The 113,222-nt window shown below is 63.4% G+C and carries 109 protein-coding genes, 1 pseudogene and 1 riboswitch (2 of these 111 cut by a window edge); of the genes and pseudogenes, 71 read left to right on the forward strand and 39 right to left on the reverse strand.

Annotated elements, in window-relative coordinates; genetic code table 11:
- Positions 1 to 577 carry the 3' portion of a transaldolase family protein gene (locus J2S71_RS05825; protein WP_307389580.1) on the forward strand. The gene continues 86 nt to the left of window position 1, outside the view, so 577 of the gene's 663 nt are visible here — the last part of the coding sequence; its start codon lies off the left edge, out of view; the stop codon is at positions 575 to 577.
- 170 nt (positions 578 to 747) lie between these two features.
- On the opposite strand, the gene J2S71_RS05830 is transcribed toward J2S71_RS05825, so the two are convergent.
- From J2S71_RS05830 to J2S71_RS05840, 3 genes are read right to left on the reverse strand one after another with little or no spacing between them, the layout of a single operon-like run.
- Positions 748 to 1,722, reverse strand: a complete 975-nt coding sequence (locus tag J2S71_RS05830; RefSeq protein ID WP_307389584.1) for a zinc-binding dehydrogenase — start codon at positions 1,720 to 1,722, stop codon at positions 748 to 750.
- A gap of 1 nt (position 1,723) precedes the next feature.
- On the reverse strand, positions 1,724 to 2,506 hold the full coding sequence (locus tag J2S71_RS05835) for an ATP-binding cassette domain-containing protein (protein ID WP_307389587.1): 783 nt from the start codon (positions 2,504 to 2,506) through the stop codon (positions 1,724 to 1,726).
- Positions 2,503 to 4,047, reverse strand: coding sequence for an ABC transporter permease/substrate-binding protein (locus J2S71_RS05840; RefSeq protein ID WP_307389590.1), 1,545 nt, complete (start codon positions 4,045 to 4,047; stop codon positions 2,503 to 2,505). The genes J2S71_RS05835 and J2S71_RS05840 overlap by 4 nt, the downstream gene beginning before the upstream one ends.
- A 426-nt stretch (positions 4,048 to 4,473) precedes the next feature.
- Here J2S71_RS05840 and J2S71_RS05845 point away from each other — a divergent pair, with 426 nt between their 5' ends.
- Both J2S71_RS05845 and J2S71_RS05850 read left to right on the forward strand, forming a co-directional pair.
- A complete protein-coding gene (locus tag J2S71_RS05845; RefSeq protein ID WP_307389593.1) occupies positions 4,474 to 5,184 on the forward strand; it encodes an ABC transporter ATP-binding protein in 711 nt (236 codons plus the stop codon).
- A gap of 10 nt (positions 5,185 to 5,194) precedes the next feature.
- On the forward strand, positions 5,195 to 7,654 hold the full coding sequence (locus J2S71_RS05850) for an ABC transporter permease (RefSeq protein ID WP_307389595.1): 2,460 nt from the start codon (positions 5,195 to 5,197) through the stop codon (positions 7,652 to 7,654).
- Positions 7,655 to 7,930: 276 nt separating this feature from the next.
- On the opposite strand, the gene J2S71_RS05855 is transcribed toward J2S71_RS05850, so the two are convergent.
- The gene (locus tag J2S71_RS05855; RefSeq protein WP_307389598.1) at positions 7,931 to 9,334 is read right to left on the reverse strand and encodes an ATP-binding cassette domain-containing protein; all 1,404 of its coding nucleotides are present in this window, start codon (positions 9,332 to 9,334) and stop codon (positions 7,931 to 7,933) included.
- 701 nt (positions 9,335 to 10,035) lie between these two features.
- Here J2S71_RS05855 and J2S71_RS05860 point away from each other — a divergent pair.
- A complete protein-coding gene (locus tag J2S71_RS05860; RefSeq protein WP_307389601.1) occupies positions 10,036 to 12,432 on the forward strand; it encodes a DEAD/DEAH box helicase in 2,397 nt (798 codons plus the stop codon).
- Positions 12,433 to 13,182: 750 nt separating this feature from the next.
- Here the strand turns inward: J2S71_RS05860 and J2S71_RS05865 are convergent.
- The 12 genes from J2S71_RS05865 to J2S71_RS05920 all read right to left on the reverse strand — a co-directional run bounded on the left by J2S71_RS05865 (position 13,183) and on the right by J2S71_RS05920 (position 25,159).
- Positions 13,183 to 13,503 carry an ATP-binding protein gene (locus J2S71_RS05865; protein ID WP_307389604.1) on the reverse strand — a complete coding sequence of 107 codons (321 nt, stop codon included), beginning with the start codon at positions 13,501 to 13,503 and terminating at the stop codon, positions 13,183 to 13,185.
- A gap of 233 nt (positions 13,504 to 13,736) precedes the next feature.
- Entirely contained in the window at positions 13,737 to 14,018 is a 282-nt protein-coding gene (locus tag J2S71_RS05870) for a hypothetical protein (protein WP_307389607.1), read from the reverse strand.
- Between the two features lie 125 nt (positions 14,019 to 14,143).
- Positions 14,144 to 14,575, reverse strand: coding sequence for a hypothetical protein (locus tag J2S71_RS05875; protein ID WP_307389610.1), 432 nt, complete (start codon positions 14,573 to 14,575; stop codon positions 14,144 to 14,146).
- A 680-nt stretch (positions 14,576 to 15,255) separates the two neighbouring features.
- Positions 15,256 to 15,930, reverse strand: a complete 675-nt coding sequence (locus J2S71_RS05880) for an ABC transporter ATP-binding protein (RefSeq protein ID WP_021724962.1) — start codon at positions 15,928 to 15,930, stop codon at positions 15,256 to 15,258.
- 5 nt (positions 15,931 to 15,935) lie between these two features.
- On the reverse strand, positions 15,936 to 17,000 hold the full coding sequence (locus J2S71_RS05885) for a hypothetical protein (RefSeq protein ID WP_307389613.1): 1,065 nt from the start codon (positions 16,998 to 17,000) through the stop codon (positions 15,936 to 15,938).
- Positions 16,997 to 17,851: a hypothetical protein gene (locus tag J2S71_RS05890; protein ID WP_307389616.1), complete on the reverse strand. Its 855-nt coding sequence runs from the start codon at positions 17,849 to 17,851 to the stop codon at positions 16,997 to 16,999. Before J2S71_RS05890 ends, J2S71_RS05885 begins: the two co-directional genes overlap by 4 nt.
- 1,220 nt (positions 17,852 to 19,071) lie before the next feature.
- Positions 19,072 to 20,790 (reverse strand): helix-turn-helix transcriptional regulator, encoded by a 1,719-nt coding sequence (locus J2S71_RS05895; RefSeq protein WP_307389619.1) that lies wholly within the window; start codon positions 20,788 to 20,790, stop codon positions 19,072 to 19,074.
- A 358-nt stretch (positions 20,791 to 21,148) separates the two neighbouring features.
- Positions 21,149 to 21,907 (reverse strand): hypothetical protein, encoded by a 759-nt coding sequence (locus tag J2S71_RS05900; protein WP_307389622.1) that lies wholly within the window; start codon positions 21,905 to 21,907, stop codon positions 21,149 to 21,151.
- On the reverse strand, positions 21,908 to 22,645 hold the full coding sequence (locus tag J2S71_RS05905) for a hypothetical protein (RefSeq protein WP_307389625.1): 738 nt from the start codon (positions 22,643 to 22,645) through the stop codon (positions 21,908 to 21,910).
- Positions 22,646 to 22,891: a hypothetical protein gene (locus J2S71_RS05910; RefSeq protein ID WP_307389628.1), complete on the reverse strand. Its 246-nt coding sequence runs from the start codon at positions 22,889 to 22,891 to the stop codon at positions 22,646 to 22,648. It abuts the gene before it with no gap.
- A 493-nt stretch (positions 22,892 to 23,384) separates the two neighbouring features.
- Entirely contained in the window at positions 23,385 to 24,869 is a 1,485-nt protein-coding gene (locus J2S71_RS05915) for a hypothetical protein (RefSeq protein WP_307389631.1), read from the reverse strand.
- Between the two features lie 35 nt (positions 24,870 to 24,904).
- Positions 24,905 to 25,159, reverse strand: coding sequence for a hypothetical protein (locus J2S71_RS05920; RefSeq protein ID WP_307389634.1), 255 nt, complete (start codon positions 25,157 to 25,159; stop codon positions 24,905 to 24,907).
- 635 nt (positions 25,160 to 25,794) lie between these two features.
- Here J2S71_RS05920 and J2S71_RS05925 point away from each other — a divergent pair.
- The 5 genes from J2S71_RS05925 (at position 25,795) to J2S71_RS05945 (ending at position 31,173) form a co-directional block, all read left to right on the forward strand.
- Positions 25,795 to 27,789 (forward strand): BglG family transcription antiterminator, encoded by a 1,995-nt coding sequence (locus J2S71_RS05925; RefSeq protein ID WP_307389637.1) that lies wholly within the window; start codon positions 25,795 to 25,797, stop codon positions 27,787 to 27,789.
- 55 nt (positions 27,790 to 27,844) lie between these two features.
- The gene (locus J2S71_RS05930; RefSeq protein ID WP_021724927.1) at positions 27,845 to 28,186 is read left to right on the forward strand and encodes a PTS lactose/cellobiose transporter subunit IIA; all 342 of its coding nucleotides are present in this window, start codon (positions 27,845 to 27,847) and stop codon (positions 28,184 to 28,186) included.
- The gene (locus J2S71_RS05935; RefSeq protein WP_307389640.1) at positions 28,183 to 28,512 is read left to right on the forward strand and encodes a PTS sugar transporter subunit IIB; all 330 of its coding nucleotides are present in this window, start codon (positions 28,183 to 28,185) and stop codon (positions 28,510 to 28,512) included. Before J2S71_RS05930 ends, J2S71_RS05935 begins: the two co-directional genes overlap by 4 nt.
- A gap of 14 nt (positions 28,513 to 28,526) precedes the next feature.
- Entirely contained in the window at positions 28,527 to 29,999 is a 1,473-nt protein-coding gene (locus J2S71_RS05940) for a PTS sugar transporter subunit IIC (protein WP_307389643.1), read from the forward strand.
- A 76-nt stretch (positions 30,000 to 30,075) separates the two neighbouring features.
- On the forward strand, positions 30,076 to 31,173 hold the full coding sequence (locus tag J2S71_RS05945) for a DUF871 domain-containing protein (protein WP_021724976.1): 1,098 nt from the start codon (positions 30,076 to 30,078) through the stop codon (positions 31,171 to 31,173).
- Positions 31,174 to 31,592: 419 nt separating this feature from the next.
- Here the strand turns inward: J2S71_RS05945 and gpmA are convergent, their stop codons facing one another.
- Positions 31,593 to 32,360: a 2,3-diphosphoglycerate-dependent phosphoglycerate mutase gene (gene gpmA / locus J2S71_RS05950; protein ID WP_021724955.1), complete on the reverse strand. Its 768-nt coding sequence runs from the start codon at positions 32,358 to 32,360 to the stop codon at positions 31,593 to 31,595.
- A 254-nt stretch (positions 32,361 to 32,614) separates the two neighbouring features.
- On the opposite strand from gpmA, the pseudogene J2S71_RS05955 reads away from it, so the two are divergent.
- From J2S71_RS05955 to J2S71_RS05985, 7 genes and pseudogenes are all read left to right on the forward strand, one after another.
- Positions 32,615 to 32,914, forward strand: a pseudogene (locus tag J2S71_RS05955) (peptide chain release factor-like protein); the annotation flags it as partial.
- A gap of 321 nt (positions 32,915 to 33,235) precedes the next feature.
- Positions 33,236 to 34,831 carry a D-alanine--poly(phosphoribitol) ligase subunit DltA gene (dltA, locus tag J2S71_RS05960; protein ID WP_307389650.1) on the forward strand — a complete coding sequence of 532 codons (1,596 nt, stop codon included), beginning with the start codon at positions 33,236 to 33,238 and terminating at the stop codon, positions 34,829 to 34,831.
- A 2-nt stretch (positions 34,832 to 34,833) separates the two neighbouring features.
- Positions 34,834 to 36,021: a D-alanyl-lipoteichoic acid biosynthesis protein DltB gene (gene dltB / locus J2S71_RS05965; RefSeq protein ID WP_307389653.1), complete on the forward strand. Its 1,188-nt coding sequence runs from the start codon at positions 34,834 to 34,836 to the stop codon at positions 36,019 to 36,021.
- On the forward strand, positions 36,014 to 36,271 hold the full coding sequence (dltC, locus tag J2S71_RS05970) for a D-alanine--poly(phosphoribitol) ligase subunit DltC (protein ID WP_021724949.1): 258 nt from the start codon (positions 36,014 to 36,016) through the stop codon (positions 36,269 to 36,271). The genes dltB and dltC overlap by 8 nt, the downstream gene beginning before the upstream one ends.
- Before the next feature lies 1 nt (position 36,272).
- Positions 36,273 to 37,547, forward strand: a complete 1,275-nt coding sequence (gene dltD / locus J2S71_RS05975) for a D-alanyl-lipoteichoic acid biosynthesis protein DltD (RefSeq protein WP_307389656.1) — start codon at positions 36,273 to 36,275, stop codon at positions 37,545 to 37,547.
- A complete protein-coding gene (locus J2S71_RS05980) occupies positions 37,544 to 37,756 on the forward strand; it encodes a hypothetical protein (RefSeq protein ID WP_307389659.1) in 213 nt (70 codons plus the stop codon). Before dltD ends, J2S71_RS05980 begins: the two co-directional genes overlap by 4 nt.
- Positions 37,757 to 37,908: 152 nt before the next feature.
- Entirely contained in the window at positions 37,909 to 39,531 is a 1,623-nt protein-coding gene (locus tag J2S71_RS05985; protein ID WP_307389661.1) for a 4Fe-4S dicluster domain-containing protein, read from the forward strand.
- Positions 39,532 to 39,609: 78 nt separating this feature from the next.
- Here J2S71_RS05985 and J2S71_RS05990 read toward each other — a convergent pair whose 3' ends face one another.
- The 3 genes from J2S71_RS05990 to J2S71_RS06000 form a co-directional block, all read right to left on the reverse strand.
- Positions 39,610 to 39,918 (reverse strand): hypothetical protein, encoded by a 309-nt coding sequence (locus J2S71_RS05990; RefSeq protein ID WP_021724925.1) that lies wholly within the window; start codon positions 39,916 to 39,918, stop codon positions 39,610 to 39,612.
- A 258-nt stretch (positions 39,919 to 40,176) separates the two neighbouring features.
- The gene (locus tag J2S71_RS05995) at positions 40,177 to 40,827 is read right to left on the reverse strand and encodes an HAD family hydrolase (protein ID WP_021724932.1); all 651 of its coding nucleotides are present in this window, start codon (positions 40,825 to 40,827) and stop codon (positions 40,177 to 40,179) included.
- Entirely contained in the window at positions 40,827 to 41,615 is a 789-nt protein-coding gene (locus tag J2S71_RS06000; RefSeq protein ID WP_307389665.1) for an LOG family protein, read from the reverse strand. The genes J2S71_RS05995 and J2S71_RS06000 overlap by 1 nt, the downstream gene beginning before the upstream one ends.
- Before the next feature lie 262 nt (positions 41,616 to 41,877).
- On the opposite strand from J2S71_RS06000, the gene hcp reads away from it, so the two are divergent.
- Positions 41,878 to 43,470, forward strand: a complete 1,593-nt coding sequence (gene hcp, locus J2S71_RS06005; protein ID WP_307389667.1) for a hydroxylamine reductase — start codon at positions 41,878 to 41,880, stop codon at positions 43,468 to 43,470.
- A 129-nt stretch (positions 43,471 to 43,599) separates the two neighbouring features.
- Here the strand turns inward: hcp and J2S71_RS06010 are convergent, their stop codons facing one another.
- Positions 43,600 to 44,418 (reverse strand): spermidine synthase, encoded by an 819-nt coding sequence (locus J2S71_RS06010; RefSeq protein WP_021724959.1) that lies wholly within the window; start codon positions 44,416 to 44,418, stop codon positions 43,600 to 43,602.
- Between the two features lie 85 nt (positions 44,419 to 44,503).
- Between J2S71_RS06010 and J2S71_RS06015 the strand changes: the two genes are divergently transcribed.
- A complete protein-coding gene (locus J2S71_RS06015; protein ID WP_021724943.1) occupies positions 44,504 to 44,809 on the forward strand; it encodes a hypothetical protein in 306 nt (101 codons plus the stop codon).
- A 12-nt stretch (positions 44,810 to 44,821) separates the two neighbouring features.
- Here J2S71_RS06015 and mscL read toward each other — a convergent pair whose 3' ends face one another.
- The 3 genes from mscL to J2S71_RS06030 form a co-directional block, all read right to left on the reverse strand.
- Entirely contained in the window at positions 44,822 to 45,253 is a 432-nt protein-coding gene (gene mscL, locus J2S71_RS06020) for a large conductance mechanosensitive channel protein MscL (protein WP_307389671.1), read from the reverse strand.
- Positions 45,254 to 45,343: 90 nt separating this feature from the next.
- Positions 45,344 to 45,808, reverse strand: a complete 465-nt coding sequence (dtd, locus tag J2S71_RS06025) for a D-aminoacyl-tRNA deacylase (RefSeq protein WP_307389675.1) — start codon at positions 45,806 to 45,808, stop codon at positions 45,344 to 45,346.
- 7 nt (positions 45,809 to 45,815) lie between these two features.
- Positions 45,816 to 47,417 carry a carboxypeptidase M32 gene (locus J2S71_RS06030; RefSeq protein ID WP_307389678.1) on the reverse strand — a complete coding sequence of 534 codons (1,602 nt, stop codon included), beginning with the start codon at positions 47,415 to 47,417 and terminating at the stop codon, positions 45,816 to 45,818.
- Positions 47,418 to 47,601: 184 nt separating this feature from the next.
- On the opposite strand from J2S71_RS06030, the gene J2S71_RS06035 reads away from it, so the two are divergent.
- Both J2S71_RS06035 and J2S71_RS06040 read left to right on the forward strand, forming a co-directional pair.
- Entirely contained in the window at positions 47,602 to 48,564 is a 963-nt protein-coding gene (locus J2S71_RS06035) for an ROK family protein (protein WP_307389681.1), read from the forward strand.
- A gap of 107 nt (positions 48,565 to 48,671) precedes the next feature.
- On the forward strand, positions 48,672 to 49,124 hold the full coding sequence (locus J2S71_RS06040) for a fructose PTS transporter subunit IIA (RefSeq protein WP_021724979.1): 453 nt from the start codon (positions 48,672 to 48,674) through the stop codon (positions 49,122 to 49,124).
- 493 nt (positions 49,125 to 49,617) lie between these two features.
- Here the strand turns inward: J2S71_RS06040 and J2S71_RS06045 are convergent, their stop codons facing one another.
- The 5 genes from J2S71_RS06045 to J2S71_RS06065 form a co-directional block, all read right to left on the reverse strand.
- Positions 49,618 to 50,136 (reverse strand): ferritin, encoded by a 519-nt coding sequence (locus tag J2S71_RS06045; protein WP_307389685.1) that lies wholly within the window; start codon positions 50,134 to 50,136, stop codon positions 49,618 to 49,620.
- Between the two features lie 157 nt (positions 50,137 to 50,293).
- A complete protein-coding gene (locus tag J2S71_RS06050; RefSeq protein WP_307389688.1) occupies positions 50,294 to 50,965 on the reverse strand; it encodes an ABC-2 transporter permease in 672 nt (223 codons plus the stop codon).
- On the reverse strand, positions 50,962 to 51,834 hold the full coding sequence (locus J2S71_RS06055) for an ABC transporter ATP-binding protein (RefSeq protein WP_307389691.1): 873 nt from the start codon (positions 51,832 to 51,834) through the stop codon (positions 50,962 to 50,964). Before J2S71_RS06055 ends, J2S71_RS06050 begins: the two co-directional genes overlap by 4 nt.
- A gap of 12 nt (positions 51,835 to 51,846) precedes the next feature.
- The gene (locus J2S71_RS06060; protein ID WP_021724991.1) at positions 51,847 to 52,221 is read right to left on the reverse strand and encodes a GntR family transcriptional regulator; all 375 of its coding nucleotides are present in this window, start codon (positions 52,219 to 52,221) and stop codon (positions 51,847 to 51,849) included.
- A 320-nt stretch (positions 52,222 to 52,541) separates the two neighbouring features.
- Entirely contained in the window at positions 52,542 to 53,297 is a 756-nt protein-coding gene (locus J2S71_RS06065; protein ID WP_021724998.1) for a GntR family transcriptional regulator, read from the reverse strand.
- Positions 53,298 to 53,538: 241 nt separating this feature from the next.
- On the opposite strand from J2S71_RS06065, the gene J2S71_RS06070 reads away from it, so the two are divergent.
- From J2S71_RS06070 to J2S71_RS06080, 3 genes are all read left to right on the forward strand, one after another.
- Positions 53,539 to 55,134, forward strand: a complete 1,596-nt coding sequence (locus J2S71_RS06070) for an alpha-glucoside-specific PTS transporter subunit IIBC (RefSeq protein WP_307389695.1) — start codon at positions 53,539 to 53,541, stop codon at positions 55,132 to 55,134.
- 71 nt (positions 55,135 to 55,205) lie between these two features.
- A complete protein-coding gene (locus tag J2S71_RS06075; RefSeq protein ID WP_307389698.1) occupies positions 55,206 to 56,552 on the forward strand; it encodes a 6-phospho-alpha-glucosidase in 1,347 nt (448 codons plus the stop codon).
- 295 nt (positions 56,553 to 56,847) lie between these two features.
- On the forward strand, positions 56,848 to 57,291 hold the full coding sequence (locus J2S71_RS06080; RefSeq protein WP_307389702.1) for a hypothetical protein: 444 nt from the start codon (positions 56,848 to 56,850) through the stop codon (positions 57,289 to 57,291).
- A gap of 30 nt (positions 57,292 to 57,321) precedes the next feature.
- Here the strand turns inward: J2S71_RS06080 and J2S71_RS06085 are convergent, their stop codons facing one another.
- Positions 57,322 to 58,500: a phosphoribosylaminoimidazolecarboxamide formyltransferase gene (locus J2S71_RS06085; protein WP_307389704.1), complete on the reverse strand. Its 1,179-nt coding sequence runs from the start codon at positions 58,498 to 58,500 to the stop codon at positions 57,322 to 57,324.
- A 135-nt stretch (positions 58,501 to 58,635) separates the two neighbouring features.
- A complete protein-coding gene (locus tag J2S71_RS06090) occupies positions 58,636 to 59,313 on the reverse strand; it encodes an IMP cyclohydrolase (protein WP_307389707.1) in 678 nt (225 codons plus the stop codon).
- Between the two features lie 58 nt (positions 59,314 to 59,371).
- Positions 59,372 to 59,455: riboswitch (ZMP/ZTP riboswitch) on the reverse strand.
- A gap of 296 nt (positions 59,456 to 59,751) precedes the next feature.
- Between J2S71_RS06090 and J2S71_RS06095 the strand changes: the two genes are divergently transcribed.
- The 8 genes from J2S71_RS06095 (at position 59,752) to J2S71_RS06130 (ending at position 68,239) form a co-directional block, all read left to right on the forward strand.
- The gene (locus J2S71_RS06095; RefSeq protein ID WP_307389710.1) at positions 59,752 to 60,021 is read left to right on the forward strand and encodes a hypothetical protein; all 270 of its coding nucleotides are present in this window, start codon (positions 59,752 to 59,754) and stop codon (positions 60,019 to 60,021) included.
- 234 nt (positions 60,022 to 60,255) lie between these two features.
- Positions 60,256 to 61,338 (forward strand): N-acetyl-gamma-glutamyl-phosphate reductase, encoded by a 1,083-nt coding sequence (gene argC, locus J2S71_RS06100; RefSeq protein WP_307389714.1) that lies wholly within the window; start codon positions 60,256 to 60,258, stop codon positions 61,336 to 61,338.
- Between the two features lie 18 nt (positions 61,339 to 61,356).
- Positions 61,357 to 62,646: a bifunctional glutamate N-acetyltransferase/amino-acid acetyltransferase ArgJ gene (gene argJ / locus J2S71_RS06105; protein WP_307389717.1), complete on the forward strand. Its 1,290-nt coding sequence runs from the start codon at positions 61,357 to 61,359 to the stop codon at positions 62,644 to 62,646.
- 45 nt (positions 62,647 to 62,691) lie between these two features.
- Positions 62,692 to 63,591 (forward strand): acetylglutamate kinase, encoded by a 900-nt coding sequence (gene argB, locus J2S71_RS06110; protein ID WP_307389720.1) that lies wholly within the window; start codon positions 62,692 to 62,694, stop codon positions 63,589 to 63,591.
- 2 nt (positions 63,592 to 63,593) lie between these two features.
- On the forward strand, positions 63,594 to 64,850 hold the full coding sequence (locus J2S71_RS06115) for an aspartate aminotransferase family protein (RefSeq protein ID WP_021724957.1): 1,257 nt from the start codon (positions 63,594 to 63,596) through the stop codon (positions 64,848 to 64,850).
- Between the two features lie 254 nt (positions 64,851 to 65,104).
- Entirely contained in the window at positions 65,105 to 66,247 is a 1,143-nt protein-coding gene (locus tag J2S71_RS06120; RefSeq protein ID WP_307389723.1) for a CobW family GTP-binding protein, read from the forward strand.
- A gap of 111 nt (positions 66,248 to 66,358) precedes the next feature.
- Positions 66,359 to 66,778: a peptide deformylase gene (locus J2S71_RS06125; protein ID WP_021724942.1), complete on the forward strand. Its 420-nt coding sequence runs from the start codon at positions 66,359 to 66,361 to the stop codon at positions 66,776 to 66,778.
- 99 nt (positions 66,779 to 66,877) lie between these two features.
- Positions 66,878 to 68,239, forward strand: a complete 1,362-nt coding sequence (locus J2S71_RS06130; protein ID WP_307389728.1) for an alpha/beta hydrolase-fold protein — start codon at positions 66,878 to 66,880, stop codon at positions 68,237 to 68,239.
- A gap of 81 nt (positions 68,240 to 68,320) precedes the next feature.
- Here J2S71_RS06130 and J2S71_RS06135 read toward each other — a convergent pair whose 3' ends face one another.
- Complete coding sequence (locus J2S71_RS06135) at positions 68,321 to 68,935, reverse strand: hypothetical protein (protein WP_021724933.1); 615 nt, start codon at positions 68,933 to 68,935, stop codon at positions 68,321 to 68,323.
- A 116-nt stretch (positions 68,936 to 69,051) separates the two neighbouring features.
- Here J2S71_RS06135 and J2S71_RS06140 point away from each other — a divergent pair, with 116 nt between their 5' ends.
- Positions 69,052 to 70,341 (forward strand): glutamate-5-semialdehyde dehydrogenase, encoded by a 1,290-nt coding sequence (locus J2S71_RS06140; protein WP_307389733.1) that lies wholly within the window; start codon positions 69,052 to 69,054, stop codon positions 70,339 to 70,341.
- 25 nt (positions 70,342 to 70,366) lie between these two features.
- On the opposite strand, the gene J2S71_RS06145 is transcribed toward J2S71_RS06140, so the two are convergent.
- The 3 genes from J2S71_RS06145 to J2S71_RS06155 are packed head-to-tail and all read right to left on the reverse strand — an operon-like array spanning position 70,367 to position 72,987.
- Entirely contained in the window at positions 70,367 to 71,239 is an 873-nt protein-coding gene (locus tag J2S71_RS06145; RefSeq protein ID WP_021725017.1) for a putative ABC transporter permease, read from the reverse strand.
- Complete coding sequence (locus J2S71_RS06150) at positions 71,226 to 71,750, reverse strand: HD domain-containing protein (protein ID WP_307389737.1); 525 nt, start codon at positions 71,748 to 71,750, stop codon at positions 71,226 to 71,228. The genes J2S71_RS06145 and J2S71_RS06150 overlap by 14 nt, the downstream gene beginning before the upstream one ends.
- A gap of 28 nt (positions 71,751 to 71,778) precedes the next feature.
- Entirely contained in the window at positions 71,779 to 72,987 is a 1,209-nt protein-coding gene (locus J2S71_RS06155) for an NADP-dependent isocitrate dehydrogenase (protein WP_307389740.1), read from the reverse strand.
- A gap of 310 nt (positions 72,988 to 73,297) precedes the next feature.
- Between J2S71_RS06155 and pfkB the strand changes: the two genes are divergently transcribed.
- Positions 73,298 to 74,227, forward strand: coding sequence for a 1-phosphofructokinase (gene pfkB / locus J2S71_RS06160; RefSeq protein ID WP_307389742.1), 930 nt, complete (start codon positions 73,298 to 73,300; stop codon positions 74,225 to 74,227).
- A 396-nt stretch (positions 74,228 to 74,623) separates the two neighbouring features.
- On the opposite strand, the gene J2S71_RS06165 is transcribed toward pfkB, so the two are convergent.
- The gene (locus J2S71_RS06165; protein WP_307389745.1) at positions 74,624 to 75,643 is read right to left on the reverse strand and encodes an alpha/beta hydrolase; all 1,020 of its coding nucleotides are present in this window, start codon (positions 75,641 to 75,643) and stop codon (positions 74,624 to 74,626) included.
- 77 nt (positions 75,644 to 75,720) lie between these two features.
- Complete coding sequence (gene trmB / locus J2S71_RS06170) at positions 75,721 to 76,632, reverse strand: tRNA (guanine(46)-N(7))-methyltransferase TrmB (RefSeq protein ID WP_307389747.1); 912 nt, start codon at positions 76,630 to 76,632, stop codon at positions 75,721 to 75,723.
- A 274-nt stretch (positions 76,633 to 76,906) separates the two neighbouring features.
- Here trmB and J2S71_RS12295 point away from each other — a divergent pair, with 274 nt between their 5' ends.
- The 5 genes from J2S71_RS12295 (at position 76,907) to yfbR (ending at position 80,343) form a co-directional block, all read left to right on the forward strand.
- On the forward strand, positions 76,907 to 76,999 hold the full coding sequence (locus J2S71_RS12295) for a hypothetical protein (RefSeq protein ID WP_370873232.1): 93 nt from the start codon (positions 76,907 to 76,909) through the stop codon (positions 76,997 to 76,999).
- 35 nt (positions 77,000 to 77,034) lie between these two features.
- Complete coding sequence (locus tag J2S71_RS06175; protein ID WP_307389749.1) at positions 77,035 to 77,274, forward strand: hypothetical protein; 240 nt, start codon at positions 77,035 to 77,037, stop codon at positions 77,272 to 77,274.
- Complete coding sequence (gene mtnK / locus J2S71_RS06180) at positions 77,249 to 78,472, forward strand: S-methyl-5-thioribose kinase (RefSeq protein WP_307389753.1); 1,224 nt, start codon at positions 77,249 to 77,251, stop codon at positions 78,470 to 78,472. The genes J2S71_RS06175 and mtnK overlap by 26 nt, the downstream gene beginning before the upstream one ends.
- A 31-nt stretch (positions 78,473 to 78,503) precedes the next feature.
- Entirely contained in the window at positions 78,504 to 79,604 is a 1,101-nt protein-coding gene (mtnA, locus tag J2S71_RS06185) for an S-methyl-5-thioribose-1-phosphate isomerase (RefSeq protein WP_307389756.1), read from the forward strand.
- 136 nt (positions 79,605 to 79,740) lie between these two features.
- Positions 79,741 to 80,343, forward strand: coding sequence for a 5'-deoxynucleotidase (gene yfbR / locus J2S71_RS06190; protein WP_021725024.1), 603 nt, complete (start codon positions 79,741 to 79,743; stop codon positions 80,341 to 80,343).
- An 80-nt stretch (positions 80,344 to 80,423) separates the two neighbouring features.
- Here the strand turns inward: yfbR and J2S71_RS06195 are convergent, their stop codons facing one another.
- Entirely contained in the window at positions 80,424 to 82,085 is a 1,662-nt protein-coding gene (locus J2S71_RS06195) for a putative manganese-dependent inorganic diphosphatase (protein WP_021724929.1), read from the reverse strand.
- A 181-nt stretch (positions 82,086 to 82,266) separates the two neighbouring features.
- Positions 82,267 to 83,649, reverse strand: a complete 1,383-nt coding sequence (locus J2S71_RS06200) for an MATE family efflux transporter (RefSeq protein ID WP_307389760.1) — start codon at positions 83,647 to 83,649, stop codon at positions 82,267 to 82,269.
- A gap of 385 nt (positions 83,650 to 84,034) precedes the next feature.
- On the opposite strand from J2S71_RS06200, the gene J2S71_RS06205 reads away from it, so the two are divergent.
- The 33 genes from J2S71_RS06205 to J2S71_RS06360 form a co-directional block, all read left to right on the forward strand.
- Positions 84,035 to 84,931, forward strand: coding sequence for an ABC transporter substrate-binding protein (locus J2S71_RS06205; protein WP_307389764.1), 897 nt, complete (start codon positions 84,035 to 84,037; stop codon positions 84,929 to 84,931).
- Positions 84,932 to 84,936: 5 nt separating this feature from the next.
- Entirely contained in the window at positions 84,937 to 85,950 is a 1,014-nt protein-coding gene (locus tag J2S71_RS06210; protein WP_021724999.1) for a FecCD family ABC transporter permease, read from the forward strand.
- Positions 85,947 to 86,717 carry an ABC transporter ATP-binding protein gene (locus J2S71_RS06215; protein WP_307389767.1) on the forward strand — a complete coding sequence of 257 codons (771 nt, stop codon included), beginning with the start codon at positions 85,947 to 85,949 and terminating at the stop codon, positions 86,715 to 86,717. Before J2S71_RS06210 ends, J2S71_RS06215 begins: the two co-directional genes overlap by 4 nt.
- 57 nt (positions 86,718 to 86,774) lie before the next feature.
- On the forward strand, positions 86,775 to 87,821 hold the full coding sequence (asrA, locus tag J2S71_RS06220; RefSeq protein WP_307389770.1) for an anaerobic sulfite reductase subunit AsrA: 1,047 nt from the start codon (positions 86,775 to 86,777) through the stop codon (positions 87,819 to 87,821).
- On the forward strand, positions 87,814 to 88,644 hold the full coding sequence (gene asrB, locus J2S71_RS06225; RefSeq protein ID WP_307389773.1) for an anaerobic sulfite reductase subunit AsrB: 831 nt from the start codon (positions 87,814 to 87,816) through the stop codon (positions 88,642 to 88,644). Before asrA ends, asrB begins: the two co-directional genes overlap by 8 nt.
- Positions 88,645 to 88,657: 13 nt before the next feature.
- Positions 88,658 to 89,647, forward strand: a complete 990-nt coding sequence (gene asrC / locus J2S71_RS06230; RefSeq protein WP_307389775.1) for a sulfite reductase subunit C — start codon at positions 88,658 to 88,660, stop codon at positions 89,645 to 89,647.
- A 489-nt stretch (positions 89,648 to 90,136) separates the two neighbouring features.
- Entirely contained in the window at positions 90,137 to 91,654 is a 1,518-nt protein-coding gene (locus J2S71_RS06235) for a CoA-acylating methylmalonate-semialdehyde dehydrogenase (RefSeq protein ID WP_307389778.1), read from the forward strand.
- A 72-nt stretch (positions 91,655 to 91,726) separates the two neighbouring features.
- A complete protein-coding gene (deoC, locus tag J2S71_RS06240; protein ID WP_307389781.1) occupies positions 91,727 to 92,431 on the forward strand; it encodes a deoxyribose-phosphate aldolase in 705 nt (234 codons plus the stop codon).
- Between the two features lie 140 nt (positions 92,432 to 92,571).
- Positions 92,572 to 92,925 carry a cupin domain-containing protein gene (locus J2S71_RS06245; protein ID WP_307389785.1) on the forward strand — a complete coding sequence of 118 codons (354 nt, stop codon included), beginning with the start codon at positions 92,572 to 92,574 and terminating at the stop codon, positions 92,923 to 92,925.
- A gap of 30 nt (positions 92,926 to 92,955) precedes the next feature.
- Complete coding sequence (locus J2S71_RS06250) at positions 92,956 to 93,765, forward strand: SDR family NAD(P)-dependent oxidoreductase (protein WP_307389788.1); 810 nt, start codon at positions 92,956 to 92,958, stop codon at positions 93,763 to 93,765.
- 89 nt (positions 93,766 to 93,854) lie between these two features.
- Complete coding sequence (locus tag J2S71_RS06255) at positions 93,855 to 94,868, forward strand: cyclase family protein (RefSeq protein ID WP_307389791.1); 1,014 nt, start codon at positions 93,855 to 93,857, stop codon at positions 94,866 to 94,868.
- Positions 94,869 to 95,038: 170 nt separating this feature from the next.
- Positions 95,039 to 95,503: a winged helix-turn-helix transcriptional regulator gene (locus J2S71_RS06260; RefSeq protein ID WP_307389795.1), complete on the forward strand. Its 465-nt coding sequence runs from the start codon at positions 95,039 to 95,041 to the stop codon at positions 95,501 to 95,503.
- Positions 95,496 to 95,930 carry an ABC transporter ATPase gene (locus J2S71_RS06265; RefSeq protein WP_307389797.1) on the forward strand — a complete coding sequence of 145 codons (435 nt, stop codon included), beginning with the start codon at positions 95,496 to 95,498 and terminating at the stop codon, positions 95,928 to 95,930. The genes J2S71_RS06260 and J2S71_RS06265 overlap by 8 nt, the downstream gene beginning before the upstream one ends.
- A gap of 72 nt (positions 95,931 to 96,002) precedes the next feature.
- Positions 96,003 to 96,479: a pyridoxamine 5'-phosphate oxidase family protein gene (locus tag J2S71_RS06270; protein WP_307389799.1), complete on the forward strand. Its 477-nt coding sequence runs from the start codon at positions 96,003 to 96,005 to the stop codon at positions 96,477 to 96,479.
- Positions 96,480 to 96,665: 186 nt separating this feature from the next.
- Complete coding sequence (locus tag J2S71_RS06275; protein WP_040650736.1) at positions 96,666 to 97,325, forward strand: MIP/aquaporin family protein; 660 nt, start codon at positions 96,666 to 96,668, stop codon at positions 97,323 to 97,325.
- A gap of 420 nt (positions 97,326 to 97,745) precedes the next feature.
- A complete protein-coding gene (locus J2S71_RS06280) occupies positions 97,746 to 98,825 on the forward strand; it encodes a putative endonuclease domain-containing protein (RefSeq protein ID WP_307389802.1) in 1,080 nt (359 codons plus the stop codon).
- Between the two features lie 301 nt (positions 98,826 to 99,126).
- Positions 99,127 to 100,806 carry an energy-dependent translational throttle protein EttA gene (gene ettA, locus J2S71_RS06285; RefSeq protein ID WP_307389805.1) on the forward strand — a complete coding sequence of 560 codons (1,680 nt, stop codon included), beginning with the start codon at positions 99,127 to 99,129 and terminating at the stop codon, positions 100,804 to 100,806.
- 16 nt (positions 100,807 to 100,822) lie between these two features.
- Positions 100,823 to 101,374 (forward strand): phosphatase PAP2 family protein, encoded by a 552-nt coding sequence (locus J2S71_RS06290; RefSeq protein ID WP_021724977.1) that lies wholly within the window; start codon positions 100,823 to 100,825, stop codon positions 101,372 to 101,374.
- Between the two features lie 377 nt (positions 101,375 to 101,751).
- The gene (gene nadA, locus J2S71_RS06295; RefSeq protein WP_021725010.1) at positions 101,752 to 102,771 is read left to right on the forward strand and encodes a quinolinate synthase NadA; all 1,020 of its coding nucleotides are present in this window, start codon (positions 101,752 to 101,754) and stop codon (positions 102,769 to 102,771) included.
- Positions 102,772 to 102,791: 20 nt separating this feature from the next.
- On the forward strand, positions 102,792 to 103,964 hold the full coding sequence (locus J2S71_RS06300) for an L-aspartate oxidase (RefSeq protein WP_198009535.1): 1,173 nt from the start codon (positions 102,792 to 102,794) through the stop codon (positions 103,962 to 103,964).
- Positions 103,957 to 104,823: a carboxylating nicotinate-nucleotide diphosphorylase gene (nadC, locus tag J2S71_RS06305; RefSeq protein WP_307389811.1), complete on the forward strand. Its 867-nt coding sequence runs from the start codon at positions 103,957 to 103,959 to the stop codon at positions 104,821 to 104,823. The genes J2S71_RS06300 and nadC overlap by 8 nt, the downstream gene beginning before the upstream one ends.
- Positions 104,820 to 105,359, forward strand: coding sequence for a transcription repressor NadR (locus tag J2S71_RS06310; protein ID WP_021725031.1), 540 nt, complete (start codon positions 104,820 to 104,822; stop codon positions 105,357 to 105,359). The genes nadC and J2S71_RS06310 overlap by 4 nt, the downstream gene beginning before the upstream one ends.
- Positions 105,360 to 105,494: 135 nt before the next feature.
- Entirely contained in the window at positions 105,495 to 106,526 is a 1,032-nt protein-coding gene (locus tag J2S71_RS06315; RefSeq protein WP_021725025.1) for a branched-chain amino acid aminotransferase, read from the forward strand.
- Positions 106,527 to 106,858: 332 nt separating this feature from the next.
- Positions 106,859 to 107,269: a DUF2712 domain-containing protein gene (locus J2S71_RS12415; RefSeq protein ID WP_503122928.1), complete on the forward strand. Its 411-nt coding sequence runs from the start codon at positions 106,859 to 106,861 to the stop codon at positions 107,267 to 107,269.
- A 51-nt stretch (positions 107,270 to 107,320) separates the two neighbouring features.
- Positions 107,321 to 108,025: a hypothetical protein gene (locus J2S71_RS06320; RefSeq protein ID WP_307389816.1), complete on the forward strand. Its 705-nt coding sequence runs from the start codon at positions 107,321 to 107,323 to the stop codon at positions 108,023 to 108,025.
- Between the two features lie 23 nt (positions 108,026 to 108,048).
- A complete protein-coding gene (locus tag J2S71_RS06325; protein WP_307389819.1) occupies positions 108,049 to 108,912 on the forward strand; it encodes a hypothetical protein in 864 nt (287 codons plus the stop codon).
- Positions 108,913 to 108,929: 17 nt separating this feature from the next.
- Positions 108,930 to 109,730: a hypothetical protein gene (locus tag J2S71_RS06330; protein WP_307389822.1), complete on the forward strand. Its 801-nt coding sequence runs from the start codon at positions 108,930 to 108,932 to the stop codon at positions 109,728 to 109,730.
- Entirely contained in the window at positions 109,727 to 110,605 is an 879-nt protein-coding gene (locus J2S71_RS06335; protein WP_307389825.1) for a hypothetical protein, read from the forward strand. Before J2S71_RS06330 ends, J2S71_RS06335 begins: the two co-directional genes overlap by 4 nt.
- Positions 110,606 to 110,607: 2 nt before the next feature.
- Positions 110,608 to 111,273: an ABC transporter ATP-binding protein gene (locus J2S71_RS06340; protein ID WP_307389827.1), complete on the forward strand. Its 666-nt coding sequence runs from the start codon at positions 110,608 to 110,610 to the stop codon at positions 111,271 to 111,273.
- Positions 111,270 to 111,875: a DUF5028 domain-containing protein gene (locus J2S71_RS06345; RefSeq protein WP_307389830.1), complete on the forward strand. Its 606-nt coding sequence runs from the start codon at positions 111,270 to 111,272 to the stop codon at positions 111,873 to 111,875. The genes J2S71_RS06340 and J2S71_RS06345 overlap by 4 nt, the downstream gene beginning before the upstream one ends.
- A gap of 302 nt (positions 111,876 to 112,177) precedes the next feature.
- Complete coding sequence (locus J2S71_RS06350; RefSeq protein ID WP_307389834.1) at positions 112,178 to 112,636, forward strand: DUF2975 domain-containing protein; 459 nt, start codon at positions 112,178 to 112,180, stop codon at positions 112,634 to 112,636.
- A gap of 2 nt (positions 112,637 to 112,638) precedes the next feature.
- Entirely contained in the window at positions 112,639 to 112,866 is a 228-nt protein-coding gene (locus tag J2S71_RS06355) for a helix-turn-helix domain-containing protein (protein WP_442417827.1), read from the forward strand.
- A gap of 18 nt (positions 112,867 to 112,884) precedes the next feature.
- Positions 112,885 to 113,222, forward strand: the start of a protein-coding gene (locus tag J2S71_RS06360) for a DUF4153 domain-containing protein (protein ID WP_307389837.1). The gene runs 640 nt beyond the window's last position; 338 of the gene's 978 nt are visible here — the first part of the coding sequence; it begins with the start codon at positions 112,885 to 112,887; its stop codon lies off the right edge, out of view.

Raw genomic sequence — 113,222 nt, forward strand, 5'->3', positions numbered from 1 at the left:
CACCATCATCACGCGGTCGGGCAAGACCCCCGAGCAGGTGTGTGCTGAGATGGACGAGGTCCTCGCCCCCGAGCAGAAGCTCTTCGTGCAGACCGTCTCCACCGACTACGAGGGCATCCTTGCCGAGGGGCGTCAGATCTGCGCGCTGCGCACGAACGTGTACGCGAAGGTTCCCGTGACGCATGACGGCCTGCGTGCCATCAAGCAGCTCAAGCGTGAGGGACTCGGCGTGCTGGCAACGGCCATCTATTCCGCTGACCAGGCGTTCTTTGCGGCCATGAACGGTGCGGACTACCTGGCGCCCTACGTGAACCGCATGTGCGACTACGGCGATGGCATCCAGGCGGTGCGCGAGCTGCAGGAGATGCTCGAACTCAATCAGCTGCCCGCCAAGGTCTGCGCCGCATCGTTCAAGAACGGCAGCCAGGTGCACGAGCTGATCCGTGCGGGCGTGGGCGCCGTCACGGTGCCACCTGACGTGCTGTATGCCATGCTCGACCACCCGGGCACCAAGGTCGCCGTGGACGAGTTCAGCGCGGCATGGAGCGCCGCCTTCGGGCGCGACACGTTTGCGTAGGCGACCTCGGCGGACGTCGCTGGCTTCGTCTGCGTCTGTCGGAGTCGTATGCAAATGCATACGACTCCGTTTTCGGATACGAGCAGGTATACGGGTTGTTGTCTCTGAAATAACTGCCGCAAGGCTCCACTGACCGGCAAAAATTTGCGAATGACTCAAAGCAGCCGTACCTATCCGTTGACGACGACGGCCTTGCCGAAGCCATGCGACCCCTCGAGCCAGCGATGCGCCTCGGGCAGCTGGGCCAGCGTGAAGACGCGCTCCGGCGTGGCGTCGATGTCGTGCGTCTCCACGAAGGCGAGCAGCCCGTCGAGCGCCGCCCCGCTCACGTGGCCCGAATAGAAGCTCGTGAGGTAGCCGTCCTCCGGCAGGTCCATGATGGGGTCGAAGCCATCCATGTACCATTGGCCACCCAATTGCCCCGTGCTGCACACGATGCCACCCGCCCTCATATGGCGACAGGTGTCCTTGAGGGTGGCCGGGCCCACGAGCTCGAGCGCACGGTCGAAGCGTTCGTTCGTCTGCAACCTGCCGTCCGTGTCCAGCACGCAGGCATCGAAACCGTTGTCGAGCAGCAGCTGGGCACGGGCGTCGGTGCGGGTGGTGCCCACCAGGTGCAGGTGCGGCTCGGCGACCCGGGCGAGCCGCGCGAACGCCAGCCCCACGCCACTGGTCGCCCCGCGCACGAGCACCGTCTGGCCAGCCTCAAGGCGCAGGTTCTTCAGGGAGCCGAACGCCGTATGGTACGTCTCGGGAACGGCTGCCAGCACGTCCCAGGGGAGGGAGGTCCTCACGGGGTGGATCTGCTCGTTGGGCAGCAGCACGTACTCGGCGTAGCTGCCATCGAAGGCACGACCCATCTCCCCCATGATGGAGACGACCCGCTGTCCCTCGGGCAGCCGGTGCGGGTCGGTCGTGACGGCCATCTCGCCCACGCACTCGATGCCCAGGATGCGGGGGAAGCGCACGGAGGGGGAGAGCCCCTGGCGCGTGAACACCTCGGAGTGGTTGAGGCCAAACGCCAGCACGCGCACGAGCGACCAGCCCGGCCTCACGGCTGGGACGGCCACCTCGGCGGGGCGCAGCACCTCGGGGCCACCGGCCTCGCTCACCACGACGGCACGCATCGTCTCGGGAACCCCCATGCTACCTCCCCGCCACGAGCCGTCGGACGAAGTCCGTGGCGGGTGCCTCCACCAGCTCGTCGGGCGCTGCGTACTGCTGGATGCGTCCGCCGTCCACGACGGACACGCGCGTTGCCAGGTGCAGCGCCTCGCGGATGTCATGCGTCACGAACATGATGGTGATGCCCGTCTCGTCAAAGATGCGACGCAGCTCGTGCTGGAGCTGCTCGCGGGTGATCTCGTCCACGGCACCGAAGGGCTCGTCCATGAGCAGGATGTCCGGCGAGGCCGCCAGCGCCCGCGCGATGCCCACGCGCTGCTGCTGGCCACCCGACAGCTCCGCGGGATAGCGCCCCAGCAGGTCGTTCTCGAGACCCACGATGCCCATCCACTTATGCACGGCCGCGTGTGTGCGGGCATGGTCGCTGCCGTTCCAGAGGTTGGGCACATAGGCGATGTTCTGCTCCACCGTCATGTGCGGAAAGAGGACGCTGCCCTGGATGGCATAGCCGATGTTGCGGCGCAGCTGCACGAGATCGACGTCGCGCACGTTCCTGCCCTCCACCAGCACGTCGCCCGACGTGGGCTTGATGAGGCCGTTCACCATCTTGAGCAGCGTGGTCTTGCCGCCGCCCGAAGAGCCGATCACGCACACGAACTCGCCGCGCGCAATGGAGAGGGACACGTCGTCGAGCACGAGCTTTGTGGCGCCGGTTGCCGCGTCATCGTACTCCTTGCTCACGTGGCGGAATTCGATGGCGGGGGTGTCGGCGTCCGTGCGGGGTGTGTTCTCGTTGTCGCTCATGACAGCAGTCCCTTCTGCTGGAGGTATTCGTGCGCCACGTCCTCGGGCGAGCGCCCCTCGCTCTCCACCTCGTAGTTCATCTGGGCCATGTCCGCATCGGTGATGGTGTCGTTGAGCTTCTCGAGCACGCCGCGCAGCTCCGGGTGCTCGTCAAGTACCTGCTGGCGCACCACGTTGCCGCAGCGGTACGAGGGGAAGAAGCCCCCATCATCCGTGAGGACCACCGCGTCTGCCGTGCTCAGCTGCCCGTCGGTGGTGAAGACGGTCATGACGTCCACCTGCCCCTCGGCAAGCGCCTGGTACTTGAGGCCGATGTCCAAGTCCATCGTGTTGCCGAAGTGCAGACCGTAGGTGTCACAGAATGCCTGGTAGCCATCCGCTCGCTCATAGAAGTCGTACTCCGCGCCAAACGTGAGCGTGTCGGCCACGCGGGCGAGGTCGCTGTAGGTATGGAGGTCGTACTGGTCGGCAACCTCCTTGCGCACCGCGATGCCATACGTGTCGTTGAAGCCGTACATGCCCACCCACGTGAGGCCGAGCTGGCTCCCATACGCATCGTTGAGCTCGTCGAACCTGCCCTCGTCATAGGCATCGGTACGGTTGAGGACCTCGTTCCAGCCCGTGCCCGTGTACTCCGGATAGAGGTCGTAGGCACCGGATTCCATGGCGGGCTCGATGTTGGCCGTGCCGCCGCCCACGCCGGTCGTGAGGTCCACCTTGAGGTCGGTGTCCTGCTCGATGAGGTCCTTGAGCATGTTGCCCATGATGTACTGCTCGGTCATGGGCTTGGTGGCGATGTGGATGGTCGCGGGCGTCGGCATGAGCGCATGCGCGATGAGAACGACGGCGGCAACGGCCGCCGTCGCCACCGTGCCCAGGACCAGCCGCCGGTTGGTGCGCTTGTCCTTGGCGCTGCTCTTCTGCATGCGATGCTCCACGAAGCCGAGGACGCCGTCCACGAGGAGCGCCAGGATGGCGCAGAGCAGCGAGCCGTCTATGGTCATGGCGGCGTTGTTGGTGGTGATGCCACGATAGATGGCCACGCCCAGGCCACCCGCCCCGATGAACGAGGCGATGCCGGCAAGGGCGACGGTCATGGTCGCCATGGAGCGGATGCCGCTCATGATGACGGGCATGGCCAGCGGCAGCTTAATCCTGCGCAGGATCTGCCCGTCGGTGGAGCCCATGCCCTGCGCCGCCTCGATGACGGCGGGGTCCACGTTCGTCAGGCCCGTGTACGTGTTGCGCACCATGGGCAGGAGGGCATAGATGACCAGTGCGATGACCGCCGTGGTGTTGCCCACCCCCGAGAGGGGGATGAGAAAGCCCAGCATCGAGATGGAGGGGATGGTGTAGAGGAAGTTGATGACGGCGAGCGTCGGTTTGGCGGCACGGGCCCTCTCGCTGATGAGCAGGCCAAAGAGGCCACCGACCACGATGGCTATCACGATGGCGATGGCGGATAGGGCCAGATGCTCGAGGACCAGCCCGCCAAACCAGCCTGCACGCTCGGTGAGTGGACTCAGCGTCTCCTGGGGCATAGGGTCCCCTTCCAGTAGGTGACGAGGCAATATGACCTATGGTGCCCCGAAGCCGTCCGAGCTATGCGGACGCGTGATGTACGGGCCGATACCTGTGTGCACATCTCCACATCCATGGGCGCAACATGATTGCTGCCGCTGCCCCTCTTCGTGTGGGTGCCGATTGCCTGGCATGTGGGTGCCTTTTGCTGCATGTGGGTGCCAATCGCCATGGGGCTGTCTATAAATGCGCAGGTCAGCGGAGGCCGTTACGGGAGAAAGGCACCCACATGAAGAGAATCGCACCCACACGGATGGAGAATCGCACCCACGGGGAGTGACAGTAGAGAGCGAGACGTCAGCCTCCCCAAGATGTAAACTTAGACTAACCATAAGAAACGGATGGGCGTGGGTGGTACTCCCTGCACCACCCGGAAGGGGCGCGACGTGTTTCAGGATGCCTTTCTCCACATAGACGACCTCAGCAAGGGCTACGGGACGGGCGATGCGCGCGTGACGGTGCTCACGGACGTCTCCACGCAGCTTGACAGGGGAGAGATCTGCGTGCTCTTTGGCCCCTCCGGCTCGGGAAAGTCCACGTTCCTCAACCTCGTGGGTGGCCTGGAGCCAGCGGATGGCGGCTCCATTCGCGTGGGGGACACCACCATCACCGACCTCAGGGATCGGGAGCTCGTGGAGTACCGCCGTCGCGAGCTGGGCTTCATCTTCCAGTTCTACAACCTGGTGCCCGACCTCACGGTGCGCGAGAACATCGAGGTGGCAGGCCATCTCTCCAAGCGTCCGCTCCCGGTGGACGACCTTCTTAACTCGCTGGGACTGTGGGATCACCGCAAGAAGTTCCCCAACCAGATCTCGGGAGGCCAGCAGCAGCGCTGCGCCATCGGACGCGCCCTGGCCAAGAACCCGTCGCTGCTGCTGTGCGACGAGCCTACGGGCGCCCTGGACTACAGGACGTCCAAGGAGATCCTCGAGCTGCTCGAGAGCGTCAACAGGACCTATGGCTCCACGATGGTCATCGTCACGCACAACGATGCCATCCGCCACATGTCTCACCACATCCTGCGTCTCCGCGATGGCGCCCTCGTGGAGGACAGGATGAACGAGCGGCTCCTGCCTGCCTCGGCGCTCGAGTGGTAGGGGGGTCGCCATGTCTCCCCTCACCAAGCGCCTTCCTCGCGAGCTTGCCCACAACCTCAGCAAGTACCTGGGCATCTTCTTTCTCATTGGCTTTACGATAGCCATGATCTCGGGCTACCTTGCGGCGGCCCGCTCCATCCAGCGCATCGTCGCCGATGCGCGCGCCGCATCCAACCCGCAGGACTTCTCGTTTACGACGCAGTTCAGGGCATCGGACGAGGCGCTGCGTGACGTGCGCGACTCCCAGGAAGGCACCGAGGTCGCCGAGGACTTCTACGCGGATGTGCCCCTCACGTTTGCGGGCAAGGCCGATGGCACGAACGTGACCGTGCGCCTCTACAAGAACCGCACGGACATCGACACGGCCTCCTACGTTGCCGGACGTGCGCCCGACACTGACGACGAGATAGCCCTCGACCGCATCTTCATGACGAACAACGGTCTCTCGCTGGGGGACACGGTCACCGTAAGCGGCCATGACCTCACGATTGTGGGGCAGTGCGTGCTGCCGGACTATGAGGCACTCGTCCGCAAGAACTCCGACCTGATGTTTGACGTGCTCGACTTCTCGGTGGCACAGGTGACACCAGGCGGCTATGACCTGCTTGCCGGAGACGCCACCACCTATCACTACAGCGCGCGCTTCGCCGACCGTACCCTTGGTCTTGCGAGCCGCACGACGCGCGAGGAGGACGTCTCAAGGCTCCTGACGGATGACGGGCAGATCGTCACGGAACTGCTGGATCGCGAGTCCACCAGCTCCATCACGTTTGCCGACGAGGACCTCGCACACGACCAAGTGGGCTATCAGGTCATGCTCTTCCTGCTCATCATGATCTCCGGCTTCATCTTCGTGGTGCTCACCGATGCCACGATCGAGCAGGAGTCGGCTATCATCGGGACGCTCCTCGCCACGGGCTATCGCACGCGCGAGCTCGTGCGACACTACCTCATCCTGCCTACGGTCATTGGCGTGCTCGCCGCCATCGTGGGCAACGCCGTCGGCTATGGCGTGTGCGTCAGCTACATGGCGGGTCTCTATTATCGCAGCTACAGCTTCCCGACGTTCCACGCCTACTTTGACGTGCCCACCTTCGTCGAGACCACGGTCGTCCCCGTCGCGCTCCTCATCCTCGTCACCTGGCTGGGCATCAGGCGCAAGTTGGGTGCCACGCCCCTCGCGTTCCTGCGTCACGAGGTGAGCCACACGTCGCGCCGCTCGAACGCTGTCCTGCCGGATCGCTGGCCCTTCGTGCGCCGGTTCAGGTGTCGCGTGTTCCTGCGCAACGCCTCGCACTTTGCCGTCCTGTTCCTGGGCATCATGCTCTCGTCCGTGCTGTTGCTCATGGGGCTCTGCATGCTGCCCATCGTGCGCAATGCCGCCAGCCAGATGGCCCAGACGGTCCGTGCCAATCACATCTACTTCCTCAAGGCACCGCTTGAGATCGACGAGACGGCCGAGCAGCGCGACGGGGCTGCCGCGCTCAAGGAGCTGTCGTCCGTGGAGGACCCGCAGGCGTCGTTCTCGCAGGAGCGCCTCATGGACCTGCTCGCGCGTGCCTCCACCGTGCAGGATGCGGCGCACCCCTACAACGACCAGGAGAACGACGAGGGTGCCCTAGGTGGCGCCGAGAAGTTCGAGACCACGACCCTCGAGGTCAGGCGTCGCTACAGCGACGAGATGGAGTCGGTCACGATCTATGGCATAGATGTGGGCAGCCGCCACTGGGATGACGTGGACGTCTCTGGCGGAAAGATCGTGGTGGGCCGGGGGCTTGCGGACAAGTGCGACCTGGCCATCGGGCGCCAGGCCACGTTCCGCGACAAGTACACCGACACCACCTACACGCTTGCCCCCAGCGTCATTGCGGGCAATGCGACCGACACCAACGTCTACATGAGCCGTACGACCTTCAACGAGCTCTTTGGCAGCGTCACGGGGGGTGATCCCGACTACTTCAACGGCTATGCGTCGGATGCGGCGCTCAACCTGGATGGTCGCTACGTGGCCAGTGAGATCACCCCCCACGACATGGAGGTCGTGGGGGATCAGATGGACTCCTCGATGGGCCAGATCATGGGCATGATGCTCTGGATTGCCATCCCCATCTCGATCGTGCTCATCTACCTGCTCACCAAGACGGTCATCGACCGTTCGGCGTGCTACATCTCCTACATGAAGGTGTTTGGCTATCGCAACGGGGAGATTCAGCATCTGTACCTGCGGTCGGTCACCTGGACGGTCATTGGGTCGTACGTGATCTCGCTGCCGCTCGTCATATGGATGGTCAACGGCCTGGTTGCCTACATGATGGCAGGCTACTCGGGCAACATCGAGATCGTCTATCCGCCCGCCACACTGATGGGGGTGCTGGCCATTGGCATTGCCACCTACCTGGTGGTCGCCCTCATCCACATGGTGCGCATCAGGCACGTCCCGCTTGCGGAGGCCCTCAAGGTGCAGGAGTAGCTGTGCGACCGGGCTGTCTGGCGGACTGTTGGCTGCCGCCTGCCACGTGTGGGTACGCTTCATGTGGGTGCTTTTCTCCATCCCTGCGGGTGCCAATCGATTCATGTGGGTGCCTTTCTCCCGGATGCGGCTGACAAAACACCAGGTCAGCGGAAGCTGCGGGATGCGAAAAGCACCCACATGCAGCAAAGACACCCACACGGAAGTGGATGGACCTCGCACTGGGTGACGAGTGTTCGTGTGGCGGTGGAGCATCATATGGAAGGAGGGACGGAGCTAGTCTCCGGCCGACCCCGCGGAAAGCTCATGGCCATGCAGCACCTCGATGACGCAGGCATGCTCGGACACGCGTCTGAGGATGTCGGCATGCTTGCGCTGGAGGGTCGTGTCGAGGTTCGCGTTCCATTCGTCGAGCAGCAGCAGCCTGACCTTTCCCGCTGCGACCTCGCGCTCGGCCGCCTGGAGCGAAGCGTCCTTCGCCTGCCCGGTCGAGGACTCCCGCCCGTCCAGCCCCCCGATGTCAAGGACACTGTCTGCCGGAAGCAGGAACGCCTCGTCTCCCCGTTCCCGCTTGAGCAGGGCGAGCAGGCTGCTCTTGCCTGCGCCATTTGGCCCCCGCACGGTCCAGCGTCCGCTTCCAAGGCCGTGCGTGATTTCCATCACGTCCTCGAGCGAGCGGAGCGCATGGGCGTCGGTGGGATCCCCGGCCGGTGAGAGGCTGATGAGATTCCACCGTATGGTTCCCCGCGAACGAAGCTCGCGAGGTGTCAGCAGGAGTCTCTCGGCCACGAGCCTGGTGCGCGAGCGCTTCTCTTGGAACTGGATGATGTAGGCCACGAGCACGCTCACGTCCTGGAGGATGTTGACCTGCCGCGAGAGCGTCGCCACCAGCGTCGCCAGCATCGCTGCGTTCGTCAGGTTGTCCCTGACGAACCAGACGAGCGCCACCCCAAAGGGAAGGCAGTACAGCACGATCGTGAGGGAGGTCAGCAGGTCCCGGAACAGCACCAGGTGCACCTGGCTCGAGCGCGAACCCGACAGCGCCGCCTCGAAGTGCCCGCGCCAGGTGTCGAACGCCAGGCGATTCCCCAGCCAGATGTTTGGCACAGCGGTGCGAACCCGCTGGAAGAGGGCGGCTTGCCGCTCCTGGGAGGAGACTGTGCACGCGGCGACGGTTGGCCTCGAGAGGAGCATGACCACCAGCGCGATGAGGAAGCCCAGGCCATATGCCGCGGCGAACCGCGCATCGAGTGCCTGGGCGATGACGGTGCCGTTGAAGAGGACGCCGAGCAGCAGCTCGAGGGCATCGACGCCATAGCCAAGGTCATCCTGGATGGTGGACCACAGCTCATTGACGAGGTAGGGTTCCCTCTTGTCGCGGACGGCACGGCTGAAGTAGGCTCCCGGTGCATTGTAGTTTGCGATGCCGACATGATGGAGTGCGGCATCATAGAGGTCATAGGTGGCCTGCTCGAGCTGGACATGAATTCCCACGCTGGGAAAATAGGCACCGGCGAGCAGCACGACGAAGAGCAGGACGCCTCCCACGATGTCGTGCCCCTCCATGAGCGCCTCGCTGATGAGCGTCACCTGCCATGTGGAGAGGGCGACCATGAGCTGCTCGAGCACGATGAAGAGGAGGCAGAACCACAGGTGCTTGTTCGGTGTGATTATGTGCATGGCGAATGATGCTCTGATAGCAGCTGACGTACCCGAGGCACGAGTATCCTGTCCACAAAGAGACGAAAATTTTCCTTCTCATACTTGCATATAGCTGGAATACCTTTGGTCGACCGTTCAATGACGCATCCCCCACCACAGTAACCTTCAATCTCACAGTGCATGCATGCTGGGGACAATCGTTCTTTCTTTACCCAATCGGGGATGTAGCCGAAGAAGTCAGTCTTTTCTTTGAGACTTCCGAAGGAGTATGCCTTGTTGCCTACCCCGTCTCGGTAGCTCTCGTAGACCGCGAGCCGCACGTGGCCGTTCTTCTGGGGTATCTGCTTGAGGTACATGTGGTGCCCGCCCTTCCTCGAACTACCCCATGTTGTACAACATACCACGCACTATCACACTGTACAAATACGTGAAATTTGACAAGAAGATAGCCCTCAGAGGGCTGGTCGTTGAGGGAGTCTGCTCGAGAAGTCAAGTCATGCTACTGCGGAAGAGTGGTGTGGGTGCCAATCGCCATGGGGCTGTCTACAAATGCGCAGGTCAGCGGAAGCGGTGGGATGCGAAAAACACCCACACGACAGCGAATCGCACCCACACGGATCGTGTCATACCCGTGTGGGACATCTGATGCTCCCTAGAGGGCATCGTCGTCGCTATACTAGGAACAGGTGTTCCTATCGTGGACGTGACAGGGGGCGAGCATGGCAGACACGGGCGTGTTCGATCGGCTGGCGCCCTTCGTGCAGGACTTCATCTATGAGCACGACTGGGAGTCCCTGCGGGCCATCCAGGTTGCCGCCGCAGACGCCATCCTCACCACCGAGGACAACGTGCTGCTCACCTCGTTCACGGCCTCGGGCAAGACGGAGGCGGCCTTCTTTCCCATCCTCACGCAGCTGTGGGAGGATCCGCCCGCAACGGTGGGCTGCATCTACGTGGGCCCGCTCAAGGCCCTCATCAACGACCAGTTCTATCGCCTCACGGACCTCTGCGAGGAGGGCGACATCCCCGTATGGCACTGGCATGGGGACGTCTCGGCCTCGCACAAGGCGCGCCTCATGAAGCACCCCTCGGGCATCCTGCAGATCACGCCCGAGTCGCTTGAAGCCATGCTGCTGCACCGCCATGCCGCCATCCCCAAGCTGTTCGGGGACCTCCGCTTCGTGGTCATAGACGAGGTCCACTCGCTCCTGCGGGGCGATCGCGGCGCGCAGACGCTCTGCCTCATCGAGCGGCTCTCGCGCCTGGCGCAGGTGCGCCCGCGGCGCATCGGCCTCTCGGCCACCATCGGGGACCCCGAGGCGACGGCACGCATCCTGGGTGCCGGTTCCGGGCGCGACACCGTCATCCCACGCGTGCGGGAGAAGGGCCAGACCTGGCGCATCTCCATGGAGCACTTCTATGGCCATGGCCCCCAGTCTGCCGAGCGGGCCACAGGCGGGGAGCTTGCGCGTGCGGGTGGCACCACGGGGGGCTCGCTGCCTGTGGATGCCATGGTCGAACGGGTGGACGAGGGCCCAGCGCGGCTGTCGGAGCGTGCAGGGGAGGGCCGGACGCCACTCGCCACCGCCACGCCGGACGTCGCCGCCCTCGAGGCGGACGTCTCGGACACGGCGCCCAAGGAGGCCGACCCTGGTCTGGCCTACGTGTTCGAATACACCCGCGGCCGCACGTGCCTGGTGTTCTCCAACTCGCGCGAGGAGTGCGAGGAGGTCACGTCCACGCTGCGCACGTACTGCGAGAGGAGGGGCGAGCCCAACCGCTTCCTCATCCATCACGGCAACCTCTCCTCCAGCTTCCGCGAGTCGGCGGAGGAGCTCATGCGCGACCCCGAGAGCACCCTCACCACGTGCACCACGGCAACGCTCGAGCTGGGCATAGACATCGGTCGGCTCGAGCGCGCCTTCCAGATGGACGCCCCCTTCACGGTCTCGGCGTTCCTGCAGCGCATGGGCCGCACGGGCAGGCGCGGCCAGCCGCCCGAGATGTGGTTCGTCATGCGCGAGGACCCGCCCGAGCCCCGTGCGCTCCTGCCCGAGACCATCCCCTGGAAGCTCCTGCAGGGCATCGCGCTGGTCCAGCTCTACCTCGAGGAACGCTGGGTGGAACCGCCGCGCGAAGGCAGAAGGCACTACAGTCTGCTCTACCACCAGACCATGGCCACCCTCGCCTCGTCGGGGGAGCTCACGCCGGCCGCCCTGGCGGCGCGCGTGCTCTCGCTCTCGCCGTTCGCGAACGTCTCGCAGGACGACTACCGCACGCTCCTGCGCCACCTCATCGATACCGAGCAGATCGAGCGGACGGAGACGGGTGGACTCATCGTGGGGCTGGCCGGGGAGCGTGTGACCAACGACTTCCGCTTCTACGGCGTGTTCGTGGAGAGCGAGGAGTACACCGTGCGGGCGGACAGTCAGGAGCTGGGCACCGTGGTGCAGCCGCCTCCACCGGGGGAGAAGCTCGCCATCGCGGGGAGCGTGTGGATCGTGGAGGAGGTGGACCACCGCAAGCGCCTCGTCTACGTGACGGAGGTCAAGGGGAGGGTGCCCGCCTACTTTGGCGAGTGCCCCGGCGACATCAACACGCGCATCCTGGAGCGCATGCGTCAGGTGCTGGCCGAGCAGCGAGACTATCCCTACCTGCGTGACAACGCACGGGCACGACTGGCCGCCGCGCGCCACGAGGCGGCTGCTGCGGGCATCACCGAGGGGGCCAGGAGGTCCGGCGGCGGGCAGTCGCAGATGTCCCTGGTCAACCTGGGAGGGGACACCTGGGCGCTCTTCCCCTGGCTGGGCACGTACGCCTTCCTGGCGCTCGAGCGCGTCATCAAGCTGCGCATGCCGACGAGCCTGGGCATCAAGGGCGTGGACGTGAGCCGACCCTACTACATCCAGTTCCGCATGGCCGTCTCGGCTGAGGAGTTCCTGGATGCCCTGAGCGAGGCCCTTGCCGCAGAGATTGACCCCCTGAGCCTGCTCTATCCCAAGGAGCTGCCCATCTTTGACAAGTACGACGAGTTCCTGCCCCCCGAGCTGGTGCGCAAGGGCTTTGCCGAGGGCGTGCTGGACGTCGCGGGCGCCCGTGCCCGCGTGCTCGGGTGACGGCGCGTTCACAGGATACACACAAATCGGGCCTCTCGGCCCAAGGGGCTTGCAAAAAGTAAGGCATAGGTTATTATAGGCTCTGCAAGTAAGACAAGGGTTACTTACTTGTGTGCGTGTTTTACCCTACCTGATGCAGGCGAACCCTCTCCTCGCACTGCAGACAGGTCCCAGGCGCCACCGGCATTCCCCCTTTCCTGTGCCGGTGGCGCGTATTGTGTGGAATGCTGCTCTCATGTGTCCCGTGGGTGCCAATCGATTCATGTGGGTGCCATTCTCACGAACGCGGGCCACAAAGCAGCAGGTCGCCAAAGACGCATCCGGGAGAAAAGCACCCACACGCAGCATATGGCACCCATAGAGGTGGGAAAGGACACCCACACGCAGCGGAAGGCGCCCACACAACCGCGTGGCTTGCGCGGACGGCACGTGCCGATCAGCGCCTGAGCGCCCGCGGCGCCCTGCGCGCCCGCCTCCCGCCGCGGACCTCGTAGGCAGGGGTGCGATGCCTTTCGAGCGGGCAGCGGAGATGCTCCCTGTCCCTTTCGCCAAGCCTGGGGAGCGCTATGGGCACCGCGGGGGTGATGCGGGCCCGCGGGGTGCGTAGGCGCACGCTTGTCGTCGTATCGAACAGCCTCGGCCGCCCGCCCAGGAGCAAGGGGGCGTGCCCCCGCCCCAGACGGCTCCCGTCACGTCGCCCAGCTCGTGGCGGCCGTCGATTCGTGTGAACTCCCGATACGAGTCAAGAGCTCACTGCATGCCCGATTGCCAAGGCCTTTTCCCTGCTCTTCCATCGGCCAGTGGCTCGTATCCCACCCTGCAGGCCTGCTTGGCGATGCGGCAGGCAAGGTAGCTCTTGCCCGTGCTGGCGCAGCCCCCGATCACGACGTTGGCGGCCCCGTCCATGAGCTGGCGGGCCATCGTCTCGCGGGTCAGCACGCCGTCGATGCCGCGGCCGTCGTAGATCATCTCGCCGGGCTCGGCGTCGCGGAGGCGGATCGGGGTGGAGGAGGCGGTAGGCCTCCTCGTCGGAGCTGTCTGCGCCGCCTGCCCATGCGATGTGCCGCTCATCGGCTATCGGACACACCTCGCGGGACGACCCCATCGACACGTGGCGCGTCTTGGCCACCCGTCTCCTCGACATGCCCCGCTCGCGGGGCCGCATCGCCAGCTTCGCCCGTATCCTCCTCGCCGTGTCGACCGCCCCTCCCGACTGGACGACATAGCGCGTCCAGCCCACGGGGCGACACGGATGCGGCGGAACGGCCAGGCGCGGAGGTGATGAGGAAAGCGCGAAAGAGGCGTTATGGGAAGCGCGCAATACTCAACCCGGGCGCCACCTGCGCCGTCAGCGGCGCCTCTGCCATGCCCCCATTGCGACCAGCGCCTTTTCCCAGAAACTGACTCATCGCGATCTCGGATTCTAAGGCGATGGCCGCTTCGCTTGCCAGCGGGACTTGCCTGCTTGGGCACTTGCGCCAACACTGATTAATAGCAATGCGATTGTCGTGGTCGCTTTGATGGCCGACTGTCAATCGCAAAGGACAGGCCTGCGGCAGTGCATCGACCCACACGCCAACCGTCATCTTGGAGGCTGACCTGGAAATGGCCTGTCTCGCGCTGTCGGCGGCGCCCCGAAAGTCGGCCATGGCCTCATGGGAGCATGGACGTTACTGGACCCAGGCAGTCCGATTGCACCGCCCCGGCAGCGTTATGTCCGGCTTGCCTCCGGGACGCCGAACCTCCGGAGGGAGCTGCCGTGGGTAACGGCGCCGGGCTCGCCTCCCACCTGCAGGGGCTTGGCTTCAACGCTGCCGAGGCTCTCCAGCTCACACGAGACAAGCGTCGCAGGGGGACAGGCAGGAGCGATGCCGCCGACGCCGAGCTCGCGGCACGACGTGCCGCCGCCGGATGTGGAACGTCGACACCCGAGCCCAGGGATGGCTGGGCCGAGGCCGCTCATGCGTGCCGGGGAGACCTCAGCCGCCACTTCGATGAAGGCCACGAACGCGGTAAGGCCCCTGTTCAGCACGGATCCCGAGGCGATAAGGTCGAAACACTCCCGTATGCCGACCCCGTCGATGATGGTGACGCTCTCGCATAAGGGGAAGAACTGCGGCGGCATCGTCTGCGATTCGCCCATGGCCTGCCTGCGGGCGCCGGCCAAGACGCGGAGAGAGCAGACGGCCCGGATCCGCGAGCCTGAGGAGCGCGTCGCCTCCCCGGTCAGGGAGAGCGCCCCCGCCCTGCTCGATATCGGCGGCTGCGGGCCCCTGGCCGCCACGGAGCCCGCCGTCGCGGCCGGTGACAATCCGACCCGCATGACATTGGCCACCGCACACATGACATGTTTCAAGGTATTGCCAGGTATCAAGCACATGCATGTCCCACTTGCCAGAAGGCGACAAACCTCCGCTTGAACCGTGGGGCGCATGGCATTGCGTGCAGCGTGATACTACGGGGAAGGGATTTCTTCTATGTGGGGAGAACACCGCCACAGTGCCGGGGCGCTCCTTTGTGAGGGCCCAGAGAGCGAGTCTCGCGAGACGTCCTACCTCGCGTTCGGGGGAGCCGTTAGCCCATCTTGGCGCAGCTTAGGCTCCTGAGGTGGCTAGCGCCTGGAGAAGCGGCCCTCTCGACTCAGGGCTCCGAGGCTTGTCGCCGCCGTTGCGTTCGTCGTTGCCTTGCTGGCCGAGGGCGCCCTCGTGTGGCGTGTGATCGTGCGGTACAACGGCTCGATTCTCGGCTGAGGCGCTGCACGTTACCTTCATCGATACGGGGAGCGAAGACAAGGGTCCTGCCATGGCATGGCCTTGTCAGCACTCATGCAATCACACCATCGACAAGCGTGACCACCCGGTCACACTTGGATGCCACACGCTCGTCATGGGTTGCGATGACGGCCCCCGCACCGTTGCGACAGGAGCTTCTCAGCAGTCCCATGACGACATCGATCAGCTGGCCATCGAGGGCGGCCGTGGGCTCATCGGCGAGAATCAACCTTGGGTTGTTGACGAAGGCGCGAGCGATGGCGACACGCTGCTGCTGCCCGCCGGACAGTCTCGATGCGCGGCGGAAGGAGGTGGCCTCGTCAAGACCCACCTTCCCCAATGACTGACGGGCTAGGTCGTGCCTTCGTTGCCGTGGTTGGCGTGGCAGGGCATACTCCAAGGGAATCTCCACGTTGGCGATTCCGCTGATGTCGTCAACCACAACGTACTTCTGGTGGATGGTTCCCAAGAGGGAATTGCGCAAGCGTGCGCGGTCCCGCTCGTCATCGGGGACGGCCCTGCCCACGAGGCGGACGGTACCCGTCGTGGGGCGCAGCATGAGTCCCGCAATGGACAGGGCCGTGGACTTCCCTGACCCTGACGGGCCTACGAGCGCCACCATCTCTGACTCATGGACCTCTAAGGTGATTCCGCGCAGCGCCTCCACTGGCTCTGGGTTGCTTCGGAAGGTCTTGGTGACGTCCTCGAGCCTTAGAAGGCAGTTCATCCTGATCACTCCTTTCCCGGGGACACCCTGCGCAAGAAGGTGAGGAGGAGCACCGCATAGGTTGGCGGCAGGCTGACCAGTGCGGCGAGGGCTCCCGCGCTCGCCGGCCCACCAACAAGCATCAGGACAAGGCACATCGGCACAGGGAGCGCCAGCACGATCATCGCGAGAAACGACGCCAGGCGGACGGTGAGTGCCAGTCTCGTGGCTCCGCACATGCGTCTGATGGTGAACCCCCTTCTCTCCCGCTCTAGGATCTCCCGTGTGGTGGCCCCAAACGAGAGAAGCTCGAGGAGGAGAAATGCCGCCATCGAGATGACATACAGGCTCGCGCGCACCATCAACGAGGCAAACCTCTGAGGCTGTTCGATGGCAATGCGCTGTGGCACGAGGTAGAGTCCGCCCTTTGCCGCCTCCGCGATGTACTCTGCGATGAAGTCGTCTGACGCATCGAGAAACACTGCACGCAGCACGAGCTCCTCTTTGGCGTATACGTCAAGTTCCGAGAACTCCTCGGGCGTCACCTGCAGAACCTGATGGTCATCGAGCTCGATGCCGGCTGCGGACGGATCGAACCACACCGCGCCGCGGCGCAGCTTGCCCACGATGGGGATCTGCTTGCTCCCCAACCTCACCGATGAGGTCGGCGTGACGTCGGCCCCAACAAAGGCACCAGGGGCAGTGGGAGCCAGGCCGAGGTCCGGAAAGAGGCCGCCTACTCTCCCCCCGGCAACCAGGATGGTCGGTGCGACGAAGTCCTCGGGACTGTCCAGCCCCAGATTATAGAGTACCGAGGAGTACGCCTTGCCCTTCTCTATCTTCTCGGACAGCATGCCGAGGAGGCGTGGGCTCGTCATGCTCACCGATTCTATGGGGTAGAAGGGGGCGAAGGCGACGGCCCTCTCCCTCCTGATGGCCTCCCCGCCCCGGAGCACTTCCACCTGGGTGATGACATCCCCCAAGACAAGGGACATCGCGAGGCAGACGAGTGAGAATATCAGGGTTGTTCCTACCAGCTCGCGCCAGCGGCGCAATGCCAGGGATACCCCGCCTATGACTTCGCCAATCATGTGCGGTCCCCGAGCGCGTTTGCTATCGACGAGCGCAAGGCCAGCCAGTTGAGGAACAACAGGGCCGCGGCCGAGAGGCCTGTCGTGAGGCAAAGCCATCCAACGGACCCCTCGGGAGGTGGTGACTGGCTCACCAGTTGCGTGAGCATGCCCGACGCCACCGCCCCCAGCAAGATGCCGACAAGGACGTGTGCGACGCAGCCCGCAAACTCCCTTCTGACCATGGCATGCACGGAACCGCCCACCATATGGACAAGCCTGAAGTCATCGCTCCGATTGCCCAGAGAAGTCCTCCAGTAGACACCGACGGTCAACAGGCCAAAGGCAAGAAGCAGAGAGGCAATCACAAACATCGGGCTGCTTATCAGCTCGAGCCATACTGGACTTGCACGTAAGGAGGCAATCTCCAGGCCAGAGGAGCGCAGGAAGGGGCGCAGCTCCTCGATGAGCCCCTCGGGCATGGACGAGAACGCATACGTGCCGGGGTCGAGGTGGTCTGCTGCCGCCGGCACGCAAACGGCCTGGAGGATTCCATTGCCACACGAGGAGTCAACGGTCCCGACGATGCGGGAGCCGTTTGGGAGGAGCGTGAGCGACGAGCCATCCTCCCACCTGTCCTCCGAGTAGCTGCCCTCGAACAGGATGGCCTTCGGCCTGTCTTCCGGCACCAGCATTCCTCGATATTGTGACAGCCAGGGGACGATGCCGCTGGGGTCCAGCACCTCCAAGATGGGGTGACCGTCACCGTTGCCATCGATGATGACGGCCACCCCATAGCGCGAGAGTATGTCCGCAAACTGCCCTGCAACGTTGTCGGACGCCGAATCCTCGTCCACTTCAGAGCTCCTCACACCCATCATGACAGGGTTGTCGCCAATTCCATGAGCCCTTGCGCTCCTGTCCTGGAGTGTCCATATGACGGACCAGGCCACGAACGAAGCAAGGACGCTCACAAGGAGGCTGGGAATCAGCGTGTTGCGGTGCATGGCTTCCTCTTACCAATAATAGAAGCCATAGTGATACTTCGTAGTGTATTGATCTCCCCAAAGGGGCGAATCCCAGACGCTGTCCGTACGGCTACGAACTTGCGAGTCATAACGTGAGGATGCCTGAGACGTGTGCATCCTTCCCGTATCGAGAGAAGGTCCAGCTTTCCTGGTGAAACGATGGTAGCCTTGCTTTGCATGTCGTCCACCGTCATTATATGAGGCCTGTATCTGAACATACCCGTTCCAGCGGGCTCCAGCAAGGTCTTCCCAGCATTTAGCATAGTTTTGGCCTCCTGCAAGGGCGGGCGCTGATACCATGACGATAGAGAGAGCCAATCCCGCAAGAATGGCGATAATTTTCCTCATCGCTCCTCCTTAACATAGAACATTCGCTGATCGTGTCATCTGCCCTTGTCTTGCTCCTTACATGAAGCCCTGAAGACGTTTGATCATGCTAAGCCGGAGCCATACGCCCATTGTACCCTCCCTTCTTGAATTACCAGCTATACATGGCAATATTCGAACAGAGGACTGTGGCACCATCTTGTGATTTTGAAAAGTAGTACGAATAGTATCCCGGACCAACATTTGTCCAGACGGTCTCGCTATAGCCATTTCTGCGCACCGAAGAAGAGCCCACAAACGAACTATTCCGGTAGAGACTAATTGTAAATGTTCCATTTATAGGACAACTTGCGGTTAGCTTGATGCCGATGTTGTAACCATCAAAGTACCTTGCGCTGAGCCTATAGCTAATTGCAAAAGAAATTGATGTCCCGTCCCAAGATTGTGTAACGAAGGAAGGAGGACTATCCGCAGAACTCAAATGGATGGCGGTTTCGATCGCGCTTTCGTTTTCCATAGCAGAGTCAGCTGTCGATTCCATTGCGCCTACCCTTTGTGAAGTGAGAAGCTCAAATGCGAGGACGGACATAAGTAGTAGGACGAACAGCAGTGGTTTGTTGTGGCTTAGCCTACGAGTTGCCATATGCTTGCCCTCTTCGATGTGAGGAGTGCTTTCGTAGAGGACAATAACAAGGTGAGGTCTTGAAGTCTGTCATCCCAAGGGATGCAATCTGCGTCTAGCCTGTCAAGCCGGCATCATGTTGGAGCAGCTCCCTCAGTTCCCGGACGTTGTGCACGCCAAGCATCTGATAAGTGCGCAACCTATAGGATTTGACCGTTGCCGTCGTCGTCTGACAGGTGGAGCAGATTTCTCGCGTGCTCTGACCTAGGGCGATGCCCAAAGCAACGTTTGCCTGGAGTTCTCCGAGCCCGCGCCCCTCCAGGTATTTCAGGGCTCTTTCGATTTGTCCGTGCGGTGGATGTCTGGGGACACGGGCGGCAAAGACTAGTTCAATGGTGCAGACCAGGCTGATGACGATGGAAGCCAGGCAACCGCATAGGGGGATGTCCGATGGAGGCATGTTGCCTATCTGTACGGAGAAAATGAAACCGAGCCCAACTAGCAGTACCCCATCGACGCCTCTGACAAGAAACGCGTCCATGCCCGCGCACAAGACTTTGGCAGCATGCGTGGTGAGGGGCGAATCCCTCGCCGGCCGCACGACCTCCATCCCAAGGGCAGTGAGACACAGACATGGGCAAGGTATCGTCCAGAACAGATACTCTGGCGACTGAATCCATGACAGATAGACGGTGATTGGAAGCGAAAGTGCACAGAGGGGGAGGACCGCAGAGGCAAACGGCAGACTAGCATCATGTGGCGGGTTCGCATCTCTTTGGGGCCTGGTGCCGAGAGTGCATCCTGAGACAAGTCTCACGACGGATATCACGACCAAGACGAGTCCTGCCATCCATGCTAGATAACGAGGCATGTCGATGACCGTCGTTCCCCAGATTTCAAGATCGACGGGGGGCCTTAGAAGAATGACCGACAGGAGAGCGAGAACCCATATGATCCTTCGAAGAGTGCTGGTAGGGAAGTCCTCCCTCGACGCCTCATCGGTTTTCTCGGCTGGAGACGGGTGTCTTTCCCCCTGTGCGCCCGCGAGCGATTGGAATTCCCGTTTCCCATCCACGCCAAGCTTTTCATAGCCACGCTTACGGAATGTCGCGACGGTTGATGTAGCGATACCCAGGCGTCCGGCAATCATCCGCGCGGGTTCGTCTGTCAGCGTGTGTGCGAGAACCTCGAACTCCCGATTCGTCAGGGCACCATCGTTATCGATGGTGCGAAGGGTTGCCCTGGCCTTGTCGAAATCATCCGTAGTTGCGCTGCCCATCTCCAGCTCCCCTTTCCGTCTGGCGCGGAATGCAAGATAGGGCAGAGCAGCCAGAACGAGCAAGGAGAGCGGGAGAAGCCATTCAGCAGAGGGTATATAGCTGCAAAAACAGTAGTAGACATCACCTAGGACAAATGACTTGAGCGCAAGAAACGTCAGTTGGCCACAGAGGAGAAGCATGGCCTGAGGGGGGGAGGGCCGCCAGTCTGACGCTGCCCACTGCGAGGTAAGAGCCGCAACCATGCCAAATGTGCCGCACAGGATAAGCGACTCTAGAGCTGAGAAGACACCCATCACTTTCGAAAGCAGGACAGATGCCGCTGGCCACCCCATGCCTATGCAGAACAGCAGTGGTCTGGACGAGCTTGGCGCTCCGCTGTCCTTCGCAGGGGAGGAAAGTGCCCACCCAACAGTAGCGAGGATGAAGCACGAGAACTCAACGAGTGAGAGCGAAGAATTCGCCTTGATGGCAAAGGTCGATTCCAACGGCCCTCTTCCGCGAACGATTGCAATCGTCTCCGCTGCTGCGAGGACGAACATGACGTAGAAGCCCAAAAGAACAACGATACGTCTTGCCCTCTTTAGTCGTGCGGTTCCTTTGGCTGTTGAATGGGCCTCGCATCTGTCCCATAGCACAACACATGCAGCCACGATGCAAAGGGCGAAGACATTGCACTGGCCAGGAATAGCGGGAGCTGAAATGTTTTGTGCGATATAGGGCATGCCGGCCAGTCCCGCAAGCCAGAGGTGCCACTTCCGCTGCGATAGCGCGTGTCTGTCTCTCTGTGACATTGTGGCTCCAACCCCCCCGTGCTCCATTCTCGATTTTCACCGTCGACGCCGATTTTGGTTGACGGGATGCTCATGAACCGACGGGAAAGAGAGGGGCCCTGCAAACCGCCAGACTTGTCCATTAGCGCGACCTTTCTCTTCTGCGCACCTTGAGTGCTCGCAGCGCCCTCCGGGCCCACCCCTCGTCGTGGACCTCGCGGATCGGGATGCCGCGCCTCTCGAGAGCCCGGCGCAGGCGCCTCCTGTCCACCTCCTCTATCTGCGCTAGTCCTATAGGCACCGCAGGGATCACGCGGGCCCGGGCGACGGGCAGGCGCACGCTCGCCACCGTCCTGAATAGCCTTGAGCGCCCGCCCAGGAGCAGGAGGGCGTACGTCTCCCCCCAGATGGCCGCCGTCACGTCGCCCAGCTCGTGGCGGCCGTCGATCGGGGTGAGCTTCCGGTACGAGGCGAGGGAGGCGCTGACGCCCCATTGAGGAGACTGCTTGGGCCCTCCATCGGCTGGGGGCCCGTACCCCATGAGCGTGACGTCGGCGTGGCCGCCGTGGACGGACAGGTGTAGCGTGGGGTCGCCCCCGTGCCACTCGCCGTCGAGGAGATGAATCCAGGACCTCTGGAGACGTACCGCCCCGAGCCAAGTATTATGACTTCCTAACAGTTCGAGCAGCAGAATGATCTCTGCGGGTATGAGCAAGATCACCCAGAAGGAGACAAGCGGGTCCTCTGCGACCAGCACGGGCTCCGCGAGCTTAAGGGCCACCCACGGCACGGAGAGCAAGGCTGACATCCCCATGGGGACCTTCGAGATGGTGAACCGGGCGTAGAACCGCCGGAAGCCCTCGTCGAGGGCGAAGTCGGCCGTGATGGGCTCGCCGCGCATCTAGGTCCCCCTCCCCAGCCTCGACCTGAGCGCCCGCAGCGCCCTGCGCGCCCATCCCTCGTCGTGGACCTCGCGGATTGGGATGCCGCGCTTCTCGAGCATGCGCCGTAGGCGCTTCCTGTCCGTCTCCTCCATCCGTGCGAACCCTATGGGCACCGCGGGGGTGATGCGGGCGCGTAGCCACGTTCGGTCAGTTGTTGCGAACAACCCTGATCGCCCACCCAGGAGTAGTAGCGCGCGTGTTTCTCCCCAGATGGAACCCGTGACCTCGACAAGCTCGTGACGACCGTCGACTGGCGTGAATTTCCGGTATGAGACAAGGGCCCAGGAGATGATTGATTTCCGGGGCCTCTTGCCGATTGGTGGCCCATACTTGACGAGAGAGACGTCGATGTTGTCATCGCTGACCGACACATCAAGTATGGGATTACTCCCGTGCCACTCCCCGTCGAGGAGGTGGAGCCAAAGCCTCTGAAGGCGTACGGCACCAAGCCAGGTGCAAAAGCTTGCCAGCAGCTCAAACAACAGAATAATCTCTGCGGGTATGAGCAGGACCACCCAGAAGGAGACGAGCGGGTCCTCTGCGACCAGCACGGGCTCCGCGAGCTTGAGGGCCACCCACGGCGCGGAGAGCAGCGCGGACACCTCCATGGGGCGCTTAGAGATGGTGAACCTGGCGTAGAACCGCCGGAAGCCCTCGTCGAGGGCGAAGCCGGCCGTGATGGGCTCGCCGCGCATCTAGGTCCCCCTCCCCAGCCTCGACCTGAGCGCCCGCAGCGCCCTGCGCGCCCATCCCTCGTCGTGGACCTCGCGGATTGGGATGCCACGCTTCTCAAGCGTGAGCCGCAGGCGTTTCCTGTCCGCCTCCTGCATCTGCGCAAGTCCAATGGGTAGCGCGGGGGTCACGCGGATCCTTCGGGCATAGCCACCACGGCCCCAGGTAATGGGACATCTTGACCAGCCACCCATAAGAATGAGAGCCATGTCCTTTCCCCAGACGGCTTCCGTCATCTCGTCCAATGGGTATGTGTTTGCCAAGGGGGGATAGTCTTGAAAATAGTATTTCATTGCCTTGATACGCTTTTTATCTATCACACGAGACGTTTGCAAATTTGTAGCATCTCGAAAATGATCTACCACAACCGTTGCATGATTGCCCTCTATGGTCACTTTCACAAATGGGTCACCCAAATAGAGCTCGTCTCCTGACAAACGCATCCATATTTGCTGGCGCGATCTTAGACTCAGCCAGGGGAGAAGCACCATTAGCAACTCGAAAGCAAAATATAACGTGAATAAAATTGAAAGGGGAAAAAGGCATGAGAGCGATATCGCTTCTTCAGACAGATGAAGGAGTTCATAGACGATCAAAAGAACCCCGCATGAAAGGCATGTCCCCAGAACGATCATGACCTTCTTTGAGATACTAAATCTCGTATAGAATTGTTGGAAGCTGCTATCGAAAGCAAATTGGGATCTAATGAGGGTATGCATATGCATGCCGCCCTTTTGGCTGATCATATTTGCCCGTCACCCAATCCCTCACAGGACTGCTTGTTACTTTATGTACAGCGTTGCTCCCTCCGAGCGACATTGCAGTACCATAAATGAGGCCAGCACTGGCACCGATAAGGGTTCCTATCCCCGGTGCGAGACAAGTTCCAGCAATTCCAAGTCCAATTGCAAGACCGACACTCGTCCCATCGACCCCAACCCTCTCGAGGCCCTCTGTTGTGGCCTCTATCCTACGCGAGCGCTCATCCAGCCAGAAGTCATCCTCATACTCGTCTGTAGCGGCGAGAAAGGTGTCACCCGCGACAAAGATGGCTGATATTGCGTACCCTGCTTTTTCAAACCCCTTACCAAGTCCTTTTGAGCATAGCTCGGGTGCCTTATCTGCAAGGTATTCCAATACCCCCTGCTCCCCTCCTACATATGCGCCTGCTGCGGTGAACGCGTTAGACGCATCGCTTCCCTCGTCGTTCTCGTCGTATCCCGCAGCCGACAACAGAGCGTTCCAGCTCACCCCCGTGCCATCCAGAATCTCTCCCAGCTCATCGCTGCACTGGGGCGTAAGGTAGCCGTCCTCGTCCCTCGAGCCGGTCACGAGTCCAGACTGCGCGAGCGCGGCAAGGGCGGCCTTCTGCGCGTCCGGGTCCATCGCCATGATCTCCTCGAGCGCGGCCTCGAGCATCTTCTTTGCGTCCCGGTACTGCTGGGAGTCCTCGGGAAAGGAGCGCATGATGCACATGTCGCGCTGCACCGACTGGGTGTTGACGGTGCCATCCGCGTTCATGGGCTCGCTTGGCCGGGTGTTCTCGGCGGCATGGTTGAGCTCGTCCGTCCACCCATCATCCCAGTCGTGCCAGGAGCTTGTGGCGGGATCGAAGGTGCTTCCCGTCAGCGCGGAGACTCCATGGGTGATGGCATTCCGGTAGCCAGAGAGTTCGTCCCCCTCGTAGACGTGGTTGGTCTCCTCGCAGTACGAGTAGATCTTCGAGAGCATGGCGCCGGCCTTGTCAAGCTTCCCCAGGTTCGTGCCCATGCGCTCGCTGGCATCCTGGAGCTTGGCGGACTGATCGGTGGATGGGTGTTCCGGATCGTAGGCGTCGTTGAAGTCTTCCTCTGCGGCGTCATAGAGCGCTTGGGCCTCACTCTGCATCTGCAGCCACTCCTCCTCGTTGGCTGCCTCGAGGCTGCCGAACCGAGAGTTGAGCGCATTGAATACCGTGCTGTCCCCCATGCTGATGAGCCCGTAGGCATAGATGATTGCCGAGAACAGCTTGTCGTAGGCGCCTACGCGCTCCTTGGCCGCTCCCCAGCCCGAGCCCTGGAGCGATGCGTCCTTGACAAAGTTGCGCGCGGCTTCCTGCAGGCGCTCGCACTCTTCGCTGAGGGACTTCATGCTGCTTGTCTTGTCGTTGATCTGCTTCTGAACGGCTGCTGGTCGTATCTGAATCATACAGGCCTCCCCTGTATCCCCAACCATGCGATTGGCTAGTACGAGCCCGCCTGGCTCTCGTCCCACGAGTCGAAGGTGGCGGCAGCCGAGCGAATCGCCTCGGCATCCGCGTTCGCCGCCTCGACGAGCGACCTCATGGCATCTATGAGGTCCCAGGCGGTGGCGTACACACCACTCTCGGCCAGGGTGTTGTCATCATCGACCCCGGCGAGGTCACTGATCTCAAGCTGCGACTCGAGCGCGCTTGCGTATGACTCGGCAGTGTCGGAGTTGGACGTGGTCGTACCCATGGGACACCTCATGCATTCTCTGGCAGGCACACACGAGGAGGGCGGCAGGGCAACCTTCCCAGCAGCGCCGCCCCCATTGCGTGATGCGGTGGGTGGACCTTTGCCCTATCCTACTACTGAGATACGCAGGTGCTTATGTCTTTTCTCGAACGGGTGCAGCTCTCTCCGTGTGGGTGTCATCTGCTGCGTGTGGGTGTCAATCGATTCATGTGGGTGCGATTCTCCCGGATGCGACCCACAAAACAGCAGGTCGCCGGAGGCTCATCCGGGAGAAAAGCACCCACACGCGGCAAAAGACACCCACACGCAGCGAATCGCACCCACATGCATCCACACGATAGAGGAGGGCGCGGGACGAGTCGCACGAGGCCCATCCCCAGCTACCGCAGGCGGATCCTCTCCACGTGCTGCCAGCAGGCCCTGTGCGCAACCGCCTCCCCTGGGCCGATGGCACCTTTGCTGCCTGGCCTTGCCGGGTCTTATACGGTCAGGCTCATACCGGGGGTTGGGTGCTCGTTTGAGGAGCGGTTTGCCGGACGGACGGATCCTCGGAAGCCGCCTTCCGCTTCCTTTGGCAGTTTGCTGGATGGCTCCCCAAGGTCCTCCCTCCTAGAATGCAGGAGGGAGGACATTCCATGGGAGATGGCGCGTGGAAAACGATGGCGTACCTTCTCGGCCACGATGGGGCGACGGCGCATGCCCTCGCGCAGGCCTTGGGTGTGAGCACGCGCACCGTTCGATCGTATGTGCGGCGTGCCAACGAGCTCTTCTCTCCCGTGGCGCGCATATCCTCCCCACACCATCAGGGGTACCGCGTGCAGGTGTATGACCAGGCTGCCTTTTTCGACCTCATCTCCCAGTATCAGTCCCGGCAGGAGGGGGCATGCCCCAGCTCGCCGCGTGATCGCCAGCGTCTGATCGCCCTGCGTCTCGTGGCTGGTGACGACTGGGTCGCCATCGCGGAACTTGCGCAGGCGACGTGCGTCTCCGTGAGGACCCTATCGGCCGACCTGCATGTCGTGGAGTCCATCCTGCGCTCTTGCCGTCTCGCCCTGGACCGCTCGCATGGGACCGTCCGCGCCGTGGGTGGCGAGTTCGACCGGCGCCTCTGCCTGGCCGCCCTGGCGGAAAAGGGGACCCCTGAGGGCATGCTGGACGATGACCCGCTGCGTAGGGTCTGTTGCGCCATGGGGAGCTCCCTGTCGCCTATCCGCCCCAGCGGCGATGCGACATCCTTTGCCACGGACACCCTGATCAAGCTCGTCTCCACAGAGCTGGCCAACGATGGCATCATGGCAAGCGCCCTTTCCCTTCGCGCCCTGGCCGTCCACGTGGGCATTGCGGTCCTGAGAGTGCGCGCGGGCCATGCCATCCCGCCCATGCTGAGCTTCCCTGAGCGAAGCTCTGCCATGAAGGAGTACGCCTGTGCAGGTCATATAGCTGCGGCGGTAGGGGAGCGCTATGGCGTGAGGCTCGGTGAGGACGAGGTAGCCTACCTGACCATACACCTCGCATCCAAGGAGACCGTTCGCGAGCATGCCACCCAGGATGAGCCAGCCGGCGCGCTCGTCGTCTCCGACGAGGTCTGGCGGATGGTGGCCCGCATGCTCGAGGTGGTGTGGCACAACTATGCGATCGACCTGCGCCAGGACATCGAGCTGAGGATGAACCTTGCCCGCCATGTGGCGCCGCTCATCGTGCGCCTGCGGCACCACATGTCTGCCACGAATCCCCTGATCATCGACATCAAGGACCGCTTCCCGCTTGCCTACCTGATGGCCTTGGATGCCTCCTCGGTGCTGGGGGAGCAGGTGTCCCATGCCCTCACGGATGAGGAGGTGGGCTATCTCGCCCTCGCGTTCGCCCTGGCCCTCGAGCGACGAAAGGCTGGTCGGCCCCAAAAGAACATCCTGCTTGTCTCGGCCTCCGGTGCGACGGGCGCGAGCCTCCTGGAGCAGCAATGCCGCTCGGCCTTCTCCCCTTACCTGGGCGAGGTCACGAGCTGTGACCTGATGCAGCTCGGCGATATCGATCTGTCGGACGTCGACTACGTCTTCACGACGGTGCCCCTTGGCCGCAGGCTTCCCGTCCCCGTATGCCACGTAGGGGTGTCGCTCACGCAGGACGTCGTCGCGCGGGTGCGCGCCGACCTGGAGTCCGCAGGTGGAGGCAGGGATGCGCCAGACATCTATGCACCATCGATACTGGACGGAGGGCTCTTCCTCCCTCACCTGGGGGTGCACGACAAACGTGGGGCACTCGATGCGCTCTGTGCCCACCTGCGGCATCACGAGGGACTGGATGAGCGTTTCGATTCCCTCGTCGAGAGGCGTGAGGAGGTCGCGCGCACCACCTTTGGCAGCGGCGTCGCCTTCCCCCATCCCATCACGCCCATAGGCAGCCGCACGGTTGTCTGCGTCGGGCTGCCCGATGAGCCGATCGACTGGAGTGGGGAGGAGGTGCGCGCCATCTTTCTGATCTCTCCGGCATCGACGCCGCCGGGCCCGGGGGACGATGGCGCCCGCAGGGCCCTCGTCCGCCTCATCTCGGACCGCCAGGCGATGAACGAGCTGCTGCGTCATCGGGACTACGGGACCTTGGTGCGGCTGTTCGCAGAGCATATCGAGTAAGGACGACGGCGAGGGCCGAACGAGGGGTCTCGCGCACGAGGAGAGGAGAGTGGCCATGCAGGATGACGAGTCGGTGGCAATGGGGCTGATCGTGCATGGGGGCAATGCGCGCAGCGATGCGCTCCAGGCGATCTCCAAGGCACGGGCGGGGGACTTCGAGGCGGCCGACGCCTTGCTTGCCCATGGCGCACGGGAGCTTGCCGTGGCCCACGACATCCAGACCGACCAGCTCTCCGCCGAGGCGCGCGAGCCCGGAGCGACAGAGATGACACTCCTGATGGCCCATGCGCAGGACCACCTCATGAATGCCATGACGGTCCATGACCTGGCGACCCAGATGGTGGAGCTGTGCCGCCAGCTGGTCGGCGGACAGACGCAAGGAAAGGGGAGACGATGAGGAAGGTCTATCTGTTCTGTAGCGCGGGCATGTCCACGAGCATGCTGGCCCAGAGGATGCAGGCGGTTGCCGACGAACACGAGATCCCCATCAGGGTCGACGCGTTCTCGGTCAAGCAGGTCGATGACATCTGTGCAAGCGATCACCCCGACGTCATGCTGATAGGGCCCCAGGCGCGCTTCATGTACGACTCCATCCACGAGCGCCACCCCGACATCCCCTGCGCCGCGATCGACCAGGACGACTACGGGAGCCTCAACGGGGAGCGTGTCCTTAGGCAGGCGATCTATCTACTCAAGCATGAGGGACAGGGAAGAAAGGCATAGGAGGGAGCATTCACATGAGTTCGCAGACGCACACGGCTTCCGCTGATCCAACGGGAGGATTCCTGGGGCGGATGGAAGGCCTGCTCATGCCCCTTGCGGAGTCCGTCGGCAAGAACAGGTACCTGCTGACCCTCAGGGACTCGTTCTCGATGATCATGCCGCTTCTGATCATCGGGTCCATGTTCACCCTGGTGGCGAGCTTTCCCATCACGGCCTGGACGGACTTCCTGGCCGCCACGACCATCGGGGACTACACGCTCAAGACGCTCATCGCCATTCCCGCCAATGCGACCGTCTCCCTGATGTCCATCTTCATCGCCTACAACATCGGCCTCAACTTCGCGGGCTATCTCGGCCTCAAGGATCGCCCGTCCGCAGGTATCGTCTCCCTGGCGAGCTGGCTCATCCTGATGCCGCAGCTCACCAGCTTCACTCCCGAGGAAGGGGGCGAGACCTTCGAGGTGGCGAGCCTCAACCTCGAATGGCTGGGCGCCAAGGGCGTCTTCATCGGCATCATCGCGGGCTTCCTCTCGGTCGCGCTGTATGCCTGGTGCGTCCGGAAGGACTGGACCATCAAGATGCCCGCGGGCGTGCCACCCGTCGTGGCACGCTCGTTCTCCGCGCTGATACCCATGGCCGTCACCTTTGCCGTCGTGTGGGTCGTGCGCGTGGTGTTCGTCCTCACACCCTGGGGGGACGCGTTCACCTTCGTCTATGCGATCCTGCAGCTGCCCCTGCAGCACGTGGGAGGCACCGTCTGGTCGCAGGCGCTCGTGTACCTGTTCGCCCACTTCCTGTGGTTCTTCGGCATCCATGGGACCAACATCACCGATGCCGTCTACAACCCCGTGCTGATCCCGCTCTCGCTCGAGAACGCGTCGGCCCTCCAGGCCGGGATGGCGCTTCCCAACGTGATCAACCAGCAGTTCGAGCAGCTCTTCGCCACCTATGGCGGTGCTGGCTCGACGCTGTCTCTGCTGATCGCCGCCCTCATCATATGCCGCTCCAAGCGCATCCACTCCCTCGCGAAGATGTCGCTCCTGCCGGGCATCTTCGAGATCAACGAGCCGGTCATCTTCGGCCTGCCCATCGTCATGAATCCCGTCATGGCCATTCCGTTCCTGCTGGTGCCGATGGTCAACATCTTCGCGACCTACGCCGTGATGGCCGCGGGCCTCGTCCCCATCTGCAACGGGACGCTGCTGCCCTGGACGGTGCCGCCCATCGTCTCGGGCTTCCTCTGCAGCGGGTGGCAGGGGGCCCTCTGGCAGGCGCTGATGGTGGCCGTGGGGGTGCTCATCTACCTGCCCTTCATCGGTGCGCTGGACAGGATGTACCTGAAGGAGGAGGCCGAGGCCGCCAAGGTGGCGTCCCCGCCTGCGCAGGGTGTGGGTGGCTCGCCGGTGGAGGCACACGCCTCGCGCGAGGCCTCTGACATCGATATCGACTCGATCGACCTCGATGCCGCCGACCTCAAGGACCTGTAGGCAACCCGTTGGCGGGCACGAGCGAGGATGAGAGGCCCCGCCCGCACCCGCCTCATGCAGAGGAGGGAGAGGGCTCATGCACCACTTGGGCATCTCCGTGTATCCCGACAAGTCGATCCCGGAGCGGGACGAGTCCTACCTTGCCGTGGCGGAGCGGCAGGGCTTCGACCGGCTCTTCACGAACCTCCTGGGGGTCGCCGAGTCCCCCCAGGAGACGGTTGAGACCTTCACGGCGTTCATGCGCCAGGCCCATGGGCATGGCTTTCGGGTGGCCGTCGACACCAATCCCAGCGTGCTCGCTCAGCTCGGTGCGACGCCCGATGACCTGTCCGTCTTCCATGAGATGGGCATTGATACGCTGCGGCTCGACTGGTCGCTGGGCCCCGAGGGGGACATAGCGGCCACGCGCAACCCCTACGGCATCTCCATCCAGTTCAACGCGAGCTCCATGCTCGCCCTGGACAACCTGATCGCACGTGGCGCGGATCCGCTCAACATGGACGTGTGCCACAACTTCTTCCCAGAGCGCTACACGGGCCTCTCGGAGGAACGCTTCGGAGAGCTCTCGCGACGTTGGAGGAACATGGGCCTGCGTATCTCGGCATTCGTCTCGAGTGGGGAACCTGACGCCTTCGGCCCCTGGGAGGTGTCCTGTGGGCTGCCGACCCTGGAGGATGACCGCGAGCGTCCCATAGACCTGCAGCTTCGGCATCTGCTGGCGACTGGCTTGGTGGACGATGTGCTCGTAGGCAACTGCTACGCATCGGAAGGCGAGCTCGCTGCGATGGCAGGGGTCGACCGCACCCAGGTGACCCTGCGGGTGGACGTCGCGCCCGACGCGACTGCCGACGAGAGGGAGGTCATCTGGGGGTATAGGCACGAGACCCGCACGGACGCATCGGCCTACTTGCTTCGCTCCTCACGCCAGCGGGAGCGCTACCGCGACCATCCCCTGCCTGCGCGTGCGGTGTCGGACGGCCTGTTCCACCGGGGGGATGTGCTCGTGGTGAACGACAACCTTGCGCACTACCGCGGGGAGCTTGAGGTGGCTCTGCGCGACATGCCCGACGACGGCACGCGCAACCTCGTGGGATGGGTGCCCCCGAGCGAGCGCTTCCTGCTCGACTACATACGTCCCGGCCATCCCTTCGCCTTTCTGCGGCTCCGGAGCTAGACGGGCGACGGCGGCTAGACGGGCGACGGAGGCCCTGGACTCGGTGTGGCTCGGGGCCACTGTGCCGCTCCCATCACGTGATGCGGTGGGTGGGCCTTCTCTTTTATCCTACCGCTAAGATACACAGATGCTTATGTCTTTTTGCGAACGGATGCGACCTGGTCCGTGTGGGTGCGATTCGCTGCGTGTGGGTGTCAATCGATCCGTGTGGGTGCGATTCTCCCGTAGACGGCCCACAAAACGGCAGGTCGCCGGAGGCCCGTCCGGGAGAATCGCACCCACACGCGGCAAAAGACACCCATATGGGTGGGAAGGGCGTCCACAGGGGAGAAGAGGGGCAGTGCGTGGCAATCACCCGAGCCAAAAGAGAGGGGCGCCGCACCAGCGACGCCCCTCCGACTCGGCCTCTGTATGGTTATCTACTTTTTGGCCTTGCCCTGGTTGGCGACGGCCTCGATCTTCTTGGCGATGGTCTCAGGATCGCCGATGTAGTGCTTGTCGACGACGTTCCAGCCCTTGTCGAAGGTATAGGACAGGGGTACGCCGGTGGGGATGTTCACCTTGAGGATCTCGTCGGGCGTGAGGTGCTCGAACTGCATGTAGAGGGCGCGCAGGCTGTTGCCGTGTGCGGCGATGAGTACCCGCTTGCCCGCCTCGAGCTGGGGCTTGATCTCCTGCTCGAAGTACGGCCAGGCGCGCTTGATGGTGTCGTCGAGGCACTCGCAGTAGGGGAGGTCCTCCTGCGGCACATCGCGGAACATGGCCTGGACGTGCGGATCGCGCTCGTCGCCGGGCGTGAGCGCGGGCGGGCGGACGTCGAAGGAGCGGCGCCAGATGAGCACCTGGTCCTCACCATGCTCGGCGGCGGCATCGGCCTTGTTGAGGCCCTGGAGGGCACCATAGTGACGCTCGTTGAGGCGCCAGGTCTTGTGGACGGGGAGCCATGCGCGGTCGAGCTCGTCGAGTACGATGTTCAGCGTGTGAATGGCGCGCTTGAGCAGGGAGGTGTAGCACACGTCGAAGTCAAAGCCAGCCTCGCGCAGCGCCTTGCCGCCAGCTGTGGCTTCCTTGCGGCCCGTGTCGGTGAGGTCGACGTCGGTCCAACCGGTGAAGAGGTTCTTGAGGTTCCACTCGCTCTCGCCATGGCGCACGATCACCAGGTGCATACGTCCGTCATTCTCAGCCATTGTGGCTCCTTTCGTCGAGGACTGACTCCTTGGGTCCTGCGCTGTGCAAGGACACCATTGCCATCTCTATTACAGCACCTTTTTCGTCGCCTGTGGGTGAGATACTGTAAACCAGTACCCCAGTACCGGGAGCGCCGGCCATGGGGGCTTGGGAGGAGGAACGCACCATGGGGGAGTCCCACCAACGTCTGACCTATCGCGACTATGCCCGCCTTGCCCGGCTTGACGGGCGCGCGCTGGCTGCCCAGTGCTCCGTGGAGACCTTCCACGCCTCCGGCCCCGGCGGTCAGGGCGTCAATACGGCAGACTCCGCCGTGCGCATGCGGCACGTGCCTACGGGCATCGTGGTGGTGAGCCGCGAGCAGCGCTCCCAGCTGCAGAACCGCCAGTCGTGCCTGCGCAAGATCCACGCGGAGCTCAAGCGCCGCGCGCGGCCGCCCACGGTGCGCCGCACGACCAAGCCCACACGCGCGTCGGTACGCCGCCGCCTGGAGGGGAAGCATGCGCGTGCGAGTGTCAAGCGTCTGCGAAAAAGGCCGGGCATGGACGAATGAGCGCATCGTCTACTGGGATCTACCTTCTGCGCCATGTTATCATCCTCAAGGGCTTCCTTGGGGGCTTGGTTCGAGTTCGCAGGGGGCATGGACGCCTGCGGGCTCCTTCGTGCCGGGCTCCCGACAGAGGGACACCTTCGACGTCCGCCGAGCTGCTGTCTAGGGGTGATGTGGGGTGAGCACGTTGTGTCGTTTTGCACAGGGTCGGGCGGCCCTACCCCAATGGGTCCCTGCCCAGTGGGCTATCCTTACGCACGCACGGGTCTAGTGGGGGGATTCATGGCGCAGCTACGAGATACGGGGTTAGCGGAAGAAGAGGCCTTGTCGGCAGACCCAGCAACGCATGCGAACGAGCTGCTCGCACGAGTCAGGGCCACGGCAGAGGCCACCCCGAATGCGACGGCCTATCGTGCCGCGTGTCGCCCAGAGGTGACGTATGGCCAGCTGTGGGCAGACGCCTGCAAGGTTGCCCGTGCACTCCGGGAGCGTACGGATGGCCGTGCGCCCGTGATCGTGTACTGCGACAAGTCCGCCCTCGCGGTGGCCAGCTTCCTGGGCTGCCTGCTCTCGGGCCATGCCTTCGTGCCCGTCGACTGCGAGCTGCCCACGATGCGCGTGCACGACATCGCCTCGCAGATCGAGCGGCCCACGCTCCTCGCATGCGTCGATGTTCCCTCCAAACTCTCCGCCGAGCTCTCTGGGAGCACCTTGATCGATGCCCGTGCGGCGGCCCATGCCCCCCGGGAGGCTCCCGTCCCGTCCGAGGGCAGGTGGGTGCGTGGCGAGGATACCAACTACATCATCTTTACCTCTGGCTCGACGGGCCGCCCCAAGGGCATCGAGGTCTCTGCTGCCAATGTCCAGCACTTCATGCACTGGCTGCGCACGTTTCCGGTGGTGCGCGATGGCCACCGTATCTTTCTGGACCAGGCGCACTACTCCTTTGACCTCTCGGAGTACGAGCTGGTCGGAGCCCTTTCCACGGGTGGCTGCCTGCATGCCGTCTCCGACCACATGTCCGGCGACTACCGTGCCCTCTTTGCGGACCTTGCCGCCTCGGACGTGGAGGTGTGGGTGTCCACGCCCTCGTTCGCGGACTTCTGTCTGGTGGACAGGACCTTTGACGAACACCTTCTGCCCAAGCTCAGGCTCTTCCTCTTCTGTGGGGAGGAGCTCCGCCATGCGACGGCGGCCAAGCTGCGCCAGCGCTTTCCGCACGCCATTGTTGCCAACACCTACGGCCCCACGGAATCCACCGTGGCCGTCACCTATGCGGAGATCGATGATGTGGCGCTCATGGGTGCGGAATCCCTTCCCGTGGGTCGTGCGCGCGAAGGCACGGAGCTGCGCATCCTCGACCAGGCGACCGGCGCGCCGCTTGCGCCCGGCGCGACCGGCGAGATCGTGATCATTGGCGACACCGTGGCCAAGGGCTACTATGGCAACCCCGAAAAGACGGCGGAGGTGTTCTTCGATGCCAGGCGCGGGGACGGTACGCCCGTACGCGGCTACCACACGGGTGATGTGGGACACCTGGATGAGGATGGCACGCTCTTCTGCGAGGGGCGCATGGACTCGCTCGTGAAGCTCAATGGCTTCCGCATCGAGCTGGGGGAGATTGAGGGGTGCCTCGAGCAGATGGAGGGTGTGAGCCAGGCCGTGGTCGTTCCCACGCGCCGTTCGGGACGCGTGTATGGTCTGCGCGCCTACGTGGTGCTGGACCAGGGACATCCGTGCCCGAGGGGGAAGGAGGCTGCCCCCATAGCCATCACCGACTTCGCGCGCGCCGTCAAGCGGTACCTGGGCCAGCACCTGCCAGGTTACATGGTTCCCCGTACCGTTCGTGTGCTCGACCAGCTGCCGCTCACTGCCAACGGCAAGGTGGATCGCGCGGCCCTTGCGGCACGCAAGGGGTAGCCATGGTTCTCTTTGGTGTACCTAGCTTCTTCGCCATCCTGGTCGTCGTCGTGCTCGTCGCGGCGGTGTTGGGCCTCACGGGGCGTCCGCTCGCCCCTTGGGGCATGGCTTCCTCCCTTGTGCTGCTCGTCCTGCTGCTGTGGGGCCATCCCGACCAGGCAGTGGCGTTGGCCGTCTTTCTCATGCTCTCTCTTGGCATGACGCGCTGGCTCATGGCGCGTCCGCAGTCGCAGCCGCGCTTCTATGCGTCCGTGGCACTCGCCTGCGCCCCGCTCGTGACCTACAAGCTCACGGTGTCCCTTACGCCCGCCGGGCTCATGGGCTTCGTGGGCATCAGCTATGCCACGTTCAAGTCGATCCAGATTCTCATGGAGACGCACGACGGCCTTGTCACGTCGGATGACCTCTCCCTTGCCGACCAGCTCTACTTCCTGCTCAACTTCTTCGAGCTTGATTCCGGCCCCATCGACCGCAGCCGTCGCTTCGTGGCCGATGCCCACCGACGCATTCCACGCGACGAGTATGCGGGCATGCTGGCTCGCGGCATCCTGCTCGTCCTGGGTGGCATCGCCTACAAGATGGTGATCGCCGCCTATGTGCACCGCGGCTATGCACTCGTGCCCTGGGGGACGGGCCCTGTATGGCAGGAGCTCTGGCAGCAGGTCGTCATCTGCTACCAGTACGGCCTCTACCTCTTCTTCGACTTTGCAGGCTACACCATGATGGCCATGGGTGTGGGCTACTGCCTGGGCATACGCGTGCCACGCAACTTCCGTGCGCCCTTCCTCGCGAGCGACCCCATGGACTTCTGGAACCGCTGGCACATCACGCTCTCCACCTGGCTGCGCGACTTCGTGTTCATGCGTATCACGCGCGTGCTCATGAGGCATCGTGTGTTCAAGGGCACGAAGGGGCGCCTGCGTACGGCGCAGGTGGGACTCATCGTCAACATGTTGCTCATGGGGTTCTGGCATGGCGTCACGATCGACTACATCGGCTACGGCCTCTACCATGGCGTGCTCATGGCCGTCACCGAGGCCTATCATAGGAGTGCGTTCTTCAAGGCGCATCGGGACGCCGTCTGGCTTACCATGCTGTCATGGTTCGTGACCATGCAGCTGGTGTTCATGGGCTTTGCGCTGTTCTCGGGACAGGTTTCGTTTCTGGTGGGAGGGGCACTCAATGGTTGAGAGGATTTCCGCAGGTGAGCTTGAGGCTCGTATGCTCGACCTCATGGAGGAGGTCTGCGAAGACGCTGCCGTGCGCGACCATCGTGACGACGACCTCTTTGAGAGTGGCATGCTCGACTCCATGGCTGCCGTGGAGCTGCTTGTGGGCATCGAGGACGAGTTTGGCGTCTCCATCGCTCCCACGGAGCTCCCACGCGAGGAGATGAACACAGTCAACAAGATCATCGCCCAGGTAGCAAGCAGGTTGTAGCATGCGAGGGCGTCTGCGCATGCAGCTGGGCGACATGGGCCCTGGCAAGCACCTGCTTGTGGGCGTGTGCGGAGGACTTGTCGTTGCCGCCGTGGCGCTTGCCGTGATGATCGCGGCGCTGCCCGCCATGGGTCCCGCTCCGAGCTGGCGCTTCTATGACTATGTCTATGCCAGTGGCAAGTCCGAGAGCAGCTCGTTCGTCACGAGCAACATGGCCCCCGGCAGCCACCTCGTCTTCGGCTCCTCGGAGCTCTACATCTCCAAGGACACCGTGCCCACCTGCCCGCAGGCGGTGTTCGGGGAGGGTTGTGCAGACATGGGCATGACCTATGTGGGCGAGGCGTTCGACCAGAGCCTGTGGCAGGCCATCGCCGCCGGTGCCTATGCCAACAAGGTGCAGGACAAGAAGGTCATGATCATCGTCTCTCCCCAGTGGTTCTTCCGTGGGTCGGGACAGGAGGGCAAGTTCCCCTCTAAGTTCAGCTATTCGCTCTACCAGGAGTTCTGTGACAATCCCACCATCTCTGACGGAACGAAGGACTACGTGCGGCAGCGCGTGCTCGAGCTGGGTGTGGATGCAGGACAGGTGGCTGCCGCCAACAGGGACACGCCCGCCGATGCGCTCAATGGCCTCCTCTACTATCAGGCCGACCAGCTCTCCTTGCGCGGCAAGCTCGCGAACGTCATCGGCCTGGGCACAGGCAAGAATGCGGACCAACTGGCGGGAAGGGACAACGGCGAGCCTGACTGGCCGACGCTCCTTGCCAAGGGAAGGTCAGAGGGTGCTCAGATGTCCACGACCAATGCGTATGGCATCAATGACTCGTTCTGGCGTCGCAACGCCAACTATGATGCCGAATGGCACCAGACGTTTGACGAGGCGAGCGGCGAATACGACGATCTTGCCTGCTTCCTGCAGGTGTGCCATGAGAGCGGGCTCGATCCGCTCGTGTGCATCGTGCCGCTGCACGGAACGTGGTATGACCATGCGGGTGTGGGCAAGGATGTGCGCCAGTACTACTACCAGCGTATACGCGAGGTCTGCAACGATGCGGGCGTCTCGTACGCGGACTTCTCCAGCTGCGAGTATGAGCCGTACTTCCTCTGTGACACCGTGCATCCCGGTTGGGTGGGCTGGGTACGCATCGAGGAGGCCTTCTATGACTTCATGAAGGGCCGGGACGACGCCTTCCTGGGCGGCGGTGACCGGGGCGTGCCGGCGGGGCTCTCCTCGCCCGACGCGACGCAGCCCGCAGGCGAGGGGACGTCCTCGTGAGCGGGATCGCCGCGCCGCTGCGGCTCCTCCGAAAGCGGCATCCCCTGTCCGGTGGCAGGGAGCTGGCGCTGGCGTGGTCGGAACGCCACCCCCTGCAGCTGGCTGTGGCCGCTGGCGCACTCACTGTGGCCCTCGTGCTGATGATCGCATGGTTCCTGCTGTTCTCGGGGCTCAACGGCCCGGTGCAGTTCGTCTACGCGGCGTTCTGACGGGGCACGGGAGGCGGGTGCGGCCGTCTCGCCCCCCGTGACCGGTGCCTCCCCCATTTCCTCCCTCGCCATGCCCGCGGAGTTGGCCCATAATGAGGGGAGGGGAAATGACGCGGTGCCTGTTGGCCCGTGCAAGTGAGAGGACATGCGCCATGCCTGGCACCATGCGGGGGGTCTACACCAACCTTACGAAAATCCGTCGCGATGTGTTCCGCGAGGTATCGAAGGTCTGCTACCAGGCGGGCGAGGACTCGTCCATGACCAATGCCGACATCGACGATGCCTTCGACGAGCTGCCCTTCAAGATCCTTCCTGGCGACGTCGCCACCTACCGCGAGAGCGTCTTCCTGGAGCGTGCCATCATCGGCGAGCGCATTCGCCTGGCCATGGGCCTGCCGCTGCAGGGCGTGGATCGGCCGCAGCGCATCTCGGACGGCTTCAACAACGCGCAGATCGACAACATGTCGTACTACGAGCCACCGCTCATCAACATCATCAAGTTCGCCTGCAATGCCTGCCAGGACAACGTGTACGAGGTCACCAACATGTGCCAGGGCTGTCTCGCGCACCCCTGCCGCGAGGTGTGTCCCAAGCAGGCCATCTCGTTTGTGGACAAACGGGCCCACATAGACCAGGACGCCTGCGTCCACTGTGGCATGTGCGAGCGCACCTGCCCGTATGAGGCCATCCACCATCACGTGCGGCCCTGTGCCGCGGCCTGTGGCATGGGCGCCATCGGCTCCGACGAGCATGGCCGTGCCGACATCGACTACGAGAAGTGCGTGAGCTGTGGTATGTGCCTCGTGAACTGCCCGTTTGGCGCCATTGCCGACAAGAGCCAGATTGCGCAGGTCATCTGGTCCATCCAGCATGGCGAGGAGGTCATCGCCGCCGTGGCGCCGTCGTTCGTGGGGCAGTTTGGCGGCAAGGGCAACGTGGGCAAGTTGCGCGAGGCCTTCAAGCAGCTGGGCTTCTCCGGCGTGGAGGAGGTGGCCCTCGGCGCGGATCTCTGCACCGTGCAGGAGGCCGAGGACTTCCTGGATGAGGTGCCCGACAAGCTTCCCTTCATGGGAACGAGCTGCTGCCCGGCCTGGTCCGTCATGGCCAAGCGGGAGTTCCCCGAGTACGCGGACACCGTCTCCATGGCCCTCACGCCCATGACCCTCACGGCGCGTATGATTCGCACGCAGCACCCCCATGCCAAGATCGTGTTCGTGGGACCCTGCTCGGCCAAGAAGCTCGAGGCCATGCGCAAGAGCGTGCGCTCCGAGGTGGACTTCGTGCTCACCTTCGAGGAGATGGCCGGCATGATGGATGCGCGGGAGATCGACTACCTCGCCCTCGAGGATGACAACAAGAGCGACTTTGACGTCGCGAGTCGTGATGGCCGCGACTTCGCCGTCGCTGGTGGCGTCGCCAACGCCGTGGTCAATGCCATTCACCGTCGCTACCCCGAGCGTGAGGTCAACATCGTCGGCGCGGAGGGGCTCGAGGACTGTCGCAAGATGATGAGGGCTGCGGTCAAGGGCAAGTATCCAGGCTATCTGATGGAGGGCATGGCGTGTCCTGGCGGCTGTGTGGCTGGTGCCGGCACGCTCGTGTCGGTTGCCAAGTCAACGGGCGCGGTGCACCGCTATGCCAAGCGCTCGCCACGCCAGAACTCGACGGAGAACTCCTATCGCATGCTCATTCCCATGCTGGAGCAGGGCTTTACCAAGGACGACGAGGACACCGAGGTGTCCGAGAGCCGCGAGGCACAGGTGCCCAAGGCATAGGGGACGCCCGTCGTGTGACATACGAACGGCGGGACGTCCGGGGGCGTCCCGCCTGCTCCACTACGTTGCGATTGGGCCCTATGACTCCTTGGCGCCCTTGATTGATTCGTAGAACCTTGCGTGGGAGAACACGTCCTTGATGGTCTGGCCATTCACGAAGGGCAACGCAAGGAACTCGTCTACGGTGTTGACGAGGTCGCTGCAGTCCACGAAGTGGTTCTTGGAGTTGCGCAGGCTGGTGTCCTGTGCGCGCCATGCCTCGTAGTTGGCATCCGTGAGGTAGTAGACATCGCTGTCCACCTGCATGTACACGGAGTGATGGGCGTGCAGGTAGTCGGCCAGATCATCGTAATCGATGTCGAGTGCCTCAGCGGCTTTCTTTCCCATAGCGTGTCCTTTCTCCCAAGGGACTACCTGGATAGATGTGAGGGGAGGAGCCTTTGTGGAGCGAACCCTCGCCTTGAGAGGATTCTACTCCTCCATCCTGCGCGTCCCAGGGCAGGGGAGCAATGGTCTGGCAAGCGTACCGGAGCTTCGGGCGGACGTCTTGCGGTTGACAGCGGTGGAGCATGGGGTAAGGGCAACGTGCGAACCACAGGGGCCCTGCCCCACCGCCTGCTTGTATGCCAGCCCCCTGCCGTGCCGCTACATGAGGATGGCCTCGGCAAGCTCCTCCGTGGTGTCGGCAATGAGGGTGGCCCCGTGAGCAACCAGGAAGTCGCGGTCGCGGAAGCCCCACGAGACGGCGGCACACGCACATCCCACGTTGGCGGCCGTCTCGAGGTCGACCTCGGAGTCGCCCACATAGATCACGTCATTCACGCCTACGGAGAGCTTCCTCGTCACGGCCAGTACCGTATCCGGTGCCGGCTTGCGTCGGATGCCCGCGCGCTCGCCCACCACCACGTCGAACATGCGGGGAAAGTACCGCTCCACCAGATCCTGTACGGCAAAGTCACCCTTGTTGGAGACCACGCCGCGGCGCACGCCCTCGCCCGCGAGGATCTCGATGAGCTTCACGACCTGGGGGTAGGGGGCCGTGTGGTCGGCGCTGTGGACGGCATAGTGCTCCTTGAACTCGGCGAGCAGCCGTGCCTCCACCTCAGATGAGGTTCCCGCAGGCACGCTCAGGTGCATGAGGGTGCGCATGCCGTTGCCCAAGAACGCCCGCACGTCGTCCCTGCTGCGTTCGGGCATATCGTGCGCACGCAGCGTGTGGTTGACGGAGCCCCAGAGGTCCTCGAGGGTATCGAGTAGGGTACCGTCCAGATCGAAGATGGCTGCCTGGTAGGTCATCATGCCTCCTCTGTGCTGACGCGGGAGATCTGGCTCATGGCGACGCGTGCCGCCTCATCCGGGTCGTCCGTCACGTGAACGAGCTCGATGTCCGCCTGTGAGATGGTCCCGCGCGCGGCCATGGTGCCGTGCATCCACCCCAGGAGACCCCGCCAGTAGTCCCTGCCGAACAGCACGATGGGCATGGGTGCCGTCCTGTGCGTCTGCACGAGTGTAAGCAGCTCGAACGTCTCGTCCATGGTGCCAAAGCCACCGGGGAACACCACGGCGCCCTGCGAGTACTTGACGAACATGGTCTTGCGCACGAAGAAGTAGCGAAAGTTCATGCCCAGGTTGACCCAGCGGTTGACGGCCTCCTCGCAGGGCAGCTCGATGGCGAGTCCCACCGAGGTGCCGCCGCGTTCGGCGGCACCTCGGTTGGCCGCCTCCATGATGCCGGGACCGCCGCCTGTGATGACGGCGATGTCGTTGTCTGCAATGAGATTGGCGCAGCGGCGCGCGGCCCGATAGGTTGGGTCATCCGCCTGGGTCCGCGCCGACCCATAGATGGAGACGGCAGGTCCCAGCTGGGCCAGCGCATCGAATCCGTCCACAAACTCCGACTGTATGCGCAGCACGCGCCATGGATCCTCATGGAGCCACCCCATGTCGTCCCCAGAGCGCAGGATGTTCTGGTGCCCGGCGCCCTCTGGAATCATCTTTCCGCGCATGACCACGGAGCCGCTATGGAACGTTGGGCCTAGCGGCTGCTCGCTTGTGTTGCTGGCTTGCTCGTCCTCGTCACTCATTTCTCGTCCTCCCGTGTGCCGGTGCGGCTCATAGTCTAGAGCCCCTCCCAAAGTGCACACACAACGCATTGTTACACCATCGTGCATACATGCCAACAGGGCAAACGTGACGCGTGGCACATTGCGTGTGCACTTTGTGCGGCGACCCCACATATGGGCTTCCCATTATGTTGCAAATGCGACGTATGGGAGGCCCACGCGCTGGCATGATGGGCAGACCATACGGCGCAAGGGGATGTCGCGCCAGGAGAGGAGCATGATCATGGACCAGAAGATGTTCTGCTACCAGTGTGAGCAGACCGCGCGGGGCGTTGCCTGCACGGGGAACGCCGGCGTCTGCGGCAAGCCCTTTGACGTGGCACTCGACCAGGACGAGCTGACGGGCGCCCTCGTTGGCCTGGCGCGCACCTGCCTTGCCGCAGGCACGCGGAGTTCCCACGCGGACGAGCTCGTGATACGCGGGCTCTTCACCTGCATCACCAACGTCAACTTCTCGCGCGAGGCCGTGCGCGCCCTCACCGACGAGCTCCGTGCCGAGAAGGAACGCCTCGCCGCCCGGGCGGGCATCGACCCCGTCGAGGACCTGCTCCTTGGCCAGGTGTGGGCCGATGACGAGAACACGCGCTCACTCAAGTCGCTCGTCCTCTTTGGCCTGCGGGGCGCGGCGGCCTACGCCTACCACGCCCGCATGCTGGGCAGCGTGAGCGACGAGGCGCAGCAGACCTTCGTGCGGGCCCTTGCGGCGCTCGCCACCGAGAGCGACGGTGCCGCCCTGCTCGACCTCGCCCTCGAGGTGGGCAAGCTCTCCCACGACGTGATGGGCCTGCTCGATGCCGCCAACACCGGGGCCTATGGCAACCCCGAGCCCACGGAGGTCTCGCTCAAGGTCGAGAGGGGCCCCTTCGTCGTCATCTCCGGCCACGACCTGCGCGACCTCAAGCTCCTGCTCGAGCAGACCGAGGGCACGGGCGTGAGCGTCTACACCCATGGCGAGATGCTCCCTGCCAACGCCTACCCCGGGCTCAAGAGGTACCCTCAGCTCAAGGGCAACTTCGGCACCGCCTGGCAGAACCAGCAGAGGGAGTTTGCCAACGTTCCGGCGGCGTTCCTCTTCACCACCAACTGCCTCATGCCGCCCCGTCCCTCCTATGCGGACCGCGTCTTCACCACCGAGGTCGTCTCGTACCCCGAGCTGGTGCACGTCCCCCAGGCAGCCGACGGCACCAAGGACTTCACGCCGGTCATCGAGAAGGCCAGGGAGCTGGGTGGCTACGACCACGACGTACAGCTGACGGGCATCAATGGTGGCACCACCGTCACCACCGGCTTTGCGCATGGCACGGTGCTTTCCATCGCCGACAAGGTCATCGATGCCGTGAGGGCAGGCAAGATCAGGCACTTCTTCCTCGTGGGGGGCTGTGACGGCGCCAAGCCCGGTCGTACCTACTACACCGAGCTCGTGAAGCGGATTCCCGATGACTGCGTCGTGCTCACGCTCGCCTGTGGCAAGTACCGCTTCAACGACCTCGACCTGGGCGATATCGATGGCATCCCCCGCCTGCTCGACGTGGGTCAATGCAACGATGCCTATAGCGCCGTGGAGATCGCCCTCGCCCTGGCCAAGGCCTTTGACTGCAGCGTCAACGAGCTGCCGCTCTCGATCGTGCTCTCATGGTACGAGCAGAAGGCCGTGGCCGACCTGCTGGCCCTGCTGTACCTGGGCATCACGGACATCAAGCTGGGTCCCACGCTGCCTGCGTTCGTGAGTCCGGGCGTGCTTGGCACCCTGGTGGAGAAGTTCGGCCTGGCTCCCATTGCCACGCCGGAGGAGGACCTCGCCCAGATGCTCGCGTAGCAATCGGGTCGAGTAGGCAGACAGGGACAGGCGCCCGGGAGGCGGCCCATTGCGCTCGCGAGGATGGGGCGCCTCCCTCAAATGCGCGCACGCTGCCGTGTCACGAGGCGCGGGGCAGGTGGAGGAGCATCACCGGCGGCAGGCGCCCTCCGGCACCCAGGCGGCGTCCGTTGCCACGATGACGTTGTTGTCCTCACAGGTGGGGCTATCGGGACTGCAGGGAATCACCCATACGTGGGCAAAGGCGGTCTCCAGGTTGTGCATGACCTCGTGCAGCGTGCGCGCGTGTGCACCCTCAAGGGCCCCGATGACATTGGCAAGATAGGCGCCAGATGGGTCGAGGAGCCTGTGTATGAGCGCCGCGGCATCCGGCGTCGCGAGCGTACGCAGTGGCTCCTCTGCCGCGAACACGTCGTTGAGGATGAGGTCCCAGCGTGCGGCTGGATTGTCGGGCGCGCCCAGCTCGAGCACGTCATGCGCATCAGCCACCAGCGTGCGCAGCCGTCCTTGCGCATCGCGACCACCGCACGCCTCGTCGAGCCGGTCGAGCAGGAAGTACCGGTGGGCCACCTCCACGATGGCGGGATCTGCCTCTACGACATCCACCTGCACATCGGGCAGCAGCATGAGCAGGTGCTTGGGATAGGCATAGCCGCCACCCCCCAGCATGAGGACGCGCCGGGGGCACAGGTGCCCAAGCGCCACGTCATAGAGCTGGTGGTAGGGGAAGGCGAGGTCTGCCCACCCCTCGTCCAGGTACGTCGCGCTCTGCCAGCTGCCATCGACCTCCAGGATGCGCACGGGCCGACCCGCCTGGGTGGTGTCCACCACACGAACCCTGCCAAAGAGGGTCCTAGGCAGGCGCAGGATGGTGCGCTGCGGCCTCAGCGATCGTCGGAGCGTCGCGAGGTAGCCCTCCACTGCCGTTCTCATGCCAAAGACGTTCACGCTCCAGCCTCCCTCCGACAAACCGATGACGGGACTCCCGTACAATGGGATACCACCGGGAAGGCGTATGAGGGGAGTCGTACCCATGGCTGGCGGTCTGCATTGCTGCGACTGTGTGTTTGCCACACTGTCAAAAAACGAGGAATCGGGCGCATACCAGTGCGCGTGCGGTAAGGGCTACACCCTTGCCAACCCCCATGTACACACCGACCCCGAGCGCTTCTTTGACGAGGATCCCCGCAAGCTCGTTCCCATGGTCGACCCCTTTGGGAAGGAGTTCCTGCGCACCGAGAACGTCTGCAAGTCGTTCCGGCCTCGTGCGGCGGCCATACACGGCCCCAAGGGCCGACGGGCCAACTGGAACTTCTGGGGCAGGCACAAGCGCATGTAGCGCGCGGGGCCGTTAGCGTGCCGTGGCACCACCGGGGATCTCGCCTGCGCAGTGCGGGCAGCGGGTGGCGCCGACCTTGACCTCCTCCAGGCAGTGGGGGCAGAGGGGAGCTGCGGCCTCCTCTTCCTCCTGCCGCTTGTGCGTGAGCCTGGCGGTGGCCTTCTGCAGCCTGTTGATGGCCTTGACCATCATGAACACGATGAGAGCCACGATCAGGAAGTTGATGATCGCGGAGATGAAGTTGGAGAAGCCGATGGTGTTGTTGCCCACGGTGATGTCCATGCCCGTGGCATCGGTGCCACCACCGGAGAGGATGGCGATGAGCGGTTGGATGATGTCGCTGGTGAGTGAGGTGACGATGGCCGTGAACGCGCCGCCGATGATGATACCGACGGCCATGTCCATGACGTTGCCCCGCATGATGAACTCTTTGAACTCGCTCATGAACCTCTTCATCTGTTCCCCCCTGGTCGTGGTGCAATCGTTTGGCATGATCCTGAGCCGCAACTAGAGGGCATGGTAACAAAAGTCTTGCTAGCGGTGGCGTGGGGTCGTGAGCTCGTCAGTGTCCAGGCAGATGGTCACGGGCCCGTCGTTGACGAGCGAGACTTCCATGTGCGCCCCAAAGGTGCCGCGACCCACCTGCGCCACATCCGCCTCGGCAAGGCTGCAGAAGCGCTCGTAGAGCCTGCTGGCCACCGCGGGTTCGGCGGCACCGGCAAAGCTGGGCCGCCGACCGCGTCGGCAGTCCGCATAGAGCGTGAACTGGCTCACCACCAGCACCTCGCCCGACACGTCGAGGAGCGAGCGGTTCATCCGTCCCGTCTCGTCGGCAAACACCCGCAGGTGGGAGACCTTATCCCAGAGGAGCTGCGCCGTCCTGTCGCTGTCATGGGGCGCCACGCCCAGCAGGATGAGGTAGCCGCTGCCGCAGCGGCCCACCTCCGTGCCATCCACAGAGACGGATGCGCGCCGCACGCGCTGGAGAACCGCTCGCACGATGACCCTACAGCCCGTAGAGGGCCGAGAACTTCTCGGTGAGGTAGGCGGTGTAGTAGCGCGCCGAGAAGGGCTCGCCACAGGCCGCCTCGATGAGCTCGCCCGCGTCCCTGGAGCGCCCGAAGCGCCATATGTGCTGCCTGAGCCAGGCGTGGATGGGGGAGAGATCGCCGCTCGCGAGCACGCCATCCCAGTCCATGCCCTCCGCGATCATCCGATGGCGCAGCTGTGCGCCGATGGCACCACCCAGGGCATACGTGGGGAAGTAGCCAAAGAGGCCATCGGCCCAGTGCGTGTCCTGCAGGGCGCCCTGGGCGTCGCTCGGCACCTTGACGCCCAGGTACTCCCGGTACTTGGCGCTCCACAGCGCGGGGACGTCCCTGGCCGCACACTCGCCCGCAAAGAGCATCTGCTCGATCTCATAGCGGACGAGGATGTGCAGGGGATAGGTGAGCTCGTCCGCCTCGGTGCGGACGGGCGTGCCCTCGGCTCGGTTGACGGCCAGGTAGAACTGGTTGGGCGTCACACGGCCCAACTGCCCCTTGAAGTGGCTGGCCATCACGGCGAGCAGCGGCCCGGCAAAGGCGCGCGAGCGGCCCACGTAGTTCTCGAAGAAGCGGGACTGTCCCTCGTGCATGCCCGATGACGTGCCACCCTTGAGGGACGTGTAGTTGTAGGCGGACTCCACGCCCGTCTCGTAGAGGGCATGGCCCCCCTCGTGCAGCATGGTGAACACGTTGGAGCACACGTCATCCTCGCGCACGTGACAGGCGATGAAGCCGTAGTTGGTGGTGAGGGCATCGCTGTAGGGGTGTTCGGTGGTGGCCAGGAGCATCTTGTTGCCGTCGAGCCCCTCGAGCCTCATGAGGTCGTAGGCGAGTTCCATCTGGCGGCGCTCGTCGAACTTGCCTTCGACGACGGTGCGCGGCGGCTGCCAGCCCTTCTGCCGGATGGCGGAGAGCAGGGGCACCACTGCCTGCTTGACCTCGGCAAAGAAGGCGTCGTAGAAGCCACGGTCGGTGCCATGCTCGAAGTCGTCCAGCCATACGTCGTACGGGACGGAATCGGGTCTGCGAAGCCTGGCGATGGTGGTGGCCTGCGCCACCAGGCGGTCGAGGTAGGGTTCGAAGGACGCCCAGTCGTCATCCGCCTTGGCCTTGCGCCACACGGCGTCCGCCTCGTTGGTGAGGCGTGCGAAGCCACCCTGTACGTCGGCGGGGACGCCCACGAGGCGCGCCCGGTCGCGCTGGATGATGCGTGCCTGTGCCTCCTGCGTCTCGGTGAGGATGTGCCCCATCTTGGAGAGGCGCTCCAGGAGCTCGCCAGTCTCCTTGGAGCAGAGCAGGGCCTGGTCCTCCTCCTCGAGGATGGACAGCGCCTCGCCGCGGTCCGCCGTGGCGTCCGCGGGATCGAGCGAGGGGCCATAGCACGAGATGCCCGTGCTCGCATAGCGATGCGCGTAGCGGTGGCGCTCGAGGTTGTCGAGGGCGTCTATGTCCGCCTTGGGGTTGCCGATGGCGGCCGGGCTCGTTTTGGGCGGCATGCCGTCCGAGGGCGCCGCATGCGCGGCCTGATGGGTGTTGGGTGCGGTGACGCTCTCGTCTGCCATGGGGTTCCCCGTTTCTCTTGCGTTTGACGGTGTTGTGGACATACGCCCCTAGTCTAGTCCGCACGCCAACCAAATGGAGCGGCTATCGACCTGTGAGGCCCATTTGCGTTCCCGAGCGCGATACTGAAAGGGTCTGTGAGCATGAGTGCCCGATGGTATCGGGCGGGGAGAACGGAGGCCAATCATGGCGGAGGAAACCAGGTGCGTGCTAGGCATCGATGTGGGCGGCACATCCATCAAGGCGGGGCTGCTCTCCCTTGATGGCGAGGTCATTGGCAGGACCAGGATCCCCACGGGCGAGCTGACGAGCACGGCGGCATTTGGGGAGGTCACGGAGGGACTGGACCAGCTCGTCGTGTCGGCGGGCCACACGGGGTCCGATGTGGTCGCCATAGGGCTTGACGTGCCTGGCCCCGTGGACGATACGGGCAAGGTGGGCTTCTTCCCCAACGTCGCGCTTGATTCCGAGGGCATGCGCAACGCCCTGCAGGAGGCCTTTCCCGGCTCGCAGCTCGCCTTTGTGAACGACGCCAACGCCGCCGCCCTCGGCGAGCTCTGGAAGGGCACGGCCAAGGGCATCAGCAGCTTTGTGATGATCACGCTCGGCACGGGCGTGGGTGGCGGCGTGGTCATCGGCGGCAGGCTCGTGAGTGGTGCGTTCGGTGCCGGCGGCGAGATAGGCCACATCACCGTCCAGCCCGAGGGCGAGCAGCGCACCTGCGGCTGCGGCCGCCATGGGTGCCTGGAGCAGTATGCCTCCGCCAAGGGGCTGGTATGGCTCTACCGCCGCGAGTGCAAGCGATCTGATGCCGTGCCCGCTCACATCGTGCACGAGACCGACACCATCTCTGTCTTCCGTGCCCTGCAGGAGGGTGACGAGTGCGCAGACATCGCGGTGGACGTCATGTGTGACCGTCTGGGCTTTGCTCTGGCACAGATATCCGCGACCATCGATCCGGCCGCCTATCTCGTCGGCGGTGGCGTGGCGGGGGCATTCGACCTCTTTTCCACGCGCCTGGCGGCGGCGTATCGCTCGCACTGCCTGTCCACCTCGGCGGACGCGCGCATCCTGCCATGCAGCCTGGGCAACGATGCCGGCATGTATGGCGCCGCCTATGCAGGGCTGACGCAAGCGGGGCTGCTGTAGGTCCATGCCCCGCATTTGGTGGTATTCTTGACTCACGTTACTGATGCGGCGTCCAGGGATGCAGCAGGCAGTCCCGAGCCACCGAACGGATCATGGAGGAGAAGTCGATGAGTGATTTTGTCAAGGCAAGCAACGTCTTTCTGGATAACCCCGCCACCACCGTTGATGAGGCACTCGATTTCATCTCGGGCAAGGCTGTGGAGTTGGGCCTTGCCAACGACAAGCAGGCCGTTCTCGAGGCCTTCAAGGCCCGTGAGGGCGAGGGTACCACGGGCATGATGGGGAGCTTCGCCATTCCGCATGCCAAGAGTGCCGCCATCACCGATGCCGCCGTCATCGTGGTTAAGTTTGCGGGTGACGTCGCATGGGAGTCCATGGACAAGAAGCCCATCCGCGTTGCCATCGCCCTGCTCATCCCCGATGCGGAGGCTGGCACCACGCACCTGCAGATACTCTCCAAGGTCGCCATCATGCTGATGGACGAGGAGTTCCGCTCCCAGACCCTGGAGGATGGCGACCCCGCCTCCATCGCCCGGCGCATCAACGCCCGTCTCGACTAGCGCCTTCTCAGGCCCTCCGGGGAGTCCCCGTGCGGACAGCTCCTTAGGCTGTGCGAGGTTTTTAGCGATCCTTGTCTCGCGTGCGGATTCCAGTCCGCACGCGAGACGTTTTTATCGAGAAAACCTCGCACAACCACAACCGGGATGGAGGCGATCCGGGGGAGGGAAGGGCGAGGGGAGTGGGACATGCCGAGCGGCATGAGCTGACCGTGCCGCCCGCAGCCTGTCCCTCCAGGTGGCCCTGGAGGGACAGGCGAGCCTGCCAAAGCGGACGATCTGTCGCGGACAGCCCTCGCTTTTGGCTAGGCGACGACATCGCCGGTAAGACCGGGCATGTCCCCATGCCATGAGCCGGTGGCGAAGCGTGTGGGGAAGCCTGCCAGGAGCGCATCCTGCCGACCCGTGGGGTGGGCGTGAAGCCTGCGCCAAGGACATCGGCACTTGTGGACGACTTCCCGCGTTCCCGTGTCGGCGTGTAATCTGACGGGACGAGCTACATCGCCAGGGCGGTCTGGGCGGTGTAGGTACGCGTCTGGTATTCGCGGTCTAGGTTGTAGAGTCCCATGGGGTCGGAGCCGAAGAGGTTCATGTTGGTGACCATCTCGGTGGCGTTGGCCTCCTCCTCGCCCTGCTCCTCGACGAACCAATCGAGCATCTTCATGGTGCGCAGATCGCTGACCTTCTGGGCTACGGCGTAGCACTCGTTGATGCTCTTGGTGATGTACTGCTCGTGCTCGAGGGCGGCCGTGAGGGGCGCGAGGTCGTCCGCAAAGGTGAGGTCGGGCTGGGCGATGGCCTCCATCTTGGGGAGGACGTCGTTGTCCAGCAGGTAACGGCGCAGGATCTTTGCATGGTCGACCTCCTCCTTCGACTGGATCACGTACCAGTTGGCGAAGCCCTTGAGGCCACGGTCGTCGTAGTAGTCGGCAAAGGTCATGTAGAGGTAGGCGGAGTAGAGCTCCTTGTTGATCTGTGCGTTGAGAATCTGAGAGACGCTGTTGTCGAGTGCCATGATGGCTTCCTTTCGCTTGTCGGCGATACCGGTGGGCTATGTCGTGCCGCTACCCTCATCTATACCCGTCCATGGTGTGCTATGCACGGAGGAGTGGCATAGTGCTCGCGTAAAAAGTCCGCACGAGGGCCTGGATGGTTCGCTGCCCTGCTCGCACCTACAGCTCGCGCGTCTCGTAGAGGCGCACGGAGAGGAGGGCGCTCAGCGCGTAGAGTGCAAGCATGGACAAGAAGAGCACGAGCGGGCCAGATGAGGTGACGAAGGTGGAGAGGCTTCCGGCCAGTTCGCTGCCGAACTGGGCGATGACGAGGGTGGGCACGACGAAGAAGAGCATCAGGAGGACCCTGCTGCCCTTCGTGATGCCAAAGCGCGCGAAGCAGGGCATGGCAAAGGAGGCGCTCACGAGCAGAAGCGAACCGAGCAGCAGGGCCATGCGCGCGAGCGCCTCCAGCGAGGGGTCCTCCTGGGAGAGCAGGGAGGCGATGTGCGGGGGCATGCCCTGCCAAAGGGTGGCGAGCGCAGAGACCACGAGCACCAGCAGGACGTTCGCGCCCACGATCACCGCCAGCACGCTCGCGTAGCGCCCGAGCATCACATCGCGGCGCGTGAGGGGCAGGGTCAGGCGAAACGAGGCCCAGCCACCGTTCTCGTCCATGCCAAAGGCGTTGAAGAGGTACATGAAGCTGAACATGTAGCCTCCCGCGATGGGGCCGCCGAGCAGGTCTCGGGTGGCCAGGGTGACGATGAGCAGTACCAGCAGGACGGAGCCTGCGAGCTGGCGGAGGGTCTGTCTCATCGTGACGAGGTCGCAGAGGAGCATGGTCTTCATGCGAGGTCCCCCTTCAGCGTGATGGTCATGTACGACTCGATATCGGCGGCATCGACGGCGATGTCCGGGTGCTCGCGGGCGAACGCGCGGCGGTCCGGCACGAGCAGGTCGCAGGAGTACTCGTGGCGCAGGTAGCGCATGCCGGGCTCGAGGAGGTGCTCGGCCTCTTCGGAGCGCAGGTGCGCGATGCCCGCCTCGTCGCAGATCGCATCGCGCGTGAGGGCAAAGGCGATGCGGCCCTCGTCCAGGCAGACGATGCGGTCGGCGATGTGCTCGAGGTCGGTGGTGATGTGCGTGGCGAGCAGGATGCCACGTCCCTCGCGCTCGGCCATGAAGCCGCGCAGGACGTCGAGCACGTCCTCGCGGGCGAGGGGGTCGAGCCCGGCCGTGGCCTCGTCAAGGACGAGCAGGTCGGGGCGGTGCGCGAGTGCGAAGGCGAGCTGCAGGCGCATGCCTATGCCGCGCGAGAGGTCGCGCACGACCTTCTTGCCGTCGAGGGCGACGTCGTGCACGAGGCCATCGAAGAGCTGGTAGTCCCACATGTCCCCATATGACAGGGAGCCCAGGGTCGCCACATCCCGCACCCTGAGGGTCTGCGGGAACGCGATCGTGTCGAAGACCGTGCCGACATGCCGCTTGACGGCGGCGAGCCGGGGGTTCGTGACGCTCGCCCCCTCGCCGAGCAGCTCTGCGGCGCCGCCGTCGTAGGGGATGAGGCCGAGGAGGCTCTTGATGAGGGTCGTCTTGCCGGCCCCGTTGCGCCCGACGAGGCCCACGACCTCGCTCGGCGCGACGTCGAGCGAGACGCCGTCGAGCGTGAATCCCTCGTAGCGTTTGGTGAGGCCCTTGATGCGGATGAGGTCTTCCATAGTGCTCTCCCCTCAGTCGGACTCGGCGAGCGTGTCGAGCATCTCGTGCAGCTCGGCCGTGGCGATGCCGACGGCCTTGGCCTTGTCCAGCGCCTTGCCGAGCAGCTCCTCCACCTGCCGCATGCGCTCCTCGCGCAGCAGCTCCACGTTGCCACCGGTGACGAAGCTGCCCTTGCCCTGCACGGTGTCGATGAAGCCCTGGGCCTCGAGCTCCGCATAGGCGCGCTTGGTGGTGATGGCCGAGATGCGCAGGTCGTTGGCGAGCGAGCGGATGGAGGGGAGCGCCTCGCCCTGGTCGAGCTCGCCTGTGAGGATGGCGTCCCTCATCTGCGAGACGATCTGCTCGTAGATGGGCTTGTCGCTCGAGTTGGAGATGATGACGTCCACGCGAGCCCTTCCCCGCTGCTCTGTTGCCTTACTGTATATGTACAGTATATACAATAGATACGGATGTCAAGGGATTTAGGGCTTTTACCCACCGGCTGACGTATGTCATATCGCACTGCGAAGGTGCGATTTTGGAAGGCACGATGATACGGATGCCAAGGAAGGCAGGGGAATTTTGGGGCACACATCCTCTAAGTTCCGAGTAGCGCGCAAAAGGTGATGAGCCATTCGCGCATATTCCGTTGCACTAGGGTGCTCAATAGCAGTGCTCGTGGTTCTTCGCGTCTGCTTGGGAGACGTAAGGGTGGGCAGGAGTCAGCTCAGTGCCTCGATGAGACGGGCGCAGTGCCATGGGGCATCATGGTTCGGGTACACGTCTCATGTATGGTGAAGAAGTCGGGCTTCTGTCGGATCTCGGAGTACTCGAACATGATGCCCTGAGAGTCGAAGAAGTGCCCGCGTATGACCCCAACTGCCTGGGGGCCATCGATGCCAAAGATCATCTGGTCATCATCGTTGGGCGCCTCTATGGTGATGGTGCGTTTGCCCGTGGTGATTGCCACGCCCTGTGACTCGAGGTACGCATAGAGCGAGCCTTCCACGTCGCGAGGCGTGAGGGCGGGCGCCTCGGTAGCCAGCAGATGGGAGGTCTCGATCGAGACGGGGATGCCATCTGCCGACTTCACACGGTTGATGACGAAGATAGGCGTTCCTGGACTGAAGCCGGTTGCCTGAGAGAGTCGCTCGTCAACAGTGATGCGCTCGAAGGAGCGCACGTATACAGTGCTCTCGAAACCCTGATGCCTTGCACGCTCCGCAAATGACTCAAGGTTATCTGGCGCGCCCCTGTCGTCAGTCTGCGGTCGCCAGATGATGCGAACGCCTTTGCCCTGTATGGGTTGCACGTAGCCATTGAGTGCAAGCTCCGAGAGTGCGCGGCGTACCGTGGAGCGCGAGCATCCGTAGCGGGCGCACAGCTCACTCTCGGACAAGAGCATCGACTGATAGCTATAGAGTCCACGCTCGATGCCGCTCTGGATGTCCCTGTATATGTTCTGAAACAGTGCCCTTGCCAATGCCCATCATCTCCCACCAGGGCGCATGTCATGTCGTTATGCCGCTCAGCCCACATATACGTCCGTTGGTACAAATCTGTTCGAACAAGCTATTCCTGTCCGAACAAGTTGATTAAAAATACTATACAAGTTGTCCGGACAAGTGTGATGTTCCCTTAGACGCCGAGGAGATGGAGTCTGTTCGGACGATGACGAGGAGTCGTCTCAGGGCGAGCGACTTCACCGGCTCACGGAGAGGATCATGCCTATGATGCAGAAGATTCAAAAGTTTGGTGGTGCGATGTTCACCCCCGTGCTGCTCTTTGCCTTCGCGGGAACGGTCGTTGGGTTGGGCACGCTGTTCACGACCGAGGTCATCTTTGGTAGCCTGGCCGCCAAAGACTCACTGTGGTACCAGTGCTGGAACGTCATCCTTCAGGGTGGCTGGACGGTGTTCAACCAGCTTCCCCTGCTGTTTGCCGTCTCGTTGCCCATCGGCCTGGCGTCAAAACAGAACGCCCGCTGCTGTATGGAAGCGCTGGTGGGATACCTTACTTTTCAGTACTTCGTCAACACGATGCTCACACAGTGGGGAGGTATTTTTGGTGTCAACATGTCGCTTGATCCGGGTGCAGCCTCGGGCCTGGCCCTCATAGCGAGCATCAAGACGCTCGACATGGGCATGATTGGGGCCCTCTGCATCTCGGGCATCATCATTGCCATTCACAACAGGTTCTTTGATGTCGAGCTACCCGAGTGGCTGGGTGTGTTCAACGGCTCGGTGTTCGTGTACGTCGTCTGCTTCTTCGTCCTTTTGCCTACGGCGCTGTTGACCTGCGTTATCTGGCCTCATGTCCAGGACGGCATCTCGGCCCTTCAGGGCTTCCTGTTGAGTACGGGATACGTGGGCGTCTGGGTGTTCGTATTTCTGGAGCGCATTCTCATACCATTCGGCCTGCATCACTTGCTCTATTCGCCCCTCTTCTATGACAACATCGTCGTGCATGGCGGCATCTACTCGGCCTGGGCTAACGAGCTGCCCAAGATTGCGGCATCCACCGACTCCCTGGCACAGATTGCGCCTTGGGCGCGCTTTACCAGCACCGGCTGGTCCAAGGTCTTTGGCTGCCTGGGCATAGCGCTTGCCTTCTATAACACTGCGAAACCCGAGCGTAGGGCAGAGCTGTTGGGTCTTCTCATTCCCATCACGCTCACGGCGGCGCTGTGCGGCATCACCGAACCCATCGAGTTCACGTTCCTCTTCATAGCGCCCGTGCTCTTCGTTGTCCATGCCATCTTAGCTGCCTGCCTCTCTACCTGCATGTATCTGGCAGGTGTGGTTGGCGTGTTCTCCGGAGGGCTTATCGAGATGAGTTCCATGGACTTCATTCCCCTCATGGCCTCTCACGGCATGACGTACCTGCTGGCTCTCATCATAGGTCTGGTGTTCACCGGCATCTGGTTCATCGTCTTTAGGACGCTCATCCTGAGGTTTGACTTCAAGACGCCCGGGCGTGAAGACGTCGATGAGTACATCGAATTCAAGTCGAAGAGGGACTACCTCGAATCAAAGGGCGGTACCGTCCAGGGGGAGGGCCCGTCCAAGCGTGCGATTCTTGCCGCCAACGTCATGGACCTGCTTGGTGGCCCTGACAACATCGTTGACGTTACCAACTGTGCGACTCGCCTGCGTGTCAATGTGAGGGATGAGGCGCTTATAGGCGAGGACAAGGACTTCAAGCAGGTGGGCGCCATGGGCATCTCGAAGAAGGGCAGGTCTGCCCAGGTCATCATCGGTCTTTCGGTTCCTTATGTGCGCGAGGAGTTCGAACGGCTGCTCGGTGAGCAAGAGGACTAGGTAATGAAGGGCATGGCACGTCGGGCCGCCGTGCCATGTCCCACAAGGATGAGCGGCCAGTTGGAGGAACCATGTCAAAGAAGAGCTATGCGGTTACCATCGCCGGTGGCGGGTCGACCTTTACCCCGGGCATTGCCCTCATGCTGCTCGAAGAGCATGATCGCTTTCCCGTCGACAAGGTCGTCTTCTACGACAACAACGCAGAGCGTCAGGAGACGGTTGCCAAGGCGTGCGAGATCTACTTCAGGGAGCATGCTCCCGAGCTCGACTTCTCGTATACCACCGACCCGGTCGAGGCGTTCACGGGCGTCGACTTCGTGCTCGCTCACATTCGCGTAGGACTGTATGCCATGCGAGAGCTCGACGAGAAGATTCCACTCAAGCACGGTGTGCTGGGCCAGGAGACGTGCGGGGCCGGCGGCATCGCCTATGGCATGCGCTCCATTGGTGGCGTGATCGAGATTCTCGACTACATGGAGAAGTACTCCCCCAACGCATGGATGCTCAACTACTCGAACCCTGCCGCGATCGTCGCGGAGGCCTGCCGCGTGCTGCGTCCCCACTCCCGCATCATCAACATCTGTGACATGCCCATCGACCTCATGGACAAGATGGCGACCATGTGCCATGTGAAGGGTGGGCGCAGGTCCCTGCAGTACAGCTACTATGGCCTCAATCACTTTGGCTGGTTCACGAAGGTGTACGACAGCGAGGGAAACGATCTCATGCCCGAGATCAAGAGACACATGGCGAAGAACGGCTACCTTGACGGCATCGAGCACGAGGAGGGCAGGGAACAGCACATCGACGAGTCGTGGATTCATACCTTTGGCAAGGCCAAGGACGTCTGGGCCGTCGATCCCGAGACCATCCCCAACACGTACCTCAAGTACTATCTGTTCCCCGACTATGTCGTCGAGACCTCGAATCCAAACTATACGCGTGCCAACGAGGTCATGGATGGACGAGAGAAGCGGGTCTTTGGCGCCTGTCGCGACATCATTGCCAAAGGCACCTCGGAGGGTTGCGGGTTCGAGGCGGATGCCCATGCGACCTACATCGTGGACCTGGCATGTGCGCTTGCCGAGAACACCAAGGAGCGCTTCCTGCTCATCGTTCCCAATGATGGCGCCGTCTCCAACTTCGACGAGACGGCCATGGTGGAGGTTCCCTGCATCGTAGGCGCCAACGGTTACGAGAAGATCTGCCAGGGCAAGGTGCCGCAGTTCCAAAAGGGCATGCTCGAGCAGCAGGTCTCGGTCGAGAAGCTGGTGGTGCAGGCCTGGGTCGAAGGCAGCTACCAGAAGCTGTGGCAGGCGCTGACCCTTTCGGCAACCATCCCGTCGGCTCAGGTCGCCAAGGAGGTCCTCGATGACCTCATCGAGGCCAACAAGGGCTACTGGCCCGAGCTCAAGTAAGTCGGTGCGCCATCTCAGTCTCGATGCTGGCCACGCCCTCATGCAAGCCGTGTGGGGCGTGGCCTGCGAATCGGGCGTACGACATGACGTGGGGGAGGGCACGATGGGCAAGGGGCATAGGAAGTCACAGAGGTCACGGTCTGCGGTGATGGGCACGCGAGCGGATCCGCATCGTGTCGAGCGCGCGTGCCGAGCGGCACGTGCGCATATGCGGGCAGATGCTCCTTGGCTCATCGCACCTCTTGACGCATCGTGCCTTTCAAAGCGCGAACAGCTTACGAGACGAACGTTCACTGTGGTCGAGGTCGTTCTCTGCCTCGATGCCCTCGCCATCATCGTCAGCCTGTCATTCGCCACAGGTGGTCTGACGTCAGATAGCCTGAGGGATCTCTTCAATGGGAGTCCGTCGGCAGCCATCGACCTTGTTGCCGGGTGCGCCCAACCGTTTGTGGCATACCTCCTGCGAATTGCCTACAGGCACTACCGCGTGGGTGACGCAGGCTATGCCCTCGGAAACCTCATCGCCCTTGCCTGCGCGGAGCTCCTGCTGCAGAGCATGGTTGGGTTTATTGCCCTAGTCGTACTCCTGTGGCGTACATATCACCGCTGCTCGTCGGCACTGATCCCATGGGCTTGCCATCGTCGCCTTGGCGGCGTGCTTGTTGACGTCTCGGGAGCCCTCGTCGTCCTCGTGCTGGCGGCGATCCTGTTCTATGCCCATATGCGGCTTGCCGCGTAGTCGGTACCCTTGTGTCGTGCTGTCGCGCCCCTAGTGATGGAACAGCCTCATGCCGGTGAAGGCCATGGCCATGCCGTACCTGTCGGCCGTCTCGATGACGTTGTCGTCGCGGATGGAGCCGCCGGGTTCCACGATGTAGGAGACGCCGCTCTTGTGGGCGCGCTCCACGTTGTCACCGAAGGGGAAGAACGCGTCTGACCCCAGCGTCACACCGGTCTGCGTGGCGATCCAGGCGGCCTTCTCCTCGCGGGTGAGCACCTCGGGGCGTACGGCGAACCACTTCTGCCATTCGCCCTCGGCCAGCACGTCGTCATGCTCGTCAGAGAGGTAGACGTCGATGGCGTTGTCGCGGTTGGCGCGGTGGATGCCCTCCACAAACTCGAGGCCCAGCACCCTGGGATGCTGGCGCAGCCACCAGGTGTCGGCCTTGCTGCCGGCGAGGCGGGTGCAGTGCACGCGGCTCTGCTGGCCGGCGCCCACGCCGATGGCCTGGCCGTCCTTCACATAGCAGACGGAGTTGGACTGCGTGTACTTGAGCGTGATGAGCGAGACGATCATATCGACCTGCGCGGCCTCGGGAATCTCCTTGTTTGTGGTCACGATGTTGGTGAGCAGCGCGCGATCTATCTTGAAGTCATTGTGCCCCTGCTCGAAGGTGATGCCAAAGACATCCTTCTGCTCGACGGGTGCGCATTGGTAGGTGGGGTCGATCTGCACCACGTTGTACCTGCCGCCCTTCTTGGAGCGCAGGATCTCGAGCGCCTCGTCGGTGTAGGCGGGGGCGATGACGCCATCGGAGACCTCGTGCTTGAGGTATTGGGCCGTTCTTGCGTCGCAGGTGTCGGAGAGGGCCGCCCAGTCGCCGTAGGAGCTCATGCGGTCGGCGCCGCGAGCGCGGATGTAGGCGCAGGCGATGGGGGAGAGCTCGCCCTCGTCGTCCACGAAGTAGATCTTCCTGTCCGTCTCGGAGAGGGGAAGCCCCACGGCGGCGCCGGCGGGCGAGACATGCTTGAAGCTTGCCGCGGCAGGCATGCCCGTGGCCTCCTTGAGCTCGCGCACGAGCTGCCACGAGTTGAGGGCGTCGAGGAAGTTGATGTAGCCCGGCGTGCCGGAGAGCACGGTGACGGGGAGGTTCGAGCCGTCCCTCATAAAGATGCGGGAGGGCTTCTGGTTGGGGTTGCAGCCGTACTTGAGTTCCAGCTCGTTCATGGGGGATCCTTTCGGGGGTGCGTCACATCCTCAGTGCTCAGACATCCTCGCGCACAATGCGCGCCGCGGAACTGCGCCTGAGGATGTGTCGCACCCCCGCATGAGGTAAAGATGAGAAAGAACCTATGCCATCGCCTAGTCCCCCAGGTTCTTGTTGAAGAGGGTGACATGGCCGCCCACATTGACATATAGGGAGACCTTGTTGTCCGCATCGAGCGCGCTCCAGACGTCATGGGGGTCCTCGGGCAGAGTGACCTCGATGGGCTCGCCTGCAAAGCTGGGCAAGGGGCTGCCATCCCCCTGATAGGTGCTGATGAGATAGCCCGTTCCCGCATCTGCGTCCTCGTAGGCAAAGAACTCGCGCAGACAGCGGTTGGAGGCGCCGTCGCTCATGTCGTTGCCTGCCTGGCGCTTGAGGATGGAGAGTGCGAACGAGCCCTCCCTGTGCAGGACGGCGGAGATGCGCGGGGTGAAGTTGGGGCTGTCAGGCTCGTACGTGCGGGCCATGCAGCCAGCATGGAAGCTGCCCTTCTCCACGATGGTGTCGGTCTGGTCGCCATTGGTGACCACGAGGCTGTCCCCCATGGTGCGCACGGGATGGTAGATGACGAGTGTGGGATCCTCGAGCCTGTTGGGGTCATGCGCCTCGGTCTTGATGCCGTCCTCGGTGAGGGTGAAGACGCGGTTGCGACTGTTTATGCTGCGACCCATGATCCAGTAGCATGCGACGCGCTCACCTGTCGCACTCGTACCCACCACGATGCCGCGCCCGGGATAGGGATTGCCCCTCAGAAGCTCACATAGGTCGTGCATGATCGTCCTTCCTGGTGGTCGTATGCCCAAGGAAACAGGTAGGCCCCTCCCTTGCGGAGAGACGTGCCCAGACGGTCGGCGCTCCGTTGCGTGCCACCCCACCGTGGTGCCCCACGAAGCCCCATCAGTCACGGCACGCAACCTGATATGACTATATCACGTGATGGTGGCCTTGCCACCCTGCGGGCGCCGTGGGAAACGAGATGCACATCAGAGTTCTCCCGCGTCTCGACGCATGCGGCACAGGAGAGCGGGGACGAGGGAGATGTCAGCGTCTACGGAAGAGGGATGTGCCATGGCAGAGCTCAAGGATGTCTACGACTTTCTCAAGCAATCAAGCAGGCAGGCACGTATCATCTGGCTACCGTCGCGGGTGACCAGCTGCATGTGTGCCCCTTTGGGACGATTGACCTGTTCGAGGGCGGGCTCTACCTTCACATGGGCAAGGGGAAGGATGTGTTCCAGCAGATTGTGGCCAATCCCACGGTTGAGATCGAGGCGCGCCAGGGAGCCGATTGGCTCCGCGTGAGCGGTGGGCTCACGGTGGATGGTCGCGTGGAGGCAAAGAGGCACATGCTGGACGCCTATCCCAACCTGTGCGGCATGTATGACGAGCACGATCCCAACGCGGCAGTGCTCTGCTTCAGGCATGGTACGACCCCGCTTGCCTCACTGGTGCGCATCCCCGGCTGGTCCGTGGCATGGTAGCTCGCGTGCGGGTTTGCGTGTCCATAGCCTCTGAGAGCATCTCTCGGCCAATCGTAGGTGAGACATCATAAAGTTTTCCATCTGATGAAACATCGATTCCTGGTGCGCGCGAATGCTCGCCTTGTGGCATGGTAGATGCTGATACAAAAAATTGTGCATAAATAGTGAATAGCATTCGATATATAAGAAAATTGTTCCTCAAACATGAGTTTTCTGCAAGGGGAGATGTCCGGCATGAGTGAGGAAGTCGTCAACATTTGCGTCGTGGGGGCCACGGGCTATGCGGGCGTGGAGGTGGCTCGCCTGGTGCTCGACCATCCCACGCTGCGGCTGGCCATGGTGACGGATCGCAAGATCGCCGGTACGCCCCTTGCCGAGGCGTATCCGTCCCTGAGGGGCATCACGGATCTTGCGTTCTCTCTGCCTGAGCCTGATGCCATCGCGAAGACGGCAGACGTCGCCTTCCTGGCTGTGCCCCATACGGCGTCCCTCTCCCTCACGCCTCAGCTTCTGGCGCGTGGCGTGACGGTCATCGACCTCTCCGCTGACTATCGCCTCAAGGATGCGGCTACCTATGAGGCCTGGTACGGCGTGCCCCACACAAGCCCCTCCCTGCTGGCGGAGGCGGTCTACGGCCTGCCCGAGCTCAATCGGGACAAGCTCACGGACCTTGCCCGGACACGTGCCGCCGGCAGGCCCGTCCTGGTGGCGGCTCCCGGTTGCTATCCCACGGCGACTGCGCTGGCGGCCGCCCCGGCACTTGCGGCGGGACTCACGACCACCTCGCTCGTGATCTCCGATTGCATCTCGGGGGTCTCGGGTGCTGGGCGCGCCCCCTCGGAGCGCACGCACTACTGCCATGCCGCCGAGTCCGTCGAGGCGTATGGCGTGGGCAGGCACCGTCATACGCCGGAGATCGAGCAGACACTCACGGGCGTGGCGGGCCGTCCGATGGATGTGGTCTTCACGCCGCACCTGGCGCCGCTCACGAGGGGACTGCTCTCCACGGTGTACCTGGAGGCCGCTTCCGGTGTGACCACTGCGCAGGTTCAGCAGGCCTATGGGGATGCCTATGCCCATGAGGCCCTGGTGACCACCCTGCCTTCCGGCCAGATGCCACGGACGGGCTCGGTCGCCGGATCCGCCCGCGCCCAGGTGGGCGTGGCACTCGACCAGCGACGACGGGGCATGATCGTTGCGTCCTGTGCCATCGACAACCTGGGTAAGGGCGCGGCGAGTCAGGCCGTGCAGTGCGCCAACGTCGTACTGGGCCTCCCCGAGACCTGTGGTCTCGACTTTGCCGCCCCCGTACTCTAGCACCCCAAGGAGGTAGCTGTGACTTCCTACCAGCCTTTGGATATTCCCGCACATGGCCACGCGGAGTCCGCCTATGGATTCGCGCCCTGCGATGGTGGCGTGTGTGCCGCCGCGGGCATCAGGGCAGCGGGGTTCTCCGCGGGGTTCCGCCGCAATCCCAACCGCCGCGACCTTGCCCTGGTCGTTGCTGACGAGACCTGCGTATGTGCCGGAACCTTCACCAAGAACCGCTTCTGTGCCGCTCCCGTGCAGGTGTCGCGCGAGCGTGCCGCTGCCGGCCGTGCGCGTGCGGTGGTGCTCAACTCCGGCAATGCCAATGCCGCCACGGGGGATGAGGGGCTCGAGGTGGCCCGTACGTCCGCGCGCCTCGTGGCAGAGGCCGTGGGCTGTTCCGAGGAGGAGGTGCTCGTTGCCTCCACGGGCGTCATCGGCGTGCCCCTGGGCTTGGACAACTTCAGGACGGGCGTTCCTGCCTGCGTAGCACAGCTCGATCGCTCCGCCGCGGCGGCCCACCATGCCGCTCGGGCGGTCATGACCACCGACACCCACTCCAAGCAGGCGGCCGTCGTGGGGCAGCTTCCTGGCAGGGATGGAACGCCTGGCACAACCATCCATGTGGGAGGTTTCTGCAAGGGCTCCGGCATGATACAGCCCAACATGGCAACCATGCTGGCCGTTCTCTCCACCGATGTCTCGCTCACGGCAGCGGCCGCGCATGCCGCCCTGCTCTCGTCGGTCAAGCGCACCTTCAACAAGGTGACGGTGGACTCCGACACCTCCACCAACGACACCTGCGTCCTGCTGGCCACAGGCAGGGCCGCCGTCGACCCCATCGACGAGGCGTCTCCCGCCTTCCCGGTGGTCGCCGCTGCCGTGCGGGCGGTGTGCGAGTCGCTGGCCCGCCAGATTGCGGCTGACGGGGAGGGCTCCACCAAGCTCGTGACCGTGGACGTGCTGGGCGCCGCCACGGACGAGGATGCCGATGTCGTGGCGCGCTCCATCGCCAATTCGCCCCTCGTGAAGACGGCCGTCTTTGGTCACGATGCCAACTGGGGCAGGGTCGCCATGGCGGCCGGCAAGTGCGGGGTCGCGTTCGACCAGCGCAGGGTGGACATCGACTTTTTGGGCGTGCCCGTGTGCCGCGGCGGGCTCACGGTACCCATGGACGAGGAGGACATGCTCCGCCGCTTCGAGGCCCCCGAGGTCTCCATCGCCATCGACCTGGGCATGGGCACGTGCCACACGCGCATCTGGACCTGCGACCTCACGCACGACTACGTGACCATCAATGGGGACTATCGCACCTAATGTCCCGGCGCGGGGATGGTGCAACTCCAACGGGAGGGACAGGCTATGGCGATACGCAGGGGACAGCCCTCACGGGCGTCACAGGAGCAGGCGGAGGTGCTCATCGAGGCGCTGCCTTGGATCAATGCGTGGTCGGGCAGCACCTTTGTGGTGAAGTACGGTGGCTCGGCCATGGAGAGGCCCGAGCTGCGGGCCAAGGTCATCGAGGACGTGCTCATGCTCAAGCTCATGGGGGTGCGCGTGGTGCTCGTGCACGGTGGCGGCAAGGCCATCTCTGCACTGAGCGACCAACTCGATCTCAGCGTGCAGTTCAAGGACGGGCTGCGCGTGACCGATGACGCCACCATGGACGTGGTGCAGATGGTGCTCGTGGGCAAGGTGAACGCCCAGCTCGTGGGTGCCATCAACAGCTATGGCAACTACGCCCTGGGCATCACGGGTGCCGATGGCCGCACGCTGATGGCCGCCCAGCAGGACCCCAGCCTGGGCCGGGTGGGCAAGGTGACCGAGGTCAACGTCGACCTCATCGACAAGATCCTGGAGGATGGCTACATCCCCGTACTGGCGGGCGTGGGCTTTGGCAAGGATGGTGGCTCCTACAACGTGAACGCCGACCTCGCAGCGAGTAGGGTCGCCGCTGCCCTCAAGGCCGACAAGCTCTTCTTCCTCACCGACGTCGATGGCCTCTACGCCGACTTCGACGACAGGGACAGCCTCATCGCAGGCATGAGCGTCGCCGAGGCGCGCAAACTCGTGGATGCGGGTACGCTCACGCATGGCATGATCCCCAAGATCGAGAGCGCCATCGACGCCATCGATGCGGGGGTGGGGCAGGTCACCATCCTCAATGGGACCGTGCCCCACTCGATGATCATCGAGACCTTCACCGATGCCGGCATCGGCACCGAGATCTCCGAACACTACGAGGCACCCGAGGAGGACTAGCCATGTACGAGTTTGACAGGCACGCCGAGTTCATCGGTCAGGACGACACCTATCTCATGCATACGTACGGACGCCTGCCCGTGGAGTTCGTCTCGGGCAGGGGTGCCGTGCTCACGGACAGCGAGGGTCGAGAGTACCTGGACTTCCTGGGGGGCATCGGCTCGGTGAGCCTGGGTCACTGCCATCCCGCGCTGGTCGCGGCCGTGCAGGAGCAGGCGGGCAGGCTCTGGCAGGTGGGCAACTACTACTACGTGGAGAATCGCAACGAGCTCGCGCGTGACCTCTCGGATATCCTGAGTGCCACGACAGATGAGGCGGGGCACATCACGGGATCCACGGGGGAGACGTGGAAGACCTTCTTCGCCAACTCCGGGGCCGAGGCCAACGAGGGTGCCATCAAGCTGGCACGCAGGTGGGGTGAGCGCACGCTGGGCGGTGCCACGGGCATCATCACGGCCAAGAAGAGCTTCCATGGCCGCACGCTGGCCACGCTCTCGGCAACCGGTCAGGAGGCCTTCCATCAGAGCTTCTTGCCCCTGCCTGCCGGCTTCGAGGCGGTGCCGCTCAACGATCTGGCGGCGCTTGAGGAGGCCGTCGCACACCCCTCCGACCAGTGCGGCCCCGTGTGCGCGGTCATGCTCGAGTGCGTGCAGGGCGAGGGGGGCGTGTGGCCGGTGACCAAGGAGTACCTGCAGGGCGTCTCCCGGCTGTGCCACGAGAGGGGCCTCGTGCTCGTGGTGGACGAGGTGCAGGCGGGCATCTTCCGCTGCGGTGCGCCCTTTGCCTATCAGCTCTTTGACGTCGTGCCCGATATCGTGAGCATGGCCAAGGGCATTGGCGGTGGCTTCCCCATGGGGGCCTTCGCCGCGCGCGACGAGGTGGCCGCCCTGTTTGGGCCGGGCGACCACGGCTCCACCTTTGGCGGCAACGCCCTGGCGTCCGTCGTGGGGCGCGCGGTCATCGAGACCCTCGTGGGCGAGCATGTGGGCGGGCATGTGATTGCCACCGGTGCACATCTTACCCAGGCCTTGGCAACCCTGCCTCACGTGAGCGAGGTGCGTGGCCGCGGCCTCATGCGGGCAGCCCAGTTTGACGCGCCCATCGCCACCGAGCTGGTGGAACAGGGCCTCTCTGCCGGTCTGGTGCTCAACCACATCGGTGACTCCATCCTGCGCTTCCTGCCGCCACTGGTGGTGACCGACGAGCAGGTGGATGCCATGGCCAGCCGCCTGCGCGGGCTCATCGAGGGGTTGGCCTAGGTTCATGCGCCCCTTGCCGGGATGGGGCCGCGTGCCTGCATGGCCGCGATCCCCTTTGCATAGATGAACCACCTGTATGAATGGCGGTACATGGCGAGTGCGTTCAAAGTGTACATTTCTGTCATCTTGCGTGATGTTTGCCCAGGATCGCAATTCTGGAAGTTACGCATGCGTACAGTTTGGGGGCTACCCGTCAGGTGCGGAGAGCATAGACTCACCCGGAGTATCAGGTGCCAGACATTCGGAGGACCTCCATGCCCCACAAGCGACTCGTCAAGGTCATCCTGCTCACCGGTTACCTCGGTGCGGGCAAGACCACGCTGCTCAACCATATCCTCGCCAACGACGAGGGCATCCATGCCGCCGTCATCGTCAACGACATCGGCGAGGTCAACGTGGACGCCACCCTCATCGCCGATGGAGGCCTGTCCGAGACGGACGACCTCATCCCCATGACCAACGGCTGCATCTGCTGCACGCTGTCAAGCGACCTCACCGACCAGCTGCAGTCCATCGCCGACTCCGGTACGTTCGACTACATCATCATCGAGGCATCGGGCATCTGCGAGCCCATCCCCATCGCCTATACCATCAGCGCCTTCTGCGACCAGGAGCGGGCGGGTGGCCAGGCGCCGCTTGCGCTCGACAACATCGTGGCGGTGGTGGACTGCAAGCGCATGTACGACGAGTTCAATGGTGGCCATGCGCTCTTGGGCGACGACATCGACGAGGACGACATCGAGAACCTGCTCATCCAGCAGATCGAGTTCTGCTCCACGCTCATCCTCAACAAGTGCGACCTCGTGAGCCCCAACCAGATCGCCGAGCTCAAGGCCCTCATCCGCAGCCTGCAGAGGGATGCCGTCATCGTGGAGGCCGAGCGCGGGGAGATCCCGATGGGCGAGCTGCTCGACACGGGACGCTTCGACTTCGACAGGGCATACAATTCGGCGGCGTGGATGGATGCCATGGAGCATCCCGAGGAGCATGATGACCCCGAGGTGCTGGAGTACGACATCACCACATTCGTGTACGAGCGCCGCCACCCCTTTGACGTCGACGCCTTCGCCGCCTACGTCAAGACCTGGCCCGACAGCGTCATTCGCGCCAAGGGCATGCTGTGGGCCAACCAGGATCTGGACATGTGCTACGTGTTCGAGACGGCTGGGCGCCAGGCAAACATGCAGGCGAATGGCCTCTTCGTGGCCTCGGCTCCCGAGGACGAGATGCGGCGGATCGTCGAGGCCAACCCCGAGGTGCTCAAGGACTGGGATCCCGTGCTGGGCGACCGCATGACCAAGCTATGCTTCATTGGCAGGCACATGGATCGCGCGGCGTTGGAGCGAGGCCTGGACGAGTGCCTGGTGGCGTGGGATCCGGGGCGTGCCCGCGCCTAGCGTGAGGGATCCCTCGGCCGGGGCGTGCCGACTTGGTATACACTGCCTGAAGTCGTGTCGGAGGGCGCGGGAGGGACTCTCGGCGTCCGCACTCATGAATGGAAGCCGTCTGTGATCAGGGAACTCTGCAAGGACGAGAAGGTGCTCTCCATCCGCTGCGAGAGGGCAATGCCGGAGGATGCGCCCATTGCGCAGGATCTCATTGACACCATCGAGTCCATCGAGGACGGTGCCTGTCTGGCGGCCAACCAGATTGGTGTCACCAAGCAGGTTGTGGCCTACCTGGACGAGGATAAGGGGCCTCACGTGCTCTACAACCCCCGCGTGGTGATGGGCCTGGGCGCCCAGCGCGTGGAGGAGGGCTGCCTCACGCGTGACGGGACCTCCAAGGTCACGCGCTACGCCAAGGTGAAGGTGACCTTCGATGACCTTGTGGATGGTGCCTTCAAGCGGCGCACCTACGACTTCGAGGGCTGGACGGCGCAGATGGTCCAGCATATGGTCGACCACTGCCAGGGCAAGCTGGTGTAGCGAGGCGCCCGCGGCGCCAACGGCGGGGAGCCCGGCACGAGCGCGCGGACAAGGAATAGAATCAGGGCAGCCACTGCTGGCGCGATGAAGGAGGACCCTATGCTTGTCAAGGACTACACCCTGCATGGTGAGGGAGCCAACCGCGACTTTGACCTGGTGGTGTATGGCTCCAAGGGTCAGCCGGTGATCGCCTTCCCCGAGGCCGATGCCTCATGCGTGTGCTGGGAGAACAACGGCATGGTCGCGGCGCTCGCCGACCTCATCGAGGCCGGCACCATCCAGCTCTTCTGCGTCGACTCCCTCGATGACGAGAGCTGGCATGCGACGGGGGCGCTCGACGAGTATCGCCGTCAGAACCTTGCCGATTGGTTCGACTTCATAGAGCACGAGCTGCTTGCCTTCGTGGGCACGACGTCCACCTCTCGTAGGAGGCCCCTGCTCGTGGGGGCGGGCATGGGTGCCATGAACGTTACGGTCGCCCTGCTGCGCAAGCCCGCCGCCTACGCGGGGCTGCTTGCCCTTTCCGGGACCTATGACGTCCGCGCCCTGGTGGGCGACTGGGCGGTGCCTGAGTGGCTTGCCTTCTCGCCGGTGGACCTTGTCGCCAACCTCGATCCCGCATCCGATGTCGTCAAGGCGCTCAAGGACGGCCAGCTTGCCTTCGTAAGTGGCCAGGAAGGCAGCGAGATGGGGGCGTGGAGCCAGAGCCTCCTTGAGGAGCGCATGGCTGCGCTTGGCATAGACGCCACCTTCGAGCTGTGGGGCTACGACGTGAGTCACGACTGGTGCTGGTGGCAGGAGATGTGCCGCCAGCTCCTGCCGTGCCTGCTCAAGCGCAATGGCCTCGAGCAGCGCAGGCTCACGGCGCGGGTCTCCCGCGCCGAGGTCGAGGCCCAGCACGCCGAGGAGGTGCTGGCCGCGCGCGAGGCGGAGCTTGCGGTCGTCGAGGCTTCCCTCAGCCAGACCAAGGGCGAGGTAAAGGTCACCGCTGCCCGTCAGGAGGCGGAGGAGCACGTGGTGCTCGAGCACGAAAGGGAGCTCAAGCGCCTTGCCGACCTCGCCACCGAGGCGTGGGCCGAGCGCGATCGCATCGCCCAGCTCCTCGCCCATGCCAACGATGCGGGCAACGAGGCACAGGCCAAGGCTGATGCTGCCGCCGAGGCGCTCTCCGAGGCCGAGTGGATTGCCGGCGAGGCCAAGGGGGCCGCCGAACGTGCCGCGACCGAACATGCTGCCGCGAAGGAACGGGTGAGGGAGGCTCGCACGGCGGCCCAGGCCGCCAAGAAGGCCAAGGCCGCTGCCGACAAGGCCTTGGTGGACGTGCAGGCGGAGCTCAAGGCCAAAAAGGAGGCACACACGGCGGCCAAGCCAAAGGCTCGCAAGGCGTCCGCCAAGGCCACGAAGAAGCCCACGGCGAAGAAGATGGCTGCCAAGCGGTCTGCCGATGCGTCCGCCACGTAGGGCCACATCACCGGAAAGGGGCAGTTGGGGTGCCCCGCACGCACTGGTGCGTGCGGGGCACAGGCCATTCGGATGCCGTGCCTATGCCTCCACGTCGTAGCGCACGGCATACTGCGTGAAGATGCGATCGAAGAAGTAGGTGACGCCAAACGTGGCGTAGATGCGGTGGAGCGGCCCGCCCTCAATGGCGTGCTGTCCCAGTTGAAAGACCTCGTCAAAGGTCCGTCTCGTCCCCTCGTCCTCGCTGGCCGTGACCACCACCTTGTGGGCGCCGCTGCGTGCGATGACGTCGTGCTGGCGCTGGGCGAAGGCATTGGACGTGGTGACCACGACCAGAAGGTCGCCCGCACCGAGCGCCCTGATGCCATTGATGTCCGGGGAGTTCTCGCTCACCATGCGAACGAATCGGCTCTCGGCGTGCATGGCCTGCTGGAACTCCCTCAGGGAGAGCGTGGATGCCTCGGTGGCAAAGAGCACCACGTGGGATGCATCGTGCAGCATGCTCACGAGCCGCGCCACCTGGTCGGTGAGGAGCACCCTGTCGATCTGCGTGTAGATGGCATCGAGGTCCGCATGGAGGTTGCGGTGCTGACTGCGCTCGGCGCGCACATAGGCAAGGTAGTGCGCACGGAGTTCCTGCTGCTCCTCCTTGCTCAGGACGCGGTTCTGGGTGATGGAAAAGCCGATCTCGCTCATGGAGGCCTCCTTGTGCGGTGCCGTGTTGCACCTTGTCGCCGATCCCATTGTAGGAGTTGTGCACCTGTCGCAGCGAGGCTATCCTGAGGAAGAGTCGCACGTGAGAAAGGTATGGTATGGCCACGCAACCCATCCGTGACGTCGCCGCCCGCATGAGGCTCGAGAGTCCCGCCATGGCGGCCTCTCCCGTCGAGACGCGCAATGCCGCGCTTGTCCGCATCAAGCAGGCGCTCCTGGCCTCCCAGGACGACGTCTTTGCCGCCAATGCCCATGACCTCGAGCGTGCCCGGCGGGGCGCCGTCGCCCCCGCCGTCATCAAACGCCTGCGCTTCGGTGAGCACAAGCTGGCGGACGTGGTCGCTGGGCTTGACAGCCTGAGGGGGCTGCCCGATCCGCTCGGGCGCACGCTGCTCTTCCGTGAGCTGGACGAGGGTCTCACGCTCACGCGCGTGAGCTGTCCCATCGGCGTGATCGGCGTCATGTTCGAGGCGCGGCCCGACGCGCTCGTGCAGATTGCCTCGCTCTGCATCAAGAGCGGCAACGTGGCCATCCTCAAGGGCGGATCCGAGACGGCCGAGACCAACCGTGTGATCTTCGGCCTCGTGCATGCGGCGGCGGTCGGGGCGGGCCTCCCCACAAGCTGTCTCTTCCAGGCCGAGGCCCACAGCGAGATCGACGAGCTGCTCGCTTGCTATGGCCTCGTTGACCTGCTCATCCCACGCGGCTCCAACGCCTTCGTGCGCCACATCATGGACAACACCAAGATTCCCGTGATGGGGCACGCCGATGGCATCTGCCACATCTACGTGGATGAGGCAGCGGACGTGAAGCGTGCCGTGCCCCTGTGCGTGGACGCCAAGTGCCAATACACCGCGGCCTGCAACGCGGTGGAGACCCTCCTCGTGCATGCCGACGCCGCCGAGCGCTTCCTGCCCGCCCTCGCCGCAGCCTACGATGCGGCGGGCGTGGAGATGCGCGGCGACGAGCGCACGCGAGCCCTCATCCCCTGCGCGCCCGCCACGAGCGAGGACTGGGACAGCGAGTACCTGGCGCCCATCATCTCCATCAAGGTGGTGGACTCGCTGGACGAGGCCATCGCCCACATCAACCGTCATGGCTCCCATCACACGGACGCCATCCTCACCGAGGACGCGGTGGCGGCCGGGCGCTTCATGGATCTGGTGGACTCCGCCGGCGTGTACCAGAACGCCTCCACGCGCTTTGCCGACGGCTTCCGCTACGGCTTTGGCGCCGAGGTGGGCATCTCCACGAGCAAGCTGCATGCGCGTGGTCCCGTGGGGCTGGATGGTCTCGTGACCTACAAGTACAGGCTGCGCGGCCATGGCCAAGTCGTGGGCGACTATGCCGAGGGCAGACGTCAGTTCCACTTCAGGGACCTGGCGTAGGGACGCCGCGGCCCCACGTGCGGGACTATCGGGTCAGGCGCTCGCGCACCTCCTCGAGGAGCCTGCGGTAGTCGGAGAGGCGTGCCTGCGGGAACGCCCGCAGCACGCGCCGTTCCTGGTCGCTCAGCATCCCGGCGAACGTCCTGGCGAGCTCGTCAAGCGAGGGCAGGCTGGGCCATCTGGCCGCCTCGCGCAGGCTGGGGAGCGGGGAGAGCTGCCGTGTGGTGGCGTGCACCCGGGCGGCGGCGCCCTCCACATAGGCGCGGATGCGTCCCCTGATCAGCTCGTCCATGTCCGGCGTGGTGAGCGCGGGCAGGCCCTCGCGCAGGCTCGCCAGTCTTAGCAGGCTCTCCTCGCGCAGGTAGTCCATCTTCTGGCGCAGCCCCGCCATGCCCGTCACGGTGATGGCGGCATCCGTGGCAAAGAGGGCCAGGCTTGCCGCGCCCACCAGCTTGAGCAGGGGATGCGGCAGGCCCTCGAGGGCGTCCAGCAGGTATGGGTTGACCAGCACCACGGCCACGCAGCAGGCACCGAACTCGGCGAAGCCGCCGATCCAGACGCGCCCGTTGATGTTGAGGGGCTTGTCGGAGTAGTCCCACCAGCGCGCATGGTAGGCGCGCTCCATGGCCCAGGACGTCACGTACTCCAGCCCGCAGCTCGCGAGGCCACCAGCACAGAACACCATTCCCAACCTGTCCAGCCCGGAGAGCCCGAGGGCCGCGATCATGGCCCCACAGCCGTAGATGGGGATGTAGGGCCCGTTGAGGAAGCCACGATTGATGGGGCGACCGACGTGGAGGGAGCAGTAGGTGCTCTCGATGACCCAGCCGCACATGCTGTAGGCAAGGAAGAGCAGCCAGAGGAGGTCAGGCTGCGTCAGAGGGCTACCGTCCGGCACGGCGTGCGTCCCCTCTCCCACGAAGGCGCCGCACGAGGCCCCGCGCCGTCTCGCGGGTGGCGACGTACTTGTCCGCCATGCAGAGCAGCCAGGCCTCGCGACAGGTGGGTGGCACCGGCGTGAGCGGGAACATGTGGCGCAGGATCATGTTCCCCTCGATGGCCGTGAGGGCAAAGTCGCGTCGCGCGTTCTCATAGGCGGTGCGAGGATGCCTGAAGCCATGCAGGCGGTGCGCGGGGTCGCTCTCATGCCAGTCGTAGAGGAAGTAGTCGTGCAGGAGCGCCCCACGCAGGAGGTCGCGCTCGTGTACGGGGACGCGCAGGCGGCATGCCAGGGAGATGCAAGCGTGCGTGACGGCGACGGAATGCCTGAAGACCGAGGTGGTGCCATGCTGCATGCAGCGGCGCTCGATGGCGATGCCCTCGGAGGCGAGGATGTCCATGCAGTGGCGCTCCATCAGGCCTTGGATGGAGCGACCAGCTGCAAGGGGCGTCCTGTGGGGAATTGGCATGGGCGTGGGCCTCCTGTGGCCCTGCGGGCTAGGCCCTCAGGCGCTCCGCGATGGCCAGGATGAACTCCTCGGTGCCCAGCGTCTGGGGGCGGGGGAGCGTGGTGATGCGCGCGAGGTCGCCCGTCATCCGTCCGGCCTCGATCGTGGCGATCGTGGCGGCCTCGAGACGGTCGGCAAAGTCCACGAGCTCGGGCGTCCCGTCCAGCTCGCCGCGCTTGCGGAGTGCCCCCGACCAGGCGAAGATCGTGGCGACGGAGTTGGTGGAGGTTGGCTCGCCCTTGAGGTGGCGGTAGTAGTGGCGCTGCACCGTGCCGTGGGCCGCCTCGTACTCGTAGTAGCCATGGGGCGAGACCAGCACCGACGTCATCATGGCGAGGCTGCCGAAGGCGGAGGAGAGCATGTCGCTCATCACATCGCCATCGTAGTTCTTGCAGGCCCAGATGAAGCCGCCCTCGCTGCGCATGACGCGGGCCACGGCGTCGTCGATGAGGGTGTAGAAGTACTCGATGCCCGCCTGCTCGAAGCGTGCCTGGTAGTCCGTTGCATAGACGTCCGCAAAGATGTCCTTGAAGCGGTGGTCGTAGGTCTTGGAGATGGTGTCCTTGGTGGCAAACCAGAGGTCCTGCCCGGTGGAGAGGGCGTACTCGAAGCAGCTGCGCGCGAAGCTCTCGATGGAGGCATCGAGGTTGTGCATGCCCTGGATGACGCCGGGCCCCTCGAAGCGGTGGATGAGCTCGCGGGCCTCGCTGCCGTCCTCGGCCGTGAACACGAGCTCGGCCGTGCCGGCTCTGGGTATGCGCATCTCGCTGTTGCGATACACGTCGCCGTAGGCGTGGCGCGCGATGGTGATGGGCCGCCTCCAGCTGCGTACCTGTGGCTCGATGCCCCTGACCTGGATGGGTGCGCGGAACACGGTGCCGTCGAGCAGGGCGCGGATGGTGCCGTTGGGGCTCTTCCACATCCTCTTGAGGCCGTACTCGCTCACGCGCGCGGCATTGGGCGTGATGGTGGCGCACTTCACGGCCACGCCCAGGCGTCGCGTCGCCTTGGCGGAGTCGATGGTCACCTGGTCATCCGTCTCGTCGCGATGCTTGAGGCCCAGATCGAAGTACTCGGTCCTGAGATCGACGAAGGGGCAGATGAGGTCGTCCTTTATCATCTGCCAGATGATGCGGGTCATCTCGTCGCCGTCCATCTCGACGAGCGCGGTCTTCATCTGGACTTTGGGTTCTGCCATGCATGCCTCCCTGATGATACGTGTACCCCCATGGTACTTGAGGAACCCGCCTCCGCCTCATGTGGATACGCCTTGGCAACGAAGGGGGCATCGGCGTCTCAAGCGCCGATGTATGCATAGTGGGGGTCGGCTCTACGAAAGGCGCTCGCCTACAGGGTGCGTTTCCGTCACATTCGACGAGGCAATCCTGGGCAGATGTCGGCGCGCGGAACGCAGGCGTACACCTTGGATCGCCCACCAACGCATGGCTATGCATGCACGCATTGCTAGAATGGGAGACAGGGTAATCCTCGCGAGGAAGGCAGCTCCCATGATTTACACGGTTACGCTCAACCCGGCACTCGACAAGACGGCAACGGTCGAGAACCTCCGTCTCGACTTCGTCAATCGCATCAGCGAGCTGCGCGTCGATCCAGGTGGCAAGGGCATCAACGTCTCCAAGGTCGTCAAGGAGCTGGGTGGCACCTCGGTTGCCTATGCGCTCCTGGCAGGCAACACGGGTGCGACCATCAAGAACATGCTTGACGAGCTTGGCGTCAGCTGCGAGGTGCTCGAGGTCCCGGGAGAGACGCGTACCAACCTCAAGATCAAGGATCCCATCAACAAGACGAACACGGATATCAACGAGCCCGGTCCGGAGGTGACGGACGAGCAGCTGAACGGCATGCTTGAGCGGCTCGCCGCCAAGGTTGGCACGGGCGACATCGTGGTGCTCTCGGGCTCGCTGCCGCGCGGTGCCGCCACGGGCACCTACAGGACGTGGGTCACGGCCCTCAAGGCCGCAGGTGCCAGGGTCTACCTGGATGCCGATGGCGACAAGCTCGCGGCAGGCATCGAGGCCAAGCCCGACCTCATCAAGCCCAACGAGATCGAGCTCGGTGCCATGTTCGGCCGCACGCTCGATGCGGACGGGGAGGTCGCGTCCGCCGCCCGCGAGCTCATCGACGGGGGGCTTGATCGCGTGATGGTCTCCATGGGCGGTGCCGGGGCCCTCTATGTGACCAAGGACGTGACGGTGAAGGCCAGTCCCGTGAAGGTGAGGGTGGGCTCCACCGTCGGTGCGGGCGACTCCGTGGTGGCGGCGCTTGCCTATGCGGAGGATACGGGCTTGGGCCTGGAGGAGACCATGAGGCTCGCCATGGCCACGGGCGCCGCCAACGTGATGCAGTCCGGGACGCAGGCCGCCCCGCGCGACCTGATCGACTCCCTCGTGGACAAGGTGCAGGTCACGCAGCTGTAGGTGCCTGAGAGTCCCCACCTGCGGGAGGGGTGGGAATCGATGCCCTGACGGGGCGCCTGCGCCTGGCGCGCGCCGACAAGCCAGGCGGGTCGCCCGGGAGCGACCACAGCCTCGGTGGCGGCCAGCGCGGCAAGCCCTCCGAGGCAGGAGGCCCATGGGCCAATGACTGCGTGACGCACGAGCCCTCATCCAAGGTTTCGAGAGAGGGCTCGTTCCTGCGGAGCACCTCCCGCCGGAAGTCCTGGGGAAGGTCCTGCTGCAGGTGCCCTGCCGCCCCAGGAGGGGTCTCGGACGCACATACGACCTTCGTCACGGCACCTGCCCTGCCGCCCCGAGCTCCTAGGAGAGCAGCCGATAGAAGTACAGGCGGTCTTCTGGTGTGATATGCGGCACGGGCTATCGGGTCTCCTGCACGCCGGCGTGGATGATGCTGGCAATCTGCCGGACGGCATTCCGTGCCTCCGGGATGAGGGCAAGCGGCCACTCGTGCGAGAGGCCCTCTCCCGTGACGAGGCGGTGTGTCACGCCGGCCTTCTCCAGCAGCTGGTCCCATGTGGCGCAGTCGGGGTAGAGGATCTCGCGCGCGCCCACAAAGGTGGTCACGTTGCGCAGGACGGAGACGTCACCGTTGATGGGGCTCAGGCGTGGCGAGGAGATGTCGTCCCCGTCGGCCCAGAGGTCCCCTGCCTGTGCCAGTCCCCAGGGGGCCAGCGATGGGTCGCGGTCAAAGTAGTCGCTGATTGCGTCGTTGCGCAGGGAGAGGTCAAGCTCCGGCGAGATCAACACGAGCTGGCCAGGCTGGGGCAGCTGGTAGTGCTTGAGCGCCTCCGCGATGCCCGCGGCAAGCCCGCCGCCCGACGAGCTGCCCACCAGGGAGAGATCGTCCGCCCCGTAGCGGTTGACCATACCCTCGTACAAGTCTATGAGCAGCGAGTACGCCTCATCGTAGTCGTGCGCTGGCGCCAGGGGATAGATGGGCACGCACACCTCCGCGCCGCTGAGGCGGCAGAGCCTATCGGCAAAGAGCCAATCGATGGGGCGCATCTGGGTGAGATAGTCACCGCCATGCAGGAAGAGCACGGCCCGCGTGTTCTTGCCGGTGGTTCCCAGGTGGTACGTCCTCATGCCATCGCGCGTCTCCTCGAAGACGAGCGACTTGATGGGCAGCCACGAGGGGATGGCATATTCCTGCTCGTTCCGGACGCGGTTACGCGCGACGTAGTCCTCGAAGCGCTCCAGGTCGTCACCGAGGAGGTTCTTGCGGGAGCCCGTGGCCCGCCGACCGACCTCCCACAGGCTCGCGACGCCGGTGCGGTGCCATCTGAGACGCGAGAGCGCCTCGAACCCCACTACCGTACCCGTGGCGATGACCGCAGCGGCTGCGGCTTTGATGAGAGACCTTGTCGACCTGTCCATGGTGCCTCCATTCCCGTGACGCGGTCGCGTCGCACGTATTCCCTCCAGTCTACTCTGAGTGGGGCACGCCAACCTCCTCAACCACCCTGCGGTGGCAGATGGATGTCATGTCGCAGGTCCCTGGCGGGGCGAGCGTCCGCGTGGGGCTGTCCGTGCGTCGCGGCCCTGAGGCGCTGGTTGCGTAGGTTGGTGACGGTGCCCCGCATGCCGTGGGGCACGTAGGTGGCGGCCATGGCATCGAGGTCTGCGGGCAGGTAGTCGACGAGGCTCATCGATCCCCTCTGCCCCACGCAGGCTGGGATGGGAGTGGTCTGGGGTGTGGCCTCCACGGCATAGACCGTGGCGCCCTGGGCGGAGAGGCGTCTTTCGTACCAGCTCATGACATCGTCCGACCGCTCGGCGCGCGCGTCCTCGCTCTGCCAGAGCACGTCGTAGCCGGCCAGATCGAGTTGGTCGAGCGAGAAGCGCCAGAGCGGATAGCTGTCCGTCTTCAAGAGCAGGCGCGCGTCGGGTGCCAGGAGCCTGCGGTATTCCAGCAGGCGGTCCGCATGCGTGAGGCGCAGGTGAGCCTCCTTGCGCCTAGGGAAGGGCGTCGGGAAGTTGAGGTAGATGCCGTCGAGCTCACCGGGGGCAAAGGCGTCTGAGAGACGGTCCGCCGAGCGCGGTACGAGCACCATGTTGTGAAGGTGCCGTCTGACGGCCTTCTCCGCTGCGTAGGCCATGCAGACGGGCTCGAAGTCCACGCCCACGAAGAGGGTCGTGGGGTCGCGCTCGGCCATGTCCGCCGTGAAGCCACCCTTGCCACAGCCCAGGTCAAGCCACAGCCCTTGGTAGGCGTGCGGCCCGTCTTGGCCCTCCCTGAGGGGATGGCAGGCCTCGCGCCAGCGCCCGGCGTAGCTCTGGGGCCGCACCTCGATGGCATCCGCATACCGCTCGAGGCGCTCCTCGAGCACGAAGTGCTTGGGAAGTCTGGTGCGGATTGCATGCATGTGGCCTCCTATCTTCCATTTGTTGCATTTGGGAGCTGAGTATCGAATGCCTCCAGGTGCAATGCAGATCGTGTCGAGAAAGTAGGTGCCCCTAGGTAGGGAAACGGCCACTGCCTCTCGTCGCATCCATTGTCTCGCAACTGCGAACTCTAAGGCGGCGGCCGTTTCCCTACCTAGGGGCACCTACACCAGAGACTCCGACGTGATCCCCACTCCTTGGCAAAGGCAATGGGAATATGGGATCAAACCAATGTAAGTACAGTTTAAAATTGTCATCACGCCAACTGGCGTCGATCGCGAGTGGCTGTCACCCAGCGACTTGGTCGTGATCGACCTTGGCGGCCACGTCGTTGAGAACCTCTCGTGACTCAGGCCTACGAGCGAGGCAACGATGCACAGGACATGTTCGAGGCATATCTCAAGGCCCCATACGTGGAAGAGGTGGCACATCTCTATTACAATGCGCTGAGTATTTCGGATGGTACGGAGATGCATGACCCTTCTCAGGAGGAGCTGGATGCGTGGAGATATCCTTCGGAGGCTATCACAGAGGGGATAGCACATGACGAGGGCAAACTCGGATACAGGGCAAGGGAAGTGGAAAGGGCGAGGCAGGATGTCACGTTTTACCAAGTATTTTGAGATGAGTCCAGATGATGTTGTGGAGTATGCGCTTGAGAAGACACCAGAGATAGGGTGGGATCGCGCATCCATCAAGGCGGTCGTGCCTCCTGAGCATGGAAACCTGAATTACGTCTTTCGCGTGACGGATGGCGTCGGTCACTCGCTCTACATTAAGCAGGCTGGGATGGAGACGCGCATCTCGAAGGACATGAAGCCCTCGACTGATAGAAACCGCATCGAATCTGAGATCCTTGAGGTGGAGGGCAAGCTGGCACCTGGCATGGTTCCACACGTATATTTCTATGACACCATCATGTGCGCCTGTGGGCTCGAGGATTGCAGTGACTTCGAAGTCATGAGGGATGCGATGCTCAGGCATGAGACGTTTCCACACTTTGCGGAGGCCATCTCGACGTTTATGGTCGACACGCTTCTGCTGAGTAGTGATGTCGTCATGAATCATCAGGAGAAGAAACGCCTCGTACAGAGGTTCGTCTCTCCAGACTTGTGTGACATTACCGAGAAGCTCGTGCTGATGGAACCATATGGTGACCATGAGGGACGTAACAACGTTTTTCCTCCCAACAGGCAGTTCGTTGAGGAACAGCTTTATGCGGATCAGAGGTTGCATCTGGAGGTCGCAAAACTCAAGTTCAAGTTTATGACAGACGCCCAAGCCCTTCTGCACGGTGACTTGCATACAGGATCAATCTTCATCGCACCAGACGCTATGAAGGTGTTCGATTCGGAATTTGGTACCTATGCACCGATGGGATATGACACGGGCAATGTCGTCGCAAACCTCATTTTTGCCTATGACAATGGACTGGCGACAGAGGATGAGCCATTCTGCACATGGGTACTCGATACCATCGAACAGATGGTCGACAAATTCGTCACAAAGTTCAACAAGAGGTTCGACGAACGTGTGACCGAGCCGATGGCCCAGGTACCTGGCTTCAAGGAATGGTACCTCGAAAGCATACTTGATGATACGGCTGGTTATGCGGGCACAGAACTCCACCGCCGGACCGTGGGCCTTGCCAATGTTGCTGACGTTACAAGCATCAAGGATGAAAAGAGACGCCTATTGGCGGAACGCATCAATATCCTTGCCGGAAAGGACTACATACTGCATCAACGTGCATTTCGCTCGGGCAAGGACTTCGTCGGTGCGGTCAGGCGCGCCGAGGACGCTGCCATGAGGACCCTGTAACAGCCAGTGGGAACGCAAGAGGAGCTTAGTCATGAACGTTGAGGAATTCTTTAACAAGGTCGTTACCGTTCGCATGAGCCCTGATGAGAGCGCACTCGACATCATAGACCAGACGCTTCTTCCCGGCACCATCAAGCGCATTGAGATATCAAGCAGGGTGGAGATCTGGGACGCCATCAAGCGGCTGCGCGTGCGCGGTGCACCTGCAATTGGTGTTGCGGCTGCATATGGCATCGCGCTTCTGGCGTCTCGTATCGAGTCGAACGGCCTTGATGACTTCTATGCCAAGTTTACAGAGGAAAAAGACTATCTTGCCTCCTCTCGTCCTACGGCAGTGAATCTGTTCTGGGCGCTCGATCGCATGGACCGTGTCGTCAAGAACCATGCGGATGATTCTCCTGATGACATCAAAGAGGCGCTCTTTGCCGAGGCTGACGCCATTCGAGAAGAGGATGTGCAGATAAGCCGTGCGATTGGCGAGATTGGCTTTGGGCTGCTCAGGGATCTCAAGAGGAACGGTCAAGCGGTTGGGATTCTGACGCACTGCAATGCCGGTACGCTTGCCACTGCAAAGTATGGTACGGCCACCGCACCTATGTACCTGGCTCTCGAACACGGGTGGGCTGGAACGGACATGCATGTGTACTGCGATGAGACGAGGCCGCTGTTGCAAGGTGCACGCCTGACATCCTTTGAGCTTTACCATGCGGGAATCACTACTACGCTGCAGTGTGACAACATGGCCTCCATCCTCATGAGATCCGGCAAGATCGACGTCATCTTCGTTGGGTGCGATCGTGTGGCAAGGAATGGTGACACGGCAAACAAAATTGGAACATCCGGGGTAGCGATTCTTGCCCACCATTACGGGATTCCATTCTATGTCTGTGCGCCAAGCTCGACCATTGACATGGACACACCAACAGGAGAGCAGATTCCCATCGAGATGCGCAATCCCGACGAAGTGACGGAGATGTGGTATCGAGAGCGTATGGCCCCTGAGGGCGTTGACGTCTTCAATCCGGCTTTTGACGTGACGGATCACGGCCTCATCACGGGCGTCATTACGGAAAAGGGTCTGTGCCACACCCCTTATGACGAGGCTTTCCTCGACCTTGGCATGGGTCTATAGGGGGTCACCTACCTGAGGTGCACGAGGCGGAGGCACGGATCCGCCTCGTTGCCCCGGCTGATTCGTTCCCCTCGCCTCCGTCCCTGCATGCCGTACGATGACCAGTGACCGTCACACGCCATTGGAAGGATAGCCCATGGATCGCCAGCAGTCGCACTTCTCGGCGATACTCTCACGCCTCAGGTACATCGATCGCTGGGCGCTCATGCGCAACGCGCGCACGGAGAACCTCAGCGAGCACTCGCTGGAGGTGGCCATGATCGCGCACCTGCTGTGTGTGATCGGCAACGTGCGCCATGCCCGGAGGCTCGACGCCAACCGTGCCGCGCTTGTGGGCATGTACCATGATGTGGCGGAGATCATCACCGGCGACATGCCCACGCCGGTCAAGTATGCCAACGGGCATATCCGTGATGCCTACAGGGACGTGGAGGCAGCGGCCGAGGAGCGCCTCCTGGACACGCTGCCTGCCGACCTACGGCCCACCTTCGTGGAGACGCTCGCGACGGGGGAGGGCGAGGCGGACCAGTACCTCGCACGCCTGGTGAAGGCGGCCGACAAGCTCTCCGCGCTCATCAAGTGCCTCGAGGAGCGTGCGGCAGGCAACACCGAGTTTGCGACGGCAGAGGCCGCCACCCGCGCCAAGCTCGACGAGATGGCGGCGGAGCTTCCCGAGGTGGCCGACTTCATGGAGGAGTTCCTGCCATCGTATGGCAGCACGCTCGATCAGCTGCTGTGACGGTCGTTCGGGTCTGCGGGACGACGCAGGCCGTACCCACCGCCCCGTGGCGCCCAGGCGGTGGGTCGGGGGATCTGTGGCTACTCCTTCTGGTAGTCCTGCAGCGTCGCCATGAGTGCGGGGATGACCTGCTTCTTGCGGCTCACGACGCCCGGTAGCATGGCGACGCCATCGACGGGTTCCACGTCGAACGCCTGTCTGACGATGCGCTCGGCGTTGGTGCCAAAGTAGAGCATCTCGCTCGAGGCGTGCTTGACATCGGTGAACAGGTAGAACACCATCGGCAGCTCATCGGCGGCGGCACCCTCCTCGAGGTAGGGACCCACGAGCGCCTCGGCGGCCTTGCGGCTCCGCTCGGTCATGAAGCTGCCCTGGCCCACGCCAAAGCGTGCGGAGCCGCGGGAGAACACCTTGAAGTCCTGGTGGAAGACCTCCTCGGCGGTGCGGCCGTCGAGCGCGGCCCCGGCATCGAACATGTCATCGGCGTAGGCGTCGATGTCCTCGCCACAGATCCGGGCCAGCTCGCGGGCCGCATGCTCGTCGCGCGGGGTGCAGGTGGGGGAGCGGAACGCCAGCGTGTCGGACAGGATGGCGCTCATCATGAGGCCCGCGATGTCGTGCGGAATCTCCACGCCCTGCTCGTGGTACATGCTGAAGAGGATCGTGCAGGTGCATCCCACGGGTTCGTTGCGGAAGAGGGCGGGTGACTCCGTCTCTATCGTGCCGATGCGGTGGTGGTCGATGATCTCCATGATGACGGCCTGCTCCAGGCCATCGACCGCCTGCGAGCGCTCGTTGTGGTCCACGAGGATGACGTGCTTCTTGTTGACGCTGAGCAGGTTGGGCGTGGAGACCAGGCCGCTGTAGTGACCGTCCTCGTCAATTACGGGGAAGAAGCGGTGGCGCGACTGCGTGATGGTCCTGCGTGCCTCGTCCACGGTGGTGTTGACGGAGAAGCGCAGGACGTCCGCCGCATCGAGCATCCTGGCGCGCACGGGGACGGACATGCTGATGAGACGCGCGGCAGAGAAGGTGTCGTAGGGTGTGACGATGACGGTGCAGCCCCTGTCCCTGGCGGCGTCGAGCACCACGTTGGAGATGCGCGCGTCATTGCAGACCACGAGGCAGCTCGCGCCGGACTCGACGGCAAAGCGTTGCGTCTCGTAGCGGTTGGTCACCAGGACGGTATCGCCCTCCTGGATGTTGCCCTCCATCATCTCGGGCGTCGTGCCCACGACGACCTTGCCGACGGCGACCTTGTCCACGAGGTCCCCCAGGAGCAGCTCGCCCTTGAGCGTGGAGACGATGTTGGAGTAGAGCGTGTGCGCCTCGGAGAGGGCCGTCTTGTCGAAGACGTCCATGTTGGCGTTGGCGATGTCCTTCACGGCGATGAGGCCCTTGAGGTCACCCGTGGGATCGGTGATGCAGAGCGTGTCGGTCTTGCTCTCACCCATGAGATTCCAGGCGGAGAACAGGCTCATCTCGGGATCGATGCCCCGCATGTCCTGGATCTGGATGTCCTTGATCTGCGGACGCACCGACGTGATGAGGGCGGGCTCCTTAAAGCCGAAGTGCTTGAGCACGAAGGAGGTCTCGCGGTTGATGGTGCCGGCGCGTCGTGGCTCGTATTCGGTGTCGTCCGTCTGGCCCTTGAGGTAGGCCAGCGAGATGGCCGAGCAGATGCTGTCGGTGTCGGGATGCAGGTGGCCGATGACGTTGACCTTGCGAATGGATTCGGACACGGTGTCCTCCTTTGTGCAGTGCCTCGGTTTCGGATGCTACCATCGCCGTCGATTGTACACGTCTGCGGTGCAGCCATGATGGTCGGGCTGGTAGAAGGGGTAAGACGTTCCGTCGGGGCCTGGTGCCGGACGCCAGTGCCCCAGGCCGACGACGGGGGATGCGTCCCATGGCGTCTTGGGGCTATACGCGGGTGGGCCTGAGGCCCCGTTCCTCTTGGCGCAGCTCGCGCAGCACCTGCCAGGCAAGCGGCAGGGCGATGAGGCCCGTGATGACGTCGGTGACGGGCTGTGCCAGCTGCACGCCCAGAAGTCCCCAAAGGTGGGGGAGCACGAGCACGACCGGCCCCAGCACGAGGCCCAGCCGACAGGCGCCCAGGATGGTGGCGCGCCACATGCGTCCCGTGGTCTGCAGCAGGAAGTTGGTGATCATGGCCACGCCGGTGATGGCCATGGTGAAGCTCTCCACGCGCAGGCTCAGCGTGGCTATCTGGATCGCCTCGGCGTCGGGGGTGAAGGCGGAGACCAGCTGGGGTGCGAACGTGCAGGTGAGAATGCCCACCATCAGCACCGATACCACGGCGGCCCCAACGGAGAAGAAGTAGCCCCTGCGGATGCGCGAGAACTTGCGCGCGCCGTAGTTGTAGCCCACCACGGGCTGATAGCCCTGACCGATGCCGATCTGGATGTAGTTGCCAAAGGCACAGATGCGCTGCACGATGGCCAGGCCGGCGATGGCGGGGTCGCCAAAGGGACGGGCGGCATCGTTGAGCAGCGTGGTGGCGATGCCCAGCATCACCTGGCGCACGAACGAGGGGACGCCGCCATTGTTTATCTCGCGCAGCATGGCGGCGCTGGGTGGCTGCAGCCATGCGGGCGAGAGGGTGGTGATGCCCGTGCGCTGGAGCTGTATGACCAGGATGACGAAGCTGATGGCCTGGCAGATGATGGTGGAGAGGGCGCTGCCGGCGATGCCCATGCCCAGGACGTAGATGAAGAGCGGTTCCAGGCCGATGTTGAGGATGGCACCCGTCATGATGGCGACCATGGCGTAGAACGCCTCGCCTTCGAAGCGCATGAGCGTGTTGAGCATGAGCGCTCCGCACATGAAGGGGGCACCCAGCAGCGTGAGGCCGATGAACGTGCGCGCGTAGGGCAGGATGGTCTCCGTGGAGCCGGCAAGCCGACAGAGCGGGTCGATGAACACGTTGCCGACGATGGCGATGAGCACGCCCATCATGAGGGTGTAGGCCAGGCCATTCGTCGCGAGGCGGCAGGCGTGCTCCGTCTCCTGCTTGCCGAGGCCACGCGAGGCGGCGTTGCCTATGCCCTGTCCAAAGTAGAAGCCCACGGCCTGGATGGCGGTCATGGCGACGAACGAGATGCCGATGGCACCCGATGCCTCAACGCCCAGGCTTCCCACGAAGAAGGTGTCCGAGAGGTTGTAGATGCTGGTGACCAGGTTGGAGAGGATGGACGGTGCCGCAAGGGTGAGGATGAGCCGCCGCACGGGCGACTCCGTCATCTGCCGGAACTTCTCCTCTTGGGAGCCCTCTTCTGACTTCATGGTATCCCTATGTCGCATTCCTATGCCTCGTATCGGTTCTCTTGATAGTGTCACAAACGATGCCGGCTCGCACACGTTGGCTTTCCGACATGGTTGAGCATGGGGGCATGCCACAATGAAGGCGGCAGGTACGGGGTCTGAGGGAGAGTGGCACATGAGCGGGGGGCTATCTTTGCCTGCCATGGCACGACGGATGGGGCGGCATACCATCGCGACCTGGTGTCCGTGGCATAGGCACTGGCGTCAGCGTGCTAGCGGCCGCTGCGCTCGGTAGTGACGATGGCCGATGCCCGGGAGTTTCCACGACGGGCGCCGACTCCTACTGGCCTACACTGGCCTCGGGGACGCGGAGGTACCATGCGATGGCACCAGGGGGGGGAGGCCCATGCTGGACAGACGAGCCTTCGTTGCGGCGGCGCTGTGCGCTGCGGGTGGCCTTGTGGGCTGCTCGGGCGCGGGCGGCGCACAGGGGCAGGATGGTGCCCCTGAGCAGGGCAGTGCCACGGAGCCGCAGAACGTGGTGGCACTCATGCGCTCGCTTGCGGACATGTGGCTGCTTGCGGGCGGCACGCTCGTGGGTGTGACCGAGGATGCCACGGACCTCGACGGCGTGGGCTCTGCGACCACGGTGGGAACCGATGCCAAGCCCAGCCTCGAGGCCATCGTGGGCCTCGATCCCGGCCTCGTGCTGCTCTCGGGGGAGATACCCGCGCAGGTGGAGCTCAGGGACTCCCTGGACGGACAGGGCGTCACCACCCAGGCGGTCACGATCGAGTCCTTTGGGGACTATGCTAGCGTCATGGCGCAGCTCTGTGCCATGACGGGGCGCGGCGACCTCTACGACCAGAACGTCACCACCGTACAGGCGGACATCGATGAGGTCAGGAACCAGGCGGGCAAGCTCCCTCAGGCGAGCTACCTGGCATTGCGTACCTCCGCTGCCAAGAGCAAGGTGCTCAAGGACGACCACTTCGCCTGCGAGATCCTCGATGACCTCGCCCTGGCCAACGTCGCCGAGGGCACCTCGAGCCTGGACGACCTCTCGCTCGAGGCCATCGCGGCGGCTGACCCAGACAACGTGTTCGTCATCTATCAGGGCAGGGAGGACGAGGCGGCATCCGCCTTCGAGGAGGGCTTCTCCAGCCAGCCCATGTGGCAGGATCTCTCGGCGACCAAGACAGGTCATGTGTACGTGCTGCCCAAGGACCTCTTCCAGTACAAGCCCAACGCTCGCTGGGCCGAGGCCTATCGCTACATCCTCGATCTCAGGGAGCAGGGGTAGTGTCGATGTCCTCCCCACGTGGCGTGCGCCAGCGCCCAGCCGCGGCCTCGGCGCTCGGCGCGCTCGTGCTCGCCTGCGCGCTCGTCGCCTCTGCGGTGGTGGGCACCGACGCCCTGGGCACCGGTGACGCCCTGGGGGCGCTGCTGCGTCCGGACGTCGCGTCGCGTGTGGCCGTGACCATCGTGTGGCAGCTGCGCCTGCCCCGTGCGCTGGGCGGCGTCGTGTGTGGCGCCGCCCTCGCCGTGTCGGGCCTCCTGCTGCAGGCGGTGCTCGACAACCGGCTCGCGGCGCCAAGCGTGATGGGCATCAATGCCGGTGCCGGCCTCGCCGTGCTCGTCTGCGGGCTCGCGCTTCCGTTCGTGCCCCTGGCGCGGCAGCTGTCCGCCTTGGCGGGGGCCCTCGTCGCAACGCTTGCCGTCATGCTCGTGGCGCGCCGGGCGGGGGTCTCGCGCACCACGCTGGTGCTTGCCGGCGTCGCCGTGGCCTCGCTCTTCTCTGCCGGGTCCGACGCGCTGGTGACCGCCCGTCCCGACCTGGTGGCCGACAGGGTCGCCTTCCAGCTGGGTGGATTGGCGGGCGTCTCCTGGCAGCAGCTTCAGGTGGCCGCGGCCATCACGCTGGTGGGAATCGTGGCGGCCTATGCCCTGGGTCCAGGGGTCGACCTGCTTGCCCTGGGCGACCAGACCGCATTTGGCCTGGGACTCGACGCACGTCTCCATCGCGCGTGCGCCGTGGTGATTGCGGCGGCGCTTGCCTCGGCCGCCGTCTCGGTGGCAGGTCTCGTGGGCTTCGTGGGGCTCATCGTCCCCAACCTCGTGCGCATGGTGGCGCGGGGCGGCTTTCGTGAGGAGGCCGTGGCCTGCGCCATCTGGGGCGCGTGCCTGCTCGTGGGCTGCGACCTGGTCGGTCGGCTCGTGCTCTATCCCTACGAGCTGCCGGTGGGGCTGGTGCTCTCGCTGCTGGGTGCGCCCTTCTTCCTGGCGATGCTCATGCGGGGGCGAGGGGGGATGCGCCGATGATCGAGCTCTCCCATGTCACCTGCGGCTATGGTGGCAGAGCGGTCGTGAGCGTGGATGACCTGTGCTTTGGGGACGGTGAGCTCACCTGTGTGGTGGGGACCAACGGCAGCGGCAAGTCTACGCTGCTCAAGGCCATCGCCGGCGCACTGCCGCACGAGGGCTCGATATGTGTGGACGGTCTGGACGTGAGGGGCCTCTCGCACCGTGAGCGCGCGCATCATCTGGGCTTCCTGCCGCAGCGCCTCGCCGTGCCCGCGATGAGCGTCCGCACGCTTGTGGGGCATGGGCGCTTCTCGCGTATGGGCGTCTCCAAGGTGCTCGGCGAGGGGGATCGTGCCGTCGTACGTGAGGCCCTCGAGCTCTGCGAGCTGGAGGGTCTTGAGGAGCGGCAGCTGGAGAGCCTCTCGGGAGGGGAGCTGCAGCGGGCCTACCTGGCCATGGCCATTGCACAGGAGCCGGGAGCGCTGCTGCTGGACGAGCCGTGCGCCAGCATGGACGTACGGCATCGCCGGTGGGCAACCGACATGCTCTCCCGTCTTGCGCACGAGCGGGGCATGGCGGTGGTGGAGTGCACGCACGACCTCGTGGAGTGCTTCTCCACGGCGGATGACGTGGTACTCATCGATGGGGGGTGGGTACGCGCGGCAGGGACGCCAGCGGAGCTGGCCCGGATGCCCCGGCCCCTGTATGAGTCGTTTGGCGTCAGCGTTAGAAAAACGACAGACAATGATGCCGTCTTCCCGTACGTTCTCGTGGACGAGTCATAGGCCGCTTACGGCATGCCGGCCGTGACGTGAGGGCGTCACGGCCGGGGAGGGGGAGACATGGGCTACGTGCTGAGCGCCGCGGGCTTCTCGCGCGCCATGGGACGTCTGGGAGAGGATCGCCTGATCTATGCGCCCCAGCTCAAAAGGGGCGAGGGTCGCTTTGCCGACGTGGATGTCGTGCGCTACGACTTCACGGCCGACGTCAGTGCCATGGAGCTGGAGAGACGCTCTGACTACCCCTTCAAGGAGGTGCTCGCGCCACTCTCTCAGACGCTGTTCTTCTTTACGGAGGATGACGTCAAGGTGGCGGACGCGGACGAGCGCGAGGTCGTGGTGGTGCTGAGGGCCTGTGACCTCAATGCCGTGCGCCGCCTGGACGCCCTGTACCTCGAGAATGGCCGTCCCGACCCCTTCTACCAGCGCCTGCGCTCTAGGATGCGCTTTGCCCTCCTAGGCTGCGACCACAGCCAGGAGGACTGCTTCTGCGTGAGCATGGGCACGAACGTGGCCACGGGGTACGACCTCTCGTTTGACCGCCCCGCCGATGGCAGTGGGTATCGCGTGGACGTGAAGGCGGACGACCTGCGCCCCTACTTTGTCGCCGAGGCCACGGGCGAGGAGGACGTGACGCCCGCCCATGTGGCGTCAAACGACGTCTCCGTGCGCGTGCCCGAGGCCGTTCCCAACGCCATCTACGGGCACGATATGTGGAACGAGTACACCGAACGCTGCATCACCTGCGGTCGCTGCAACCTGGTGTGCCCGACCTGCACCTGCTTCACCATGCAGGATGCCTACTACACGGACAACGGCCGCGTGGGCGAGCGTCGGCGCGTCATGGCCAGCTGCATGATCGATGGCTACACCGACGTCGCCGGTGGTGGCTCGTACCGCAAGGCCGCTGGCGATCGCATGCGCTTCAAGGTGCTGCACAAGGTGTACGACTTCCGTCGGCGTTTCGGCTTTGACATGTGTGTGGGCTGTGGCCGCTGCGACACGGTGTGTCCGGAGTACATCTCGTTCTCGGGCTGCATCAACAAGCTCGCGGATGCCGTCGACGGGCTTGCCCGGGACGCCTCCCAGGGGGTGGCCACCAATGCCTAGCAGTGCCACAGCTGCCGTCACGCTCGATGCGGCGACCAATCCCTACGTTCCCTTCCCATCCACGATCCTCGAGGTCATCCGCCATACCAAGAGGGAGTACACCTTCCGCATGGCCTTCGCGGGCGACGTGCGGCCCGGACAGTTCTTCGAGGTCTCCCTCCCCAAGTTCGGCGAGGCACCCATCAGCGTGTCGGGCATCGTACCGGGCGTGTCGGTGGATCTCACCATCCGCCGCGTGGGCGTGGTCACCAATGAGGTGTTCGAGCATTACGAGGGTCAGATCCTCCTGCTGCGCGGCCCCTATGGCAACGGCTTCGACACCTCGCTCTTTGAGCGAGGTGAGGTCGTGGTGGTGGCCGGCGGCACGGGCGTGAGCCCGGTGCGCGGCGTCGTCGACTTCCTCTCACGGTGCGCCGACGCCGTGGACAAGCACGTGATCGTGGGCTTCCGCAGCCCTGACGACCTGCTCTTCCGTGATGACCTCACACGGTGGGACAAGGCGCTCGACCTCACGCTCACCGTGGACGCGGCTCCCGAGGGCTATGGGGGCAACATCGGCCTGGTGACCAAGTACATCCCCGACCTGCCACTGCGGGACCCTGCGACGGCGCAGGCCGTCGTCGTGGGACCACCCCCCATGATGCGCTTCACCATCAGGGGGCTGCTCGGGCGCGGCCTTGCGGAGGGAAACGTCTGGGTCTCCCAGGAGCGCCGCATGTGCTGCGGCCTTGGCAAGTGCGGCCACTGCCGCATCGGTGACACGTACGTGTGCCTGGACGGCCCGGTGTTCAACTACACCGAGTCCAAGGACCTGTTGGACTAGGGGGCAGCTCGTTATGACCATGGACGTCAACGTCAAGAGGCTCAAGAGGAACGCCTTCCGCCAGTCCAAGGTGCGCGGCGAGACGGCCAGTCGCGTGCGTGTGCCGGGTGGTCTCGTGAGTGCCAGGAGCATGGCGCGCATCGTGGGGATCGCGGAGGAGTTTGGCAACGGCGAGATCTTCCTCACCAACCGCCAGGGCGTGGAGATCCCCGGCATCAGGCTGGAGGACATGTCCCAGGTGAATGCACGGCTCAAGGCCATCATCGAGGACACGCGCATCAACCAGGAGGACACCGACCACGGCTATCTGGCGAGCGGCACGCGCAACGTCGTGGCGTGTCCCGGCAAGCGCCTGTGCCCCTTTGGCTGCTATGACACCACGGCCTTTGCCCGGCGCATGGATCAGGCGATCTTCCCCAACAACCGCCACGTGAAGGTGGCCTTCACGGGCTGTTCCAATGACTGCGCGCACGTGGCGCTCAATGACTTTGGCATCATCGGCATGACGGAGCCGCAGTACGATCCCACCCGCTGCATCGGCTGCGGCCAGTGCGTGGACTGGTGCCGGCGTCGTTCCGTGAGCGCGCTCAAGCTGGTGGGTGGCAAGGTCGTGCGCAGCGAGGATCGCTGCATCGGCTGCGGCGTGTGCGTGGTGTACTGCCCCACGCGCGCCTGGACCCGTTCCCGGGAGCACTACTTCCGCGTCAAGATCCTCGGGCGCACGGGCAAGCAGAACCCACGCCTGGCCGAGGACTGGCTGCGCTGGGCGGACGAGGACTCCATCGTCAGGATCGTGCAGAACACGTATGCCTTCATCGAGGAGCACATCGACCCCCATGCCCCGGAGGGCAAGGAGCACATCGGCTACATCGTGGATCGCGTGGGCTTCGACGAGTTCGTGAGGTACGCGCTTGACGGCGTGGAGCTGGGCGAGAAGTGCCAGCGTGCGAGCCATGTGTACTGGGGTGGCAAGCGCTATGATCGAGACAACGACCTGAGGTAGGGCGCCCGGAATACGAGCGGTTCGACTACGGGGAGCACGTGCGGCAAACGGCGTCTGAGACATAGTGCCAGGTGACGCGTTCGTGAACCGGTGCCTGCATGAGGTTACTCTCGATTCCCAATGCCCCTGTCATCTTATGGCACGATTGTTGGTGCGTGCCGTGAGTGGTTCATTACGCACGGTGGATGGAGCATTGAGGTGCTCCACGCGACACATGACGACGAGTGACGCTGCGTTTCGTGTCCTGTTGGGGCGCTATATGCCCAGGCCATCACGGTTACGAACTAGATACTAACTAACTCTCATATCACTAGATATAGAGGACGTAACTACTTTTTACAATTTTGTAATGAAGATAACATGTGCCTAGGTCAGACGCGCAGCATGAGGTTGTGTAGGGTGACATGACGTGGGTACGTGCAAGCGACAGGCGGAACACATCCCCATCGACGTCAGAGCACGCGCGTCGCAAGGAGAGAGGATGGGTTTATGCCAGTCGATCGCAAGAAGTACTGCGTCTACGGAGCGTGGCGCGAGTCAAAGACGAACGAGTACACCCCCGTCACCAACGCGAGCACCGGTGAAGTCATGGCCGAGGTGCCACGCTGCACCACTGAGGAGGTCGAGGAGGCAATCGCCTCTGCACAGGAGGCCTTTCCCACATGGGCGGAACTCTCGCTCTCCAGACGTGTGCAGTACATGTTCAAGTGGCGTGACGTCCTTATCGATCACCTCGATGAGCTGACATTGCTGTGCGCCAAGGAACACGGCAAGAACCTCAACGAGAGCCGTGGTGATATCCTCAAGGCCATCGAACCCACTGAGCTTGCGTGCTCGCTGCCGCTGGCCATCCAAGGGCGCTGCGCGATGCAGGTCTCCACGAACTTCGATTGCGAGACCATACGCCAGCCGCTCGGGGTCGTTGCCGGTATCGTACCGTTCAACTTCCCGGCCATGATTCCGTGGGGCTGGATGGTGCCGCTTGCTATCGCCTGCGGAAATACGGTCGTGCTCAAGGCCGCAACGCCTACCCCGCTCACCGCCATGAGGATCCTCGAGCTCTTCTATGCGGAGGGGGGCTTCCCCAAGGGCGTCGTCAACCTCGTCACCTGTACGCATCACGAATCCGAGGTACTGCTCACCGATCCACGCGTCAAAGCCGTTACCTTCGTGGGCACCACGGGCGTGGGCAAGCAGGTCTACGCCACCGCGGCAGCTCATGGCAAGCGCGTGCAGGCACAGTGTGAGGCCAAGAACCACGCTCTCGTCCTGGAGGACTGCGATCTTGATGCTACGACTAATGCAGTCATCAATTCCGCCTTTGGTTGTGCCGGCGAGAGGTGCATGGCGTTGCCCGTCTGCTGCGTCCAAGAGTCCATCGCCGATGAGTTTGTGGCAGTTCTCAAGAAGAAGGCCGAGGCGATGGTTGTTGGTTGTGCCTACGACCCCAAGACCAAGCTGGGCCCAGTCACGGACAAGAAGTATCGCAGACGCATCAGCGAATGGATCCAGAAGGGCGTTGACGAGGGCGCCGAGCTCGTACTTGATGGTCGTGGTTACAAGGTGGCGGGCCTTGAGGGCGGCTTCTACCTCGGTCCCACCATCTTTGATCACGTCGAGCCTGGCATGGAGATTGGTGAGCGCGAGATCTTTGGGCCTGTCGTGTGCATCAAGCGCGTCAGGAGCTATGACGAAGGCATCAGCATCATGAATGCCAACCCCTTTGCCAACGGCTCCTCGATCTTCACGCGCAGCGGCTACTTCGCGCGCCGCTTCAAGATGGAGACCGATGGCGGCATGGTGGGCATCAATGTCGGTATCCCCGTGCCGACGGCCTACTACCCATTCAGTGGCAACAAGGAGTCGTTCCTTGGTGATAGCCATGTGCTTGGTCTGGATGGCTACCACTTCTACACGCGTGCCAAGACGGTCACCACCCACTGGTTCGACCAGAGCAGCGCCTCGCGGACACTGGACAGCTGGGAGGGCACTGTCGAGCGCGAGTAGGGGTCGAGCTGGGAGTTCCATACCAAGAGATGCATAGGGGTAGCAAGTCGTTTGATGAGAGGCAGAGACACCATGGAGACTGTGGAGCAGTTTGCCAAGCATTTTGACACGGCTTTTCTAAGTCCAGCGCTTACGGAGGATGAGGTCCGCAGACAGGCGAAGATCGCACTCGATTATCATGTGGCGACCTTCTATACAAACCCCATCTGGACGCCCGTAGTGGCCGAGATTCTGGGTGGTACCGACGTTCATATCGGTGCGGCCTGCTCCTTCCCTCATGGCACCACGACACTTGAGATGAAGAAGGCCGAGATGGAGGAGGCTGTGGCTTCCGGTGCCACTTCCGTCGACCTCGTTGCCAACGTAGCGGCCATCAAGGAGGGTCGGTGGGATTACGTCAAGAGCGAGCTCGAGGCACTGCGTACGACCGCAGGTGACAACTGGGCCAAATACATCATCGAGACCTGCTTCCTCAATGATGCGCAGCTGGCCAAGACCGTTCGGCTGTGCAGTGAGGCGGGTATCGACTTTGCCAAGAGTGGCACGAACGTCCAAGGCAAGTCACAGGACCATAAGATTCGCGTGATGCTTGACAACGTCTCTGGGAGCACCAAGGTCAAGTGCTCGGCCCTTCCGGACAGCTTCATGATGTCCGCGATTCTCTGGATGATTCACGAGGGCGTCCAGCTGTTCGGGACCATGTATGCAACGGAGCGCATCGAAGAGTACCGCGACTATCTTGCGTGGTCCAAGCGCAATGGCATCAAGGAGTGGTAGCTCGGCCTCGCCAAGGTTGAGGTGAGCGCAGGGGGTTCCGACGGCGCCTGTCCATAGCGTCAAAACACCAATCTGATGTGCGTGACCAAGAGGAGGTCAGAGGGACCTCTAGGGTGGTTGTGCGAGAAAGGAGTCATGTCATGATCAAGAGGACGTTGGAGGAGCTGACCACCTATGAGGCTCCGGGACACTTTGGGTGCTGTGCCATGCGTGTCCATGGCAAGGACGAGACCGGTGCCACGAAGTTCTGGATTGGCCGCTCCACCTTTCTACCTGGTGGCGGAGCCGAGTACCAGTACGAGGACAATCCGCTTGAGAAGGTCTACTACGTGCTCGAGGGTGAGATTACCGTCATTGACAAGCAAGGCAAGGTTTACGCGATGCACAAGGACGAGGCCATCTGCTTTCCACCCAATGAGGGTCGCAAGCTTGAGAACCGGTCGAATCGTCCAGCCATCATGCTGGTGATCATCAACTATCCCGATGCTCAGTAGTCTTACACGTCCAGGAGGGAGGAGCATAAGATGTCCGATACCAAGAAGATCGATGTGAGCCGCGACTTCGTTGACGGCCTCTTTGACATCAAGGGCAAAGTTGCGATTGTGACGGGTGCCACGGGGGCGCTCGGTGGAGCCATTGCCGTCGCATATGGCATGAAGGACGCCAAGGTGGTGCTTACCGCGCGTAACGAGGAACGACTTGCCGCGGTCGAGCAACAGGTGAAGTATGAGGGAGGAGACTGCATCGTCGTTCCCGCCGATCCTTCTGATCCCGTGGCGTTCGCCAAGGTGATCGCTGCTGCCAAGAAGGCATACGGGGGGATTGACATCCTTGCCGTGGCGCACGGTTACAACCATCCGCAGAACATCCTCGAACAGAGTGTCGAGGACTGGTCCTACATCATGGATGCCGACCTCAAGAGCGTCTACATCGTCTGCAAGCAGGTCGCTGAGGAGATGGCAAAGGCTGGCAAGGGTGGAAAGATAGTCGTTGTCTCTTCCGCGCGCTCCAAGATGGGCATGGCGGGGTATACCGGATACTGCGCATCGAAGGGCGCAGCCGACCTGATGGTCCAGTCAATGGCCTGCGACCTCTCGTCCAAGTATGGCATCAACGTCAACTCCATCAACCCGACGGTCTTCCGCTCTGACCTTACCGAGTGGATGTTCGACCCTGAGTCAGCCGTGTACAAGAACTTTCTCAAGCGCCTGCCGATCGGTCGTCTCGGTGAGCCCTACGACTTCGTGGGCATGGCCATCTTCCTCGCCTCACCCGCATCGGACTTCCTCACGGGCGGGAATTATGACGCCACTGGTGGCTATTGGGCCTGCTAGCCAGTGATTCTGAGGGATGGTGCGCATCTTGCACCCGCCTGTCTTTGTTCACAGGGGATACGATTCCCCACAAGACCAAGGAGCTTCCTATGGGCAAGAAGGTATTCATTGAGCTGTCGCATCCGTTCAGTGCCGAGATTCCGCGTTGGCCCTACTTTGACAAGCCCGTCATCGACAACCAGCACACGATGGCCAAGGGCGGTGTCCTTACCCAGTCCATCACGTGCACCATGCACACGGGTACCCACTGTGATGCACCCCGGCATGTCATGGAGTACGAGTTCGATGGAAAACGCGCTCGCTACATCGATGAGATGCCAATCGATGCCTATACGGGGGAGGCTGTCTGCCTACCCATCGACATCGAGCCATGGGGTCTCATAACAGGCGAGCATCTCGATGCCGCATGCAAGAGGATCGGCATGGATCCCAAGGACCTTGAGGGTATGGTGGTCTGCCTCAACACGGGCATGCACCGACTCTTTGATGATTCCAAGGCCTATTACCACTATTCCATTGGCACGGGCATCGAGGCGGGCAAGTGGTTCGTGGCACACAAGGTAAAGTGCGTTGCCATGGACTCGCAGGCTCTCGACCACCCGCTGCACACCGCCATGGGCAACAACGGGATGACGCGCATGAACCTGCTGGGTGCCACGGGCAAGCCGATCACCGAGGAATACAAGGAACTCTTCGGTGAGGAAGCCTATGCGGAGTTTGACAAGTTCGAGTATATCCGTATCCATGGACAGGCTGCCTATGACGAGAAGTTTGGTGACCTTGAGCATATAGGCTGCTGGGGCACATGGGAGCCTTGCCATAAGGAGATGCTCGGGCATGGCATCGTAGGTGTTGAGAACTTGGGTGGTGACCTGGATAAGGTGAATGGCAAGCGCTTCCGCTTCTATTGCTTCCCGCTACGTTGGCACCTGGGTGACGGCTCCATGGCCCGCTGCGTCGCCGAGATCGACGAAGATGACTTGGTCCCCAATGTTCCCGACCGCACATACAAGTATGGTGGCACAGGCTATGGTGATGCCGAGGGGCATGGTGCAAGCTGTCTCGAGTACATGCAGCGGCTCTTTGAGCGCAGCAAGAAGTAAGAGGATGCCGCGTGTCGCAGGTTCGTGCTGGGCAGCTTGCCCGTGAACGCGACTCTGGGGGTTCGGCCATGTGCCTGTGACCGAACCCCATTGGTATCTCCAGGTTTTCGCCAGTCCGTGGTAGACATATAAATTATACGTATAGCTCTCAACTGGAGGAGTGCGGGGCTATGGGAGCGGTGAGGATTGGTAAGAGTCATAAAAACAGTACGAATCCCTATCAATATGCTCTGTTGTTCATGGGTGGAAAGTGGAAGATGACACTCATCCACGAGCTGGGATTCGAAGGGTCGCTGCGCTACAACAGCACTTGCAAGGCATTGGGTATTTCGAAGAAGATGTTCTCGAGCGTCATGGCTGACCTCATCAAGCTTGGCATAGCGCGGCGCTGCGTCGACGCCTCCCATACGCCACCTCGTGTGACCTATGGGCTGACTGCCACAGGTCGCTCACTCCTGCCCGTGTTGGATGACATCTATGTCTGGAGTGTCAGGACGATGGCGAAACGCGGCGTGGCCCTCGACCCCGACGCTCTCGTCGTGCATAACGACGCGCGCTATGTTAACAGGCTTTCGGACATTATCGATTCGGATGCCTATCGGCGGCCGTCTATACGAGGTGACCATCATGTGTGATTGGAACCGGTCTGTCATCATATCCGATGTCATCCTGGCCATCGTGATCAATACGTCTGCAACGCTGTGTGCCGGTGATCCCATCAGCCTCTCCACCTGGTATCCCATGACCTGTGCAGCACTGGGCACGAACATCGTGCTTCAATTGGCACTCCCCGTGCATGGGTGGGCACAGGCACTCTCCGGATGGGCACGACAACGGCCATGGTATCCCCTAGTTGAGGTATTCTTCGAGAACCTCATCTTTGTGACCTGCATATCGATGACAATGGCTCTGATTCAGATGGACGCTCGTGGGGGTGACTTTCTGTCTCTCTGGCTGGCAACGTATTTCGTACTCGTCCTCATTGGATATGGCACATCACTGGTACTCTGGAGAGCGTTCTCTGGGAACCACGCGATGGAGGGCATGGAAGGGCGGTCGTGATATATCATACGGACGATCTGACTGAGACTCGGACGAGTGATGCACCGATGGGGAGGTCCCATGTTCCGTCCCATGCGTAGATTCAGGCAGGAGCTTCCTCGCGAGGAGTGCGACGAGGTGCTCCTGGATGGCATGCGTGGCGTCATGGCCTTTCTGGGTGATGACGACTATCCCTATGCCGTGCCACTCGACTACCTGTACAAGCCTTCCGAGCGGCGCATCTACTTCCATGGCGCCCGCGGGGGCCACAAGGTGGACGCCCTGCGCGCCCACGAGAAGGCCAGCTTCTGCGTCATGAGCGAGGGCACGGCGACGAAAGGCAGGTTCGGACTCGACATGAGGAGCGTCATCTGCTTCGGTCGCCTGCATGAGGTGGAACCGGGCGCAGCCACCATCGAAGCCGTGCGCGAGCTGGGCCTGCGCTATGTCCGGAGGGTCTATCCCAATGTGGCCGCCGTCGACGAGGAGCTGCGCCAGGCAGGCGGGCGAGTGCTCTGCTATTACCTTGACATCGAGCACATGACGGGCAAGCTCGTCAACGAGTCGTAGGGCGTTCGTGCGCATAGACCTGGAATGAAGTCTCGTACGCTGACGGCCTTGAGGCATACCGGTGGGCTGCCCTTCCGCACGGCACCTGTTTTGGGCTGCATGCTGCCGTACTGGTACCATAGGTGGTCGTAGGTGCGAACAAGTGCCTCATGCACAGGCCTCGAGAGAAAGGGCGTTATGGGAAGCATGAAGAAGTACGTTGCCGAGTTCATTGGAACGTGTGTCCTGGTGACCTTTGGCTGCGGTACCGCCGCCGCACTTGGCTGCAATGGTGCGGAGCCCAATGGCGCCTATCTTGCGACGGCACTGGCATTCGGCCTGTCCGTCGTGGCCATGGCCTACTCCATTGGTAACGTCTCGGGCTGCCACGTCAACCCTGCCGTCTCGCTGGGCGTGTGGATGCGTGGCAACATGGACACGGCGAAGTTCGTCGGTTACCTGGTCTCGCAGTTCCTTGGTGGCCTTCTCGGTGCCGCCTTCGTGGGCCTCTTTGCCGGGTTTGGCAGCAGCATGGGCACCAATGCCCTCTACCAGGGTAACGTTGGCCTTTCGCTGCTCATCGAGATCATTTTGACCTTTGTGTTCGTGCTCGTGGTGCTTGGCGTCACCGACAAGGTGGAAAACGGGGCGGTCGCCGGTCTCGTGATAGGCCTGTCGCTGACCTTCGTGCACATCCTGGGCATCCACTTTACGGGTACGTCCGTTAACCCCGCCCGCAGTCTTGGCCCCGCGCTCCTCAAGGGCGGCGAGGCACTCGGGTGCGCCTGGGTCTTCATTGTGGCTCCGCTCATTGGCGGTGCGTTGGCGGCCGCGGTGTACAACTACCTGGCTCCCAAGAATCACTAGGTCTCCCGTTCTCAGAGTCCGATGGTGTCCTGAGGGGCATCCGGTCGCACAGCCGCCCCAAGCTTGGCGTTGGGGCGGCTTTTGTTGACGAGCCCTGTCACCGGGCCGAGGCATGTGTCAGTTTTTTGGTGGTATGGGGCGACGCACTGTACATCTGATGACAGCACAAGCGCACTTTCGCGCTCATACCGCCATCAGATGTACGATTCATAAGATGGTTGGCCACGGGAACCTCAGATTCTCCATCTGCCACTGCAGGGGCGCATAGCTGACCCCACTATGTGAGCTTGTGCGTTTGAGCAGATAAACAGCTGTGTCTGTGTCCACGTTCTGCCCATATTGATAGATTTCTGCCAGTTTGCTGCACGTAAGGCATAGAAAATCCGTCCACCAGGGCCCAAGGACTCCCATCATGGGGGCATGGATATCTGGATTGGCGGACATAGCGCGGTCGAACTGCTGCGCATGGCGCGAAGCGGCCGGTGGCCGCGCCTGCACGAGTCCAACAGTCGTATCGTTGGGCACTCCTCTGCAGGCGTTGGCAAGACATGGCGGGAGGCGGTGAGCGAGCTCGGGCAATACCTGGACGTCTTCCCATCGCATCCATTGATGGTGCGCGTTGCGGACGGGGCGCATAGGATACGGAGCTCGGTGGTTGATTGCAAGGTGAATGCCTCCGTGCTTCCCAGCGGGTCGTTCCTGATAGCCGAGCTTGACGCCTTTGGCACGTCCGTCCATATCGACGCCCCGGAGCACCAGCTGCTCTCCCTTGCCCGTCACCTGAGCCCCCTTGTCTCCATGGGGCGCATGGATCGTCCGGTTGCCCTGGCCGTGCTGGCGGAGTTTGGCATGGAGCTCTGCGGAACCTATGCCCGCAATCCCAGGAATCCCTACGGCGAGGACTGCCACTACGGGACGAATCCCGTCACAGATCCGAATCGGCTGAGTCTATGGCTGAATGGGGTCTCCCATGTTAAGGGCGCACGACTTGCCAAGGCGTCCGTGCGTCACATCCGCGCCAGCTCCGCCTCGCCCGTGGAGTCGACCCACGCCATCCTGCTGGGGTTTCCGGTGCGTTGGGGTGGAATTGCCCTTGGAGACTTCCAGCTGAATGCCCAGCTGGTGATGAGCCGTAAGGACATGAGCATGCTCGGGCGGACATCGTTTCGTCCGGACCTGTACTTTCCGAGGTATCGGCTTGCCATAGAGCACTATGGGGCGGAGTGGCACGGTGGGATTGATCGCATGGCGGAGGACGCCACGAGGACCCAATGCTATGCCGCCCTAGGCATCAGGGTGTATCCAACCACTGCGCGCGACTGCGGAACCGCTGTGGCATACGAATCGTTTCTCAGGAAGCTGGCGGAGGGGTTGGGGCATGACCTTGGCGAGCGTCACCGCAGGATGATCCTTGGCCGCCTCGAGGACTTCGATGGCTCGCGCATGCGCGCCGCGATCATTGAGGAGCTGGCGCACGGTGCCAGCGTGCGTTCCTATTGACGGTCGAGGGTTCCTGGGCGCGAGGGCTACATGCGAAAGTGCGCATCTGATGGCATTCGTAGCCAAAATCTGGGTTCAGGATGTCATCAGATGTACACTCGCACGGGTATGGCTGGGCTGCCCATGACGAATACGACGCTTGCTCACGAGGGCCTTCCTGGCGCAGCCCATGCGGCATGGGTGGACGGCGTATCCTTCCTGCGGCGTGACTTGTGAAAGGCCTGCGGAAGCGCCGGGGCTCCCGTAGAATGGCGGGGACGGCACGACGGCTGCGTGGGCAGCCATACGCAGGGAACGGCATATGGCAGAGTTCATCTACCAGATGGAGAAGGTTCGCAAGGCCTTTGATGGCAAGGTCGTCCTGGATGACGTGACGATGGGATTCTTGCCGGGCGCCAAGATCGGCGTGGTGGGGCCCAACGGCATGGGCAAGTCCACCCTGCTCAAGATCATGGCAGGCAGGGAGGGCATCTCCAATGGCGAGGCCAGGCTCTCACCCGGCTACAGCGTGGGCCTGCTCGAGCAGGAACCGCCTTTGGACGAGGCCAAGACCGTGGGGGAGGACATCCGCCTGGCCTTTGGGGACCTTCTGGCCAAGGTCGAGCGCTTCAACAGGATTGGCGAGGAGATGGCGGATCCTGACGCTGACTGCGATGCCCTCATGGCGGAGATGGGGACGCTGCAGGACGAGATTGACGCCGCGGGTGGCTGGGACATCGACTCCCAGCTCTCGCAGGCCATGGATGCCCTGCAGTGCCCCGATCCCGACGAGGGCGTGAGCCACCTCTCAGGCGGCGAGCGCCGTCGCGTGGCCCTCTGCAGGCTGTTGCTTGAGGCACCGGACCTGCTGCTGCTGGACGAGCCCACCAACCACCTTGACGCCGAGAGCGTCCTGTGGCTGGAGCAGTTCCTCAAGAGCTACCAGGGCGCCGTCCTGGCCGTCACGCACGACCGCTACTTCCTGGACAACGTGGCCGAGTGGATCTGCGAGGTGGACCGCGGCACGCTCTATCCCTACAGGGGGAACTACTCCACCTACCTGGAGACCAAGGCCGCGCGCATGGAGATGGAGTCCAAGCAGAACGCCAGGCGCGCCAAGCGAATGCAGGACGAGCTCGCGTGGGCGCGCAGCTCGCAGAAGGCACGTCAGGCCAAGAGCAAGGCCCGTCTGGCCGCCTACGAGCAGATGGAGGCCGAGGCCCGTCGCGCCACCAAGACGGACTTCATGGACATCCACATTCCCGTGGGCCCGCGCCTGGGTGCCAAGGTGCTCGAGGTGGAGCATCTGCACAAGGCCTTCGGCGATCGCACGCTCATCGACGACCTCTCCTTCACCCTGCCGCGCAACGGCATCGTGGGCGTCATCGGCCCCAATGGCGTGGGCAAGTCCACGCTGTTCAAGATGATCGTGGGCCGGGAGCGGCCCACATCGGGCACCCTCGAGCTGGGCGAGACGGTACGGCTCTCCTACGTGGACCAGGGACGCGAGGGCCTGGACGCCCAGAGGAGCGTGTGGGAGGTCGTGTCGGACGGCAACGACTACATCCAGGTGGGCGATGCCGAGATCCCGAGTCGCGCCTACGTGGGCGCCTTCGGCTTCAAGGGTTCCGACCAGCAGAAGCGTGCGGGCGTGCTCTCCGGGGGCGAGCGCAACCGCCTGAACCTGGCCGTCACGTTGCGCCAGGGCGGCAACCTCCTGCTGCTTGACGAGCCCACCAACGACCTCGACACCGAGACCCTGTCCTCCCTCGAAGAGGCGCTCCTGGCGTTCCCGGGCTGTGCCGTGATCACGAGCCACGACCGCTGGTTCATGGATCGCGTGGCCACGCACATCCTGGCCTGGGAGGGCACGGACGAGAACCCCGGCAGCTGGCACTGGTTCGAGGGCAACTTCGAGGACTACCAGAAGGATCGCGAGCGGCGCCTGGGACCCGACCTCTCTCGCCCGCACCGCCTGCACCGCAAGCTCACGCGCGACTAGCCTGGCGCTGAGGGCGATGAGGGCACAGGCATCACAGCCGCAGCGCCGCCTGGCATGGCTCACCACGAGTCGTGAGACGGCGCGGCAGTATGTACGATGGACGGCGGGCCTGCGCGCGCACCCTGGGGCGCGCGCGGCTCTGTTGGGGGCAAACCGCTGGCTCAAGGTACTGTGCTACGTGCTCTACCCGCTGTTGCTGGTGCTCACCTGGTTCGGCGTGGGATGTGAGACGGCAGGGGCATCCTTCTGGCACGCACTGCTGGCTCCCGTCGTGGGCTTTGTCCTGGAGACGGCCCTGCGCGCCTGGCTTGACGCACCGCGTCCCTACGAGGTCTTGGCCATCGACCCGCTCATCCGCAAGAAGACGCGCGGCAAGTCGTTCCCCAGCAGGCATGTCTTCTCGGCCTTCGTGATCGCCACCAGCTGGCTTTCCTATAGCGTGCCGGTGGGGTGTGCGCTCCTTGCCGTCGGCGTGATGCTGGCGGTGGTGCGTGTGCTCGGTGGCGCGCACTTCCCACGTGACGTGGTGGCGGGAGCGCTTTTGGGCATCCTGATCGGGATTATCTAGCGGTCGCTCGCGGCAGGGCTATCCGAGGCCCTTCGCAGACGCCAGGAGCCCGCCCACATCGTCATTGCCCGTGGCCTAGGAGCATGAGGCGGATGACCTTCTCGCCCGAGGGCGGCGTGACAAAGGTCCCGGCACCCGCGGTCCGTCCGAACGCCTGTGCCATCGTTGGTGAGACCACAAAGAGCCGCCGGTTGGTGGGGGGTCTGGACAGGGATGGAGGCCCGGTTCCACCATGCCCTGACGGGGGCGCCGGGCATGGTCCCTCCCTGGCGTTTCGGTACTGACAAGACACATGACTTTACAGTTACCTCATCCCCTGTCATACTGTCACGCCAACCGGCGGTTGTCCCTAAGGGATCCGGGGTGGGGAGGGGCACATGGGCGACTATGTCATGACGCCGTTGGAGCGGCAGAGCCTCGAGCGGGCGCTGCGACGCCTCCACGAGGACGGTGGCCCCGTCCCGCAGGACTTCGGATCGGGGTTCGGGGCGCTCCGTGAGCGCGTGGAGCGGCTCAAGCGCGAGCGCGATGCGGTGGTGCTCGCGCACTACTACGTGCCGGCCGAGACGCAGGCGCTGGCCGACCACGTGGGCGACTCGTTCTACCTCGCGCGCCTGGCGAAGACGCTGACGGCCGAGACCATCGTGCTCTGCGGCGTCTCGTTCATGGCCGAGAGCGTCAAGCTCCTCAACCCTGACCGCCGCGTGCTCATGCCTGTCCCCGCGGCCGATTGCCCCATGGCGCACATGGTGCGCGAGGCCGACGTGGACAGGGTGCGCACCCAGTACGACGACCTTGCCATCGTGGCCTACGTGAACACGACGGCCCGCATCAAGCGCTGGGCGGACGTGTGCGTGACGTCCTCGAACGCCCTCAAGGTGGTGCGTGCCCTGCCGCAGCACAACATCCTCTTCCTGCCCGACATGAACCTGGGCCGCTACGTGGCGCACCAGCTTCCCGAGAAGAACGTCATCCTCAACCGTGGCTATTGTCCCACGCACATGCGCATCGCGCTGGCGGAGGTGGAGGCGTTGGAGCTGGCATATCCCGATGCCGAGGTGCTGGCTCACCCCGAGTGCAGCGAGGAGGTGCTTGCCGAGGCGGACTTCATCGGCTCCACCAAGCAGATCATCGAGCACATCGCGGCGAGCAGCCGGAAGGAGTTCATCGTGCTCACCGTCATGGGTGTCTCGTACGAGATAGAGCGGCAGACGCAGGGCCAACACAAGCGTGTCCACTATCCGGCGACGCCGCCCATCTGTCCCAACATGGCCATGGTCACGCCGCAGAGCCTGCTCGCCTGCCTTGAGGACCGCTCGGGCGAGATGCAGCTTCCCGAGGACGCGGATCGTGCCAACGCGCCCCTTGAGCGCATGCTCGAGCTGGCGGCGCTCTGATGACGGGCGAGGCGCAGGACATGCGCGCGGACGTGACGATCGTGGGCTGTGGCGTCGCGGGCCTCTATGCGGCCCTCAACCTGCCGCGGGCTCTCTCGGTGGCCATGCTCTGCAAGGAGGATGTGGCCAGCTGCGACTCCATGCTGGCGCAGGGTGGCATCTGCGTGATGCGTGACTACGACGACTACGCCCCCTGGTTTGACGACACGCTGCGCGCCGGTCACGGCGAGAACCGCATCGCGAGCGTTGACGTCATGATCTGGGAGAGCCGTGGCATCATCCGCGACCTCACATGCCTGGGCGTGTCGTTCGACCGCACGCCGACGGGCGACCTGGACTACACGCGCGAGGGCGCCCATTCGCGACCGCGCATCGTGCACCATGCGGACGTCACGGGCAGGGAGATCACCACCACGCTTCTGGCGCGCGTGCGTGAGTTGTCCAACGTGCGCATCCTCGAGGGACACCCGATGGTGGACCTCCTTGAGGGGGACGGTGCCTGCACGGGCGTCGTCTGCGAGCGGCCTGGCGGCGGGCACCTTGCCATCCGTGCCACGGACACCCTCATGGCCACGGGGGGCGTGGGCGGGCTCTATGAGCGCTCCACCAACTTCCGCAGCCTGACGGGGGATGGCTGCCGCATCTGCGCCGCGCATGGGGTCGAGCTGGAGCACATGGACTACGTGCAGCTGCATCCCACCTCGCTCTATACCACGCGACCGGGGCGCGCCTTTCTCATCAGCGAGTCGTGTCGTGGGGAGGGGGCCATCCTCCTGGATGCGAGGGGCGAGCGCTTCGTGGACGAGCTGCTGCCCCGTGACATGGTCTCCGAGGCCATTCGGGCGCAGATGTGCGAGGATGGCATGCCGTACGTGCGCCTCTCGTTCGAACGGGTGGCACCGGAGGTCATAACGGGACACTTTGCCAATATCTACCAGCGCTGTCGCGACGAGGGCTACGATATCCTGCGCGAGCCCATTCCCGTGGTTCCCGCCCAACACTACCTCATGGGCGGCATCCATGTGGACCAGGACTCCCGTACCACCCTGCCGCATCTCTATGCGGCGGGGGAGACCAGCTGCAATGGCGTGCATGGCAGGAACCGCCTTGCGAGCAACTCGCTTTTGGAAAGCCTGGTATTCTCACGGTTGGCGGCGCGGGACATCGTGCGAAGGAGGCATGCCCATGCGTGAGACGACCCTACGGCTGCAGGCGGAGCCGCTCATCCGCTCCGCCCTGCGCGAGGACATCACGAGCGAGGACGTCTCGACCATCTCGGTGGTGGATGGCACGGAGCGTGGCCGGGTGCATCTGCTGGCCAAGGAGGATGGCGTCATCTGCGGCCTGGACGTGTTCGAGCGCACCTTCCAGCTGCTTGACCCCACGGCCCGTCTTAAGGCCGCCGTGCGCGAGGGCGATGACGTGACCGTCGGCGAGGAGCTGGGCGTCGTGCATGGGCATGTGGAGGCCCTGCTCTCGGGCGAGCGCGTGGCGCTCAACTTCCTGCAGCGCATGAGCGGCATCGCCACGCTCACGCGCGCCATGGCCCGCGAGCTTGCGGGCACCAGGACACGTCTGGTGGACACGCGCAAGACCACGCCCAACATGCGCGTCTTCGAGAGGGAGGCCGTGCGCGTGGGCGGTGGCGCCAACCATCGCTACAACCTCTCGGACGGCGTGATGCTCAAGGACAACCACATCGATGCGGCGGGTGGCATCTCCCAGGCCGTGGCCGCGGCGCGTGCCCGTGCGCCCTTCGTGCGCAAGGTCGAGGTGGAGGTCGAGAGCCTCGTCCAGCTTCGCGAGGCCTTGGCCGCTGGCGCGGACATCGTGATGCTTGACAACATGGACCTTGCCACCATGCGCACGGCCGTGGGCATGGTGGATGGCAGGGCAGAGGTCGAGGTCTCGGGCAACGTGACGTTGGGGCGCCTGCACGACCTTGCCGAACTGGGAGTCGACGTCATCTCGTGCGGGGCGCTCACGCATTCGGCACCCATACTGGACCTTTCCCTCAAGCATCTCGTCGTCACGGGGCGGCGCGCATCATGACGGGCGAGGAGCGCAGGAGTCGGGCGCTGACGTTGCTGGAGCGGAGTGTGGCCCCCCTGACGGGGACGGAACTCGCGCGTCGCCTTGGCGTGAGTCGTCAGGTGATCGTGCAGGACATCGCCCTGCTCAAGGCGCAGGGGGCGGACGTCGTCTCGACCAGTCGCGGCTATCGTCTCATGCCGGCCACCAGTCGTCCGATGCGGCTCCTCAAGGTGTTCCATGGGCCCGGGCGCGTGGGCGAGGAGCTGCGGCTCATCGTCGATCTGGGTGGGACGGTGGAGGACACGCTGGTGAGCCACCGCGCCTACGGGCGCCTGAGCGCCCCTTTGGGCATCTCCAGCCGGAGTGACGTGACGCACTTCGAGCACGAGCTGGCAAGCAGCAAGTCGGGGCTGCTCAGCGAGGTCACCTCGGGCTATCACTTCCATCATGTGAGCGCCCGTGACGAGGCAACGCTCGACGCCATCGAGGAGGCCCTGGGGTCGGCGGGGTTTTTGGCCGAGCGCAGCGATTGGGAGCGTACGGAGCTGGGCTAGGCCCCAGCGGACGGTCGCACGCTCGCAAGGATGTTTCAGGCATATCTCGTGCGTTTGGGTTTGACGTGGCAGATGGTGTATGCGCGTACACTCTAGGGCAGGCACTACAGGGTGTCGTCACCAGTGGAGGAAAGCATGGAGAAGAAGGATCTGGACTGGGGCAAGCTCAGCTTTGCCTACATGCACACGGACTACAGCTACGTGTCCGACTATAGGGACGGCGCATGGGATGCGGGCACGCTAACCACCGACCACTCCCTGCACCTCTCCGAATGCGCGGGTATCTTCCACTACTGCCAGGAGGTCTTCGAGGGCCTCAAGGCCTACACCACCAAGGGTGGTGACATCGTCTGCTTCCGTCCCGACCAGAACGCCCGGCGCATGCACGATTCCGCCAAGCGCCTGATCATGCCGCCCTTCCCCGAGGACCGCTTCGTGGACGCCGTCGAGCAGGTCGTGAGAGCCAACGCTGCCTGGGTGCCGCCCTTCGGCTCCGGTGCCACGCTCTATATCCGCCCGTTCATGGTGGCCACGGGCGACGTCATTGGCGTCGCTCCTGCCGACGAGTACCAGTTCCGCATCCTCGTGACCCCGGTGGGTCCGTACTACGCAGGTGGCATCAAGCCTGTCAAGCTGCAGGTCTCCAAGTACGACCGCGCCGCGCCCCATGGCACCGGCAACATCAAGGCCGGCCTCAACTATGCCATGAGTCTGCTTCCCTCTGTCGAGGCGCACGCGGCAGGCTATGCGGACAACATGTTCCTCGATCCCGAGACCCGTACGTACGTGGAGGAGTCCGGCGGCGCCAACATCCTCTTCGTCACCAAGGACGGCAGGCTCGTCGTGCCGCAGTCGCACACGGACTCCATCCTGCCCTCCGTCACGCGTCGCTCCCTGGTGGACGTGGCCCAGAGGATGCTGGGCATGGAGGTCGAGCAGCGCCCCGTCACGTTTGCGGAGATCGACCAGTTCGTCGAGTGCGGCATGTGCGGCACCGCGGCCGTCATCTCGCCGGTGGGCGAGGTCGACGCCGACGGGCGGAAGGTCGTCTACGGCATGGACCATGTGGGTCCCGTGATGGCAAAGCTGCGTGAGACCCTCGTGGGCATCCAGTCGGGCGAGATCGAGGACCGGTTCGGCTGGGTCCACAGGATCGACGTGGGATAGGCACGTCCCCATGAGCACGGTTGTGCCCCGTCGTGGCTCGAGCCGCGGCGGGGTGTACTCTATGTGGCGGCGTCCGCGAGCTTGGATCTCTACCGGCAATTATTTAGTTGGATCAAGTGGTAGTTCCACAATCAGAAAAAACAGGGATAAGGTGATGACCACCTAGGATTGAGGATACACCGCTGACCGATGTTAAGGATAGTGAACTCCCTGGAGGAAGCGTGTTGCAGCATATTTATGTTGTGGGTCGGCTTCCTCGTTTCAGGACGAAGGCACAGAAAGAAGGGGTTAAAGTGCGCACCAGGAGGCTTCAAAGGTTTGTGGTTGCCATAGTGGCGGCATTTGCTCTCGCGTTTGCCGTAACACCGGCACTTGCTGCAAACACATCGGATGAAGGATATAACTTCTACTTCTATGGAGGAGGTGCCACCCAGGGAACACGGCCACGTCCCAAGACCAATACCACTCCTGTGTATGTTCGCGTCGATACGATTACCATATCAAGTGTTGGTCTATATGTGGATGGTGCCTACAGCTCACGTGGGCCTTGGACCAACCGCACGAACGGCGGCTCTGCCCCTATGTCCCAAGTCAGGGGGCCAGGAAGGTATTCTATCCACACCTCTGTCTATGAGTCTGGGCGTCGGTGGGCGCGCCTGACGGGGTACTCGTCTTGGCCCAGCGGATCCGTGTACGGCGTGTGGAGCCCTGACTCCACTCGCACATACACCTCGCTCAATTAGGCTGCGCACGTCGCTTTCTCGCTCGGTATGGTAGGAATGGAGGGATGACGCATGAGGGGAAGGGTGACCGCGTCACGCTCTCGCATTGCGGTGGTGGCATGTGTGGCCATCGCGCTGGTGCTCTGTGGTAGTGCGGTAGCAAAGTTGCAGGAGCGCAAGTACAGTGACGATTCCGAGCGGCAGGCGGTGGATCAATCGCGCGTCACGTATCGTGCCAACGAGCCGTTCGATCTGGTGGGGGAAGCCGACCCCGCCAGCGGTGAGAATGGTGGCAGCATATCGACCTTCAGCCAGTCCCTGCCTTGGACGGGTACCATGCGCTTCACGGTATCGCAGGCCAGGTGGTGTGAGACACCCGAGCAAGCCGGTTTCAGCCAGGGCGAGTGCTTTGGCCTCGATGGCTGTACGGGGTATGTGGTGGTGGATGTCACGATCGAGAACTTGGACGCCAGCGTGAAGACGCGCATGGAGCAGGCAATCGGCGGCGCCGGCTTTCCACTGCCCTTCACCATGGACGGCGCGGAGGTTGCGGCAGTGAGTGGGCCAGCGGTGGCCCTAAGGGACGGAGCGGATACTGAGAAGGCCCGTGGGTACCTATGGGCCAGTAAGGGTACCTCTGCCACGTATCGCGTGTGCTTCGGCATCATGGGCGGTCCGGTTCCGGACAGGGTGACGCTTGGCATGGCGCCGAGTGGCTATCTGGCGGATACGGTGGCGGTTGATCTGGGAGACGTGCAAGATATGAGGGCGCGATGAGGGCATTCCAGCGGTGCTTTGACATGGAGCTGCGCAAGGCAGTCGTCAAGAACCCCTGGTTTTGGGGATCGCTGTTGGTGGGACTTGCCCTTGCGGGTATGACGGCCTTCCAGAGCTACGAGATGATGCGGAGCGGACTCGCAGAGGCTCTTGCACAGTGGGATACGGTCAACGAGCTGTACTCGGCGCTCAGCTGTTACACCTATTGGATGCCCATGCATGGCTCAAGCCTGTTCTTTGCGGGGCTGTTCTACTTGGTCTGGCCTCTGCTTGCTGCATTGCCATATGCGTGGTCATGGACGCAGGAGGCCAAGAGCGGCCTCTGCGAGCAGGTCTCCGTGCGCGTCGGTTGGGGTACCGCCTACGTCACTAAGTCCTTTGCCGCCTTCTGCTCCGGTGGCCTGGTGATATGTCTACCCCTGCTTGTCAATCTCGTCGCCTGCGCCTGTTTTGCCCCAGCTGCCATGCCGCGGGTAGAGGACATGCTTGCCACGGGGATGTGGGCAAATGCTCCCCTGTCGGATTTGTACTACACCACACCGCTCCTCTTCTGCCTGGTGTGGCTGCTTGTGTCGTTTGTGGCTGCGGGTTTGTGGTCGGTGCTCGTCATGTCGGTCTCTGCGTACGTAGACAACTTCATTGCATCGTTTGCGGGAATGTACCTACTTCTGCATCTGCTCGCCTATGTCGGCAGTTCCATCCAGCTGCTGGTGGCATCAGCGGACGGCAGAGGGTCTACCGTTGCAATATGGCTGAACGTTTTGCAGGTTTTGATCCCAGGCACAGGTGACCTGACAAGTGTCATGTTTATGGTTGCCTATGGAGGCATGGTCGTCGCAATCGCGTTTGCCGTGTGCCGCGAGACGCTGCGTGGGGAATGCCCCTGATGAGGTGTTCGAGGTGGATGCGAGGCACGCTGGCCCTCTTTGCGTCGACGCGCAGGGAGACGGCACTGGCCTGCCTCTTCATGCTCTGCGTTCCGGGGTTTCAACTGCTTTCGCTTGTGCCGGATATGACGCATTGGGGGCTTTGTCCCTCTGCCCTTGCCGGCGGTGACCTCCTGCTTGATCTTTTGCGCGGTCACGTGAGGGGGTTCACGTTCGTATGGCTGGTGCCCTATGTTGTCGTGCTTGCCTCTCTGTGCATGGGGCCGCTCGCGACGGGGAGGCTACGTGAGGACGTACTCGTTATGGCCTTCGGCAGTCGGTGGGCATTCTGGACGGCCCGTTGCCTTGCCGTTACCGTGACCGCCGCCGTCGAGTGGGTTGCACTGCTGGTCGGAGGCGTGCTTGGGGTCCTTGTGGTGGGCGGGCATCCGTCGCTTGAGGCATGTGTCGCAGGTTATTCGCTCTGGGGAGACGCGGGGCAGACTCTTGCCTATGATTCGGGGGTGGTGCTGACGTTTCTCGTGCTCGTGCTCATGAGCCTCATCGCCCTCGCCTTGTTCCATGCGCTGTGCTCTGCCGTCCTCAACGCCGCCGTGGCCCTCATCGCGACCTTTGCCATGCTTGCCCTGTCCGCTCTGGCACCTGTCATGCCCCTGCCCTGCTCGTGGACCATGGCATCACGATGCTCTCTGTTTACGGCCCAAGGCCCCTCGAGTCTCGAGGGCGTCATGGCGTTCCTTGTGGTGATGATTGCGTCGTACCTCATAGGGACTTTGGTGTTTGCGCAGCGTGACGTGTGGGCAGGAGAGGCGCTATGAGTACCGTACTCCGTGTCATGCGATTCCACCTGTGCGTGGGGAGCAAGCCCCTGATGGCCGTCTGCCTCCTCGCTGCGCTCACGGCAGCGGGAAGCTGCATATCGCTGTGGCTTACGATACTCCATGACGTGCCGACGCCGTTTGCCACGACTCTTGGTGACGCCTTCCTCTGGTTGCTCAAGGGGCTTCCCGAGCCCGAACCGCGACCGAGCTCCCTGGCTGCGCTACAACCGCTCAGAATGCCGTTTGGTTGGCTGTTCATGGTCTTGCTGCCCATGTGCGTGGTACCTTGCATCTCTGCATCCGATGCGATTGGGGCTGGTGCGCTGGTGGCGTCGGGGAACCGGATGCGGATGTGGGCGGGGATGTGCGCTGCGGTTGCCCTTGTCACAGTGGTCTATTGGGCCATCGTGACGCTCATGTGCCTTGGCACATCGGTGTACTTGGGCTGGGACCTCTCCCTTGTGGCATCGGACGAGCTCGTGCGGATGACCGACCTTGTGCGCGAGAGCCTCGCGACGGGGCCATACGACGTCCTTCCCGTACTTGTAGGTACCTTCGTGGCCTCTCTGGCACTCGCAGAGGCGCAGCTTGCCTTGGGTCTCTGCCTGGGAGCGCGTGGTGCGTGGGTGGCTACGACCATTTCGCTTGGCGCCTCGGTGTTCTTTGATGTCCCCTGGCTCCTGGGGAACCTCATGTCGATGGCACGGAGCGCCGTCTTCGTCGTGCCGAATGCCGTGCACGTTGACTATGGCTCTCTGAGTCCAGGCATAGGGCTTGCGGAGTCACTGGGCGTGTCCGGTCTGGTCTTGGTCGTCAGCCTTGTGGGCGGGGGAGTTATGCTTGCGCATCATGATGTCCTGAGGGGGAGATAGGGTTGAGCTATGTCGAGGTGTGTCACGTGGGCAAGGTCATACGGGGAGATACCGTCCTCAAGGACGTCTCGGTGCGTGTCGAGCGTGGTCAGGTCGTAGGGCTCCAGGGCGAGAACGGCTCGGGCAAGACGATGACTATGCGTGTCGTGTGTGGCTTGGTTAGGCCAAGCTCGGGTATCGTGACCATCGGCGGCATGCGGCTGTGGAAGGATGCGTCGTTTCCGCCAAGCATAGGGCTACTCATAGAGGAACCCGCTCTCCTTGGTACGTACTCCGGACTTGATAACCTCAGGCTGATGGCGTCCATACGTGGCATTGCACAAGAAGGTGACCTGCGTCAATCGATGCAGCGCGTTGGACTTGACCCCTCCAGCCGCAAGTGGTGCCGTGGCTACTCGCTTGGCATGAGACAGCGGCTGGGTATCGCCATGGCGCTCATGGAGGTCCCCGAGCTTCTCGTGCTGGACGAGCCTACGAACTCGCTTGACGAAGATGGTGTGGACGACCTCGTGGGAATCATAGGCGAGGAGCGCAATCGCGGCGCTGCCGTCCTGGTCTCGAGTCATGACGCCGAGTTCCTCGGGAAGGTCTGTGATGTCCGTTACAAGATGCGTTCCGGCAAGGTCGTCGAGGTGGTCGGTGCCACGGAAAGGCACGATGAGCGATGAGACGACGTGTAAGGAGAATCATTCTGGCGTTTGCGCTTCTTGTCGTGGCGAGTGGCATTGTGACACGCATCGCATACGTGAACAGCACCATGCCCAAGATTCCTCAGGAGTCCTATGACGAGGGGGAGTGGGTCGCGCTCGATGGCGCGTTCCAGGACGTGAACTCCGAGAATACGCAGGGGTATTCCCTCAAGGTCGAGGGAGCGACGCTCTGCACGCATGACGAGTATCTTACCAAGTACGGCGTGACACCGGATGAGCCGGGCAAGTATGGGGGTGCCCAGTGCGTCGTGGACGTTGAGATTCATGTGCGGAACGAAGGCAACGACTCGGGTGGGCTCAACATGTTTGAAATGGTGCTCGTCCCCACGCGGGCGAACGAGTACCTCCTCTATGACAGCGACCTATGGGCACAGGTGCAGAAGGGCGGTGGGGATGCCGTATCCATCCGCCCTGGTACGGAGTTTGTCATGCATGTTCCCTATACGGTTAACAGCAACGAGGCGGGCAAGTATGCGGACGCGATTAGGGATCGGGACTTCAACCTCGTCGTGGCCCGCATGCCGCGTCGCATGACGATAGCGGTGCACGTGAGCGAATAGGCTTCGCTGCTTGTGGTGACGTCGCGCTCGGGATGCATACTCCGGCCTCGGACTCTACTTCCTCGGTGTTGTTGCCGCCCCTGGGGTCGGGCAGGAGATGTTACGCTGTGCCTTGTGGCACCGCTTTGTCGCTTGTCATGAGGTCATCCGAAATGTCGCTCCATGATGGACGGCGTCTATGACGGTTGGTACTCCTCGCTGTCCCTCTCCCATTACTTGATTTATTGATAATCAATAAATTTCATACTGCACTCTTGTTAGAGAAAAAGACAAGCAGGGAAGATACGTATGAGAGGGGCGGTATGAGCAAGCGAGAACTGTCCGTGGTGCTCAAGGTGATTGACTGTCTGGCTATGGCAGCCTGCACCTTTGTAGCCCTGGTAGTGATTCCGGGAGGTGAGACGGCCTCTGTACTACCCGTAGGCTCGACCATCCTCTTCGTTGTAGGTGTCGTGCCCCTGGTGCTGCTTGCCGTCCAGGCTTGGAGACTGTTCTCCGCCATCGGGGCGGGGGAGGTCTTCGCAGCTTGCAATGCCAGGACCCTTCGTTTCATGGCGTATCTCGCTGCGATCGACTCCATCATCTGGGTGAGTGGACTCGCGATTTATACGCTGTGTGCCCCGGAGAGGCGTTTTGCTGTGGTTGCTGCACTTTCCGTGGCGCGCGTCTTCGCGGTGTCGCTCACGGTGGTGTTGGCTGCGCTCTCGATGTTCACCGCAAATGCCGCCGAGCTCAAGGACGACAACGACCTGGTGGTGTAGAGATGCCGGAGCAACCGCAGGGAGAGATCCGGGTCAACCTGGACGTCATGCTCGCCACGCGCAAGATGACGCTCACCGAGCTCTCGGAGTGCGTGGGCGTGACCATGGCCAACCTCTCCCTCAAGAACGGCAAGGCGCGGGCCGTGCGCTTCACCACGCTTGCCGCCATCTGCAACGAGCTGGACTGCCAGCCGGGTGACCTGCTCGAATACGTTCCACACCAGACGTAACGACGAAAGGAACAACCTATGGCTGAGCTTGAAAGGGCCGGGATGCCTCCCGTGCCCCAGGACTACCCTGGCCCAGATGCGCATGATGACCCTGGGCGTGCCGACGCCGCGGCTCCCCACCTTGCACGGAGGGATGTCCCGGCCCTCCTGCTCGCCCTGGCCTTCTCGCTCCTGTGGACGCGGGCCTCGACGCTCGACCTCATGTTCGGCTGGCTTGACGACGAGTGGTGGCTCTGGCGGGTCGTGCGGTTCCTGGCGGTGTCGCTGGCGACGTTCTCGCTCCTCTATGGCGTTGCGCATGCCCAGGAGGCGCGCCGTGCGACGGGGGAGGTCCCCCTGCCGAAGCCCGCCAACAC

This window comes from Olsenella profusa DSM 13989 (assembly GCF_030811115.1).
GTDB classification, from domain to species: domain Bacteria; phylum Actinomycetota; class Coriobacteriia; order Coriobacteriales; family Atopobiaceae; genus Olsenella_F; species Olsenella_F profusa.

Bases quoted from the DNA above. Each gene is read 5' to 3' on its own strand.
- J2S71_RS05945 (WP_021724976.1), top strand. From the start codon at position 30,076: ATGCACCACTTGGGCATCTCCGTGTATCCCGACAAGTCGATCCCGGAG.
- J2S71_RS06265 (WP_307389797.1), top strand. From the start codon at position 95,496: ATGTGTGATTGGAACCGGTCTGTCATCATATCCGATGTCATCCTGGCC.
- J2S71_RS06070 (WP_307389695.1), top strand. From the start codon at position 53,539: ATGCCTATGATGCAGAAGATTCAAAAGTTTGGTGGTGCGATGTTCACC.
- J2S71_RS05835 (WP_307389587.1), bottom strand. From the start codon at position 2,506: ATGAGCGACAACGAGAACACACCCCGCACGGACGCCGACACCCCCGCC.
- J2S71_RS05930 (WP_021724927.1), top strand. From the start codon at position 27,845: ATGCAGGATGACGAGTCGGTGGCAATGGGGCTGATCGTGCATGGGGGC.
- J2S71_RS06345 (WP_307389830.1), top strand. From the start codon at position 111,270: ATGAGACGACGTGTAAGGAGAATCATTCTGGCGTTTGCGCTTCTTGTC.
- J2S71_RS06090 (WP_307389707.1), bottom strand. From the start codon at position 59,313: ATGCACGACCTATGTGAGCTTCTGAGGGGCAATCCCTATCCCGGGCGC.
- J2S71_RS06355 (WP_442417827.1), top strand. From the start codon at position 112,639: ATGCCGGAGCAACCGCAGGGAGAGATCCGGGTCAACCTGGACGTCATG.
- nadC (WP_307389811.1), top strand. From the start codon at position 103,957: ATGCGTGAGACGACCCTACGGCTGCAGGCGGAGCCGCTCATCCGCTCC.
- J2S71_RS06000 (WP_307389665.1), bottom strand. From the start codon at position 41,615: ATGAGTGACGAGGACGAGCAAGCCAGCAACACAAGCGAGCAGCCGCTA.
- mtnK (WP_307389753.1), top strand. From the start codon at position 77,249: ATGTCACGTTTTACCAAGTATTTTGAGATGAGTCCAGATGATGTTGTG.
- J2S71_RS05885 (WP_307389613.1), bottom strand. From the start codon at position 17,000: ATGATTGGCGAAGTCATAGGCGGGGTATCCCTGGCATTGCGCCGCTGG.
- J2S71_RS05985 (WP_307389661.1), top strand. From the start codon at position 37,909: ATGCCTGGCACCATGCGGGGGGTCTACACCAACCTTACGAAAATCCGT.
- J2S71_RS06165 (WP_307389745.1), bottom strand. From the start codon at position 75,643: ATGGACAGGTCGACAAGGTCTCTCATCAAAGCCGCAGCCGCTGCGGTC.
- J2S71_RS05920 (WP_307389634.1), bottom strand. From the start codon at position 25,159: ATGGGTACGACCACGTCCAACTCCGACACTGCCGAGTCATACGCAAGC.
- J2S71_RS06040 (WP_021724979.1), top strand. From the start codon at position 48,672: ATGAGTGATTTTGTCAAGGCAAGCAACGTCTTTCTGGATAACCCCGCC.
- J2S71_RS06350 (WP_307389834.1), top strand. From the start codon at position 112,178: ATGAGCAAGCGAGAACTGTCCGTGGTGCTCAAGGTGATTGACTGTCTG.
- J2S71_RS06255 (WP_307389791.1), top strand. From the start codon at position 93,855: ATGGGCAAGAAGGTATTCATTGAGCTGTCGCATCCGTTCAGTGCCGAG.
- J2S71_RS06315 (WP_021725025.1), top strand. From the start codon at position 105,495: ATGGAGAAGAAGGATCTGGACTGGGGCAAGCTCAGCTTTGCCTACATG.
- J2S71_RS05855 (WP_307389598.1), bottom strand. From the start codon at position 9,334: ATGCACATAATCACACCGAACAAGCACCTGTGGTTCTGCCTCCTCTTC.
- J2S71_RS06150 (WP_307389737.1), bottom strand. From the start codon at position 71,750: ATGCCAATTCCCCACAGGACGCCCCTTGCAGCTGGTCGCTCCATCCAA.
- J2S71_RS06245 (WP_307389785.1), top strand. From the start codon at position 92,572: ATGATCAAGAGGACGTTGGAGGAGCTGACCACCTATGAGGCTCCGGGA.
- J2S71_RS06320 (WP_307389816.1), top strand. From the start codon at position 107,321: ATGAGGGGAAGGGTGACCGCGTCACGCTCTCGCATTGCGGTGGTGGCA.
- J2S71_RS06330 (WP_307389822.1), top strand. From the start codon at position 108,930: ATGCGAGGCACGCTGGCCCTCTTTGCGTCGACGCGCAGGGAGACGGCA.
- J2S71_RS06290 (WP_021724977.1), top strand. From the start codon at position 100,823: ATGAGGGCACAGGCATCACAGCCGCAGCGCCGCCTGGCATGGCTCACC.
- J2S71_RS05880 (WP_021724962.1), bottom strand. From the start codon at position 15,930: ATGAACTGCCTTCTAAGGCTCGAGGACGTCACCAAGACCTTCCGAAGC.
- J2S71_RS06300 (WP_198009535.1), top strand. From the start codon at position 102,792: ATGCGCGCGGACGTGACGATCGTGGGCTGTGGCGTCGCGGGCCTCTAT.
- J2S71_RS05925 (WP_307389637.1), top strand. From the start codon at position 25,795: ATGGGAGATGGCGCGTGGAAAACGATGGCGTACCTTCTCGGCCACGAT.
- J2S71_RS06095 (WP_307389710.1), top strand. From the start codon at position 59,752: ATGGGCAAGGGGAAGGATGTGTTCCAGCAGATTGTGGCCAATCCCACG.
- J2S71_RS05900 (WP_307389622.1), bottom strand. From the start codon at position 21,907: ATGCGCGGCGAGCCCATCACGGCCGACTTCGCCCTCGACGAGGGCTTC.
- mscL (WP_307389671.1), bottom strand. From the start codon at position 45,253: ATGAGCGAGTTCAAAGAGTTCATCATGCGGGGCAACGTCATGGACATG.
- J2S71_RS06115 (WP_021724957.1), top strand. From the start codon at position 63,594: ATGTACGAGTTTGACAGGCACGCCGAGTTCATCGGTCAGGACGACACC.
- J2S71_RS06200 (WP_307389760.1), bottom strand. From the start codon at position 83,649: ATGAAGTCAGAAGAGGGCTCCCAAGAGGAGAAGTTCCGGCAGATGACG.
- gpmA (WP_021724955.1), bottom strand. From the start codon at position 32,360: ATGGCTGAGAATGACGGACGTATGCACCTGGTGATCGTGCGCCATGGC.
- J2S71_RS06155 (WP_307389740.1), bottom strand. From the start codon at position 72,987: ATGGCAGAACCCAAAGTCCAGATGAAGACCGCGCTCGTCGAGATGGAC.
- J2S71_RS06280 (WP_307389802.1), top strand. From the start codon at position 97,746: ATGGATATCTGGATTGGCGGACATAGCGCGGTCGAACTGCTGCGCATG.
- J2S71_RS06075 (WP_307389698.1), top strand. From the start codon at position 55,206: ATGTCAAAGAAGAGCTATGCGGTTACCATCGCCGGTGGCGGGTCGACC.
- J2S71_RS05990 (WP_021724925.1), bottom strand. From the start codon at position 39,918: ATGGGAAAGAAAGCCGCTGAGGCACTCGACATCGATTACGATGATCTG.
- J2S71_RS06055 (WP_307389691.1), bottom strand. From the start codon at position 51,834: ATGGAAGACCTCATCCGCATCAAGGGCCTCACCAAACGCTACGAGGGA.
- J2S71_RS05995 (WP_021724932.1), bottom strand. From the start codon at position 40,827: ATGACCTACCAGGCAGCCATCTTCGATCTGGACGGTACCCTACTCGAT.
- J2S71_RS06215 (WP_307389767.1), top strand. From the start codon at position 85,947: ATGATCGAGCTCTCCCATGTCACCTGCGGCTATGGTGGCAGAGCGGTC.
- mtnA (WP_307389756.1), top strand. From the start codon at position 78,504: ATGAACGTTGAGGAATTCTTTAACAAGGTCGTTACCGTTCGCATGAGC.
- dltB (WP_307389653.1), top strand. From the start codon at position 34,834: ATGGTTCTCTTTGGTGTACCTAGCTTCTTCGCCATCCTGGTCGTCGTC.
- pfkB (WP_307389742.1), top strand. From the start codon at position 73,298: ATGATTTACACGGTTACGCTCAACCCGGCACTCGACAAGACGGCAACG.
- asrC (WP_307389775.1), top strand. From the start codon at position 88,658: ATGACCATGGACGTCAACGTCAAGAGGCTCAAGAGGAACGCCTTCCGC.
- J2S71_RS05840 (WP_307389590.1), bottom strand. From the start codon at position 4,047: ATGCCCCAGGAGACGCTGAGTCCACTCACCGAGCGTGCAGGCTGGTTT.
- argC (WP_307389714.1), top strand. From the start codon at position 60,256: ATGAGTGAGGAAGTCGTCAACATTTGCGTCGTGGGGGCCACGGGCTAT.
- J2S71_RS05940 (WP_307389643.1), top strand. From the start codon at position 28,527: ATGAGTTCGCAGACGCACACGGCTTCCGCTGATCCAACGGGAGGATTC.
- J2S71_RS06035 (WP_307389681.1), top strand. From the start codon at position 47,602: ATGGCGGAGGAAACCAGGTGCGTGCTAGGCATCGATGTGGGCGGCACA.
- hcp (WP_307389667.1), top strand. From the start codon at position 41,878: ATGGACCAGAAGATGTTCTGCTACCAGTGTGAGCAGACCGCGCGGGGC.
- J2S71_RS05935 (WP_307389640.1), top strand. From the start codon at position 28,183: ATGAGGAAGGTCTATCTGTTCTGTAGCGCGGGCATGTCCACGAGCATG.
- nadA (WP_021725010.1), top strand. From the start codon at position 101,752: ATGGGCGACTATGTCATGACGCCGTTGGAGCGGCAGAGCCTCGAGCGG.
- J2S71_RS06140 (WP_307389733.1), top strand. From the start codon at position 69,052: ATGGCCACGCAACCCATCCGTGACGTCGCCGCCCGCATGAGGCTCGAG.
- dltC (WP_021724949.1), top strand. From the start codon at position 36,014: ATGGTTGAGAGGATTTCCGCAGGTGAGCTTGAGGCTCGTATGCTCGAC.
- J2S71_RS06310 (WP_021725031.1), top strand. From the start codon at position 104,820: ATGACGGGCGAGGAGCGCAGGAGTCGGGCGCTGACGTTGCTGGAGCGG.
- asrA (WP_307389770.1), top strand. From the start codon at position 86,775: ATGGGCTACGTGCTGAGCGCCGCGGGCTTCTCGCGCGCCATGGGACGT.
- J2S71_RS06175 (WP_307389749.1), top strand. From the start codon at position 77,035: ATGTTCGAGGCATATCTCAAGGCCCCATACGTGGAAGAGGTGGCACAT.
- J2S71_RS06250 (WP_307389788.1), top strand. From the start codon at position 92,956: ATGTCCGATACCAAGAAGATCGATGTGAGCCGCGACTTCGTTGACGGC.
- J2S71_RS06275 (WP_040650736.1), top strand. From the start codon at position 96,666: ATGAAGAAGTACGTTGCCGAGTTCATTGGAACGTGTGTCCTGGTGACC.
- J2S71_RS06085 (WP_307389704.1), bottom strand. From the start codon at position 58,500: ATGAACGAGCTGGAACTCAAGTACGGCTGCAACCCCAACCAGAAGCCC.
- argB (WP_307389720.1), top strand. From the start codon at position 62,692: ATGGCGATACGCAGGGGACAGCCCTCACGGGCGTCACAGGAGCAGGCG.
- J2S71_RS06045 (WP_307389685.1), bottom strand. From the start codon at position 50,136: ATGGCACTCGACAACAGCGTCTCTCAGATTCTCAACGCACAGATCAAC.
- J2S71_RS06260 (WP_307389795.1), top strand. From the start codon at position 95,039: ATGGGAGCGGTGAGGATTGGTAAGAGTCATAAAAACAGTACGAATCCC.
- J2S71_RS06210 (WP_021724999.1), top strand. From the start codon at position 84,937: ATGTCCTCCCCACGTGGCGTGCGCCAGCGCCCAGCCGCGGCCTCGGCG.
- J2S71_RS06015 (WP_021724943.1), top strand. From the start codon at position 44,504: ATGGCTGGCGGTCTGCATTGCTGCGACTGTGTGTTTGCCACACTGTCA.
- J2S71_RS05905 (WP_307389625.1), bottom strand. From the start codon at position 22,645: ATGCGCGGCGAGCCCATCACGGCCGGCTTCGCCCTCGACGAGGGCTTC.
- J2S71_RS06050 (WP_307389688.1), bottom strand. From the start codon at position 50,965: ATGAAGACCATGCTCCTCTGCGACCTCGTCACGATGAGACAGACCCTC.
- J2S71_RS05830 (WP_307389584.1), bottom strand. From the start codon at position 1,722: ATGGGGGTTCCCGAGACGATGCGTGCCGTCGTGGTGAGCGAGGCCGGT.
- trmB (WP_307389747.1), bottom strand. From the start codon at position 76,632: ATGCATGCAATCCGCACCAGACTTCCCAAGCACTTCGTGCTCGAGGAG.
- J2S71_RS05870 (WP_307389607.1), bottom strand. From the start codon at position 14,018: ATGACGGTTGGCGTGTGGGTCGATGCACTGCCGCAGGCCTGTCCTTTG.
- asrB (WP_307389773.1), top strand. From the start codon at position 87,814: ATGCCTAGCAGTGCCACAGCTGCCGTCACGCTCGATGCGGCGACCAAT.
- J2S71_RS06325 (WP_307389819.1), top strand. From the start codon at position 108,049: ATGGAGCTGCGCAAGGCAGTCGTCAAGAACCCCTGGTTTTGGGGATCG.
- J2S71_RS05875 (WP_307389610.1), bottom strand. From the start codon at position 14,575: ATGGGCGAATCGCAGACGATGCCGCCGCAGTTCTTCCCCTTATGCGAG.
- J2S71_RS06205 (WP_307389764.1), top strand. From the start codon at position 84,035: ATGCTGGACAGACGAGCCTTCGTTGCGGCGGCGCTGTGCGCTGCGGGT.
- J2S71_RS06130 (WP_307389728.1), top strand. From the start codon at position 66,878: ATGCTTGTCAAGGACTACACCCTGCATGGTGAGGGAGCCAACCGCGAC.
- J2S71_RS06270 (WP_307389799.1), top strand. From the start codon at position 96,003: ATGCGTAGATTCAGGCAGGAGCTTCCTCGCGAGGAGTGCGACGAGGTG.
- yfbR (WP_021725024.1), top strand. From the start codon at position 79,741: ATGGATCGCCAGCAGTCGCACTTCTCGGCGATACTCTCACGCCTCAGG.
- ettA (WP_307389805.1), top strand. From the start codon at position 99,127: ATGGCAGAGTTCATCTACCAGATGGAGAAGGTTCGCAAGGCCTTTGAT.
- dltD (WP_307389656.1), top strand. From the start codon at position 36,273: ATGCGAGGGCGTCTGCGCATGCAGCTGGGCGACATGGGCCCTGGCAAG.
- J2S71_RS05850 (WP_307389595.1), top strand. From the start codon at position 5,195: ATGTCTCCCCTCACCAAGCGCCTTCCTCGCGAGCTTGCCCACAACCTC.
- J2S71_RS05860 (WP_307389601.1), top strand. From the start codon at position 10,036: ATGGCAGACACGGGCGTGTTCGATCGGCTGGCGCCCTTCGTGCAGGAC.
- J2S71_RS05910 (WP_307389628.1), bottom strand. From the start codon at position 22,891: ATGGCTCTCATTCTTATGGGTGGCTGGTCAAGATGTCCCATTACCTGG.
- J2S71_RS06335 (WP_307389825.1), top strand. From the start codon at position 109,727: ATGAGTACCGTACTCCGTGTCATGCGATTCCACCTGTGCGTGGGGAGC.
- J2S71_RS06235 (WP_307389778.1), top strand. From the start codon at position 90,137: ATGCCAGTCGATCGCAAGAAGTACTGCGTCTACGGAGCGTGGCGCGAG.
- J2S71_RS06030 (WP_307389678.1), bottom strand. From the start codon at position 47,417: ATGGCAGACGAGAGCGTCACCGCACCCAACACCCATCAGGCCGCGCAT.
- J2S71_RS05865 (WP_307389604.1), bottom strand. From the start codon at position 13,503: ATGAGCGGCACATCGCATGGGCAGGCGGCGCAGACAGCTCCGACGAGG.
- J2S71_RS05915 (WP_307389631.1), bottom strand. From the start codon at position 24,869: ATGATTCAGATACGACCAGCAGCCGTTCAGAAGCAGATCAACGACAAG.
- J2S71_RS06120 (WP_307389723.1), top strand. From the start codon at position 65,105: ATGCCCCACAAGCGACTCGTCAAGGTCATCCTGCTCACCGGTTACCTC.
- J2S71_RS06135 (WP_021724933.1), bottom strand. From the start codon at position 68,935: ATGAGCGAGATCGGCTTTTCCATCACCCAGAACCGCGTCCTGAGCAAG.
- deoC (WP_307389781.1), top strand. From the start codon at position 91,727: ATGGAGACTGTGGAGCAGTTTGCCAAGCATTTTGACACGGCTTTTCTA.